105 protein-coding genes (1 of these 105 running past the window's edge) are annotated in these 115343 nt (G+C 53.3%); 73 read left to right on the top strand and 32 right to left on the bottom strand.

Features of this window, described 5'->3' with window-relative positions:
• The 8 genes from J4617_RS13740 to hisP form a co-directional block, all read left to right on the top strand.
• Positions 1-331 carry the 3' portion of an alanine/ornithine racemase family PLP-dependent enzyme gene (locus J4617_RS13740; RefSeq protein WP_000281907.1) on the top strand. The gene continues 773 nt to the left of window position 1, outside the view, so the window shows 331 of its 1104 coding nt (coding positions 774-1104); the start codon falls outside the window, past its left edge; it ends in the stop codon at positions 329-331.
• 63 nt (positions 332-394) lie between these two features.
• Positions 395-1801, top strand: coding sequence for an amino acid permease (locus tag J4617_RS13735; RefSeq protein ID WP_000380346.1), 1407 nt, complete (start codon positions 395-397; stop codon positions 1799-1801).
• Between the two features lie 26 nt (positions 1802-1827).
• A complete protein-coding gene (locus tag J4617_RS13730) occupies positions 1828-2397 on the top strand; it encodes a UbiX family flavin prenyltransferase (RefSeq protein WP_000825682.1) in 570 nt (189 codons plus the stop codon).
• A gap of 288 nt (positions 2398-2685) precedes the next feature.
• On the top strand, positions 2686-3468 hold the full coding sequence (argT, locus tag J4617_RS13725; RefSeq protein ID WP_000754422.1) for a lysine/arginine/ornithine ABC transporter substrate-binding protein ArgT: 783 nt from the start codon (positions 2686-2688) through the stop codon (positions 3466-3468).
• 237 nt (positions 3469-3705) lie between these two features.
• On the top strand, positions 3706-4488 hold the full coding sequence (gene hisJ / locus J4617_RS13720) for a histidine ABC transporter substrate-binding protein HisJ (protein WP_000731868.1): 783 nt from the start codon (positions 3706-3708) through the stop codon (positions 4486-4488).
• A 181-nt stretch (positions 4489-4669) separates the two neighbouring features.
• Positions 4670-5356: a histidine ABC transporter permease HisQ gene (locus J4617_RS13715; RefSeq protein WP_000965498.1), complete on the top strand. Its 687-nt coding sequence runs from the start codon at positions 4670-4672 to the stop codon at positions 5354-5356.
• Positions 5353-6060 (top strand): histidine ABC transporter permease HisM, encoded by a 708-nt coding sequence (gene hisM / locus J4617_RS13710; protein WP_000569771.1) that lies wholly within the window; start codon positions 5353-5355, stop codon positions 6058-6060. The genes J4617_RS13715 and hisM overlap by 4 nt, the downstream gene beginning before the upstream one ends.
• A 13-nt stretch (positions 6061-6073) precedes the next feature.
• Complete coding sequence (hisP, locus tag J4617_RS13705) at positions 6074-6847, top strand: histidine ABC transporter ATP-binding protein HisP (protein WP_001293591.1); 774 nt, start codon at positions 6074-6076, stop codon at positions 6845-6847.
• 51 nt (positions 6848-6898) lie between these two features.
• On the opposite strand, the gene J4617_RS13700 is transcribed toward hisP, so the two are convergent.
• Positions 6899-7792: a TIGR01777 family oxidoreductase gene (locus J4617_RS13700; protein WP_001166274.1), complete on the bottom strand. Its 894-nt coding sequence runs from the start codon at positions 7790-7792 to the stop codon at positions 6899-6901.
• Between the two features lie 125 nt (positions 7793-7917).
• On the bottom strand, positions 7918-8565 hold the full coding sequence (gene yfcG / locus J4617_RS13695) for a GSH-dependent disulfide bond oxidoreductase (protein ID WP_000566563.1): 648 nt from the start codon (positions 8563-8565) through the stop codon (positions 7918-7920).
• A 142-nt stretch (positions 8566-8707) separates the two neighbouring features.
• Between yfcG and yfcF the strand changes: the two genes are divergently transcribed.
• From yfcF to yfcD, 3 genes are read left to right on the top strand one after another with little or no spacing between them, the layout of a single operon-like run.
• The gene (yfcF, locus tag J4617_RS13690; RefSeq protein ID WP_000043012.1) at positions 8708-9352 is read left to right on the top strand and encodes a glutathione transferase; all 645 of its coding nucleotides are present in this window, start codon (positions 8708-8710) and stop codon (positions 9350-9352) included.
• Positions 9353-9407: 55 nt separating this feature from the next.
• Positions 9408-9959, top strand: a complete 552-nt coding sequence (gene yfcE / locus J4617_RS13685) for a phosphodiesterase (RefSeq protein ID WP_000772458.1) — start codon at positions 9408-9410, stop codon at positions 9957-9959.
• Positions 9960-10015: 56 nt separating this feature from the next.
• Positions 10016-10570, top strand: coding sequence for an NUDIX hydrolase YfcD (gene yfcD / locus J4617_RS13680; protein WP_000230215.1), 555 nt, complete (start codon positions 10016-10018; stop codon positions 10568-10570).
• A 5-nt stretch (positions 10571-10575) separates the two neighbouring features.
• Here the strand turns inward: yfcD and J4617_RS13675 are convergent, their stop codons facing one another.
• Positions 10576-11595, bottom strand: a complete 1020-nt coding sequence (locus J4617_RS13675) for a LacI family DNA-binding transcriptional regulator (RefSeq protein WP_000026949.1) — start codon at positions 11593-11595, stop codon at positions 10576-10578.
• 252 nt (positions 11596-11847) lie between these two features.
• Between J4617_RS13675 and J4617_RS13670 the strand changes: the two genes are divergently transcribed.
• From J4617_RS13670 to J4617_RS13650, 5 genes are all read left to right on the top strand, one after another.
• Positions 11848-12291 carry a PTS sugar transporter subunit IIA gene (locus J4617_RS13670; protein ID WP_000901813.1) on the top strand — a complete coding sequence of 148 codons (444 nt, stop codon included), beginning with the start codon at positions 11848-11850 and terminating at the stop codon, positions 12289-12291.
• A gap of 80 nt (positions 12292-12371) precedes the next feature.
• Positions 12372-12644, top strand: coding sequence for a PTS sugar transporter subunit IIB (locus J4617_RS13665; protein WP_000699818.1), 273 nt, complete (start codon positions 12372-12374; stop codon positions 12642-12644).
• Between the two features lie 20 nt (positions 12645-12664).
• A complete protein-coding gene (locus J4617_RS13660; protein WP_001518515.1) occupies positions 12665-14056 on the top strand; it encodes a PTS ascorbate transporter subunit IIC in 1392 nt (463 codons plus the stop codon).
• On the top strand, positions 14053-14883 hold the full coding sequence (locus J4617_RS13655; RefSeq protein ID WP_001103267.1) for a transketolase: 831 nt from the start codon (positions 14053-14055) through the stop codon (positions 14881-14883). The genes J4617_RS13660 and J4617_RS13655 overlap by 4 nt, the downstream gene beginning before the upstream one ends.
• Complete coding sequence (locus tag J4617_RS13650) at positions 14876-15829, top strand: transketolase family protein (protein ID WP_000593024.1); 954 nt, start codon at positions 14876-14878, stop codon at positions 15827-15829. Before J4617_RS13655 ends, J4617_RS13650 begins: the two co-directional genes overlap by 8 nt.
• 48 nt (positions 15830-15877) lie before the next feature.
• Here J4617_RS13650 and yfcC read toward each other — a convergent pair whose 3' ends face one another.
• The 3 genes from yfcC to ackA form a co-directional block, all read right to left on the bottom strand.
• Positions 15878-17398: a putative basic amino acid antiporter YfcC gene (gene yfcC, locus J4617_RS13645; RefSeq protein ID WP_017465987.1), complete on the bottom strand. Its 1521-nt coding sequence runs from the start codon at positions 17396-17398 to the stop codon at positions 15878-15880.
• Between the two features lie 217 nt (positions 17399-17615).
• A complete protein-coding gene (pta, locus tag J4617_RS13640) occupies positions 17616-19760 on the bottom strand; it encodes a phosphate acetyltransferase (protein ID WP_000086692.1) in 2145 nt (714 codons plus the stop codon).
• A gap of 76 nt (positions 19761-19836) precedes the next feature.
• Positions 19837-21039: an acetate kinase gene (gene ackA / locus J4617_RS13635; RefSeq protein WP_000095689.1), complete on the bottom strand. Its 1203-nt coding sequence runs from the start codon at positions 21037-21039 to the stop codon at positions 19837-19839.
• A 339-nt stretch (positions 21040-21378) separates the two neighbouring features.
• On the opposite strand from ackA, the gene yfbV reads away from it, so the two are divergent.
• The 4 genes from yfbV (at position 21379) to J4617_RS13615 (ending at position 24984) form a co-directional block, all read left to right on the top strand.
• The gene (gene yfbV, locus J4617_RS13630) at positions 21379-21834 is read left to right on the top strand and encodes a terminus macrodomain insulation protein YfbV (RefSeq protein ID WP_000106617.1); all 456 of its coding nucleotides are present in this window, start codon (positions 21379-21381) and stop codon (positions 21832-21834) included.
• Positions 21835-21916: 82 nt separating this feature from the next.
• Positions 21917-22411 carry a YfbU family protein gene (locus J4617_RS13625; RefSeq protein WP_000426135.1) on the top strand — a complete coding sequence of 165 codons (495 nt, stop codon included), beginning with the start codon at positions 21917-21919 and terminating at the stop codon, positions 22409-22411.
• Positions 22404-23081 (top strand): sugar phosphatase, encoded by a 678-nt coding sequence (locus tag J4617_RS13620; RefSeq protein WP_001555201.1) that lies wholly within the window; start codon positions 22404-22406, stop codon positions 23079-23081. The genes J4617_RS13625 and J4617_RS13620 overlap by 8 nt, the downstream gene beginning before the upstream one ends.
• A 76-nt stretch (positions 23082-23157) precedes the next feature.
• Complete coding sequence (locus tag J4617_RS13615) at positions 23158-24984, top strand: SLC13 family permease (RefSeq protein WP_001012857.1); 1827 nt, start codon at positions 23158-23160, stop codon at positions 24982-24984.
• 97 nt (positions 24985-25081) lie between these two features.
• On the opposite strand, the gene yfbR is transcribed toward J4617_RS13615, so the two are convergent.
• Both yfbR and alaA read right to left on the bottom strand, forming a co-directional pair.
• Entirely contained in the window at positions 25082-25681 is a 600-nt protein-coding gene (gene yfbR, locus J4617_RS13610; protein ID WP_000813882.1) for a 5'-deoxynucleotidase, read from the bottom strand.
• 93 nt (positions 25682-25774) lie between these two features.
• Positions 25775-26989: an alanine transaminase AlaA gene (gene alaA, locus J4617_RS13605; RefSeq protein ID WP_000074540.1), complete on the bottom strand. Its 1215-nt coding sequence runs from the start codon at positions 26987-26989 to the stop codon at positions 25775-25777.
• Positions 26990-27920: 931 nt separating this feature from the next.
• On the opposite strand from alaA, the gene lrhA reads away from it, so the two are divergent.
• From lrhA to nuoN, 15 genes are all read left to right on the top strand, one after another.
• A complete protein-coding gene (gene lrhA, locus J4617_RS13600; protein WP_000606288.1) occupies positions 27921-28859 on the top strand; it encodes a transcriptional regulator LrhA in 939 nt (312 codons plus the stop codon).
• 79 nt (positions 28860-28938) lie between these two features.
• Positions 28939-29091 carry a hypothetical protein gene (locus J4617_RS13595; RefSeq protein WP_031606670.1) on the top strand — a complete coding sequence of 51 codons (153 nt, stop codon included), beginning with the start codon at positions 28939-28941 and terminating at the stop codon, positions 29089-29091.
• 394 nt (positions 29092-29485) lie between these two features.
• Positions 29486-29929 carry an NADH-quinone oxidoreductase subunit NuoA gene (gene nuoA / locus J4617_RS13590; RefSeq protein ID WP_000062993.1) on the top strand — a complete coding sequence of 148 codons (444 nt, stop codon included), beginning with the start codon at positions 29486-29488 and terminating at the stop codon, positions 29927-29929.
• A 15-nt stretch (positions 29930-29944) separates the two neighbouring features.
• Positions 29945-30607, top strand: coding sequence for an NADH-quinone oxidoreductase subunit NuoB (gene nuoB / locus J4617_RS13585; RefSeq protein WP_000386728.1), 663 nt, complete (start codon positions 29945-29947; stop codon positions 30605-30607).
• Positions 30608-30693: 86 nt separating this feature from the next.
• On the top strand, positions 30694-32496 hold the full coding sequence (nuoC, locus tag J4617_RS13580) for an NADH-quinone oxidoreductase subunit C/D (RefSeq protein ID WP_000247855.1): 1803 nt from the start codon (positions 30694-30696) through the stop codon (positions 32494-32496).
• A 2-nt stretch (positions 32497-32498) separates the two neighbouring features.
• A complete protein-coding gene (gene nuoE / locus J4617_RS13575; RefSeq protein ID WP_000545038.1) occupies positions 32499-32999 on the top strand; it encodes an NADH-quinone oxidoreductase subunit NuoE in 501 nt (166 codons plus the stop codon).
• Positions 32996-34333, top strand: coding sequence for an NADH-quinone oxidoreductase subunit NuoF (gene nuoF / locus J4617_RS13570; RefSeq protein ID WP_000800048.1), 1338 nt, complete (start codon positions 32996-32998; stop codon positions 34331-34333). The genes nuoE and nuoF overlap by 4 nt, the downstream gene beginning before the upstream one ends.
• Before the next feature lie 30 nt (positions 34334-34363).
• On the top strand, positions 34364-37090 hold the full coding sequence (nuoG, locus tag J4617_RS13565; RefSeq protein WP_017465985.1) for an NADH-quinone oxidoreductase subunit NuoG: 2727 nt from the start codon (positions 34364-34366) through the stop codon (positions 37088-37090).
• On the top strand, positions 37087-38064 hold the full coding sequence (nuoH, locus tag J4617_RS13560; protein ID WP_000118515.1) for an NADH-quinone oxidoreductase subunit NuoH: 978 nt from the start codon (positions 37087-37089) through the stop codon (positions 38062-38064). The genes nuoG and nuoH overlap by 4 nt, the downstream gene beginning before the upstream one ends.
• A gap of 14 nt (positions 38065-38078) precedes the next feature.
• Positions 38079-38621, top strand: coding sequence for an NADH-quinone oxidoreductase subunit NuoI (gene nuoI / locus J4617_RS13555; protein WP_000172747.1), 543 nt, complete (start codon positions 38079-38081; stop codon positions 38619-38621).
• A gap of 10 nt (positions 38622-38631) precedes the next feature.
• On the top strand, positions 38632-39186 hold the full coding sequence (nuoJ, locus tag J4617_RS13550) for an NADH-quinone oxidoreductase subunit J (RefSeq protein WP_000393522.1): 555 nt from the start codon (positions 38632-38634) through the stop codon (positions 39184-39186).
• Entirely contained in the window at positions 39183-39485 is a 303-nt protein-coding gene (gene nuoK / locus J4617_RS13545; RefSeq protein WP_000612687.1) for an NADH-quinone oxidoreductase subunit NuoK, read from the top strand. Before nuoJ ends, nuoK begins: the two co-directional genes overlap by 4 nt.
• The gene (gene nuoL, locus J4617_RS13540) at positions 39482-41323 is read left to right on the top strand and encodes an NADH-quinone oxidoreductase subunit L (protein WP_001056582.1); all 1842 of its coding nucleotides are present in this window, start codon (positions 39482-39484) and stop codon (positions 41321-41323) included. Before nuoK ends, nuoL begins: the two co-directional genes overlap by 4 nt.
• Before the next feature lie 76 nt (positions 41324-41399).
• On the top strand, positions 41400-42929 hold the full coding sequence (nuoM, locus tag J4617_RS13535) for an NADH-quinone oxidoreductase subunit M (protein ID WP_017465984.1): 1530 nt from the start codon (positions 41400-41402) through the stop codon (positions 42927-42929).
• A gap of 6 nt (positions 42930-42935) precedes the next feature.
• Positions 42936-44393: an NADH-quinone oxidoreductase subunit NuoN gene (nuoN, locus tag J4617_RS13530; protein WP_000156667.1), complete on the top strand. Its 1458-nt coding sequence runs from the start codon at positions 42936-42938 to the stop codon at positions 44391-44393.
• Between the two features lie 377 nt (positions 44394-44770).
• Here nuoN and J4617_RS13525 read toward each other — a convergent pair whose 3' ends face one another.
• Positions 44771-44929 (bottom strand): DUF1877 family protein, encoded by a 159-nt coding sequence (locus J4617_RS13525; RefSeq protein WP_106746827.1) that lies wholly within the window; start codon positions 44927-44929, stop codon positions 44771-44773.
• 468 nt (positions 44930-45397) lie between these two features.
• Between J4617_RS13525 and J4617_RS13520 the strand changes: the two genes are divergently transcribed.
• The gene (locus tag J4617_RS13520; RefSeq protein ID WP_017465983.1) at positions 45398-47179 is read left to right on the top strand and encodes a VWA domain-containing protein; all 1782 of its coding nucleotides are present in this window, start codon (positions 45398-45400) and stop codon (positions 47177-47179) included.
• 40 nt (positions 47180-47219) lie between these two features.
• Here the strand turns inward: J4617_RS13520 and J4617_RS13515 are convergent, their stop codons facing one another.
• Both J4617_RS13515 and rbn read right to left on the bottom strand, forming a co-directional pair.
• Positions 47220-48221 (bottom strand): chemotaxis protein, encoded by a 1002-nt coding sequence (locus J4617_RS13515; RefSeq protein WP_000368560.1) that lies wholly within the window; start codon positions 48219-48221, stop codon positions 47220-47222.
• A 65-nt stretch (positions 48222-48286) separates the two neighbouring features.
• A complete protein-coding gene (gene rbn / locus J4617_RS13510) occupies positions 48287-49204 on the bottom strand; it encodes a ribonuclease BN (protein ID WP_000419093.1) in 918 nt (305 codons plus the stop codon).
• Between the two features lie 60 nt (positions 49205-49264).
• Here rbn and J4617_RS13505 point away from each other — a divergent pair, with 60 nt between their 5' ends.
• The 9 genes from J4617_RS13505 to pmrD all read left to right on the top strand — a co-directional run bounded on the left by J4617_RS13505 (position 49265) and on the right by pmrD (position 57546).
• On the top strand, positions 49265-49726 hold the full coding sequence (locus tag J4617_RS13505) for a GNAT family N-acetyltransferase (RefSeq protein WP_000568155.1): 462 nt from the start codon (positions 49265-49267) through the stop codon (positions 49724-49726).
• A gap of 54 nt (positions 49727-49780) precedes the next feature.
• The gene (elaB, locus tag J4617_RS13500) at positions 49781-50086 is read left to right on the top strand and encodes a stress response protein ElaB (RefSeq protein ID WP_001522308.1); all 306 of its coding nucleotides are present in this window, start codon (positions 49781-49783) and stop codon (positions 50084-50086) included.
• A gap of 100 nt (positions 50087-50186) precedes the next feature.
• Positions 50187-51482: an isochorismate synthase MenF gene (gene menF / locus J4617_RS13495; RefSeq protein ID WP_000555674.1), complete on the top strand. Its 1296-nt coding sequence runs from the start codon at positions 50187-50189 to the stop codon at positions 51480-51482.
• 85 nt (positions 51483-51567) lie between these two features.
• Positions 51568-53238 (top strand): 2-succinyl-5-enolpyruvyl-6-hydroxy-3-cyclohexene-1-carboxylic-acid synthase, encoded by a 1671-nt coding sequence (menD, locus tag J4617_RS13490; RefSeq protein ID WP_017465982.1) that lies wholly within the window; start codon positions 51568-51570, stop codon positions 53236-53238.
• Entirely contained in the window at positions 53235-53993 is a 759-nt protein-coding gene (gene menH / locus J4617_RS13485; protein ID WP_017465981.1) for a 2-succinyl-6-hydroxy-2,4-cyclohexadiene-1-carboxylate synthase, read from the top strand. Before menD ends, menH begins: the two co-directional genes overlap by 4 nt.
• Positions 53994-54007: 14 nt before the next feature.
• Positions 54008-54865 (top strand): 1,4-dihydroxy-2-naphthoyl-CoA synthase, encoded by an 858-nt coding sequence (gene menB / locus J4617_RS13480; protein WP_000640013.1) that lies wholly within the window; start codon positions 54008-54010, stop codon positions 54863-54865.
• The gene (menC, locus tag J4617_RS13475; protein WP_017465980.1) at positions 54865-55827 is read left to right on the top strand and encodes an o-succinylbenzoate synthase; all 963 of its coding nucleotides are present in this window, start codon (positions 54865-54867) and stop codon (positions 55825-55827) included. Before menB ends, menC begins: the two co-directional genes overlap by 1 nt.
• Positions 55824-57191, top strand: coding sequence for an o-succinylbenzoate--CoA ligase (gene menE, locus J4617_RS13470; protein WP_000144667.1), 1368 nt, complete (start codon positions 55824-55826; stop codon positions 57189-57191). Before menC ends, menE begins: the two co-directional genes overlap by 4 nt.
• Positions 57192-57288: 97 nt before the next feature.
• Positions 57289-57546, top strand: coding sequence for a signal transduction protein PmrD (gene pmrD / locus J4617_RS13465; RefSeq protein WP_000455132.1), 258 nt, complete (start codon positions 57289-57291; stop codon positions 57544-57546).
• Here the strand turns inward: pmrD and arnF are convergent.
• From arnF to arnB, 7 genes are read right to left on the bottom strand one after another with little or no spacing between them, the layout of a single operon-like run.
• Positions 57541-57918, bottom strand: a complete 378-nt coding sequence (gene arnF, locus J4617_RS13460; protein ID WP_000538694.1) for a 4-amino-4-deoxy-L-arabinose-phosphoundecaprenol flippase subunit ArnF — start codon at positions 57916-57918, stop codon at positions 57541-57543. The two genes, pmrD and arnF, sit on opposite strands and share 6 nt — an antisense overlap.
• Complete coding sequence (gene arnE, locus J4617_RS13455; RefSeq protein ID WP_000580685.1) at positions 57918-58253, bottom strand: 4-amino-4-deoxy-L-arabinose-phosphoundecaprenol flippase subunit ArnE; 336 nt, start codon at positions 58251-58253, stop codon at positions 57918-57920. The genes arnF and arnE overlap by 1 nt, the downstream gene beginning before the upstream one ends.
• Positions 58250-59896, bottom strand: coding sequence for a lipid IV(A) 4-amino-4-deoxy-L-arabinosyltransferase (arnT, locus tag J4617_RS13450; RefSeq protein ID WP_017465979.1), 1647 nt, complete (start codon positions 59894-59896; stop codon positions 58250-58252). Before arnT ends, arnE begins: the two co-directional genes overlap by 4 nt.
• Complete coding sequence (arnD, locus tag J4617_RS13445) at positions 59893-60792, bottom strand: 4-deoxy-4-formamido-L-arabinose-phosphoundecaprenol deformylase (protein WP_000169766.1); 900 nt, start codon at positions 60790-60792, stop codon at positions 59893-59895. The genes arnT and arnD overlap by 4 nt, the downstream gene beginning before the upstream one ends.
• Positions 60789-62771 (bottom strand): bifunctional UDP-4-amino-4-deoxy-L-arabinose formyltransferase/UDP-glucuronic acid oxidase ArnA, encoded by a 1983-nt coding sequence (gene arnA, locus J4617_RS13440; protein ID WP_208290698.1) that lies wholly within the window; start codon positions 62769-62771, stop codon positions 60789-60791. The genes arnD and arnA overlap by 4 nt, the downstream gene beginning before the upstream one ends.
• On the bottom strand, positions 62768-63751 hold the full coding sequence (gene arnC, locus J4617_RS13435; protein WP_000458894.1) for an undecaprenyl-phosphate 4-deoxy-4-formamido-L-arabinose transferase: 984 nt from the start codon (positions 63749-63751) through the stop codon (positions 62768-62770). The genes arnA and arnC overlap by 4 nt, the downstream gene beginning before the upstream one ends.
• Before the next feature lie 2 nt (positions 63752-63753).
• Complete coding sequence (gene arnB / locus J4617_RS13430) at positions 63754-64893, bottom strand: UDP-4-amino-4-deoxy-L-arabinose aminotransferase (protein WP_001279284.1); 1140 nt, start codon at positions 64891-64893, stop codon at positions 63754-63756.
• Positions 64894-65191: 298 nt separating this feature from the next.
• On the opposite strand from arnB, the gene pmrG reads away from it, so the two are divergent.
• Positions 65192-65797 (top strand): lipopolysaccharide core heptose(II)-phosphate phosphatase PmrG, encoded by a 606-nt coding sequence (gene pmrG, locus J4617_RS13425; protein WP_017465977.1) that lies wholly within the window; start codon positions 65192-65194, stop codon positions 65795-65797.
• Positions 65798-65841: 44 nt separating this feature from the next.
• Here the strand turns inward: pmrG and nudI are convergent, their stop codons facing one another.
• On the bottom strand, positions 65842-66267 hold the full coding sequence (gene nudI / locus J4617_RS13420; protein ID WP_001249902.1) for a nucleoside triphosphatase NudI: 426 nt from the start codon (positions 66265-66267) through the stop codon (positions 65842-65844).
• A gap of 278 nt (positions 66268-66545) precedes the next feature.
• Here nudI and J4617_RS13415 point away from each other — a divergent pair, with 278 nt between their 5' ends.
• From J4617_RS13415 to J4617_RS13385, 7 genes are all read left to right on the top strand, one after another.
• Entirely contained in the window at positions 66546-67088 is a 543-nt protein-coding gene (locus J4617_RS13415; RefSeq protein ID WP_001670658.1) for a YfaZ family protein, read from the top strand.
• Positions 67089-67202: 114 nt separating this feature from the next.
• Entirely contained in the window at positions 67203-68399 is a 1197-nt protein-coding gene (locus J4617_RS13410) for a nicotinamide mononucleotide deamidase-related protein YfaY (RefSeq protein ID WP_000935685.1), read from the top strand.
• Positions 68400-68648: 249 nt separating this feature from the next.
• On the top strand, positions 68649-69431 hold the full coding sequence (locus J4617_RS13405; protein WP_000894173.1) for an IclR family transcriptional regulator: 783 nt from the start codon (positions 68649-68651) through the stop codon (positions 69429-69431).
• Between the two features lie 13 nt (positions 69432-69444).
• The gene (gene rhmD, locus J4617_RS13400) at positions 69445-70650 is read left to right on the top strand and encodes an L-rhamnonate dehydratase (RefSeq protein ID WP_001530644.1); all 1206 of its coding nucleotides are present in this window, start codon (positions 69445-69447) and stop codon (positions 70648-70650) included.
• 55 nt (positions 70651-70705) lie between these two features.
• On the top strand, positions 70706-71995 hold the full coding sequence (locus tag J4617_RS13395) for an MFS transporter (protein ID WP_017465976.1): 1290 nt from the start codon (positions 70706-70708) through the stop codon (positions 71993-71995).
• A gap of 25 nt (positions 71996-72020) precedes the next feature.
• A complete protein-coding gene (gene yfaU, locus J4617_RS13390; RefSeq protein WP_000992941.1) occupies positions 72021-72824 on the top strand; it encodes a 2-keto-3-deoxy-L-rhamnonate aldolase in 804 nt (267 codons plus the stop codon).
• Positions 72825-72829: 5 nt separating this feature from the next.
• Positions 72830-73006 (top strand): hypothetical protein, encoded by a 177-nt coding sequence (locus J4617_RS13385; RefSeq protein ID WP_017465975.1) that lies wholly within the window; start codon positions 72830-72832, stop codon positions 73004-73006.
• Between the two features lie 109 nt (positions 73007-73115).
• Here the strand turns inward: J4617_RS13385 and sseL are convergent, their stop codons facing one another.
• From sseL to glpA, 4 genes are all read right to left on the bottom strand, one after another.
• Positions 73116-74138, bottom strand: coding sequence for an SPI-2 type III secretion system effector deubiquitinase SseL (gene sseL / locus J4617_RS13380; protein ID WP_065680876.1), 1023 nt, complete (start codon positions 74136-74138; stop codon positions 73116-73118).
• A 425-nt stretch (positions 74139-74563) separates the two neighbouring features.
• On the bottom strand, positions 74564-75754 hold the full coding sequence (glpC, locus tag J4617_RS13375; RefSeq protein WP_017466113.1) for an anaerobic glycerol-3-phosphate dehydrogenase subunit GlpC: 1191 nt from the start codon (positions 75752-75754) through the stop codon (positions 74564-74566).
• The gene (glpB, locus tag J4617_RS13370; protein ID WP_000667146.1) at positions 75751-77010 is read right to left on the bottom strand and encodes a glycerol-3-phosphate dehydrogenase subunit GlpB; all 1260 of its coding nucleotides are present in this window, start codon (positions 77008-77010) and stop codon (positions 75751-75753) included. The genes glpC and glpB overlap by 4 nt, the downstream gene beginning before the upstream one ends.
• A complete protein-coding gene (gene glpA, locus J4617_RS13365; RefSeq protein ID WP_017466114.1) occupies positions 77000-78628 on the bottom strand; it encodes an anaerobic glycerol-3-phosphate dehydrogenase subunit A in 1629 nt (542 codons plus the stop codon). The genes glpB and glpA overlap by 11 nt, the downstream gene beginning before the upstream one ends.
• Before the next feature lie 272 nt (positions 78629-78900).
• Between glpA and glpT the strand changes: the two genes are divergently transcribed.
• Together glpT and glpQ are read left to right on the top strand one after the other, a co-directional pair.
• Positions 78901-80259, top strand: a complete 1359-nt coding sequence (glpT, locus tag J4617_RS13360) for a glycerol-3-phosphate transporter (protein WP_000948739.1) — start codon at positions 78901-78903, stop codon at positions 80257-80259.
• 4 nt (positions 80260-80263) lie between these two features.
• Positions 80264-81334, top strand: coding sequence for a glycerophosphodiester phosphodiesterase (gene glpQ, locus J4617_RS13355; protein ID WP_000858952.1), 1071 nt, complete (start codon positions 80264-80266; stop codon positions 81332-81334).
• 114 nt (positions 81335-81448) lie between these two features.
• On the opposite strand, the gene J4617_RS13350 is transcribed toward glpQ, so the two are convergent.
• Entirely contained in the window at positions 81449-82327 is an 879-nt protein-coding gene (locus J4617_RS13350) for a LysR substrate-binding domain-containing protein (protein WP_000176719.1), read from the bottom strand.
• 161 nt (positions 82328-82488) lie between these two features.
• On the opposite strand from J4617_RS13350, the gene J4617_RS13345 reads away from it, so the two are divergent.
• Positions 82489-83679: an MFS transporter gene (locus J4617_RS13345; protein WP_000660247.1), complete on the top strand. Its 1191-nt coding sequence runs from the start codon at positions 82489-82491 to the stop codon at positions 83677-83679.
• 1 nt (position 83680) lies between these two features.
• Here the strand turns inward: J4617_RS13345 and yfaE are convergent, their stop codons facing one another.
• The 5 genes from yfaE to J4617_RS13320 all read right to left on the bottom strand — a co-directional run bounded on the left by yfaE (position 83681) and on the right by J4617_RS13320 (position 89514).
• Positions 83681-83935, bottom strand: coding sequence for a ferredoxin-like diferric-tyrosyl radical cofactor maintenance protein YfaE (gene yfaE / locus J4617_RS13340; protein ID WP_000533921.1), 255 nt, complete (start codon positions 83933-83935; stop codon positions 83681-83683).
• Positions 83935-85065: a class Ia ribonucleoside-diphosphate reductase subunit beta gene (gene nrdB / locus J4617_RS13335; protein WP_000332026.1), complete on the bottom strand. Its 1131-nt coding sequence runs from the start codon at positions 85063-85065 to the stop codon at positions 83935-83937. The genes yfaE and nrdB overlap by 1 nt, the downstream gene beginning before the upstream one ends.
• Before the next feature lie 112 nt (positions 85066-85177).
• Entirely contained in the window at positions 85178-87463 is a 2286-nt protein-coding gene (gene nrdA / locus J4617_RS13330) for a class 1a ribonucleoside-diphosphate reductase subunit alpha (protein ID WP_017466115.1), read from the bottom strand.
• A gap of 355 nt (positions 87464-87818) precedes the next feature.
• On the bottom strand, positions 87819-88547 hold the full coding sequence (gene ubiG / locus J4617_RS13325; protein WP_001091009.1) for a bifunctional 2-polyprenyl-6-hydroxyphenol methylase/3-demethylubiquinol 3-O-methyltransferase UbiG: 729 nt from the start codon (positions 88545-88547) through the stop codon (positions 87819-87821).
• A gap of 82 nt (positions 88548-88629) precedes the next feature.
• On the bottom strand, positions 88630-89514 hold the full coding sequence (locus J4617_RS13320) for a GntR family transcriptional regulator (protein WP_000944714.1): 885 nt from the start codon (positions 89512-89514) through the stop codon (positions 88630-88632).
• A 49-nt stretch (positions 89515-89563) separates the two neighbouring features.
• On the opposite strand from J4617_RS13320, the gene J4617_RS13315 reads away from it, so the two are divergent.
• The 4 genes from J4617_RS13315 to rcsC all read left to right on the top strand — a co-directional run bounded on the left by J4617_RS13315 (position 89564) and on the right by rcsC (position 98116).
• On the top strand, positions 89564-90889 hold the full coding sequence (locus J4617_RS13315) for an MFS transporter (protein ID WP_000098078.1): 1326 nt from the start codon (positions 89564-89566) through the stop codon (positions 90887-90889).
• Between the two features lie 14 nt (positions 90890-90903).
• Positions 90904-92106, top strand: coding sequence for a mandelate racemase/muconate lactonizing enzyme family protein (locus tag J4617_RS13310; RefSeq protein ID WP_017466117.1), 1203 nt, complete (start codon positions 90904-90906; stop codon positions 92104-92106).
• Positions 92107-92515: 409 nt separating this feature from the next.
• Positions 92516-95152 carry a DNA topoisomerase (ATP-hydrolyzing) subunit A gene (gene gyrA, locus J4617_RS13305; protein WP_001281271.1) on the top strand — a complete coding sequence of 879 codons (2637 nt, stop codon included), beginning with the start codon at positions 92516-92518 and terminating at the stop codon, positions 95150-95152.
• A 117-nt stretch (positions 95153-95269) separates the two neighbouring features.
• Complete coding sequence (gene rcsC, locus J4617_RS13300) at positions 95270-98116, top strand: two-component system sensor histidine kinase RcsC (RefSeq protein ID WP_022544664.1); 2847 nt, start codon at positions 95270-95272, stop codon at positions 98114-98116.
• A gap of 102 nt (positions 98117-98218) precedes the next feature.
• On the opposite strand, the gene rcsB is transcribed toward rcsC, so the two are convergent.
• Complete coding sequence (gene rcsB / locus J4617_RS13295; RefSeq protein WP_001061919.1) at positions 98219-98869, bottom strand: response regulator transcription factor RcsB; 651 nt, start codon at positions 98867-98869, stop codon at positions 98219-98221.
• Positions 98870-98885: 16 nt separating this feature from the next.
• Positions 98886-101555 (bottom strand): phosphotransferase RcsD, encoded by a 2670-nt coding sequence (gene rcsD / locus J4617_RS13290; protein WP_000083201.1) that lies wholly within the window; start codon positions 101553-101555, stop codon positions 98886-98888.
• 728 nt (positions 101556-102283) lie between these two features.
• On the opposite strand from rcsD, the gene J4617_RS13285 reads away from it, so the two are divergent.
• The 5 genes from J4617_RS13285 (at position 102284) to J4617_RS13265 (ending at position 108101) form a co-directional block, all read left to right on the top strand.
• On the top strand, positions 102284-103420 hold the full coding sequence (locus J4617_RS13285; protein ID WP_000865526.1) for a porin OmpC: 1137 nt from the start codon (positions 102284-102286) through the stop codon (positions 103418-103420).
• 114 nt (positions 103421-103534) lie between these two features.
• The gene (gene apbE / locus J4617_RS13280; protein WP_017466150.1) at positions 103535-104587 is read left to right on the top strand and encodes an FAD:protein FMN transferase ApbE; all 1053 of its coding nucleotides are present in this window, start codon (positions 103535-103537) and stop codon (positions 104585-104587) included.
• An 80-nt stretch (positions 104588-104667) separates the two neighbouring features.
• Entirely contained in the window at positions 104668-105729 is a 1062-nt protein-coding gene (ada, locus tag J4617_RS13275; protein ID WP_000975970.1) for a bifunctional DNA-binding transcriptional regulator/O6-methylguanine-DNA methyltransferase Ada, read from the top strand.
• Between the two features lie 2 nt (positions 105730-105731).
• On the top strand, positions 105732-106382 hold the full coding sequence (gene alkB / locus J4617_RS13270; protein WP_000884988.1) for a DNA oxidative demethylase AlkB: 651 nt from the start codon (positions 105732-105734) through the stop codon (positions 106380-106382).
• Between the two features lie 75 nt (positions 106383-106457).
• Positions 106458-108101, top strand: coding sequence for a multidrug ABC transporter permease/ATP-binding protein (locus J4617_RS13265; protein WP_000421574.1), 1644 nt, complete (start codon positions 106458-106460; stop codon positions 108099-108101).
• A 172-nt stretch (positions 108102-108273) separates the two neighbouring features.
• On the opposite strand, the gene eco is transcribed toward J4617_RS13265, so the two are convergent.
• Complete coding sequence (gene eco / locus J4617_RS13260; RefSeq protein ID WP_021000536.1) at positions 108274-108768, bottom strand: serine protease inhibitor ecotin; 495 nt, start codon at positions 108766-108768, stop codon at positions 108274-108276.
• Positions 108769-109181: 413 nt separating this feature from the next.
• Between eco and napF the strand changes: the two genes are divergently transcribed.
• The 8 genes from napF to J4617_RS13220 all read left to right on the top strand — a co-directional run.
• Positions 109182-109673, top strand: coding sequence for a ferredoxin-type protein NapF (gene napF / locus J4617_RS13255; RefSeq protein WP_017466149.1), 492 nt, complete (start codon positions 109182-109184; stop codon positions 109671-109673).
• Entirely contained in the window at positions 109663-109926 is a 264-nt protein-coding gene (gene napD, locus J4617_RS13250; RefSeq protein ID WP_208290697.1) for a chaperone NapD, read from the top strand. Before napF ends, napD begins: the two co-directional genes overlap by 11 nt.
• Positions 109923-112409: a nitrate reductase catalytic subunit NapA gene (napA, locus tag J4617_RS13245; RefSeq protein WP_000778097.1), complete on the top strand. Its 2487-nt coding sequence runs from the start codon at positions 109923-109925 to the stop codon at positions 112407-112409. Before napD ends, napA begins: the two co-directional genes overlap by 4 nt.
• A 6-nt stretch (positions 112410-112415) precedes the next feature.
• Positions 112416-113111: a ferredoxin-type protein NapG gene (gene napG / locus J4617_RS13240; protein ID WP_000091679.1), complete on the top strand. Its 696-nt coding sequence runs from the start codon at positions 112416-112418 to the stop codon at positions 113109-113111.
• A complete protein-coding gene (gene napH, locus J4617_RS13235; RefSeq protein ID WP_017466148.1) occupies positions 113098-113967 on the top strand; it encodes a quinol dehydrogenase ferredoxin subunit NapH in 870 nt (289 codons plus the stop codon). Before napG ends, napH begins: the two co-directional genes overlap by 14 nt.
• Before the next feature lie 115 nt (positions 113968-114082).
• Positions 114083-114532, top strand: a complete 450-nt coding sequence (napB, locus tag J4617_RS13230) for a nitrate reductase cytochrome c-type subunit (protein WP_000835182.1) — start codon at positions 114083-114085, stop codon at positions 114530-114532.
• Positions 114533-114541: 9 nt separating this feature from the next.
• Positions 114542-115144, top strand: a complete 603-nt coding sequence (napC, locus tag J4617_RS13225; protein ID WP_000431778.1) for a cytochrome c-type protein NapC — start codon at positions 114542-114544, stop codon at positions 115142-115144.
• A gap of 20 nt (positions 115145-115164) precedes the next feature.
• Positions 115165-115343, top strand: a 179-nt coding sequence (locus tag J4617_RS13220; RefSeq protein WP_024135816.1) for an ATP-binding cassette domain-containing protein, incomplete at its 3' end; no start/stop codon positions are given.

Raw genomic sequence — 115343 nt, 5'->3', positions numbered from 1 at the left:
AGCGGAAATCATCGAACTGAACAGTAAACCGACCGTCCCGGTCGGGGAGCTGGGCGTCGATGCCTTTTTGCAAAGTAAAACCTTTGTCGATCGTGGCATACGCCGACGCGCATTGCTGGCGTTTGGTCGCCAGGATGTGCCGTCGGATAACTGTGTGCCATGCGACGACGCTATCACTATCTTAGGACAAACCAGCGATCATACGCTGGTGGATATTGAAGATTGTCGTCAGTCGCTAAAAGTAGGCGATGTGGTTCGCTTTGAGCTGGATTATACGGGCCTGTTAATGGCCTGCCAGACCAAAGGCGTCGCCTGGAGGTTTACGCGTTAACGCATAACCGCCGCGGCTATGTCGCGGCGGCATCTTTGACCTCACGAAAGACAGGGAGTAACGATGGATACCCTGCAACAACCACCGCCAGCAGAGCCCGAAGGCGGTCTGCGGCGTAACCTGAAGAAGCGGCATCTGCTGATGATGTCGCTGGGCGGCACGATTGGCACCGGCTTATTTATCGGCATTGCCGAACCGTTAAGCAGCGTCGGGCCGGCGGGAACCTTACTGGCCTATCTGTTTGCCGGAAGCATTATGCTGGCGACGATGATGTGTCTTGGCGAATTATCATGCGCCTTTCCTCACTCCGGTTCATTTCAACATTACGCGCTGATGTTTATGCCGTCACCTTGCTGGAGCTATACCATTGGCTGGCTTTACTGGTTTAGCTGGGTCTTTTCCCTGGCGGCCGACCTCACTGCCGCAGGGTTTATTGCTCACCAGTTTTTCCCCGCGGTTCCGGTATATATGTTCTGCCTGGCGATTCTGCTCATCCTGACGGCCATCAATCTCACCTCCGCAAAAAGTTTTGGCGAATGCGAATACTGGCTTTCGGCCATTAAGGTTTTCGCGATCGTGCTGTTTATCTGCGCGGGCGGGGTCATGATCTACTCGCTAATGGGCCATAGTGACTGGCACCCGACGTTAAAAACAGACGGAATGTGGTTTCCACACGGTTGGGAGCAAATTGTGGTCTGTATGACGATCGTGATTTACTCCTTCCAGGGGGTGGAACTGGTAGGAAATGCGGCAGGGGAGACCGAATCGCCGCACATTATTTTACCGAAAGTGATCCTGGGGATCGGTCTCAGAATCATTTTGTTTTACGGCCTGGCGATTGCGGTGCTGGCGCTGGTCTATCCGCATGAACTGACGCCAAATGGACAAAGTCCCTTTGTATGGGTATTCTCCCACGCGGGCATTCCGGGGGCGGATACGCTGATGACGCTGGTGATCTTTTCCGCCGCGGTTTCTGCCGCTAACTCGGCCATTTACGCCAGTTCGCGTATGCTGTGGTCTATGGCGGGCGATCGCTTTGCGCCAGCCTGCTTTGGTAAAACGAACGGCGGCGGCGTGCCGGTGTATGCTATTTTAATCACGGCCTTGCTGGCGTTGGTGTCGTTGCTGACCCGCTATATTCCCGCACAGCAATTTTATTTATATCTGATCGCCAGTACCGGGCAGGTGGGTTGCCTGGCATGGATAACCATCGGATGGTGCCAGTATCGTTTCCGACAATCGGTGCGTAATGGAACGTACGCCAGCGATTTGCTACGCTATCGATCGCCGCTTTTCCCCTGGACGGCCCGATTTGTCATTATCACCAATTTTGCCATTATGGTCGGCACCTGGTTTAGTGAGCAGGGGGTAGTGATAATGTTGGTTGAGCTGGCTTTTATGATAGGGATTCTTTTGTCATGGTATCTCTTCAGACCCACTTTGAGCCGATTACGTAACACAGTGGGATGAACGGCACTCGTAAACGGTAAGAGAACATGAAACGACTCATTGTAGGAATTAGCGGCGCCAGCGGAGCGATTTATGGCGTGCGCTTATTACAAATTTTGCGCGATGTCGATAGCGTGGAAACGCATCTGGTGATGAGCCAGGCGGCCCGGCAAACGCTGGCGCTGGAGACCCATTTTTCGCTGCGCGAGGTGCAGGCGCTGGCCGATGTGACGCACGATGCGCGCGACATTGCCGCCAGCATTTCCTCCGGCTCTTACCCGACGGCGGGAATGGTTATCCTGCCTTGTTCGATTAAAACGCTGTCGGGGATTGTCCACAGTTATACTGACGGACTGCTTACCCGCGCGGCGGATGTGATATTAAAAGAGCGGCGACCTCTGGTGCTGTGTGTGCGCGAAACGCCGCTGCATATCGGGCATTTGCGTTTAATGACCCAGGCCGCTGAGATAGGCGCGGTGATTATGCCGCCGGTTCCGGCTTTTTATCACCTTCCTCAGACGTTAGATGATGTTATAAATCAAACGGTTAACCGAGTTTTGGATCAGTTTGATATCCCCCTTCCGCACGATCTTTTTGTTCGCTGGCAGGGCGCATAGCGTTGTCTGTTTAGCGTGCATTATTGTCCCTGTTGCCCTGTTTCAGGGCAATTTTGTAACCGCGATCATATCCTCAACATTTAATTCGTTAAAAGCCGCCGAAACGCTGCGGTTCAACCGTCATACCTGCTATCTTCAACATCAGGACAATATTGCAACGTTTTATTAACAAATTTAACGTCGAATCGTTTTGCTGACGTGAAAATGGCATAAGACCTGCATGAAAAAGTCTGCAAACACACAACGCCACGTAAAACATAAGAAAATGACGCCACTTGAGGGGTATGTATGAAGAAGACCGTTCTCGCTTTGTCTTTGCTGATAGGTCTGGGCGCGACGGCGGCCAGTTACGCCGCGCTCCCGCAAACGGTTCGTATTGGAACAGATACCACCTACGCGCCTTTCTCATCAAAAGATGCCAAAGGCGAGTTTATTGGCTTTGATATCGATCTCGGTAATGAAATGTGTAAGCGTATGCAGGTGAAATGTACCTGGGTCGCCAGCGACTTTGATGCGCTTATTCCCTCACTAAAAGCGAAAAAAATTGATGCCATTATTTCATCGCTCTCTATCACCGATAAACGCCAGCAAGAAATTGCGTTTTCCGACAAACTTTACGCGGCGGATTCACGCCTGATTGCGGCAAAAGGGTCTCCCATTCAGCCGACGCTGGAATCGCTGAAAGGCAAGCATGTCGGCGTGCTGCAAGGGTCCACGCAAGAGGCTTACGCCAATGATAACTGGCGCACTAAAGGTGTGGATGTGGTGGCTTATGCCAACCAGGATCTTATCTATTCCGATTTAACCGCCGGTCGCCTGGATGCTGCATTGCAGGATGAAGTCGCCGCCAGCGAAGGTTTCCTGAAGCAGCCAGCGGGCAAGGAGTATGCGTTTGCCGGTCCTTCCGTGAAGGATAAAAAATATTTTGGCGACGGGACGGGGGTTGGGCTGCGCAAAGACGATACCGAGCTAAAAGCCGCGTTTGATAAAGCGCTGATCGAACTGCGCCAGGACGGAACTTACGACAAAATGGCCAAAAAGTACTTCGATTTTAATGTCTACGGCGATTGAGGGAAGGGGATAACGCGCCGCGCTGGGGAACTATCACGGTGCAAAATAGATGTTTTGCACCTTTTTGGTGCATAAGCCGTTGCGGAACAGGCGCATAAATGCATACTTAATCGATTTTTATGCAAAATAAACCGGCTGACAAGGTAGAATGCTTTGCCTTGTCGGCCTGATTAATGGCACGATAGTCGCATCGGATCTGTAAAGATCTCCTGGAAAGACAGTCTGTTGAGGATAGTTATGAAAAAACTGGCGTTATCCCTTTCTCTGGTGCTGGCATTTTCCAGCGCTACTGCAGCATTTGCCGCTATTCCACAAAAGATTCGTATCGGTACCGATCCTACATACGCACCGTTTGAATCCAAAAATGCACAAGGTGAATTGGTCGGCTTTGATATCGATCTGGCCAAAGAGCTGTGCAAACGTATCAACACACAGTGTACGTTCGTGGAAAACCCGCTGGATGCGCTGATTCCGTCTTTAAAAGCGAAGAAAATTGATGCCATCATGTCCTCGCTGTCCATCACTGAAAAGCGCCAGCAGGAAATCGCGTTTACCGACAAGCTTTACGCCGCTGATTCCCGTCTGGTGGTGGCGAAGAACTCTGATATTCAGCCGACCGTCGCGTCGCTGAAAGGTAAGCGCGTCGGCGTGCTACAGGGGACGACGCAGGAGACCTTCGGCAATGAGCACTGGGCGCCGAAAGGGATTGAGATCGTCTCTTACCAGGGGCAGGACAACATTTATTCCGATCTGACGGCTGGCCGTATTGATGCGGCGTTCCAGGACGAGGTCGCGGCCAGCGAAGGTTTCCTTAAACAGCCCGTCGGAAAAGACTATAAATTCGGCGGCCCGGCGGTGAAAGATGAGAAGTTATTCGGCGTAGGAACCGGTATGGGGCTGCGCAAAGAAGATAACGAGCTGCGCGAAGCGCTGAACAAAGCCTTTGCTGAAATGCGTGCTGACGGTACTTACGAAAAGCTGGCGAAAAAGTACTTTGATTTTGATGTTTATGGCGGTTAATCACCGTCGGTGCAGATAAAGCCCAAAGAATGTTGACTGTCTGCATTGCCTGATGGCGCTGTGCCTTGCCCGGCCTACGGAGCATCGTAGGCCGGGCAAGGCACAGCCGCCATCCGGCGTGATGTGAGGCAAAAATGCAAAAGAGGCTTCTTACTTCACCACACACAACAGGACAGGCTGCATGTTGTACGGGTTTTCAGGCGTAATTTTACAGGGCGCGATCGTCACGCTGGAACTGGCGCTCAGTTCCGTGGTGCTGGCCGTGCTTATCGGTCTCGTCGGCGCGGGGGCGAAGCTTTCGCAAAACCGGGTAACGGGGCTTATTTTTGAAGGATACACCACCCTGATTCGCGGGGTGCCGGATCTGGTCTTAATGCTGCTGATATTTTACGGATTGCAAATCGCGCTTAACGTGGTGACCGATTCGCTGGGTATCGACCAGATAGATATTGATCCGATGGTGGCCGGTATTATCACCCTTGGTTTCATCTACGGCGCCTATTTTACCGAAACCTTTCGCGGCGCGTTTATGGCGGTGCCGAAAGGCCATATCGAGGCGGCGACGGCCTTTGGTTTTACCCACGGGCAAACCTTCCGGCGGATTATGTTCCCGGCGATGATGCGTTACGCCCTGCCGGGGATCGGCAATAACTGGCAGGTGATACTCAAAGCGACGGCGCTGGTGTCGCTGCTGGGCCTGGAAGATGTCGTCAAAGCCACGCAGCTTGCCGGTAAAAGTACCTGGGAGCCTTTCTATTTTGCCGTGGTCTGTGGACTTATCTACCTGGTATTTACCACCGTTTCCAATGGTGTGCTGCTCTTACTTGAGCGTCGCTATTCCGTGGGCGTGAAGAGGGCCGATTTGTGATTGAGATCATTCAGGAGTACTGGAAATCCCTGCTTTGGACGGATGGCTATCGTTTTACCGGCGTGGCGATTACGCTGTGGCTGTTAATTTCATCGGTGGTGATGGGCGGTCTTCTGGCGGTGATTCTGGCGGTAGGCCGCGTTTCCAGTAATAAATTCATCCGTTTTCCCATCTGGCTGTTTACGTATATTTTTCGCGGCACGCCGCTGTACGTACAGCTACTGGTGTTCTATTCGGGGATGTATACGCTGGAGATAGTCAAAGGCACCGATCTTCTTAACGCGTTTTTCCGCAGCGGACTAAACTGTACCGTACTGGCGCTGACGCTGAATACCTGCGCGTATACCACGGAGATTTTCGCCGGGGCGATTCGCTCGGTGCCGCACGGTGAAATTGAAGCGGCACGGGCCTATGGCTTCTCGTCATTTAAAATGTATCGCTGCATTATTTTGCCGTCGGCATTACGCATCGCCTTGCCTGCCTACAGCAACGAAGTGATTTTAATGCTGCACTCTACGGCGCTGGCGTTTACCGCGACGGTGCCGGATTTGTTGAAAATCGCCCGCGATATTAACTCAGCGACTTACCAGCCGTTTACCGCGTTTGGCATTGCCGCCGTGTTGTATTTACTCATTTCGTATGTCCTGATAAGCCTGTTCCGTCGGGCGGAAAGACGCTGGTTGCAGCACGTGTCCTCTAAATAATTCGAGTAACATGATGTCAGAAAATAAATTACACGTTATCGATTTGCACAAACGCTACGGCGGTCATGAAGTGCTGAAAGGGGTATCGCTGCAGGCCCGCGCCGGAGATGTGATTAGCATCATCGGCTCGTCCGGCTCCGGTAAAAGCACTTTTTTGCGCTGTATTAACTTCCTCGAAAAACCGAGCGAAGGCGCGATTATCGTGAACGGTCAGAACATTAATCTGGTGCGCGACAAAGACGGGCAGCTCAAAGTGGCGGATAAAAATCAGCTACGCTTGTTGCGTACCCGCCTGACGATGGTGTTTCAGCACTTTAACCTCTGGAGCCACATGACGGTGCTGGAAAATGTGATGGAAGCGCCGATTCAGGTACTGGGATTAAGCAAGCACGACGCGCGCGAGCGGGCGTTGAAATATCTGGCGAAGGTGGGGATTGATGAGCGCGCTCAGGGCAAATATCCCGTCCATCTCTCCGGTGGCCAACAGCAGCGCGTTTCTATTGCGCGCGCGCTGGCGATGGAACCTGACGTTTTACTGTTCGATGAACCCACATCGGCGCTCGATCCTGAACTGGTCGGCGAAGTGTTGCGCATCATGCAACAACTGGCGGAAGAAGGCAAAACGATGGTGGTGGTCACGCATGAAATGGGCTTCGCCCGCCATGTCTCTTCGCACGTTATTTTTCTGCATCAGGGGAAAATTGAAGAAGAGGGCGATCCGGAGCAGGTGTTCGGTAATCCGCAAAGCCCGCGTTTACAGCAATTCCTGAAAGGCTCGCTGAAATAAAAGAAGCCCGGCGGCGCATCGCTTACCGGGCAGGATACGGCGCTTTGGGAACTAGCGAATCACATCCGCCAGCGCCTCTTCTAAATCATACCAGCGAAATGCGAATCCGGCGGCTTCAAGCCGTTTTGGCAGCGCCCGCTGTCCGCCCAGCACCAGCACTGACGACTCGCCCATCAATAAGCGAATTGCCGTCGCCGGAATGCGAATAATCGCCGGACGACGCAGCGCGCGACCCAGCGCATGAGCAAAATGCTCATTATGGACGGGATACGGCGAGACCATATTGAAGGGACCGCGAAGATCGTTATCCAGCAGCCACAGAATGCCGTTGACCATATCGTCGATGTGAATCCAGGCCAGATATTGTCGACCATTACCCACCGGACCGCCGAGTCCGAGGCGAAACGGCGGAACCATTTTCCCCAAAATCCCGCCTTGCGGCGCCAGGACAACGCCGGTACGCAGCAGGCAGACGCGGGTCTGGTCGCTCTGCGCACGACAGGCAATCTGTTCCCAGCGGGCGCAAAGTTTATGCGTAAATTCGTTGTGCGGCGGTTCGTCTTCAGTGACGACAACGTCACCCAGATCGCCGTAATAGCCCGTGGCGGAGCCGGATATCAACACCGAGGGCGGCGTTGCGCTGGCATGAATTAAATCCACCAACTTTTGCGTGATAGCCCAGCGGCTTTGGCACAACCGTTCTTTTTGTTGCGAGGTCCAGCGCTTGTCGGCAATCGGTTCGCCCGCCAGATTGATGATGGCATCAATCTCATTGAGGTGCTCACGTTCCGCCAGCCCTTTCCATAATGTCACTCTGGAATCGAGAATCTGACGCGCGTTATCGGGATTGCGCGTAACGACCGTCACCTGATGCCCCAGTGTTAACAGCCGGGGAATGAGATGACGCCCTATCAGGCCTGTACCGCCGGTAATCAGAATCTGCATATGACCTCCAGAGTAGGGAGGATTTCCTCTTCCCTAATGTCAGGTTTTTAATACGAATAAGGGTGCCGGACGCAGGTTTTTTCCGTGTATACACCTCTACATCATACATGATGTATGCTACCGCGTTACGCTTTCGTACTGTTACAGTGCAGTTGTGCTTGTAACAGTGCGCGCGCTGTCGCAGGACGCGTGCGAATGCGTTCAAACCAGTTATACACCGCCGGGTAGGTATCAAGATCGATTCGCTGACGTTGATGTGCGTTAACCCACGGCCAACTGGCGATATCCGCAATACTGTAGTGGTCGCCGCCCAGCCACGGGGAGGTTTCCAGGCGTTTATTCAGGACGTTGTATAAGCGTTGCGTTTCAACCTGATAGCGTTCAATTGCATAGGGGATGGCCTGCGGCGCAAAGTGGTTAAAGTGATGATTCTGGCCCAGCATCGGCCCTAACCCGCCGACCTGCCAGAACAGCCATTGCAGCGTGGTATGGCGTTCACGCAGCTCCCCGCTAAGCAGTTTGCCGCTTTTTTCCGCCAGGTAGAGAAGAATTTCGCCGGATTCAAAAAGACTAAGCGGTTGACCGCCGTCTGCCGGGGCGTGATCGACGATGGCAGGAATTTTATTATTGGGAGAGATAGCCAAAAAATCAGGGCGAAACTGATTGCCCTTGCTGATATCTACTTTTAGCAAACGATACGCCAGCTCCGCCTCTTCCAGAAACAGCGTTATTTTATGCCCGTTGGGCGTGGGGGCGTAGTAAAGGTCAATCATTTTGGCTCCTGCATGTGCGTAAAGAGTCTGGGCTGAATTAAGTATAGAAAGCCTCCTGATGTGTGTGAGTTTTCATCAGGTGACAGCAGGCGAAAGACGCTATATTTTGGGAAGAAACCTAATACGCCCTCAAGAGGACATTATGAGTAAGCCTGTTATTGTGCTGTGGTCGGATGCGAACTTTTTCTCTCCCTACGTCTTGTCCGCCTGGGTGGCATTACAAGAAAAAGGGCTTTCCTTTACTCTGAAAACTCGCGATCTGGACCAGGGAGAACATCTGCAACCTGGCTGGCGAGGATATGCGCTGACGCAGCGCGTACCGGTGCTTGAGGCCGACAATTTTGAGCTGAGCGAGTCGTCCGCTATTGCGGAATACCTGGAGGAGCGTTTCGCGCCGCCGCAGTGGGAGCGTATCTACCCGCACGATTTACAAAAACGCGCCCGCGCGCGACAGATTCAGGCGTGGCTACGCAGCGATTTACTGCCGCTTCGCGAAGAACGGCCTACCGACGTGGTGTTTGCCGGGGCGAAAAAAGCGCCGTTAAGCGAGGCTGGAAAAGCCAGCGCGGCAAAACTGTTTGCGACGGCTGAAGCGCTATTGGGGCAGGGGACGCAAAATTTATTTGGTGAATGGTGCATTGCCGATACCGATCTGGCATTGATGATCAATCGTCTGGCGCTGCATGGCGATGACGTGCCGACATCGCTGGCGGCATATGCGACATTCCAGTGGCAGCGTGCTTCCGTACAGCGTTTTATTGCGCTTTCCTCGAAGCGTTCAGGCTGAAAATCTATTCATATTCCAGTATCATAACGCCGTTTTTCACAACGAGGAGTGAGCGATGAAACTGATGTTCGCATCGGACATTCATGGTTCTTTACCCGCCACGGAACGCGTGCTTGAGCGGTTCGCGCAAAGCGGCGCGCGTTGGCTGGTGATATTAGGCGATGTCCTTAACCACGGGCCGCGAAATGCGCTGCCTGAAGGCTATGCGCCCGCCCAGGTCGCCGAACGCCTGAACGCGGTGGCGACGCAAATCATTGCCGTGCGCGGCAACTGCGATAGCGAAGTGGATCAGATGCTGCTGCATTTCCCGATAACTGCGCCGTGGCAGCAAATATTGACGCAAGAGAGGCGGCTATTTTTAACGCATGGGCACCTCTTCGGGCCGACGAATCTGCCCGCTCTGCATACTGGCGATGTGTTGGTCTATGGTCATACGCATCTGCCGGTGGCGCAACAGCAGGAAGGACTGTATCACTTTAATCCTGGGTCAGTGAGCATCCCGAAAGGCGGGTATGCGGCAAGCTACGGTATTCTGGATGATAATGTGTTGAGCGTAATCGCACTCAATGATCAAAGTATCATTGCGCAGGTTGCAATTAACTCGTAATTTACCTCACAAACGTAAATGCGCCGTAAGAGCGCCAGAAATAAGAAGGTTTCCTGATGGTGGAACAGCGTCGTTTGGCAAGTACGGAATGGGTGGATATTGTGAATGAAGACAATGAAGTCATTGCACAGTCCAGCCGGGAACAGATGCGTGCGCAACGCTTACGGCATCGTGCGACGTATATCGTCGTTCATGATGGTATGGGTAAAATTCTGGTGCAGCGTCGTACCGAAACAAAAGATTTTTTGCCCGGTATGTTAGATGCTACCGCAGGCGGCGTGGTCCAGGCTGATGAGCAGCTACTGGAATCTGCCCGCCGCGAAGCGGAAGAAGAGTTGGGTATTGCAGGCGTGCCGTTTGCCGAACACGGTCTGTTTTACTTTGAAGACCAACATTGCCGGGTTTGGGGCGCGCTGTTTAGCTGCGTTTCCCACGGGCCTTTCGCGCTTCAGGAAGATGAAGTCAGCGAAGTGTGTTGGCTGACTCCGGAGGAGATCACCGCGCGCTGTGATGAGTTTACGCCAGATTCGCTCAAAGCGCTGGCGCTGTGGATGACCCGCAACGCCAAAAACGAAGCCGCGCTCCAGGAGAAACCGGAAGAGACGGAATAAGCGTTTTAGCAGCTTTCCCGCATACATAAACTGGAGGCGATGGATTTCCGATCGCTCCAGTTTCCCTGATTTAACCTTTCCAACAGCGCCCGTCCGGCTTCACTGCCAATCTTACGGTGCGGTACGGCCATGGTGGTTAACGGCGGCTGGCAGACCCGGCTGACATCGCTATCGCCAAACCCGACCACCGCTAAATCGTCCGGAACTTTGATCCGCCGTCGTTGGCACTCGTATAACGCGCCGCAGGCCAGCTCATCCGATACGCATACCAGCGCGTCCAGCTCCGGCCACGCCAGTAAAAACTCCGGCAGTTGAGACGCGCCGGTAGAAAAATTGGGCGGCAAGGCGGCATTAATCACCCGGTTTGGCGACATATGGTGGCGAAGCATCGCTTTGTACCAGCCGTGCAGATGTTGCTGAAAAATCCACTGCTCCTGATTGGCGCATAGCAGCCCGATATTCTGATAACCGCGCTGAATCAGCATTTCCGTCAGCTCATACATTGCCGCAACGTTATCAATACCGATATTCATATCAATAGGATCGCTGCGAATCGCGCCCATCTCCATCACCGGGATAGAGGCATTTTTCAGCCACTGGCGCACAGTAGTGCTATGTTCGACGCTAAGCAGAATCGCCGCGGCAATGTTGGAGGCCAGCAGCGTTTCGAGCAGCTTCTCCTCTTGTTCCACGCGATGCTGCGATTCCGCCAGCATTATCTGGTAGCCTGCGGGCTGTAAAATTTGTTGCAGCCCGGCGAACATTTCAGAACACCCCGCTTCCGCAAGGTTCGGTACGACCATCGCGATGGTGTGCGAGGAGGCAGACGCCAGCGCGCTGGCGGCGAGATTGGGCATATAGCCCAGCTCATGCACTGCCGCTTCGATTTTCTCCCGGAGTTTATCAGAGACCTGTTCCGGCGTGCGTAAGGCTCGTGATACGGTCATCGTGCCTACACCGGCAAGTTGGGCTACATCGGCGATAGTCACTTTACCGGTACTGCGCCGTTTACGGGGTATCGACATACAAATTCCTGCGTCATTACAACATGTTGAGATGCTTTTTTATTGTCGTTCTTTGCTTCGCATGACTGGCAGTATACGCCTTAAATCCGCTTTTTTGCTGTGATTTCACACCATGATTTTAATTTGATAGCGCTATCACAATTCTGAGTAATAGTCGCTGGTAGCGCTATCTTTGTGATAACGATCGCAGCTAATATCGAATGGCTTGAATAAAGTTTGTTCATAATTTCATACACCGTGGGGGCGAATAACATGCTGGGAACCTGGTTATCTGACGCAACCATCACGCTACAGGAGAGCGTGGAAACGTGGCCGCAGGCGCTGGAAATTTGCGGCAAACCCCTGCTGGACGCAGGTGTTATCGCACCGGAATACCTTACGGCGATTGTTCAGCAGCACCAAAAGCTTGGACCGTATTATGTATTAGCGCCAGGGTTAGCGATGCCGCATGCGAGGCCGGAAGAGGGGGCGAAAGGGTTAGGTTTATCGTTACTGAAACTACAGCGCGGCGTTTCATTTGGCGCAGACGAATTTGATCCGGTTGACATCATTATTATGCTGGCGGCGCCTGATAAGCACAGTCATATCGAAATGATATCGGCGCTGGCGGAATTATTTTCCAGTGATGTAGATATGGAAAAATTACATCAGGCAAAAAACCTGGAGGACATTAAAACGATTATTGACCGTTTCTGATTTTATTCCATTTTCTTGCGGTAAATAACATTACGCCCGTGCGTGATGCAGACCAACTCTACTTTTAAAAGGTGACAATAATGAAAATCATGGCAATTTGCGGTTCCGGCCTGGGTAGTAGTTTTATGGTAGAAATGAACATTAAAAAAGTATTAAAGAAACTCAATATTGACGCCGAGGTGGAACACTCCGATCTCTCATCGGCCACACCCGGGGCCGCCGATCTTTTTGTAATGGCCAAAGATATTGCGGCCAGCGCCAGCGTACCGGAAAGCCAACTGGTGGTGATCAATAACATCATCGACATCAACGAACTGGAAACGCAGCTGCGCGCATGGTTCGCTAAACAATAATTATTGCTGGCGAGGTGGATATGTTTATCCTTGAAACGCTGAATTTTGTTGTTGATATTTTAAAAGTACCCTCGGTGCTTGTAGGGTTAATTGCGCTTATTGGTCTGGTGGCGCAGAAAAAAGCGTTTTCCGATGTGGTAAAAGGCACGATTAAAACCATTTTAGGTTTTATTGTGCTTGGCGGTGGCGCAACCGTACTGGTGGGTTCATTAAACCCGCTAGGGGGTATGTTTGAACACGCTTTTAATATTCAGGGCATTATTCCTAATAATGAAGCGATAGTCTCAATCGCGCTGGAAAAATATGGCGCGTCCACGGCGTTAATTATGGCATTTGGTATGGTGGCCAATATTGTCGTGGCACGCTTTACGCGTCTTAAATATATCTTTTTGACCGGGCATCACACCTTTTACATGGCCTGTATGATTGGCGTAATCCTGACCGTGGCGGGGTTTGAGGGCGTAGGGCTGGTCTTCACCGGATCGCTGATCCTGGGGCTGGTGATGGCCTTCTTCCCGGCCTTGGCTCAACGTTATATGAGGCGGATTACCGGTACCGATGACATTGCGTTTGGTCACTTCGGTACCCTGGGATATGTGCTTTCCGGCTGGATTGGCAGCCTGTGTGGTAAAGGCTCCCGCTCCACGGAAGAGATGAACCTGCCGAAAAACCTCAGTTTTTTACGCGACAGTTCTATCTCGATTTCGCTGACCATGATGATTATCTATCTGATCATGGCAGTCAGCGCAGGGCGTGAGTATGTCGAAGCGACGTTTAGCGGCGGGCAAAACTATCTGGTGTACGCCATCATCATGGCAATCACCTTCGCCGCCGGCGTATTCATCATTCTGCAAGGCGTCCGTCTGATTCTGGCGGAAATTGTTCCGGCCTTTACCGGCTTTTCAGAAAAACTGGTGCCAAACGCGCGTCCGGCGCTGGACTGCCCGGTGGTGTATCCCTATGCCCCTAACGCGGTACTGATTGGCTTCCTGTTCAGTTTTCTCGGCGGGCTGGTGGGGCTGTTCCTGCTTGGACAGATGAAGCTTGTGTTAATCCTGCCAGGCGTTGTGCCGCACTTCTTTACCGGCGCGACCGCAGGCGTCTTTGGCAATGCCACCGGCGGTCGCCGCGGGGCGATGATCGGCGCATTTGCTAATGGTCTATTAATCACTTTCCTGCCAGTGCTGTTACTGCCGGTTCTCGGCGCGATCGGCTTCGCCAATACCACGTTCTCGGATGCTGACTTTGGCGTAATTGGTATTTTGCTGGGCAACCTGGCGCGTTATCTGTCGCCGATGGCTATCACGGGGCTGGTGGTGGCGCTATTCGCGCTACTGGTGGCGTACAACGTGTTGGCTAAAAACAAAAAAGCGAATGCTGAAGTGCAGGAAAATAGCGGAGCGAAAGAATGAACGTAACCGAAATCACCCAACTGGCGCGCGACATTCGCGTCGCCACGCTCAAATCCTTAAACCATCTTGGCTTTGGTCACTATGGCGGCAGCATGTCGGTAGTGGAAACTCTGGCGGTTCTGTACGGCGCGGTGATGAAAATCGACCCTGCCGACCCGGACTGGCCGGAGCGCGATTACTTCGTGCTGTCGAAAGGCCATGCGGGCCCCGCGTTGTACAGTACCCTGGCGATTAAAGGCTATTTCCCGCGCGAAGAGCTGAATACGCTTAACCAGAACGGCACCCGTCTGCCCAGCCATCCGGATCGGCTAAAAACGCGCGGCGTGGACGCCACGACCGGCTCACTGGGACAGGGCATCTCTATTGCGGGCGGTATGGCGTTGTCGCATAAACTGGCGCGGCGACCCAATCGGGTATTTTGCATTGTCGGCGATGGGGAGCTGAATGAAGGGCAGTGCTGGGAGGCGTTTCAGTTTATTGCCCACCACCGCCTGAATAATCTGACCGTTTTCATTGACTGGAACAAACAGCAGCTTGACGGCGAGCTGGAGGAGATTATCAATCCGTTCGATCTGGAAGGGAAATTCCGCGCGTTTGGTTTCGATGTCGTCACCGTCAAAGGCGATGATATCGCCGGACTACTGGCGGTGGTTCAGCCTGTGCCGCCCGCCGATGCCCGGCCACGGGTAGTGATCCTTGACAGCATTAAAGGGCAGGGGGTGCCATGCCTGGAGCAGTTAACGAATTCTCACCACTTACGCCTGACGGATGGCATGAAGCAGACGCTCAATGAGGCCATTCATCAACTGGAGGTCATGCATGATTAAGCTTGCGCCCGCAGGGCTTAAAGACGATATCGAAATGCGCAAAGTTTACGCCGGTTTTGTCGCCGGGCAGATTGAGGCCGGAAGCCCAATTATTGCGCTTGAGGCTGATTTAATGAGCTCAATGGCGATGGACAGCGTGGCGCGTGACTACCCGCAGCATGTCATTAACTGCGGTATTATGGAGGCGAATGTGATTGGCACTGCGGCGGGGCTGGCGCTGACCGGTCGCAAACCGTTTGTGCATACTTTTACCGCTTTTGCCAGCCGTCGCTGTTTTGATCAGCTCTTCATGGCGCTGGATTATCAGCGTAACAACGTCAAAGTGATCGCCTCCGATGCCGGAGTGACGGCGTGCCATAACGGCGGCACCCATATGTCTTTTGAAGATATGGGGATTGTTCGCGGGCTGGCGCACTCCGTAGTACTGGAGGTGACGGATGCGGTGATGTTCGCGGATATTTTACGCCAGCTAATGGACCTGGACGGTTTTTACTGGCTGCGTACCATCCGTAAGCAGGCGCGGAGTATCTATGCGCCAGGCTCTACCTTTACCATTGGCAAGGGCAACGTACTGCGCGAGGGCGATGATATTACGCTTATCGCCAACGGCATTATGGTGGCGGAGGCGCTGGAGGCGGCGCGCCAACTGGAGCAGGAAGGTGTGAGCGCCGCGGTCATTGATATGTTCACCTTAAAGCCTATCGATCGCATGTTGGTGAAAAACTACGCGGAAAAAACGCGGCGTATCGTCACGTGTGAAAACCACAGCATCCATAATGGACTGGGGTCAGCGGTGGCGGAAGTGCTGGTGGAAAACTGTCCGGTGCCGATGCGCCGTGTTGGCGTCAAAGAGCGTTATGGGCAGGTAGGAACGCAGGATTTCTTACAAAAAGAGTACGGACTCACCGCCGAAGCGATTGTAGAAGCCGCGAAATCACTGCTTTAATCATGGAGATATTGCCGGATGGCGCTGATGCTCATCCGGCATTTTGGATCAATGATATCCCATCATCTGCGCGCCAATGACGACCACGCTGGACATAATAAACAGTAGTCCCAGCAGCGACGCCCCCACTTTCAGCCAGTTGCGAAAATCGACCCGGCACACGCCCAGCGTGGCCATCAGCGAGGCCGATGTCGGATAGATAATATGGCTGAAGCCATCGCCAAACTGGAAGGCCAGAACAGTCACCTGACGGTTAACGCCGACCAGATCGCCGAGCGGCGCCAGTAATGGCATGGTTAACGCCGCCTGGCCCGAACCGGACGTGACAAAGAAATTAAATACCGCCTGGAAGAGCAGCATAAACCAGGCGGCGATAGCATTATTAAGCCCGCGGATGCCATGCGCGATACTGTTAAGCAGCGTATTGAGCACGCTGGGTTCCCCGGCTTCGCCGTTGCCGACCAGCAGCAGAATGCCTTTGGCAAAACCCACCAGCAAGGCGGGCGCGATCATCATCCTCGCCCCTTCGGTGAATGAGGACGCCATCACGTTGACCGTCATACCGTTGAGGCGGAAGATAACGCCGATGAGGCCGATCACCACGCCCATGGTGAAAAACTGACTGGCGATCTCCGGAATAAACCAGGCGTGGACAATCACGCCCCAGACGACCCAAATCATTACGCCGGTCAGGACCAGCAGTACCAGCCAGTCGCCGAAGGTGAAAGGGCGCTGGACGACTTCATCCTGCTGTTCGCGGAAATAGCGATCGGATTCGTGGACGCGGGAAAGCAGCGGATTCTTTTTCACGCGTGAGGCGTAGACCAGCGTAAAAACCAGCCCAATCAGCGTGGCGACAATCCAGACCACAATACGCAGCCCGGAGCCGGAAAGTACCGGCACGCCGGCAATCCCCTGGGCGACGACTACGCAAAACGGGTTCATCCACGAACTGGCAAAGCCAATTTGGGTGGCGATATAGGTCACCAGGACGGTGGTAATGCTGTCATAGCCCAGCCTGACCATCAGCGGGGCTATGATAATTGCAAAGGCGACCGCCTCTTCGCCCATGCCAAATACGGCGCCCCCTAACGAAAAGAGGACAAATAGCACCGGAATAAACAGGACTTCGTTGCCCCGCGTGTGGCGAATAAGCGCCAGAATGCCGTTATCCACGGTGCCGGTACGCATCACGATGCCGAATGCGCCGCCAATCACCAACATAAACATAATGATGCCGACGGCAGTGCCGAATTTCGATCCGGATGTTAACCCTTCAAACGGAAAATTCATCAGCCCTGGTCTTTCATCGCCGGTAGTGAAAAATTGTACGCGATGATACTGCGCTTCCCCGGCCTCGTTGGTCACAATGCGAAAAGAGTGCGGGTCGACGACTTTGCGGGTTTTTGTCTGACCATCGACCTGATACTGCACTTCCTGGCTATCAAACATCCCAACGGGGACGACCCAGGTGGCGATACTGGTTAAAATGGCGACAAAAAAGATGATGACCAGCGTATCGGGCATTGCCCATTTTCTGGCTGTTTTTGATTCTGTAACGACAGACATGACAGACTATCCCTGTTGCAAAGCAAAGAGGCTAAGTATGAGAAGAAGGGAATAGTTATTCATTGATGCAGCGCAGTTAAGCAAAAAATTCCGCTTTGCAGGGTAAATAGCAGAATGCCGGATGGCGATGCTAACGCGTCTTATCCGGCCTACAACGGTATCTCACCTGTAGGCCGGACAAGGCGTTCACGCCGCCATCCGGCATTAGCTTTTACTGTTACTGCTGCTGCTGAGAAGCCTGGATTGCCGTCAGGGCGATGGTGTAGACGATATCGTCAACCAGCGCGCCACGGGACAGGTCGTTCACTGGCTTGCGCATACCCTGCAGCATCGGCCCGATGGAGATCAGGTCGGCAGAACGCTGTACCGCTTTGTAGGTGGTGTTACCGGTGTTCAGATCCGGGAAAATGAACACGGTAGCGCGACCCGCAACCGGCGAGTTCGGCGCTTTGGATTTCGCTACGTCAGCCATGACCGCGGCGTCGTACTGCAACGGACCGTCGATCATCAGGTCAGGACGTTTTTCCTGCGCCAGACGCGTCGCTTCACGTACTTTCTCTACGTCGCTGCCCGCGCCAGAGGTGCCGGTGGAGTAGGAGAGCATTGCCACACGCGGTTCGATGCCGAAGGCAATGGCGGAATCCGCAGACTGAATCGCGATTTCTGCCAGCTGCTCTGCAGTCGGGTCTGGGTTGATTGCGCAGTCGCCGTAAACGTAAACCTGTTCCGGCAGTAGCATAAAGAATACAGAAGAGACCAGGGAGCTACCCGGCGCCGTTTTAATAAGCTGCAGCGGCGGACGGATGGTGTTGGCGGTGGTATGAACCGCGCCGGAAACCAGGCCGTCGACTTCGTCTTGCTCCAGCATCAGCGTGCCGAGCACCACGTTGTCTTCCAGTTGCTCGCGGGCAACCGGTTCGGTCATGCCTTTGCTCTTACGCAGCTCAACCAGGCGAGCGACATAGCTTTCACGCACCACTTCCGGATCGACGATTTCAATACCTGCGCCCAGCTCAACGCCCTGAGATGCCGCGACGCGGTTGATTTCATCCGGGTTGCCCAGCAGAACGCAAGTGGCGATGCCGCGTTCAGCGCAGATTGCCGCCGCTTTGACGGTACGCGGTTCGTCGCCTTCCGGCAGCACTACGCGTTTACCGGCTTTACGCGCCAGCTCGGTCAGTTGGTAGCGGAACGCCGGCGGAGAGAGACGACGGCTACGCTCGGAAGTGGCGGTCAGCGACTCGATCCACTCAGCGTTAACGTAGTTCGCGACGTATTCCTGAACTTTCTCGATGCGCTCATGGTCATCAACCGGGACTTCCAGATTGAAGCTTTGCAGGCTCAGCGAAGTCTGCCAGGTGTTGGTGTTCACCATAAAGACCGGCAGACCGGTGGCGAATGCGCGTTCGCACAGTTTAGAAATGCGTGCGTCCATTTCATAGCCGCCGGTCAGCAACAGGGCGCCGATTTCTACGCCGTTCATCGCGGCCAGGCAAGCTGCGACCAGTACGTCCGGACGGTCAGCGGAGGTCACTAACAACGAGCCTGCGCGGAAATGTTCCAGCATATGCGGAATACTACGCGCGCAGAAAGTGACGGATTTAACTCGGCGGGTTTTGATATCGCCTTCGTTAATGATGGTGGCGTTCAGGTGACGCGCCATATCGATAGCGCGGGTCGCAATCAGGTCGAAGCTCCACGGCACCGCGCCCAGAACCGGCAGCGGGCTGGATTCCTGCAGTTTAGCAGGATCGATTTTGATCACCTGCGCTTTGGAAGAGTCGTCAAAAATCTCCGACAGATCCGGGCGAGTACGACCTTGTTCATCAACCGGTGCATTCAGTTTGTTGATGATAACGCCGGTGATGTTGGTGTTTTTCGCGCCGCCGAAGCTGCTGCGCGTCAGTTCGATACGCTCGTTCAGCTGTTCTGGCGTGTCGGTACCCTGAGACATGACAAAAACGATTTCCGCATTCAGCGTTTTCGCGATTTCATAGTTCAGAGACTGAGCGAACTGATGTTTACGGGTCGGAACCAGACCTTCAACCAGCACCACCTCCGCGTCTTTGGTATTCGCATGGTAGTTCGCGATGATCTCTTCCATCAGCACGTCTTTCTGGTTGCTGGAGAGCAGAGATTCAACGTGGCTCATCTTCAGCGGTTCAGCCGCCGGCAGGGTAGAGTTCGCGCGAACGATAGTGGTGGTCTGGTCAGGCGCATCGCCGCCAGCGCGAGGCTGGGCGATAGGCTTAAAGACGCTCAGACGAACGCCTTTGCGTTCCATAGCACGGATGACGCCGAGGCTGACGCTGGTCAGGCCGACGCTGGTTCCGGTAGGGATCAGCATAATAATACGGGACACGGTTTATCCTCTTTCGTTACCGTCTTTTGGGGACGGGTTACAAAACAGCACCGCCAGCGAGGCTGGCGGTGTGAAATCAGGCAGTCAGACGGCTCGCGTCCTGCGCGATAACCAGTTCTTCGTTGGTTGGGATCACCACCGCCGGACGGGTACCTTCTTTGTTGATGAAACCAGATTTGCCGAAGCGGGCCGCCAGGTTACGTTCGTGGTCGACTTCAAAGCCCAGCACGCCCAGTTTACCCAGAGACAGTTCGCGAACCATCGCGGCGTTTTCACCGATACCGCCGGTGAACACGACTGCATCCAGACGACCGTCCATCAGAGCGGTGTAAGAACCGATGTACTTCGCCAGGCGGTGGCAGTATACGTCCATCGCACGTTTTGCGTCTTCTTTGGTGGCGTAGTTGTCTTCAACATAACGGCAGTCGCTGGTCACTTCAGTCAGACCCAGCAGACCGGACTCTTTGGTCAGCATTTTGTTGATCTGATCCACGCTCATACCCAGAGTGTCGTGCAGGTGGAAGATAATCGCAGGGTCGATATCGCCGGAACGGGTACCCATGACCAGGCCTTCCAGCGGGGTCAGACCCATAGAGGTATCCACGCATTTACCGTTACGGATAGCGGAAACAGAACCGCCGTTGCCCAGGTGGCAGGTGATAATGTTCAGTTCTTCTACCGGCTTGTTCAGCATTTTTGCCGCTTCCTGAGTTACATAGAAGTGGCTGGTGCCGTGTGCGCCATAGCGACGAACGCCGTGTTCTTTATACAGGCTGTACGGCAGGGCATACAGGTAAGATTCTTCCGGCATGGTCTGATGGAAGGCGGTGTCGAATACTGCAACGTTTTTATCTTTCAGCTGCGGGAAAGATTTCAGCGCTTCGGCGATACCAATCAGGTGAGCCGGGTTATGCAGCGGTGCGAAAGAGGCGGAATCTTTGATGCCCTGAATGACGGACTCATCAATGACTACGGAACTGGTATACTTCTCGCCGCCGTGTACGATACGGTGACCAATTGCAGTTAACTGCGCAGACAGTTCTGGTTTTTGTGCCAGAATAGTGTTAACGATAAAGTTCAGCGCTTCACTGTGAGCGGCGCCTGCACCTAAAGCCGCTTCTTGTTTACTGCCGTCCATTTTCCATTTGATGCGTGCTTCTGGCAGATGGAAACATTCGGCTAAACCAGAAAGGTATTCATCACCATTAACTGCATCAATAATTGCAAATTTCAGTGAAGAACTACCGCAGTTCAGAACCAGTACTAACTTACTCGACATGGAAGTACCTATTTATGATACGTGGCTAAAAAAACGTCAGTGAGCCATAGAGCGTAGCGCATGATAGCCCTGACATTTATGATTAACATCATGCGCAGGAGTTTTTTTGGGCATGATGGAAGAAATACCTTTGAGTCTATGCCATTTTGCGTATTTTTCAGCCAATGGCATACTATGTGTAATATTGACGACTCAATGATTTTAAACTACCGGCCTTTGACAGGCCGACACAGGATACCTGATAGTGGGTATCGAAGACAAAATGTTTTGAACGTTGTCCCTCGCAGTTGTTGTTTTGCACAAATTTTTTAAATTTTATATGTGAAGTTGAGGTAGGCCATGTCGACACCGGATAATCGCTCCGTAAATTTTTTTAGCTTATTTCGCCGGGGGCAGCACTACGCGAAGACGTGGCCGATGGAAAAGCGGCTGGCGCCCGTTTTCGTCGAAAACCGCGTCATTCGTATGACGCGCTATGCCATACGATTTATGCCGCCTGTCGCCGTCTTTACATTATGCTGGCAGATAGCGCTGGGCGGTCAGTTAGGTCCGGCCGTGGCGACCGCCCTGTTCGCCCTGAGCTTGCCTATGCAGGGATTATGGTGGTTAGGGAAACGTTCCGTGACGCCGTTGCCGCCTTCAATCCTTAACTGGTTTTACGAAGTTCGCGGTAAATTGCAGGAGGCTGGACAAGCGCTGGCGCCGGTAGAAGGAAAGCCGGATTACCAGGCATTAGCTGACACGCTTAAGCGCGCCTTCAAACAACTGGATAAAACTTTCCTGGATGATTTGTAATTGACCCCGGATTACGCATATAAAAGAAGGCATACCAATGCCTTCTTTTTTTCATCGCCATAGCGTGATACAGGAGTTCAAAATGGAAATGACCAACGCGCAACGTCTGATTTTGTCTAACCAGTACAAAATGATGACGATGCTCGATCCCACCAACGCCGAGCGTTACCGTCGCTTACAAACAATTATTGAACGCGGCTACGGCCTGCAGATGCGCGAGCTGGATCGCGAGTTTGGCGAGCTGACGGAAGAGACCTGTCGTACCATCATCGATATTATGGAGATGTACCATGCGCTGCACGTCTCCTGGACCAACCTCAAAGATACGCAAGCCATCGACGAACGTCGCGTCACCTTCCTGGGGTTTGACGCCGCGACGGAAGCGCGTTACCTCGGCTATGTCCGTTTTATGGTGAATATAGAAGGACGCTACACTCACTTTGACGCCGGGACGCACGGCTTTAATGCCCAGACGCCGATGTGGGAAAAATACCAGCGGATGTTGAATGTCTGGCATGCCTGCCCGCGTCAGTACCACCTGAGCGCGAATGAAATCAATCAAATCATTAATGCCTGAGGAGGCTCGCGTGCAGTGTAAAGGTTTTCTGTTTGATCTGGATGGAACGTTGGTTGACTCATTACCTGCCGTTGAACGCGCGTGGTGTAGCTGGGCCGATCGTTTTAACCTTGCTCATGATGAGGTGCTGGGCTTTATTCATGGCAAACAGGCGATCACCTCGTTGCGGCATTTTATGGCGGGTAAATCGGAGGCGGAAATTGCCGCTGAGTTTACGCGCCTGGAGCAAATAGAAGCCACTGAAACCGCAGGGATCACCGCGCTGCCGGGGGCAGTCGATTTACTCAATCACCTGAATAAAGCGGGCATTCCGTGGGCTATCGTCACCTCCGGTTCAATGCCGGTCGCGCGTGCGCGCCATCAGGTCGCGGGCCTTCCAGCGCCAGAGGTGTTTGTCACCGCCGAACGAGTCAAACGCGGCAAACCGGAGCCGGATGCGTATTTGCTGGGCGCACAACTGCTTGGCCTGGCCCCTCAGGAGTGCGTCGTAGTAGAAGATGCCCCGGCTGGCGTGCTGTCCGGACTGGCTGCGGGCTGCCACGTCATTGCGGTCAATGCGCCGGCCGACACGCCGCGTCTGGCGGATGTTGATTTTGCGTTGGATAGCCTGACGCAATTATCGGTCGCTAAACAACCAAACGGCGATGTGGTGGTGTTAAGAAAGACCTGATCATGATATCGCCCCGCTTTGGCGGGGCATATTTATGGCAGAATCGCGTTATCTTCTCATCTGACAAGGATATGTTGTGAACGGTGAATTGATTTGGGTTCTCTCTTTACTGGCGATTGCCGTCGTGTTGTTTGCGACGGGCAAAGTACGTATGGATGCGGTGGCTTTATTCGTCATTGTTGCTTTTGTCCTTAGCGGTACCTTGACCCTTCCGGAAGCCTTCTCCGGCTTTAGCGATCCGAATGTCATTCTTATCGCCGCCTTATTTATTATTGGCGACGGCCTCGTGCGCACCGGCGTTGCGACGGTGGTCGGTACCTGGCTGGTTAAAATGGCGGGCAGCAGTGAAATCAAAATGCTGGTTTTACTGATGATCACCGTCGCCGGACTTGGCGCTTTCATGAGTTCAACCGGCGTGGTGGCGATTTTTATCCCCGTTGTTCTTAGCGTTTCTATGCATATGCAAACCTCGCCTTCGCGCCTGATGATGCCGCTGAGTTTTGCCGGGCTTATCAGCGGAATGATGACGCTGGTGGCGACGCCGCCGAACCTGGTGGTTAACAGTGAACTGCTGCGTGAAGGCCTGCACGGGTTCAACTTTTTTAGCGTGACGCCGCTGGGGATAGTGGTGTTGGCGCTCGGCATTGTTTATATGCTGGTGATGCGCTTCATGCTAAAAGGCGATGCGCCCGGACAACAGGCCGGTAAGCGGCGCACTTTCCGCGATCTTATCCGCGAGTACCGTCTGACGGGGCGCGCTCGTCGTCTGGCGATTCGCCCCGGTTCGCCGATGGTGGGACAGCGGCTGGACGACCTTAAACTGCGCGAACGTTACGGCGCCAATGTCATCGGCGTTGAACGCTGGCGGCGCTTTCGGCGGGTTATCGTCAATGTGAACGGCGTATCGGAGTTTCGCGCTCGCGACGTTCTGCTGATTGATATGTCGGCGGCGGAGGTTGACCTCAGAGAGTTCTGCGCCGAGCAACTGCTGGAACCGATGGTATTGCGTGGAGAATATTTTTCCGATCAGGCGTTGGATGTCGGGATGGCGGAAATTTCGCTTATTCCGGAGTCTGAACTGATTGGCAAGTCGGTGCGTGAAATCGCTTTCCGTACACGTTACGGGCTGAATGTGGTCGGCCTGAAACGCGACGGCGTCGCGCTGGAAGGATCGCTGGCCGATGAGCCGTTATTGATGGGCGATATCATTCTGGTCGTGGGGAACTGGAAGTTAATCAGCCTGCTGGGGCAAAAAGGCCGCGACTTTGTGGTGCTGAATATGCCGGTCGAGGTCAGCGAAGCCTCTCCTGCGCACAGCCAGGCGCCGCACGCCATTTTCTGCCTGGTACTGATGGTGGCGCTGATGTTGACCGATGAAATTCCCAACCCGATCGCGGCGATTATCGCCTGCCTGCTGATGGGAAAATTTCGCTGTATTGATGCTGAAAGCGCATATAAAGCGATCCACTGGCCGAGCATTATCTTGATTGTGGGTATGATGCCGTTTGCGCAGGCGTTGCAAAAAACCGGCGGCGTCTCTCTGGTCGTGCAAGGGTTAATGAATATCGGCGGCGGCTATGGGCCATATATGATGCTGGGATGCCTGTTCGTGCTGTGCGCCGTCATAGGACTGTTCATTTCTAACACGGCAACGGCGGTGCTGATGGCGCCGATTGCGCTGGCGGCGGCGAAATCGATGGGGGTGTCGCCCTATCCGTTTGCGATGGCGGTGGCGATGGCGGCATCCGCCGCCTTTATGACGCCGGTTTCATCGCCGGTCAATACTCTGGTTCTGGGGCCGGGAAACTATAGCTTTAGCGATTTTGTGAAGCTTGGCGTGCCGTTCACGCTTATTGTGATGGCGGTTTGTATTGTGATGATTCCGATGTTGTTTCCGTTTTAACCCCAGGCAGGAAAAGGCCTGATGGCGCTGCGCTTATCAGGCCTACGGGTATCACGCTACGTCCAGGCCGGATAAGGCGTTAGCCGCCATCCGGCAACTAAAGCGGTGAATCCTGGCTTATCTCGTCAAGAGAAAGATGGAAACTTGGTACGAACACCGCCATAAAATAGTCCATCTCCTGGCTGCGACGTAATTCCAGCGTTTTTTCCAGCCGCGTTTTTGCCAGTCCAAACTCATTGTTTCCCGCCGATAGCTCTTCCAGGCATTTCAGGTAGGCGCAAAGCGCATCGGCCTGTTTTACGATTGCCTGTTCTTCTTCGCTCCAGGCATTCTCATCAATAAGCGGTGCGAAAATATCGCGTAATTCATCCGGCGCCATATCAACCAGCTTTTGCTGGGCGATTTTTTCGATCGCTTTATATTCCTGGGCTATCTGGGAATTAAAATATTTTACCGGCGTCGGCAGATCGCCGGTCAGTACTTCCGAGGCATCATGATACATCGCCAGAAGCGCGATGCGTTCAGCATTGAGCTGACCGCCAAATTTACGGTTTTTTATCGCCGCCAACGCATGGGCGACCATCGCCACCTGCAGACTATGTTCGGAGACGTTTTCTGTACGCACGTTACGCATCAGCGGCCAGCGGTTAATCAACTTCATGCGGGAGAGATGGGCGAAAAAATGGCTCTGCTTCATAGATTACCTTTTGTTTTCACTGCGGCAGACTTCATTGTGCGGGGAGGGAGATGAAGATGCAATTCAGGCTACCGAAGTAGCCTGAATTTAAGATTATTGATGGTAACCTGAGAGGAAACGCCCAAAACGGTTGATGGCCATCTCCAGGTCATCTTCACGCGGTAGCGTCACAATGCGGAAGTGATCCGGCCACGGCCAGTTAAAGGCGGTACCTTGCACCAGCAGCACCTTTTCCTGTAGCAGGAAGTCCAGCACCATCTTCTGGTCGTCGTGAATATTAAAACGTTTAGCGTCGATCCTGGGGAACATGTACAACGCGCCGCGCGGTTTTACGCAGGAAACGCCGGGAATATCGTTAATCAACTCCCAGGCTCGGTTACGCTGTTCATACAGTCGACCGCCCGGCAGAATAAATTCGCTAATGCTTTGATAGCCGCCGAGCGCGGTCTGAATAGCATGTTGCGCCGGGACGTTGGCGCACAGGCGCATTGAGGCTAACATCTCCAGCCCTTCAATATAGCCTTTCGCATGTTTTTTCGGCCCGTTCAGCACCATCCAGCCCTGGCGGAAGCCGGCGACGCGATAGGTTTTAGACAACCCATTAAAGGTGATGGTCAGCAGATCAGGCGCCAGTGCGGCGATAGAGTGATGCTCGGCATCGTCATAGAGAATCTTGTCATAAATTTCATCGGCGAAGATGATGAGATTATGCTCGCGCGCAATGTTGACAATTTCCATCAACAATTCTTTAGAATAGACGGCGCCAGTAGGGTTGTTTGGATTAATAATGACAATACCACGCGTACGTGGGGTGATTTTGGCGCGGATATCGTCAAGGTCCGGGAACCAGTCGGAAGATTCATCGCAAAGATAATGTACCGCCTTGCCGCTGGAGAGCGATACCGCTGCTGTCCATAACGGATAATCGGGCGCGGGAACCAGCATTTCATCGCCACTGTTAAGCAACGCCTGCATCGCCTGAACGATCAGCTCGGAAACGCCGTTACCGATATAGATATCTTCCACGGTTACATCGCGCATTCCACGGGCCTGATAATGCTGCATAATCGCTTTACGGGCGGAATAAAGCCCTTTCGAGTCGCAATATCCTTGCGCCGTCGGCAAATTACGAATGACATCGACCAGAATTTCGTCCGGCGCTTCGAATCCGAAGGGGGCGGGGTTGCCGATATTCAGTTTAAGAACTTTATTACCTTCTTCCTCAAGGCGTTTTGCTTCTTTCAGAACGGGGCCACGAATGTCATAACAGACATTTTCGAGTTTGCTGGATTTTTCAATGGGGGACATGAATCTTGACCTTTTAGCTGTTATTGCCACTCCCTGCCGTGGAAGTCAGCACGAAACAATGTACTCCCACGACGGTGAGTTTTGAAGAGTGAACAGAAGAAGATTTTGTTTATTTTTAACGCGCTTTCGTACTGTTTAAAACTTCATAAAATCATTTTGTTAGATGTATTTTCTATTTTTGTCTGTATGTATAGTGTTTTGTTCTATGTGATTGCGCGTAATGTGGTTTTTTATGTTGTCAGAAATTATCTGTTTTATGAGAGATAAGCATTCATCATTAGTGTCGCGTCGGCTATTTCGGAAATACTGAGTATTAAAGGTAAAATGAGAAGGTTAGACCTTTCCGGCGGCGGGGGGTGTGAAAGTATTGTTAAGTATAATTAATGAATGGTAGAAATCTTAATTAATTATTATTTAATATTTAAAAAGCATTTACTAAAGTCGTAATAATATCTTTCTGGTCCGATTAGTATAACATATCCCAGGTTAAGATTATTCGTAATAATACTTATAAATATAGCGGTTTTAGGTTAAGATAATGATCCGAAACGGGGGCGTAGTCTGCGTTGTCTGCTAATTATCATGACGCGATTTTATACATAACCTATTGTTCAATATATTGTTTTTGTATCTGTGCGTCTCGGTAAACTATTTGACGCTGTTACAAGATTTACACGTCCATCATTAGCAGAAATCTGTAGACGCCTAAAGGTATGACACATTCTCTTTGATATATCCCGATCAGTTGCATTTGGTATTATATCAGTAAGTAAGAGAAGTGTTTTGGTCGTATTTTCAATTACATTCTAACATTTACCTGGGTAACCAGGCGGTACTGCGAAGGATGCACATTACAAATGGAATTGCTTGTTTCTGAATGCACAGCATTAACCAGGTCAGCCCGATATGACCCGCCAGTAAGTGAAAAATTATGATAAATGCAAATCGTCCGATAATTAACCTCGATCTCGATCTGCTGAGAACGTTCGTGGCCGTTGCCGATCTGAACACCTTCGCCGCGGCGGCGGCGGCGGTATGTCGTACTCAGTCTGCGGTCAGTCAGCAAATGCAGCGTCTTGAGCAACTCGTGGGAAAGGAATTGTTCGCCCGCCATGGTCGTAACAAACTTTTGACCGAACACGGTATCCAGCTTCTGGGGTACGCCAGAAAAATCCTGCGTTTTAATGATGAGGCGTGTTCATCATTAATGTTCAGTAATCTTCAGGGAGTGTTAACAATCGGCGCTTCTGATGAATCAGCTGATACTATCCTGCCTTTTTTGCTTAGCCGAATCAGCTCGGTCTATCCGAAACTCGCGCTTGATGTACGGGTAAAACGCAACGCCTATATGGTGGACATGGTTAAATCGCAGGAAGTAGATTTGGTGGTGACGACTAACCAACCTCATTCGCTGGACTGTCTGAATTTGCGGACCTCGCCCACCCATTGGTATTGTGCGGCTGAGTATGTTTTGCAAAGGGGAGAGCCCGTACCATTAGTCCTGCTGGACGATCCCAGCCCATTCCGCGATATGGTGCTGGAGACGCTAAATGCAGCGGGTATTCCCTGGCGGCTGGCCTATGTGGCCTCTACATTACCGGCGGTACGCGCGGCCGTTAAAGCCGGTCTTGGCGTAACGGCTCGACCTGTCGAAATGATGAGTCCCGACCTTCGCGTGCTGGGCGCCGCAGACGGATTACCGCCTTTGCCGGATACGGAATATCTGTTGTGCCGCGATCCCAATAGCCAGAACGAGCTGGCGATGGTGATTTTCCATGCGATGGAAAGCTATCAAAACCCATGGCATTACAACCAGTTTTCTGCAGAGGGCGGAGATGATCCGCTGATGGTGGAAGGGGGTTTTGAGTAGCTCGCAGGCAAAAGGCGCTAAGTCGTAAATGTAAAAAAGAGCCGCTGGCGATGAAAAAACGCTCAGTGGCTCTTTTTTTGTGCCCATCTGTACGCGCTTAACCGCACAAATTGTAAAAGTTGCGGTAAATCAGCCAGTAGCGATTCGCAGTTCAATTTGGGCAAAAAATAACCAGAACATCCATTTTATGAATTTGCATGTTAAAAAACTAGAGAAATTGTTGCTGTTTTAGGGGGTGAATTAACAAAAGCGTGTCACAGATCAAGAAAATACTCCCATTTAGGGGGAGGCATCTTCACAAATTCCTGTCAAAATAGGTGTGTGTTATTTCTTTTGCTTCACAACGGACACGATTCAACAACATAAAATCCCCCCTGGTCGAAGAGTCATTTTCTCCAGGATGGCACTTAATGTTAATGATGATGAATTGATGTAAATTAATGTGAAGGAACTTTTGTTAAAGTTGACAAAAGGTTATAGAAAGGAGTAAAAAACCACATCAATTAGCTGTTTTTATCATTTTCTACAGTAATTGTAGGGTTTTTTTTATTCCTCCCCATGAATCGATGTGGCGTCCATCTGCCGTAAAGAGCAGAGAAACTGGCGCTACTTTTGATGAGTAAGCAATGAGTATGTCAACATCCACTGAAGTCATCGCTCATCACTGGGCATTCGCTATCTTTCTTATCGTTGCCATTGGCCTGTGCTGCCTGATGCTGGTAGGCGGTTGGTTTTTGGGCGGTCGCGCACGCGCGAGGCACAAGAACGTTCCGTTTGAATCAGGTATCGACTCGGTCGGCACCGCCCGCTTACGCCTGTCTGCCAAGTTTTACCTGGTAGCCATGTTCTTCGTTATCTTCGACGTTGAAGCGCTGTATCTGTTCGCATGGTCGACTTCTATCCGCGAAAGCGGCTGGGTTGGCTTTGTGGAAGCTGCAATTTTTATTTTTGTGTTACTGGCTGGTCTGGTTTATCTGGCGCGTATTGGCGCGTTGGACTGGACGCCCGCGCGTTCACGCCGCGAGCGTATGAACCCGGAAACGAACAGTATCGCTAATCGTCAACGCTAACCGCGAGGCATTAAGATGGATTATACGCTCACCCGCATAGATCCTAACGGTGAGAATGACCGTTACCCCCTGCAAAAACAGGAGATCGTAACCGACCCCCTGGAGCAGGAAGTTAACAAAAACGTGTTCATGGGCAAACTGCATGACATGGTTAACTGGGGCCGTAAAAACTCAATTTGGCCCTACAACTTCGGCCTTTCTTGCTGCTATGTAGAGATGGTGACCTCTTTTACCGCAGTGCATGACGTTGCCCGTTTCGGCGCGGAAGTGCTGCGTGCGTCGCCACGTCAGGCTGACCTGATGGTGGTGGCCGGTACCTGCTTTACCAAAATGGCCCCGGTTATTCAGCGTCTGTATGACCAAATGCTGGAGCCAAAATGGGTCATTTCTATGGGCGCCTGCGCCAACTCCGGCGGCATGTACGATATTTATTCGGTAGTGCAGGGCGTTGATAAGTTCATCCCGGTGGATGTGTATATCCCTGGCTGTCCGCCGCGTCCGGAAGCGTATATGCAGGCGTTGATGCTGCTGCAAGAATCGATTGGCAAAGAGCGCCGTCCGCTCTCATGGGTGGTGGGCGATCAGGGCGTGTATCGCGCCAATATGCAGCCAGAACGCGAACGTAAACGCGGCGAGCGTATTGCCGTCACGAACCTGCGTACCCCGGACGAGATTTAATTTGCGCCTGTCGGCAGCAGCACTTCACTTCGCTAACCACTATTTTAATAGCGCGAAGCACTGCCGACCACCACGGACCATTTGCAATGGTGAACAATATGACCGACTTAACCGCGCAAGACGCTGCATGGAGTACCCGCGATCATCTTGATGATCCGGTTATCGGCGAACTGCGCAACCGTTTTGGGCCGGATGCCTTTACCGTTCAGGCGACCCGCACCGGTATCCCCGTTGTTTGGGTCAAGCGTGAACAACTACTGGAGGTTGGCGATTTCTTAAAGAAACTGCCGAAACCTTACGTCATGCTGTTTGACTTACACGGCATGGATGAACGCCTGCGTACGCACCGTGACGGGTTACCCGCCGCGGATTTTTCCGTTTTCTACCACCTGATTTCCATTGAGCGTAATCGCGATATCATGCTCAAGGTGGCGTTGTCTGAAAACGACCTGCGCGTGCCGACCTTCACTAAACTTTTCCCTAACGCCAACTGGTACGAGCGTGAGACCTGGGAGATGTTTGGTATTGATATCGAAGGCCACCCGCACCTGACGCGCATCATGATGCCGCAAACCTGGGAAGGCCATCCGCTGCGTAAAGATTATCCGGCGCGCGCGACCGAATTCGACCCGTTTGAGCTGACCAAAGCCAAGCAGGATCTGGAGATGGAAGCGCTGACCTTTAAGCCGGAAGACTGGGGGATGAAGCGCGGGACTGACAACGAGGACTTTATGTTCCTCAACCTCGGCCCGAACCACCCGTCTGCGCACGGTGCGTTTCGTATTATCCTGCAACTTGACGGTGAAGAAATCGTCGACTGCGTGCCGGATATCGGCTATCACCACCGCGGCGCCGAAAAAATGGGCGAGCGCCAGTCCTGGCATAGCTACATTCCCTATACCGACCGTATCGAATACCTCGGTGGTTGCGTCAATGAAATGCCGTACGTGCTGGCGGTAGAAAAGTTGGCAGGGATCACCGTCCCGGATCGTGTGAACGTCATCCGCGTGATGCTCTCCGAACTGTTCCGCATTAACAGTCATCTGCTGTACATCTCGACCTTTATTCAGGACGTCGGCGCGATGACGCCGGTCTTCTTTGCCTTTACCGACCGGCAGAAAATTTATGACCTGGTGGAAGCCATTACCGGTTTCCGTATGCACCCGGCCTGGTTCCGTATCGGCGGCGTCGCGCACGACTTGCCGCGCGGTTGGGATCGCCTGCTGCGAGAGTTCCTTGAGTGGATGCCGAAGCGTCTGGATTCTTACGAGAAAGCCGCGCTGCGTAACACTATTCTGAAAGGGCGTTCGCAGGGCGTTGCCGCTTACGGCGCGAAAGAGGCGCTGGAGTGGGGCACCACCGGCGCAGGGCTGCGCGCGACCGGGATCGACTTCGACGTACGTAAATGGCGTCCATACTCTGGCTACGAAAACTTTGACTTTGAAGTGCCGGTGGGTGGCGGCGTTTCCGACTGCTATACCCGCGTGATGCTGAAAGTGGAAGAGCTGCGCCAGAGTCTGCGCATTCTTCAGCAGTGCCTCGATAACATGCCGGAAGGCCCGTTCAAAGCGGATCACCCGCTGACCACGCCGCCGCCGAAAGAGCGCACGCTGCAACATATCGAAACCCTGATCACCCACTTCCTGCAGGTCTCCTGGGGCCCGGTGATGCCGGCGCAGGAGTCCTTCCAGATGGTGGAAGCGACGAAGGGGATTAACAGTTACTACCTGACCAGCGACGGCAGCACTATGAGCTACCGTACCCGCGTGCGCACGCCGAGCTTTGCGCACCTGCAGCAGATTCCCTCGGCGATCCGCGGTAGCCTGGTCTCCGACCTGATTGTCTATCTGGGTAGTATCGATTTTGTTATGTCAGATGTGGACCGCTAATTATGCACGAGAATCAACAACCACAAACCGAGGCTTTTGAGCTGAGTGCGGCAGAGCGTGAAGCGATAGAGCACGAGAAGCACCACTACGAAGACCCGCGTGCGGCGTCCATTGAAGCGCTGAAAATTGTTCAGAAGCAGCGTGGCTGGGTGCCGGACGGCGCGATCTACGCTATTGCCGATGTGCTGGGTATTCCGGCGAGCGACGTCGAAGGCGTCGCCACATTCTACAGCCAGATCTTCCGTCAGCCGGTCGGTCGCCACGTGATTCGCTACTGCGACAGCGTGGTGTGCCATATCACCGGCTATCAGGGGATTCAGGCCGCGCTGGAAAAAAATCTCAACATCAAACCGGGGCAGACGACCTTTGATGGTCGCTTTACGCTGCTGCCGACCTGCTGCCTGGGGAATTGCGATAAAGGGCCGAACATGATGATTGATGAGGATACTCACAGCCATCTGACCCCGGAAGCCATTCCTGAACTACTGGAGCGGTATAAATGAAAAACGTTATCCGTACTCCCGAAACCCATCCGCTGACCTGGCGTCTGCGCGATGACAAACAGCCGGTCTGGCTGGATGAATATCGTAGCAAAAACGGCTACGAAGGCGCGCGTAAGGCGCTGACCGGCCTGTCTCCGGATGAAATCGTCAGCCAGGTAAAAGACGCCGGTCTGAAAGGGCGCGGCGGCGCGGGCTTTTCCACCGGTCTGAAGTGGAGCCTGATGCCGAAAGATGAATCCATGAACATCCGTTACCTGCTGTGTAACGCCGATGAAATGGAGCCGGGCACCTATAAAGACCGTCTGCTGATGGAACAGCTGCCGCACCTGCTGGTGGAAGGCATGCTGATCTCCGCGTTCGCGCTGAAAGCGTATCGCGGCTACATCTTCCTGCGCGGCGAATATATCGAAGCGGCTGTACATTTGCGCCGTGCGATTGCTGAAGCCACCGAGGCCGGGCTGCTTGGCAAAAATATCATGGGCACCGGGTTCGACTTTGAACTGTTTGTCCACACCGGGGCAGGGCGTTACATCTGTGGTGAAGAAACGGCGCTGATTAACTCCCTCGAAGGCCGCCGCGCGAACCCACGCTCCAAGCCGCCCTTCCCGGCGACCTCCGGCGTATGGGGCAAGCCGACCTGTGTGAATAACGTCGAAACGTTGTGTAACGTCCCGGCAATCCTCGCCAACGGCGTGGAGTGGTACCAGAACATCTCGAAAAGCAAAGATGCGGGTACCAAGCTGATGGGCTTCTCGGGCCGCGTGAAGAATCCGGGCCTCTGGGAATTACCGTTCGGCACCACCGCGCGTGAGATCCTCGAAGACTACGCGGGCGGTATGCGCGATGGCCTGAAATTCAAAGCCTGGCAACCGGGCGGGGCGGGAACCGACTTCCTGACCGAGGCGCATCTTGATCTGCCGATGGAATTCGAAAGCATCGGTAAAGCAGGCAGCCGTCTGGGCACCGCGCTGGCGATGGCGGTAGACCACGAAATCGGCATGGTATCGCTGGTGCGTAACCTGGAAGAGTTCTTTGCCCGCGAATCCTGCGGCTGGTGTACGCCATGCCGCGACGGGCTGCCGTGGAGCGTGAAAATTCTGCGCGCGCTGGAGCGTGGCGAAGGCCAGCCGGGGGATATCGAGACACTTGAGCAACTGTGTCGTTTCCTCGGACCGGGTAAAACCTTCTGCGCGCATGCGCCGGGCGCGGTTGAGCCACTGCAAAGCGCAATTAAGTATTTCCGCGAAGAATTCGAAGCTGGCATCAAGCAGCCGTTCAGCAATACCCATTTAATCAATGGTATTCAGCCGAACCTGCTCAAAGAGCGCTGGTGAGTTAACGATTTTTAATTTGGAAGCATGCTAATGGCTACGATTCATGTAGACGGCAAAGAATACGAGGTCAACGGCGCGGACAACCTGCTACAGGCATGTCTGTCCTTGGGCCTTGATATTCCGTATTTTTGCTGGCACCCGGCGCTGGGAAGCGTCGGTGCTTGCCGCCAGTGTGCGGTGAAGCAATACCAAAACGCGGAAGATACGCGTGGTCGCCTGGTGATGTCCTGTATGACGCCAGCCACCGACGGTACCTTTATCTCTATTGACGACGAAGAAGCGAAACAGTTCCGTGAAAGCGTGGTGGAGTGGCTGATGACTAACCACCCGCACGACTGTCCGGTCTGTGAAGAGGGCGGTAACTGCCATCTTCAGGATATGACCGTGATGACGGGGCACAGTTTCCGTCGCTACCGTTTCACCAAACGTACCCACCGCAACCAGGATCTGGGGCCGTTCATCTCGCACGAAATGAACCGCTGCATCGCCTGCTACCGTTGTGTGCGTTACTACAAAGATTATGCCGACGGCACCGATCTGGGCGTCTATGGCGCGCATGACAACGTCTACTTCGGGCGTCCGGAAGACGGTACGCTGGAAAGCGAATTCTCCGGTAACCTGGTCGAGATTTGCCCGACCGGCGTCTTCACCGATAAAACGCACTCCGAGCGTTACAACCGTAAATGGGACATGCAGTTTGCGCCGAGCATCTGTCAGCAGTGTTCCATCGGCTGTAACATCAGCCCGGGCGAGCGCTATGGCGAATTACGCCGTATCGAAAACCGTTACAACGGTACCGTTAACCACTACTTCCTCTGCGACCGCGGTCGTTTCGGCTATGGCTATGTGAACCTGAAAGACCGTCCGCGTCAGCCGGTTCAGCGCCGTGGCGATGACTTCATCACCCTCAACGCCGAGCAGGCGATGCAGGGCGCGGCGGATATTCTGCGCCAGTCGAAGAAAGTGATCGGTATCGGTTCGCCACGCGCCAGCATTGAGAGCAACTTTGCGCTGCGTGAGCTGGTTGGTGCGGAAAACTTCTACACCGGTATCGCGCGCGGCGAGCAGGAACGTCTGCAACTGGCGCTGAAAGTGCTGCGTGAAGGCGGAATTTACACCCCGGCGCTGCGGGAGATCGAATCTTATGACGCGGTACTGGTCTTGGGTGAGGATGTCACTCAGACCGGCGCGCGCGTTGCGCTGGCGGTACGCCAGGCGGTGAAAGGTAAAGCGCGTGAAATGGCGGCGGCGCAGAAAGTGGCCGACTGGCAGATTGCGGCCATCCTTAACATCGGCCAGCGTGCCAAACATCCGCTGTTCGTGACCAACGTGGACAACACCCGTCTGGATGATATCGCCGCCTGGACCTATCGCGCGCCGGTGGAAGATCAGGCGCGCCTGGGCTTTGCGATTGCTCATGCGCTGGACAATACAGCGCCTGCGGTTGACGGTATCGACAGCGACTTACAAAACAAAATTGATGTCATTGTGCAGGCGTTGGCCGGCGCGAAAAAACCGCTGATTATCTCCGGCACTAACGCCGGTAGCAGTGAGGTGATTCAGGCGGCCGCCAACGTGGCGAAAGCGCTGAAAGGCCGTGGTGCCGACGTCGGTATTACTATGATTGCCCGCTCCGTGAACAGCATGGGGCTGGGCATGATGGGCGGCGGTTCGCTTGACGATGCGTTGGGCGAGCTGGAAACCGGCAGCGCGGACGCGGTGGTGGTGCTGGAAAACGATCTCCACCGTCATGCAAGCGCTACACGCGTGAACGCCGCGCTCGCCAAAGCGCCGCTGGTGATGGTGGTTGACCATCAGCGCACGGCGATTATGGAAAACGCGCATCTGGTGCTTTCTGCGGCAAGCTTCGCCGAAAGCGATGGTACGGTCATCAACAACGAAGGCCGCGCGCAGCGCTTCTTCCAGGTTTATGATCCGGCCTACTACGATAACAAGACGATTATGCTGGAAAGCTGGCGCTGGCTGCATTCGCTGCACAGCACCGTCGAAAACCGCGAAGTGGACTGGACTCAGCTTGACCACGTGATCGACGCGGTCATTGCCGCCATGCCGCAATTTGCCGGCATTAAGGACGCCGCGCCGGATGCGACCTTCCGCATTCGCGGGCAGAAGCTGGCGCGCGAACCGCATCGTTACAGCGGTCGTACGGCGATGCGCGCCAATATCAGCGTGCATGAACCACGTCAGCCGCAGGATAAAGACACCATGTTCGCCTTCTCGATGGAAGGGAATAACCAACCGACTGCCCCGCGATCTGAAATTCCGTTCGCCTGGGCGCCGGGCTGGAACTCCCCGCAGGCGTGGAACAAGTTCCAGGATGAAGTGGGCGGCAAACTGCGTCACGGCGATCCGGGCGTGCGTTTGATTGAAGCGACTGAGGGCGGTCTGGATTATTTCACTACCGTGCCGGCAAGCTTCCAGGCGCAGGACGGTCAGTGGCGTATTGCGCCGTATTACCACCTGTTTGGCAGCGACGAATTGTCTCAGCGTTCTCCGGTCTTCCAGAGCCGTATGCCGCAGCCGTATATCAAACTTAACCCGGCGGATGCCGCGAAATTGGGCGTCAATGCCGGGACGCGCGTCTCCTTTAGCTACGATGGCAATACGGTGACGCTGCCGGTTGAAATCTCTGAAGGGTTAGCGGCAGGGCAGGTAGGGCTGCCGATGGGTATGCCTGGCATCGCGCCGGTTCTGGCTGGCGCGCGTCTTGAGGATCTGCGGGAGGCGCAACAATGAGTTGGATTACACCGGATCTGATTGAGATCCTGCTGAGCATTCTCAAAGCGGTGGTGATTCTGCTGGTGGTCGTCACCTGCGGGGCCTTCATGAGCTTTGGCGAACGTCGTCTGCTGGGTCTGTTCCAGAACCGTTATGGACCAAACCGCGTTGGCTGGGGTGGCTCGCTCCAGCTGGTCGCGGATATGATCAAGATGTTCTTTAAAGAAGACTGGATCCCGAAATTCTCGGATCGCGTCATCTTTACCCTGGCGCCGATGATCGCGTTTACTTCGCTGCTGCTCTCCTTCGCCATTGTGCCGGTTAGCCCTAACTGGGTGGTGGCCGATTTAAACATCGGGATTCTGTTCTTCCTGATGATGGCCGGTCTGGCGGTTTACGCGGTGCTGTTCGCCGGTTGGTCGAGCAACAACAAATACTCGCTGCTGGGCGCGATGCGCGCGTCTGCCCAGACGGTGAGCTATGAAGTGTTCCTTGGTCTTTCCCTGATGGGCGTGGTGGCGCAGGCCGGTTCATTTAATATGACCGATATCGTCAATAACCAGGCGCATCTGTGGAACGTGATTCCGCAATTCTTTGGGTTTGTTACTTTCGCCATCGCGGGCGTAGCGGTCTGTCACCGTCACCCGTTTGACCAGCCGGAAGCCGAGCAGGAACTGGCGGACGGTTACCACATCGAATATTCCGGGATGAAATTCGGTCTGTTCTTCGTGGGGGAGTACATCGGCATCGTCACCGTTTCCGCGCTGATGGTAACGTTGTTCTTCGGTGGCTGGCATGGCCCGTTCTTACCGCCATTCGTCTGGTTCGCGCTGAAAACCGCGTTCTTCATGATGATGTTCATTTTGATTCGTGCGTCGTTACCGCGTCCGCGTTATGACCAGGTAATGTCCTTCGGCTGGAAAGTTTGCCTGCCGCTGACGCTCATCAACTTGCTGGTAACGGCGGCTGTCATTCTGTGGCAGGCGCAATAAGGGACACAAAGACCATGACCTTAAAAGAATTATTAGTAGGTTTCGGCACTCAGGTACGCAGTATCTGGATGATCGGCCTGCATGCGTTCGCCAAACGCGAAACGCGGATGTATCCGGAAGAGCCGGTCTATTTACCGCCCCGTTACCGTGGCCGTATCGTGCTCACGCGCGACCCGGACGGTGAAGAGCGCTGCGTTGCCTGTAACCTGTGTGCGGTAGCCTGTCCGGTAGGCTGTATCTCTCTGCAAAAAGCGGAGACCAAAGATGGCCGCTGGTATCCGGAATTTTTCCGCATTAACTTCTCACGCTGCATCTTCTGCGGCCTGTGCGAAGAAGCGTGCCCGACCACGGCGATTCAGTTGACCCCGGACTTCGAACTGGGCGAATACAAACGTCAGGATCTGGTGTACGAAAAAGAGGATCTGCTGATTTCCGGTCCGGGCAAATACCCGGAATATAACTTCTACCGGATGGCGGGTATGGCAATCGACGGCAAAGATAAAGGCGAAGCAGAGAACGAAGCCAAGCCTATCGACGTCAAGAGCCTGTTACCGTAAGGAGAGGGCAATGGAATTCGCTTTTTATATCTGTGGCCTGATAGCCATCCTCGCGACCCTGCGAGTGATCACTCATACCAATCCGGTACACGCGCTGTTGTATCTGGTGATATCGCTACTGGCGATTTCCGGGGTGTTCTTTTCGCTGGGCGCATACTTTGCCGGTGCGCTGGAAATTATCGTCTACGCGGGTGCCATTATGGTGCTGTTTGTGTTCGTGGTGATGATGCTCAACCTCGGCGGCAGCGAAATCGAACAGGAACGCCAGTGGCTGAAGCCGCAGGTGTGGATTGGTCCGGCGGTTTTGTCGGCCATTATGCTGGCGGTCATTGTGTACGCCATTCTGGGCGTTAACGACCAGGGCATCGACGGCACGCCGATTAGCGCGAAAGCGGTGGGCATTACGCTGTTCGGGCCTTATGTTCTGGCGGTCGAACTGGCGTCTATGCTGCTGCTGGCAGGCCTGGTGGTGGCGTTCCACGTCGGTCGTGAAGAGCGTGCGGGCGAAGTGCTAAGCAACCGCGCCGATGACCGCGCGAAAAGAAAAACGGAGGAGCGCGCATGATCCCCTTAACACACGGACTGATCCTCGCTGCGATTTTATTCGTCCTGGGTTTAACCGGTCTGGTTATCCGCCGCAATCTGCTGTTTATGCTGATCGGGCTGGAAATCATGATTAACGCCTCCGCGCTGGCCTTTGTGGTCGCCGGGAGCTACTGGGGCCAGACCGATGGTCAGGTGATGTACATTCTCGCCATCAGCCTTGCGGCTGCGGAAGCGAGTATTGGACTTGCACTGTTGCTGCAACTCCATCGCCGTCGCCAGAACCTGAACATCGATTCAGTAAGTGAGATGCGTGGATGAACATGCTTGCCTTAACCATTATTCTGCCATTGATTGGCTTTGTACTGCTGGCGTTCTCTCGCGGACGCTGGTCGGAAAATCTCTCCGCGACCATTGGCGTGGGCTCCGTTGGTCTGGCGGCGTTGGTGACAGCGTTTGTCGGGATGGATTTCTTCGCCAACGGCAAACAGGCGTTCAGCCAGCCGCTGTGGACGTGGATGTCGGTCGGTAACTTCAACATCGGTTTTAACCTGGTGCTGGACGGCCTGTCGCTGACCATGCTCTCTGTGGTCACCGGCGTCGGCTTCCTGATCCACATGTTCGCGTCCTGGTACATGCGTGGGGAAGAGGGCTACTCCCGCTTCTTCGCTTATACCAACCTGTTTATCGCCAGCATGGTTGTTCTGGTGCTGTCCGATAACCTGCTGTTGATGTACCTCGGCTGGGAAGGCGTGGGCCTGTGCTCTTATCTGTTGATCGGCTTCTATTACAGCGATCCGAAGAATGGCGCAGCGGCAATGAAAGCCTTCGTGGTGACCCGTGTCGGTGACGTGTTCCTCGCCTTCGCGCTGTTCATTCTCTACAACGAACTGGGCACGCTGAACTTCCGCGAAATGGTCGAGCTGGCGCCAGCGCACTTTGCTGACGGCAACAATATGCTGATGTGGGCGACGCTGATGCTGCTGGGCGGCGCGGTCGGTAAATCTGCGCAGCTACCGTTGCAGACCTGGCTTGCCGACGCGATGGCCGGCCCGACGCCGGTCTCCGCGTTGATCCACGCCGCGACGATGGTTACCGCCGGTGTCTACCTGATCGCACGCACGCATGGCCTGTTCCTGATGACCCCGGAAATTCTGCATCTGGTGGGCATTATCGGGGCGATTACGCTGGTCATGGCGGGTTTCGCCGCGCTGGTGCAGACCGACATCAAACGCGTGCTGGCCTATTCCACCATGAGCCAGATTGGCTACATGTTCCTGGCGCTGGGCGTACAGGCGTGGGATGCGGCGATTTTCCACCTGATGACGCACGCCTTCTTTAAAGCGTTACTGTTCCTGGCCTCCGGCTCGGTAATTCTGGCCTGCCATCACGAACAGAACATCTTTAAGATGGGCGGTCTGCGTAAGTCGATTCCACTGGTGTATGCCTGCTTCCTGGTGGGGGGCGCGGCGCTGTCGGCGCTGCCGCTGGTCACTGCGGGCTTCTTCAGTAAGGATGAGATCCTGGCTGGCGCGATGGCGAACGGTCATATCAATCTGATGGTGGCGGGTCTGGTCGGCGCGTTCATGACCTCGCTGTACACCTTCCGGATGATTTTCATCGTATTCCACGGGAAAGAACAAATTCATGCTCATGCAGGGAAGGGGATTACCCACCATCTGCCGCTGATTGTCCTGATGATTCTGTCTACCTTTGTTGGCGCGCTGATTGTGCCGCCATTGCAGGGGGTGCTGCCGCAGACAACTGAACTGGCGCATGGGCGCGTCATGACCCTGGAAATTACCTCTGGCGTAGTGGCGATTGCCGGCATCCTGATTGCCGCATGGCTGTGGCTGGGTAAACGCACGCTGGTGACGTCGATCGCCAACAGCGCGCCGGGCCGTCTGCTGGGGACCTGGTGGTATAACGCCTGGGGCTTTGACTGGTTGTACGACAAAGTATTCGTCAAGCCATTCCTCGGTATCGCCTGGCTGCTGAAGCGCGACCCGCTTAATGCGTTGATGAACATTCCGGCTATCCTTTCCCGTTTTGCAGGCAAAGGCCTGGTACTGAGCGAGAACGGTTATTTGCGCTGGTATGTGGCATCCATGAGCATCGGCGCGGTTGTGGTGCTGGCGCTGTTGATGGTACTGCGTTGATCGTAAAGTGAATTTTATCCAAATTCGTTGAAAATCAGGCCTCTGTCAGAGGCCTTAAAAAGGAATAAAAATCGCCATGTTACTACCCTGGCTAATATTGATTCCCTTTATCGGCGGCTTTCTGTGCTGGCAGACCGAACGCTTTGGCGTGAAGGTGCCGCGCTGGATAGCGCTGATTACCATGGGGCTGACGCTGGCGCTCGGTCTGCAATTGTGGTTGCAGGGCGGCTACTCACTGACGCAATCCGCCGGTATTCCACAGTGGCAATCTGAATTTGTCCTGCCGTGGATCCCGCGTTTTGGCATCTCTATCCATCTGGCGCTCGACGGACTGTCGCTGCTAATGGTGGTGCTGACCGGCCTGCTCGGCGTTCTGGCGGTGCTTTGCTCCTGGCGAGAAATCGAAAAATATCAGGGCTTCTTCCACCTGAACCTGATGTGGATCTTAGGCGGCGTTATCGGCGTGTTCCTGGCCATCGACATGTTCCTGTTCTTCTTCTTCTGGGAAATGATGCTGGTGCCGATGTACTTCCTGATAGCGCTGTGGGGCCACAAAGCTTCTGACGGGAAAACGCGTATCACGGCGGCGACCAAGTTCTTCATCTACACCCAGGCGAGTGGTCTGGTGATGCTGATTGCCATCCTGGCGCTGGTCTTTGTGCACTACAACGCGACCGGCGTGTGGACCTTCAACTATGAAGAGCTGCTGAATACGCCGATGTCCCACGGTGTGGAATATCTGCTGATGCTGGGCTTCTTCATCGCCTTCGCGGTGAAAATGCCGGTGGTTCCGCTGCATGGCTGGCTGCCGGATGCGCACTCCCAGGCGCCGACCGCCGGTTCCGTCGACCTGGCCGGTATCTTGCTGAAAACCGCCGCTTACGGTCTGCTGCGTTTCTCCCTGCCATTGTTCCCGAACGCGTCGGCGGAGTTTGCGCCTATCGCCATGTGGCTGGGCGTTATCGGCATTTTCTACGGCGCGTGGATGGCCTTTACCCAATACGACATCAAGCGCCTGATTGCCTATACCTCCGTTTCCCACATGGGCTTCGTGCTGATCGCTATCTACACCGGCAGCCAACTGGCGTACCAGGGCGCGGTGATTCAGATGATTGCGCACGGTTTGTCCGCGGCGGGTCTGTTCATTCTGTGTGGCCAGTTGTACGAACGTCTGCATACGCGTGACATGCGTATGATGGGCGGCCTGTGGGGCAAAATGAAATGGTTGCCTGCGCTGTCCATGTTCTTTGCGGTGGCGACGCTCGGGATACCGGGCACCGGTAACTTTGTCGGCGAATTTATGATTCTGTTCGGCAGCTACCAGGTGGTGCCGGTGATTACCGTGATCTCCACCTTTGGGCTGGTATTCGCCTCTGTATACTCGCTGGCGATGCTGCATCGCGCTTACTTTGGTAAGGCGAAGAGCCAGATTGCCAGTGTAGAACTGCCAGGGATGTCGCTGCGCGAGCTGTTTATCATTCTGTTGCTGGTGGTGCTTCTGGTACTGCTTGGCTTCTATCCGCAGCCGATTCTGGATACCTCGCATTCTGCGATGAGCAACATCCAGCAGTGGTTTGTTAATTCCGTTACTACTACAAGGCCGTAAATCGCCATGACAATAACTCCACAACACCTGATTGCGCTGCTACCGCTGCTGATCGTCGGCTTGACGGTGGTGGTTGTGATGCTCTCCATTGCGTGGCGACGCAATCACTTCCTCAATGCCACGCTGTCGGTCATTGGGCTTAACGCTGCTCTGGTTTCGCTTTGGTTTGTCGGCCAGGCCGGGGCAATGGACGTCACGCCGCTGATGCGCGTTGACGGCTTTGCGATGCTCTACACCGGGCTGGTGCTGCTGGCGAGCCTCGCCACCTGTACCTTTGCCTACCCGTGGCTGGAAGGCTATAACGATAACCAGGAAGAGTTCTACCTGCTGGTGTTAATCGCCAGCCTGGGCGGAATTCTGCTGGCGAACGCCAACCATCTGGCGGCGCTGTTCCTCGGTATTGAACTGATCTCACTGCCGCTGTTCGGCCTGATTGGTTATGCTTTCCGCCAGAAACGCTCGCTGGAAGCCAGTATCAAATACACCATCCTCTCCGCCGCCGCCTCGTCTTTCCTGCTGTTCGGGATGGCGCTGGTCTATGCGCAGTCCGGCAACCTGTCTTTCGAAGCGCTCGGTAAGAGCCTCGGCGATGGTATGCTGCACGAGCCGTTGCTGCTGGCGGGCTTTGGCCTGATGATTGTCGGTCTGGGCTTTAAACTCTCTCTGGTGCCGTTCCACCTGTGGACGCCAGACGTTTACCAGGGCGCGCCTGCGCCGGTTTCTACCTTCCTGGCGACGGCGAGCAAAATCGCTATCTTCGGCGTGGTGATGCGTCTGTTCCTCTATGCGCCGGTAGGCGACAGCGAAGCGGTACGCGTGGTGCTGGGCATTATCGCCTTTGCCTCTATCATCTTCGGTAACCTGATGGCGCTGAGCCAGACCAACATCAAACGTCTGCTCGGTTACTCTTCTATCTCTCACCTCGGCTATCTGCTGGTGGCGCTGATTGCCCTGCAGAGCGGCGAGATGTCGATGGAAGCGGTAGGCGTTTATCTGGCCGGTTATCTGTTCAGCAGCCTCGGCGCGTTTGGCGTGGTCAGCCTGATGTCCAGCCCGTTCCGCGGCCCGGATGCCGACTCCCTGTACTCTTACCGTGGTCTGTTCTGGCACCGTCCGGTTCTTGCCGCGGTGATGACGGTGATGATGCTGTCGCTGGCAGGTATCCCAATGACGCTGGGCTTTATCGGCAAATTCTACGTGCTGGCGGTCGGCGTTCAGGCCAGCCTGTGGTGGCTGGTCGCCGCCGTGGTGGTGGGTTCCGCGATTGGTTTGTACTACTACCTGCGCGTTGCGGTGAGTCTCTACCTGCACGCGCCGCAGCAACCGGGACGCGACGCGCCGACAAACTGGCAGTACAGCGCAGGCGGTATCGTGGTGCTGATCTCCGCGTTGCTGGTGTTGGTACTGGGCGTCTGGCCGCAGCCGCTGATTAGCCTTGTGCAACTGGCGATGCCGCTGATGTAATGCCGCGTTGATGATGTCAATAACCGCCGATTTATCGGCGGTTGAGGCTGATGAGCAATACCTGAGCCTCTAAATGTTGGATTGCATCCAACTTATGAAAACCTGTGACGCATAGAGACCATAGACTCGTTGGGTGAGGCGTAGCCGAAACCCAACACTTTTTCAACGAACACAGAACCAGATGCCGGATAAGGCGTAGTCGCTATCCGGCATCAACGTTGTATTAGTGGCGTAGGTTGGGTGGAGCGAAGCTAACCCAAATTCATACCCAACACGTCCCGACGAACGAAGAGCCGGATGTTGGGCGGTTCCGTAAGCGCCAGCGGTTTCATATGGGTAATTCACAATAATTGTCGAAGTGTTAAACATATGGCCCATTACTCCGCTATAAAAATTATAACGTGACTGTCATTTCTCAGGCATCGCTGATAAAAACTCAGCAGTTTGTCCATTTCTTGCATCAGGCAGTGGAACAACTCTCCCAACTGTTTTCGTGACCCGTTTCCCGGATAAATGTTTATCTCATCGACTTCAATGGGAAAAATTTGATCTGAAGTGTATTTCTGTCAGCGTTTTTCAAGGCGTCCGATCGCGCTCAGTTCATTATTTCATGTGACGGCAGCATATAATATCTTTCCATCAATAACGTGAGTGTCGGCACGGCTTAATGGATTGCTGTTTGGTGGGTTGTAAAAGGAAGTATCGGCGAGGGCACAGTGCAGATAGTCCCCCATCTTATATATTCACTTTTGGTAAATCGGTCACCTGTAAATAGTGTTCTTCACGCAGAATCTGTGGGTCGAACGCCAGCAACTGATTAAGCCGTTCATCTTAAACGTAAATATTATTTACCTCAAAAATATAATTATCTTTTTTATTATTGGTGGCTATTAACGCAGGTAAAATTATTTTCTACTTTCGTCATGCTGATAATAAAAGTAAAGCGGAATATAATGCAGGACATCTGCAGAGAATTACCCGAATATAATTGAAAAGGAATTTGTATGCTTAACGGAAAAACATTAATGCTGTTGTTGGGTGGGGTTATTCTCTCGGGCTGTGGGCCGGAGCCCTCCGACCCGCAGGGAAATAATCCGGCTGAGTTAAAACAGAAGCGGACTATCCAGAAAGAAAATAGCGCTCAGGCCGGGGATGACACTGTCCAGAAAAGACAAGCCGAGGCCGCCCAACAGGCTGCGAAAAAAGCAGCCGAATATGCTGAAGCCAAAGCCCTGGCAGATGCCAAAGCGGCATCTCTGGCAACAGCCGAAGCACCGCAATATGTAATGCAGACACGTGCCGCGGCACCAAAAGCGTTCGCTGCACAAGGCGGTAATGTAATGGGGACCGCGCGTTACGAACACTACGATGAAAATCCGATTAAACAGGTAAGTCAGGCGCCGCTCGCCACGTTTAGTCTGGATGTAGACACTGGCAGCTACGCTAACGTGCGGCGCTTTCTGAATCAGGGACAACTGCCGCCGCCGGAAGCCGTGCGGGTAGAAGAGATGCTCAATTATTTTCCCGCGCCTCAGCCCGTTGCGGATAAGCAGGATAATACTAAACCCATTGCGGCCTGTATACCGATGCCATTTGCGGTTAAATACGAACTGGCTCCCTCGCCGTGGAACGCGCAGCGTACGCTATTAAAAGTTGATGTTCAGGCCCGGGACATGCAGACCAGAGATCTGCCACCTGCCAACCTGGTTTTTCTCATTGATACTTCCGGCTCTATGCAGCCAGCGGAACGCCTGCCGTTGATCCGGTCGGCGCTAAAACTGTTGGTGAACGATCTGCGTGCGCAGGATAACATCACGATTGTGACCTACGCGGGCGGCACTCACGTCGCGCTTGCGTCTACAGCGGGAAATAACACAACCGCGATTAAAGCGGCAATTGATAATCTGGATGCTTACGGGAGTACCGGTGGTGAAGCGGGATTACGACTAGCCTACGAGCAGGCCGAAAAAGGGTTTATCAAAGGCGGCGTTAACCGCATTTTGTTGACCACCGACGGTGATTTTAACCTCGGTATTACCGATCCCAAAGACATCGAAGCGCTGGTAAAAAAAGAGCGCGAGAAAGGTATTACCTTATCTACGCTGGGCGTCGGCGATGACAATTTCAACGAAGCCATGATGGTGAGAATTGCTGATGTGGGTAACGGCAATTACAGCTACATCGACTCCCTCTCCGAGGCGCAAAAAGTCCTCAAGGATGAAATGCATCAAACGCTGGTCACCGTTGCCAAAGATGTAAAATCGCAAATCGAATTTAATCCGCAGTGGGTGACTGAGTACCGGCAGATTGGTTATGAAAAACGCCAACTGCGCGACGAGGATTTCAATAACGATAAGGTTGATGCCGGTGATATCGGCGCGGGTAAACACGTCACGCTATTCTTTGAACTGACGCTTAACGGGCAGAAAGCCTCGGTGGATAAACTGCGCTACGCTCAGGACAAAGCCGCCTCAAAGCCAACAAAATCAAGCGAGCTGGCGTGGATCAAATTGCGCTGGAAAGCGCCGCAGGGCAGCGAAAGTACATTAGCCGAGTTCCCGGTCGTTATGGGAAAAATGCCGATCTTTGCTGACGCCTCTGAAGATTTTCGTTTCCGCGCGGCGGTAGCGGCTTTCGGGCAAAAACTGCGTGGCTCAGAAACGCTGGCAGATACGACCTGGCCGCAAATTATTAAATGGGGTGAACAGGCGCGCGGGGAAGATAAACAAGGCTATCGCGCGGAGTTTATTAAACTGGTAAAACTGGCGGAAGGCTTGTCTCACTAAGCGTCAGGGGATGCCTGTACTGTAGGCATCCCCTGTTACGTCAGGCGCTTTTGCGGCTGATCAGTGGTCCCTGGCTGTTTGTTGCTGCGCGCTCCAGCACTTCCTGAATGACCGAAGAGAGTTCGTTAATCTCAAACTTGGCCACGTAGCCGTCGGCCTGCACTTTACGTATATGATCTTCGTTGGCACTGCCGGAAAGGGAAGAGTGAATAACGACCGGGATCTTTTTCAGCCGTTCATCGGTTTTAATTTTACGCGTTAACGTAAAGCCATCCATCTCCGGCATCTCAAGATCTGTCAGGACCAGCGCGATTTTCTCGCTAATTGGCTTACCTTCGGCCTCCGCTTCCTGCGCCAGTTGCTGGATTCTCTCCCAGGCATCCTTGCCGGTCACATGCATCTGGTGCGGAATTCCCATCGCGTTCAGCCCTTTTTCCAGCATCGCGCGGGCGACTTTGGAGTCTTCCGCCACAATGGCTACCGCGCCTGGGGTAATATAAAATTTATTGGTCTTCAGATTGGTGGCGCGCAGATCGTGGCTGGAGGGGACAATATCATAAAGGATCTGCTCAACGTCGAGCACCAGCGCCAGGTTGTTGGTTTCTTTGTTGTCATCCAGGCAGGCAATACTGGTGATGTAGCGACCGTTGACGGCTTTCTCGGCGGTATGCACCTGTTGCCAGTCAAGACGCATAATATTTTCCACCGACTCGACGGCAAATGCCTGTACGCTGCGCGCATATTCGGTGATCAGCAAAATATTCAGCCCGGTTTCCGGCTTGCAGCCCGCTACCGCTGGCAAATCAATCACCGGAATGACCTGATCCCGAATATTGACCATGCCCAATAGCGGCGCTTTCATGCCTGCCGGGCGCGTAAAGGCGGGCATTGGTACGATTTCGCGCAGCTTAAATACATTGATGCCGAACAGCTCTGACTTCTGTTCATGCAGCGATGTACCAAGACGGAATAACAGCAGTTCAAAACGGTTGGACAGGGTTAAATTGGCCCTGTCATCAATATCTTTCTGAAAATTGTCCATCCTAACCTCATTATGAAAGCCTGCCTTTTTTAGTGTTATCGGCAATGAGGACAAAAAATGGAGCGCTAAACCGGGAAAACAGAAAAATCGTAAGCCAGCTCCGTCGCCGGGAAAATAGCGCGGCATTCCGCCAGTAAGCGCTGACAGCCTTTATCGTCATAGCGTGAGCTAATATGGGTCATGATCAGCCGACCGACGGCAGCTTCCCGCGCCAGCGTCGCGGTTTGACGGGTGGAGCTGTGTCCGCGAGCGTTGGCTTTCTCCTCCATTGACGCATCCAGCGTGGTTTCATGGACCATCACATCCACGCCTTGCGCCAGCGCGAGGGCGGCCTCGCAGGGCGCGGTATCGCCGAAAATCGCCACTGATTTCCCGGCCACGGCGGGAGCAAGGTAGTCGGCGCCATTGATCTGCCTTCCATCGGCAAGCGTGACGGTTTTTCCTGCCTTCAACGCCTGAAACAGCGGGCCGGGCGTAACGCCTGCGGCTTTTAACGCCCTGGCATTCAGCGCGCCAGGCTTGTCATGTTCAACAACGCGATATCCGTAGCACTCCAGTGGATGCTCCAGCCTGAACGCGGTCACTTTACGCAGACCGTCGTCAAGAATATCGCCTGCGCTAATTTCTTCAATTTGCAACGGAAAATCGGTCCATGAACCGCTAAGGCGCAGTGTGGTTGCAATAAACTCACGCACGCCTTGAGGTCCGTATACGGTTAGCGGATGGGGATTCCCCGCCATCGACCGGCTGCATAGCAGACCCGGCAGGCCAAACAGATGATCGCCGTGAAGATGGCTGATAAAAATGCGCTCAAGCTTACCGGGATGAAACGCGGTATTAAGCATTTGATGCTGTGTCCCTTCGCCGCAATCAAAAAGCCATACTCCCGGCTGCGTTGGATGTTGCAGATGTAATAAAATTGCCGTTACATTGCGTGAGCGCGTGGGAACGCCTGCGGACGTACCTAAAAAAATTAATTCCATCTTGTCCATACACGTTTGGTTATCGTTTAACCCAAGATTACCACAACACAGGAGCGCATCATGATTGACTGGCAGGATCTCCACCATAGCGAACTTACCGTTCCTCAACTTTACGCGTTACTCAAATTGCGCTGCGCGGTCTTTGTGGTAGAACAGCGCTGTCCTTACCTGGATGTGGATGGCGATGATTTAGTTGGCGACAATCGTCATATTTTGGGCTGGCATCAGGATGAGCTGGTGGCGTATGCGAGGATTCTGAAAAGCGATAACGAATCAGACCCGGTTGTTATTGGCCGGGTGATCGTCAGCGATGCCTGGCGAGGGGCGAAACTGGGCCAGCAATTAATGGCGAAAACGCTGGAATCTTGTGGGCGGCACTGGCCGGATAAGCCGCTATATCTGGGTGCGCAGGCGCATCTGCAACCTTTTTATGCGCGGTTTGGTTTTATTCCCGTCACCGATGTTTATGACGAAGACGGCATTCCGCACCGGGGAATGGCGCGGGAGGTTCATCAGGCATAAACCGAAACCGTTGACTATAGTTAGGAGCAGGTGTTAACACAACGGAGAATGAGAATGTCATATCAATTTGGTGAATCACGTGTTGATGATGATCTGACTTTGCTCAGCGAAACGCTGGAAGAGGTTTTACGTTCCTCAGGCGATCCCGCCGATCAAAAATACATTGAGCTGAAAGCCCGCGCGGAACAAGCGCTGGAAGAGGTGAAAAACCGCGTAAGCCATGCGTCGGATAGCTATTATTACCGGGCAAAGCAGGCCGTTTATAAAGCGGATGACTACGTTCATGAAAAACCCTGGCAGGGTATTGGCGTAGGCGCGGCGGTAGGACTGGTGCTTGGACTGCTGCTGGCGCGGCGCTAAATCCCCCCACTGAACAGAATTGCAACCCTCCCTAAATGAGGTACTGCTTTTTTAGGGCAGTACCCCGTATAATGTGGGGTTTTTAACAGGGAGGGTCCGCGTGCATTCTATTACTACTGCGCTGGAAAATCTGACGCGTCAGCTATCGCAAGAGATACCGGCGACGCCAGGGCTTTGCGTTTTCGATGCGCCTTTCCCTTTAAACGATGCCTTCGATGCATTGAGCTGGCTGGCCAGCCAGTCATCCTTTCCGCAATTCTACTGGCAACAGCGCAATGGCGACGAAGAAGCTGCCGTTCTCGGGGCCATCACCGTATTTTCATCGCTCGATCTGGCGCAACGGTTTTTACGTCAGCACGCGCAGCCTGACCTGCGTATTTGGGGGCTGAATGCGTTCGAGCCGAAAGAGGGCTACTTATTGCTGCCGCGGCTGGAGTGGCGACGTAGCGGTGGTACGGCGACCTTACGCTTACATCTGCACAGTGACGTTTCGCTACGCGATGATGCGCGCCAGGCGAAAGCGTTTCTCGCTTCTCTGGTCGGCATTAAGCCTGTTCCGGCGCTACGCCTTTCGCTCACGAGCGAACAACACTGGCCGGACAAAGACGGTTGGGTGAAGCTGATTCAGCAGGCCACCCACACCATTGCGCAAGAGGCGTTTGATAAAGTTGTGCTGGCGCGGGCCACCGACTTACAATTCTCCCGTCCGGTCAATGCCGCCGCGATGATGGCGTCCAGTCGTCGTTTAAATCTCAACTGCTACCACTTTTTTATGGCCTTTTCCGCCGATACCGCCTTTCTGGGATCATCGCCGGAGCGGCTCTGGCGGCGGCGTGAAACGGCGCTGCGTACCGAAGCGCTGGCCGGGACGGTGGCGAACCATCCGGATAACCATAAAGCCTGGCAGCTTGGCGAATGGTTAATGAAAGACGATAAAAACCAGCGAGAAAATATGCTGGTTGTCGAAGACATCTGCCAGCGACTGCAAAACTGCACCCACTCGCTGGATGTGCTGCCGCCGCAGGTGCTCAGACTGCGCAAGGTACAGCATTTGCGCCGCTGTATCTGGACGGCGCTTAATCAGGCGGACGACACGCTCTGCCTGCACCAGTTACAGCCTACCGCAGCGGTCGCCGGGATCCCTCGTGAACCCGCGCGTTGTTTTATAGAACAACATGAGCCGTTCGAACGTGAATGGTATGCCGGGTCGGCAGGCTATCTCTCCACGCGGCAAAGTGAGTTTTGCGTGACGTTACGTTCAGCCAAAGTGACGGCCAATGTGGTGCGATTGTATGCCGGCGCGGGAATCGTCCGCGGCTCCGATCCGGAACAGGAATGGCAGGAAATAGATAATAAAGCGGCCGGGTTACGTACCTTATTGCAGATGGATGCGTAATGAGTCACATATTCCCGACCCATATCAATAATCCATTTTTGCAGCTCTTTATACTTAGTCCCAATGATTGATACCGGACAAACTCATGTCAGTAAGTGCATTTAACCGGCGCTGGGCGGCGGTCATCCTGGAAGCCTTAACCCGTCATGGCGTCAGGCATGTTTGTATCGCCCCTGGTTCCCGTTCCACGCCGCTCACGTTGGCGGCGGCAGAGAATCCTGCTTTTATTCACCATACGCACTTTGATGAGCGTGGGCTTGGTCATCTGGCGTTAGGGCTGGCGAAAGTCAGCCAACAGCCGGTTGCCGTTATTGTCACTTCAGGTACCGCCGTGGCGAACCTCTATCCGGCGCTGATTGAGGCGGGTCTGACGGGCGAGAAGCTCATTTTACTTACCGCCGATCGCCCGCCGGAGCTGATTGACTGCGGCGCCAACCAGGCGATCCGTCAGGCGGGGATGTTTGCCTCGCACCCCTCCCAAACTCTGTCGTTGCCGCGTCCCACGCAGGATATTCCGGCGCGCTGGCTGGTGTCGACCATCGACAATGCGCTCGCCATGCTTCATGCGGGCGCGCTGCACATTAACTGTCCTTTTGCCGAACCGCTGTATGGCGATATGAATGACACCGGTCTGGTCTGGCAGCAGCGTCTCGGCGACTGGTGGCAGGATGAAAAACCCTGGCTGCGCGAAGCGCGTCGACTGGCAAGCGACAAACAGCGCGACTGGTTCTTCTGGCGACAAAAACGCGGCGTCGTTGTCGCCGGGCGTATGAGCGCGGAAGAAGGCAAAAAAGTGGCGCAGTGGGCGCAAAATCTGGGATGGCCATTAATTGGCGACGTATTGTCGCAAACCGGGCAGCCGCTGCCGTGCGCCGACCTGTGGCTCGGCAACGCCAAAGCGGTGACCGAACTGCAGCAGGCGCAGATTGTCGTCCAGCTTGGCAGTAGCCTTACCGGAAAACGCTTACTGCAATGGCAGGCAACCTGCGAGCCGGAAGAGTACTGGGTAATCGACAATATTGAAGGTCGTCTGGACCCTGCGCACCATCGTGGACGCAGACTGGTAGCGAAAATCGCCGACTGGCTGGAACTGCATCCGGCGGAAAAACGTAAACCGTGGTGTGTAGAGATCCCGCGTCTGGCGGAACTGGCGTGGCAACGGGTGGTCGCGCAGCGAGACACCTTTGGCGAAGCGCAGCTGGCGCACCGTATCCGCGACTATCTGCCGGAGCAGGGGCAATTGTTCGTGGGCAATAGTCTGGTGGTGCGTCTGATCGACGCGCTGTCGCAGTTGCCGGCCGGCTATCCGGTATACAGCAATCGCGGGGCGAGCGGCATTGACGGCCTGCTTTCCACTGCGGCGGGCGTGCAGCGCGCCAGCGCCAAATCGACGTTGGCTATCGTCGGCGATTTATCCGCGCTGTACGATCTTAACGCGCTGGCGTTACTACGTCAGGTATCCGCGCCGTTTGTGTTGATTGTGGTCAACAATAACGGCGGGCAGATCTTTTCCCTGCTGCCGACGCCGCAAAGCAAACGCGAGCGCTTTTATTTGATGCCGCAAAACGTCCATTTTGACCATGCGGCTGCCATGTTTAACCTGCGCTATCATCGCCCGGAAAACTGGGAAGAACTGGAGTCTGCGCTGGCTGGCGCGTGGCGAACCCCGGCGGCAACGGTGATTGAGCTGGTGGTAAACGATACGGACGGCGCGCAGACGTTGCAGCAACTTTTGGCTCAGGTAAGCCATCTATGATGTTGCACGCGCAGCACATGCCCGGACAGCCTGGGGCGCCCTCGCTGGTTTTCCTGCACGGTTTTTCTGGCGATTGCCGCGAATGGCAGCCGGTTGGCGAACAGTTTCACGGCTGTTCGCGGCTCTATATTGACTTACCGGGACATGGCGGATCTACGGCTATTCCGGTCGGCGGCTTTGCCGATGTCATCAGATTACTGCGCGCTACGTTAATTAGTTACAACATACTAAAGTTTTGGTTGGTGGGATACTCTCTTGGCGGCCGGGTGGCGATGATGGCAGCCTGCCAGGGAATACCAGGCCTGTGCGGCCTGGTGGTCGAAGGCGGTCATCCGGGGCTGCAAAATGAACAGGCGCGCGCTGAAAGACGATTGTCCGACGGGCGCTGGGCAGAGCGTTTTCGTCGTGAACCCCTGACTGAGGTTTTTCACGACTGGTATCAGCAGCCGGTGTTCGCCTCGCTGACGGCGCAGCAAAGGCAGACGTTGACGGCGCTGCGTAGCCAGAATAACGGCGAAACGCTGGCTGCGATGCTGGAGGCGACATCGCTTGCCGTCCAGCCGGATTTACGCGAGGCGCTCAACGCGCTGGCATTTCCGTTTTATTATTTATGTGGCGAACGCGACAGCAAATTCCGCGCCCTGGCGCAGGAAGTGGCGGCGACATGCCATGTTATTCGTAACGCCGGACACAACGCGCATCGGGAAAACCCCGCTGGCGTGGTAGACAGTCTGGCTCAGATTCTGCGTCTCTGACTAAAGGACACACTATGATCTATCCTGATGAAACAATGCTTTACGCACCGGTAGAATGGCACGACTGCTCGGAGGGTTACACCGACATTCGTTATGAAAAATCCACCGACGGTATTGCAAAAATCACCATTAATCGTCCGCAGGTGCGCAATGCATTTCGTCCGTTGACCGTCAAAGAGATGATTCAGGCGCTGGCGGATGCCCGTTACGACGACAACGTGGGCGTGATTATTCTGACCGGCGAAGGCGATAAAGCGTTTTGCGCGGGCGGCGACCAGAAGGTGCGCGGCGATTACGGCGGTTATCAGGATGACTCCGGCGTGCATCACCTGAACGTGCTGGACTTCCAGCGCCAGATTCGCACCTGTCCAAAACCGGTTGTCGCGATGGTCGCGGGTTACTCCATCGGCGGTGGTCATGTGCTGCACATGATGTGCGACCTGACCATCGCGGCGGAAAACGCCATCTTCGGCCAGACCGGTCCGAAAGTCGGCTCCTTTGACGGCGGTTGGGGCGCTTCGTATATGGCGCGTATCGTTGGTCAGAAGAAAGCGCGTGAAATCTGGTTCCTGTGCCGCCAGTACGATGCGCAACAGGCGCTGGACATGGGGCTGGTTAACACCGTCGTTCCGCTGGCGGATCTGGAAAAAGAGACCGTGCGCTGGTGCCGCGAAATGTTGCAAAACAGTCCGATGGCGCTGCGTTGCCTGAAAGCGGCGCTGAATGCCGATTGTGACGGTCAGGCCGGGCTGCAGGAGCTGGCGGGCAACGCTACCATGCTGTTCTACATGACCGAAGAAGGGCAGGAAGGCCGTAACGCCTTTAACCAGAAGCGTCAGCCTGACTTCAGCAAATTCAAACGGAACCCATAATGCGTAGCGCGCAGGTATACCGCTGGCAGATCCCCATGGACGCGGGGGTGGTTCTGCGCGACAGGCGGTTAAAAACTCGCGACGGGCTGTATGTTTGTCTGCGTGACGGCGAGCGTGAGGGATGGGGAGAGATCTCTCCGCTGCCGGGCTTCAGTCAGGAAACGTGGGAAGAGGCGCAGACGGCGCTCCTGACGTGGGTGAACGACTGGCTTCAGGGGAGCGAGGGATTACCGGAGATGCCTTCGGTCGCGTTTGGCGCAAGCTGCGCGCTGGCGGAACTGACAGGCGTATTGCCGGAGGCGGCGGACTATCGCGCTGCGCCGTTATGCACTGGCGATCCTGACGATTTGGTGCTGCGGCTTGCCGATATGCCCGGCGAGAAAATCGCTAAGGTCAAAGTGGGTCTTTATGAAGCGGTACGCGACGGCATGGTGGTTAATTTGCTGCTGGAGGCGATCCCGGATCTGCATCTGCGTCTGGATGCGAATCGCGCCTGGACGCCGCTAAAAGCCCAACAGTTCGCAAAGTACGTTAATCCGGATTACCGCGCTCGTATCGCCTTTCTCGAAGAACCGTGTAAGACGCGGGATGATTCCCGCGCCTTTGCCCGTGAAACCGGCATCGCGATTGCCTGGGACGAAAGTCTGCGCGAAGCGGATTTCACCTTTGAAGCCGAAGAGGGCGTCAGGGCTGTGGTTATCAAACCTACGCTGACCGGATCGCTTGATAAAGTGTGTGAGCAAGTCGCTGCCGCCCATGCGTTGGGACTGACGGTGGTTATCAGCTCTTCCATCGAGTCCAGCCTCGGCCTGACGCAACTGGCGCGGATTGCCGCCTGGTTGACGCCGGGAACGCTGCCCGGACTGGATACCTTGCATCTGATGCAGGCGCAACAGGTTCGCCCCTGGCCCGGTAGCGCGTTGCCTTGTCTGAAGCGTGATGAGCTGGAACGACTGTTATGACATTCACGGACTGGCCGTGGCGCCACTGGCGTCAGGTTCGCAGCCAGGCGCCCGCTCTGCGCCTGAACGATGAAGTGCTAAGCTGGCGCGCCCTCTGTGAGCGTATTGATGCGCTGGCGGGCGGGTTTGCCGCGCAGGGCGTACGCGAGGGCGACGGTGTCCTGCTGCGCGCCGGGAATCAGCCGCGCACTCTGTTGGCATGGCTTGCGCTGATGCAGTGCGGCGCGCGGGTTCTGCCCGTCAATCCGCAGTTGCCCCAGACGTTGCTGGAGGCGCTGGTGCCGAAGTTAACGCTGCGTTTTGCGCTGACACTGGAAGGCGAAAACGCGTTTTCCGGATTAACCGCGTTGCAGATACAAAAGAGCACAGCGGCGTATGCTGTGGACTGGCAACCGCAGCGTCTGGTTTCCATGACGCTGACATCGGGTTCCACAGGATTGCCAAAAGCGGCCGTACATACGTGCCAGGCGCATCTTGCCAGCGCGCAGGGAGTGCTTTCGCTAATGCCGTTTGGCCCTCAGGATGACTGGCTGCTATCGCTGCCGCTGTTTCATGTATCCGGGCAGGGTATTATGTGGCGCTGGCTCTTCGCCGGGGCGCGCATGACGGTACGCGATAAGCAACCGCTGGAGCAGATGCTGGCAGGGTGTACTCATGCTTCGCTGGTGCCGACGCAGCTATGGCGGTTGCTGGCGAATCGGGCGGCGGTGACGCTGAAAGCCGTTTTGCTCGGCGGCGCGGTGATTCCGGTTGAACTCACCGACCAGGCCAGCAAACAAGGGATTCGCTGCTGGTGCGGGTATGGGCTCACGGAGTTCGCGTCTACGGTATGCGCCAAAGAGGCCGATGGTTCGGATGATGTTGGCGCGCCGCTTCCCGGCAGAGAGATCAGAATCGTCGATAATGAAGTCTGGCTGCGCGCCGCCAGTATGGCGGAAGGTTACTGGCGTGATGGCAAACTGATCCCGCTGGTTAATGACGAAGGCTGGTTTGCCACGCGCGATCGCGGCGAGCTGAACCACGGCAGGCTAACCATCGCCGGGCGGCTGGACAACCTGTTCTTTAGCGGCGGCGAAGGCATTCAGCCGGAGGAAGTCGAACGCGTTATTAATGCGCATCCGCTGGTGCAACAAGCCTTCGTCGTGCCGGTAGAAGATAAAGAGTTTGGTCATCGTCCCGTTGCGGTTGTGGAGTATGCATCGCAGGCCGGAGACGTGAACCTCGCTGAATGGGTTCGTGATAAGCTGGCGCGTTTTCAACAGCCGGTTCGCTGGTTGACGATGCCGTCAGAACTGAAAAACGGAGGGATTAAAATATCTCGCCGTGCGCTCCAGCAGTGGGTGTGTGAGAACTGTAAAAATTAATGTTAGGTTAATATACAACCATTCCATCGCTATTGCCGTTTTGTTTATCCGTTGATGTGTAACGTGTTATGAACAATCAGCGTGAAACGGGGGCGCTATGGAATGGTTGGTTAAGAAATCGCATTATGTCAAAAAGAGGGCGTGCCATGTTCTGGTGCTGTGCGATAGCGGCGGTTCGCTAAAAATGATCGCCGAGGCGAATTCCATGATATTACTGAGTCCCGGCGATATCCTGTCGCCTTTACAGGATGCGCAGTATTGTATTAATCGGGAAAAACACCAGACCTTAAAAATCGTTGATGCACGCTGTTATTCCTGCGACGAATGGCAGCGGTTGACGCGCAAGCCATCATGATCTGGCGGGCAGAAAAATCAGCATTACCCCCGCCATAATGCACAATACGCCGAGCATCGCTTTTAGGCTGAAAGCGCCTTGCAAACCGGGTAACAACATTGAGGCTACCCAGACAAGCACATAACTGAGACTCAGCAGCGCATAGGCTTTGCTGAGCGCGAGCGTGTGTAATGTTTTCTGCCAGCAGAAGACGGAAACCAGATACCCCGCCAAACCGGCGAATAGCGCCAGGGTCGCGGCATTAAATGCGCCCAGCCCGGAAATAAACGCCAGTGGATGCGCTATCGATGGCAGTCGCATCATGGCGAATCCTAAACTCAACTGGGCGAGGGAGGCAATCGCAACGCTTATCAGTCCCCACATTACGCCCATTATGCCGCACTCCCCAGAATGATAATGCCGCTGATAATTAATGCGACGCCCAACCAGTGGCGGGGCGGAACCTGTTCATGCCAGATTTTCCAGGCTGCCAGCGTGACCCAGACAAAATTCAGACTCAACATCGGGTAAGCAATTCCCACCGGCAGGGTTTGTAGCACCAGCAGCCACAGCACCATCGCTGCACCCATGCATATCAGCGCCAGGCCCAGCCACAGCATCAGGTGGCGGCGACGTCCGCCCGCCGTCAATGGCCGTGTCGCTTGCTTCTGGCAGAGCTGACCGCCAACGCTGAGCAGACTGGCAAGCACCAGAACGACGCCGATCATTTAGGCCGATACTGAATTAACACCAGACGCCCCTGATAATCAATATTGTCCGCAGGGGGAAGGGAAAGAGCGCTGATGTCTTCATCTTTGGCTATTGAAAGTACTAGCGTAATAATGCCCTCCTGACGATGCTGGTTGAGCCAGGCGTTAAAATCGTCGGCTTTAACGAATTTATCCTGCACATCAGGATAGCTAAGACCATACCTGAGTTCGCCCGCGTGTCCGTAGAGCATAATATCGTCTCGTTTCAGACTCCAGGCCAGCCCGGCGGCGACGCCGACGTTGTCGGCAAGAATATAGCGGCTTGATGCCAAAGGCGCCTGGGTCATTTCGACAAAAAACTGTGGCTGTTTGGACTCCATCACCCTGTCGGGGATGGAAAAGCCGAACAGCAGCGCCAGTCCCAGCGGACAAAACGCGGGTAATAGGTATTGTTGGCTATGACAGAGGCTATACCAGCCCACAAACGCCCAAACAGTAAAGACGCCCCAGACGCAAAAAACTTTATAGGTTTCGATATGCGTCCACACCGGCGATTTCAGCGGGCCCCATGAGGAGACGACAAACGCCGCGACGATCCCGACTAACCCGAACACCAGGTTGATCCCGCCGTTGACACGTAGCGCGGCGACGCCTTCTTTTACGTTATGCAGGACGAAGCGCGCCATGAGTATCGCTATCGGTGCGAAACAGGAAAGAACATAGGTGGGCAGTTTCCCTTTCGCAATACTGAAAAAGAGAAGCGGCATGATCGTCCATCCGAGCAAATAGAATGCGCCGTTTCGCTCGCGCCAGCCCAGTTTAAGCGCGCCAGGCAGTAACCCCAGCCACGGTAAACTTCCCGCGAGCAGTACCGGCAGATAGTACCAGAAAGGGGCTTTATGCTGGGCATCGCTCATGGCGAATCGCTGGATATGCTCCACCCAGAAAAAGTAATGCCAGAAATCGGCTTCGCGTCGCGCAATGGCGATCGCCCAGGGAAGGACAACCACAAAGCAGCTCAAGACCGCCAGCCAGCCGTAAAGCAAAAAGTCCTTCCAGCGTTTCTGGACAATAACCCACGGCAGCACGCTCACCACCGGTACGGCCAGGGCGAGGAAGCCTTTAGTTAATACACCCAGACCGCAGGTTGCGCCCAGTAGCAAAAACATCCCAATCTTGCCCATTCGGGTCGTGGCCTGCATCCCCTGCCAGAAACAACACATCCCGGCCGTAAGCCAAAGGGCGATCATCGGGTCGAGTACCGCATACGTCCCGATACTGTAAACGGCAAAGAGGGAGAGAAAGATAACGGAGGCGAGCAACGCGGTACGTTTATCCCGCCATAAGCGGAACGTCAGCCACGCCACCAGCGCTGCGGCCAGTAATGTCGTCAAAATAGCGCCAGCCCGCACGCCAAAATTGGTAGCGCCAAAAAGCCACTGACCCAGACTGTTTATCCAGTAACCGGCTATCGGTTTTTCAAAATAACGTAATCCCAGAAAATGCGGCACGATCCAGTCGCCAGACGCCAGCATCTCCCGACTTATTTCGGCATAGCGCGTTTCATCCGGCTGCCAGAGCAGGCGGCTATTGACAGGAATAACATAGTAGAGCGCGATAAATGCGGCGAAAGCCAGATAATAGCGTATCGATTTCATCATGAGGCGCTCGCTGCCTGTTGGCACCCCAGCCAACCTTCACGGCCAGGGATGTGCCCACGTACAATTTGCCCCAACGGCAGAGACTCAGGCGATGTCGGCAGCAGTTCGCCCAGAGGACAAAAGGTGATCCCCGCGTCACGTGCACGAACGAGCAAATCTTCAAACAGCGGCTGATGGACAATACCTTCGACTTCCGCATGGATGGTATATACCGGCGTGCCTTTGTCCTGCAACATACGGGAGATAATCCAGGTATTGAACGACTGCGCCTGAACGGCGGGGCCGATAACCTCATCCCATGTGGGTAAGGTGACCGGGATTTGCGGCGTCCCTGTCTGGCCCGGCATCAGTAGCGGACGGAATAAGGTGGTTCCACGGCAATCGCTGTTATACCTCAGGTTGAACGGCTCTTTCGCACGAACAACGCGCCCATCCGCTCGCCAGCCGGCCGCGGCTGAGCAGGTGACGGGTTTTCCGATAATGGCCTCAAGCGCCGTTATGCCGCGCGCGATATCTTCTTCAAGCTGGCGGATACTCCAGTGGCCGCTGTGAGTCTGCCACGCATGGTGATCCCAGGCATGTAGTCCCGTCTCATGGTATGTTGCCGTTTCACGAATAATCCCGGCATTAGCGTTGCCGATATTTTTTCCCGGCCAGGCGGTGCCGGCCAGCAGGATATCCCAACCGTAGAGCGAGGCGGCGTTTGAACGTAGCATTTTCCATAAAAATCGCGGTCTTATCAGACGCCAAAGATGACGTCCCATATTGTCCGGCCCGACGCTGAAGAAAAAGCTGGCCTGAACGCCGTGGCGATGCAATGTCGCCAGCAGCCGGGGAACACCTTCACGCGTTCCTCGCAAGGTATCAACATCAATGCGTAAACCGACTTTCGTCATGATGCGCGTTCCGCGACATCTACGCTGCGCAGAAAGAAGTCCAGCGTTTCTTCAACCGTATCACGCATCGCAATAGACGGCTCCCAGCCCAGACAGCGCCTGGCATTGTCGATACTGGGTTTCCGGTGTGCGACATCCTGATAACCCTTGCCGTAATAACTACGGCTTTCGACGACCTGGAAACCGGCAAACGGTGGGAAATGGCAGCGCAGCGGATGCTTATCAAAACTGTCGAGCAACAGCGTCGCCAGTTCCTGAATACTGGCTTCGTTGTCAGGATTGCCGATATTAATGATTTTGCCATCGCACCGATCGCCATCATTCACAATAATGCGGAATAATGCTTCGATCCCATCGCGAATATCGGTGAAACAGCGCTTCTGCTGACCACCGTCGATAAGCTTGATCGGCGTCCCTTCTACCAGGTTCAGAATCAACTGCGTTATCGCGCGTGAACTGCCGATACGCGCCGCGTTCAGGCTATCCAGCCGCGGCCCCATCCAGTTAAAGGGACGGAAAAGCGTGAAGCGCAATCCCTCTTTTTCGCCATAAGCCCAAATCACCCGGTCGAGAAGCTGTTTGGAAACGGAGTAAATCCAGCGTGGCTTATTCACCGGCCCGACGATCAGATTCGATTTGTCCTCGTCAAAAGAGGCGTCCGTACACATGCCGTACACTTCAGAGGTAGACGGGAAAACCACGCGTTTATGGTATTTCACGCAATAACGGATAATCCGCAGGTTTTCTTCAAAATCAAGTTCAAAGACGCGCAGCGGGTTGCGGGTGTATTCAATCGGGGTTGCAATTGCTACCAGCGGCAGTACGACATCGCATTTTTTGACATGATATTCGATCCATTCTGAGTGGATGCTGATATCTCCCTCCACGAAATGAAATCGAGGGTGGAGCAGGAATCGGCTAATGGCGTTGCTGCCGATATCCATACCGTAGACCTCGTAATTCTCTTCATTCAGTAACCGTTCGGTCAAATGATTGCCGATAAAACCGTTGACGCCGAGGATGAGAACGCGAATGCGACGTTTACCGCTGGTCGCTGGTGGACGGTTCAAACGCGCGCCCGCCACCAGACCAAGCGTCTGTGCAAGCTGCGAGCCCTGTACAGTAATGCCGTCTCCGGCCTGGCCGGTAATAATCTCCAGCGCGCCATCAGCGCAGGCGACCCGCAGCGGAGAGACCGAAATTACCGAGCCGGGAAGCGCGCCCTGCGCATCCGGACAAATTCGGGAAGACCAGATAGTGAATTTTTGCGAGCCGTTATAGCTGAACGCGCCGGGCCAGGGGGCGGCTACCGCCCGCACCAGGTTATGCACAGTGGAAACCGGTTTATGCCAGTCGATAAGGCCATCTTCCGGCCTGCGGCGACCATAATACGTAGCGTCAGACTCACGCTGGGGAACAGAAGGTATATCGCCGCATTTCATGGTGGGCAGGATGCTATTAAGCAACTGGCGCGCGGCCTGGCATAGCTTATGATGCAGGGTAAGCGCAACATCGTCCTGCGCAATAGCAACGCGTTGACTGGCGACAATCTCTCCGGCGTCGGCACGTTTGACCATACGATGCAGCGTTACGCCCGTTTCGCTTTCGCCGTTAACCAGAACCCAGTTTAGCGGCGCACGGCCACGATAGGCAGGCAATAGAGAACCGTGCAGATTGAACGCGCCAGCCGGGGCGAGGTGCAGAATTTCTTCGCTTAACAGGTTGCGGTAATAGAACGAAAAAATAATATCCGGCGCAAGCTCAGCGATGCGGTCGACCCAGATAGGATGGTTTACGTTATCCGGCGCATAAACCGGAATCCCTAATTCTGCCGCCAGCTGGGAGACGGAGCCAAAAAAGGTGTTTTCCGCAGGATTGTCGGCATGAGTGAAAATCGCGGCAATCTCATATCCTGCATCCAGTACGGCCTGCACGCCCTGACATCCCATATCGTGATAGGCAAAAATAACGGCTTTCATTGGTGACTTTCCTCAGTAAACGACGTGCTTTCCGGGTAGATAACTTGTTGAACAAAATAGCGGGGGCGGGCGCGGACATCGTTATAAATGCGACCAATGTATTCGCCCAGCAGCCCCATACCGATGAATTGCGCGCCGATGAAGGTAAACAGGACGGCAAAGAGCATAAATACGCCTTCCGCCGCCCACTGCGGCCCCAGCGCCAGGCGAAGTACAATAAGCAATACCGACAGGCTAAACCCGCCGATGGCGATAACGCTGCCCAGCAGGCTCAACAGGCGCAGCGGCGTCGTCGTCAGGCAGGTCACCAGGTCATACATCAGGTTAATGAGACGCATAAAACTGTATTTAGAGTCGCCAAATTCACGTTCAGCGTGATGCACCGGGATCTCGGTAGCCCGACGAGCGAAAATGTTGGCCAGAATAGGGATAAAGGTGCTGCGTTCATGGCAGCGCAACATGGTATCGATAATAGGGCGGCGATAGGCGCGTAACATGCAGCCGTAATCGCCCATCGCTTTGCCCGTTGTGCGCTGGATCAGCAGATTAATGATTTTTGACGCCGATTTGCGAAACAGGCTGTCCTGTCGGTTCTGGCGCACGGTGCCTACCACATCGAACCCTTCATCGGCTTTCGCCACCAGGCGCGGGATCTCTTCCGGCGGGTTTTGCAGATCGGCATCCAGCGTAATGATAAGATCGCCGCTTACATGGCTAAACCCCGCCATAATCGCTGCATGTTGACCGTAGTTACGGTTGAGTAAAATAGAGATGATATGGCTATCGGCCTCCTGGGACGCCTTAACCATCAGCTCCGCCGAGCTATCGCTGCTACCATCATCTATCAATAAAATCTCCCACGCTTTGCCCAGGCTCTCGCAGGCGGTGGTGGTGCGTCTTATCAATTCCGGCAGGCTTTCCTGTTCGTTATAGACAGGAATAACCACCGAGACTTTTTTTATGGGGGCGGCGTCAAACATGCTTATTGTCCTGCTATCTGATGAAGGGCGGTAATGACTCGATCAAAGTCACTCTCGGTCATGTCCGGGAAGAGCGGCAGTGAGCAGATCCGCTCGCTGTTCCACTCGGTGTCAGGCAGCGTGAGCGTTGGGAAACGTTCGCGATAATATTTTTGCGTATGCGCGGCGCGGAAATGCAGCCCTGTGCCGATGCCTTTCGTTTTCAGCGATGCCATCAGAGCATCCCGGGTAATACCGCAGCGGGCTTCATCGACCCGGATAATGAATAAATGCCAGGCGTGAATATGCTCCCACGACGGAAGGCTCAGAGGCTGAAAAGGCAGGTCTGCCATTGCCTGGTGGTACTGCGCTGCGATGGCGGCGCGGCGAGCGTTAAGCGCATCCAGTTTCTGTAACTGAGCAAGCGCGATAGCGGCGTTGAGGTCGGGCAAATTATATTTGTAGCCCGGCGCCAGGACTTCCGCTTGTGGCGCGCGTCCCCCGCTCTGTCGATCCCAGGCATCAACGCCAAGCCCGTGAAACTTGAGACTGCGCAGTTTATCGGCGAATTGCGGGTTATCCGTGACGACGATACCGCCTTCAGCGCAGGTAATGTTCTTAATGGCGTGGAAGGAGAAAATCGCGGTGCCCCGGGCGCCAATGTGGCGACCTTTGTAGCTGGTTCCTGTCGCGTGCGCCGCGTCTTCAATCACTGGAATGCCATAACGCTCGCCAAGAGCGTAAATAGCGTCCAGATCGGCGGGCGCGCCAGCGTAGTGGACGGGGATAATTGCTTTGGTTTGTGGCGTAATCGCGGCTTCGATATGTTCAGGCGTGACCATCAGCGTATCGCGATCGACATCGACCATGACGGGGTTCGCGCCGAGTAAAACGATCATATTTAGCGTAGAAACCCACGTCATTGACGGTGTAATGACCTCGTCGCCTTCACCAATGCCCAGCGCCATCAACGCGATGTGCATACCGGCAGTGGCTGAACTGACGGCAACGGCATATTGATTGCCAGTTAGCCGACAAAACGCCGCTTCCAGTTCCTGATTTTTCGGGCCGGTTGTTATCCAACCTGAGTCCAGTACGGTCTTAACGGCAGCAAGCTCTTCCGCGCCCATCGCCGGACGGGAGAAAGGCAAAAAGTCCGACATCATTTTTCCTTCAGCCATTGAAAGCCGCTTTTCAAATATTTCGGCAATAGAAAAGGGCTTATTTTTTAACGCATTTAGCTGAACCCTACTGGATGAATATTAAATTAACATTAAGAAATTAAGGTGAAGTAAAAAGATAATTTTTAACGGAATTATGCTTTGCTTTCGCCGAAAGTTTAAGGCATTTTATGCATGCCCAAAAGCTGTTTTTATGTTTCTGGCCTGGTCTTCCGTTGCGGAATTTCATTTTAATCGTATTGCTATTAAGTTAGCTGCACTGTCTGCCTGAGAGGTTAATGTGCTGGCATTTACCCTACGCTTTATTAAAAACAAACGCTATCTCGCGACTCTGGCGGGGGCGTTGGTTATTATCGCCGGGTTGACCTCACAACATGCCTGGAGTGGTAACGGTCTACCGCAGATTAACGGTAAAGCGCTGGCGGCGCTGGCGAAGCAGCATCCGGTAGTCGTGTTATTCCGCCATGCCGAGCGGTGCGATCGTTCCGATAATACCTGCCTGTCAGACAGCACGGGGATTACGGTCAAGGGTGCGCAAGATGCCAGAGCGCTGGGTAAAGCCTTCAGTGCCGATATACAAAATTACAATCTCTATTCCAGTAATACGGTGCGCACCATCCAGTCGGCAACCTGGTTTTCTGCGGGCAGGTCGCTTACGGTGGATAAAAAAATGATGGATTGCGGCAGCGGTATTTATGCTTCAATCAATACGTTACTGAAAAAGTCGCAGAATAAAAATATAGTCATTTTTACCCATAATCATTGTTTGACGTATATTGCAAAAAATAAGCGCGGCGTAAAGTTTGATCCGGACTATCTTAATGCGCTCGTTATGCATGCGGAAAACGGAAAACTCTTTTTAGATGGTGAATTTGTTCCCGGCTAGCCGCATGTTAAAAGCGTAAAGACAGCCTGAAGCGGCTGTCGTCATTATAATAACCCTTTCAATGCTAATGTGTGGCGTGTCGCTACATTCAAATCATACAGCGCCAGTTCTTCTGGCTTGACCCAGGCGTAGTCCTGAAATTCGTCGTTAATACATATATCGCGGTTAGCGGAAACACAGTCGAAGATGAGATAAATCATATAAATCTCTTCTTGTCTGCCATCAGCGTAGGTTTTAACACGGATATCGTCGCGAAAGGTCCACGGCGTAATATCGCTCAGAATCAGTTGCTCGCCGAGTTCCTCCCGAATCTCCCGACGCAGCGCCTCTTCAATACGTTCGCCTGGCTCGACCCCGCCGCCCGACAGCGCCCACTGACCGGGAAAGACGCCGCGGTTGTCGGCCATTTTGCACAGCAGATAACAGCCATCATTTTGAATTAATGGGCAAACTATAGTTCGTTGACGCATAAGTCGCTTCCTTAAACCACCAGGTCATCAGCTTAACAAATCATTCTGCGAAATTCTTTGTGAAAAATGGAAGCGATAACGCAGACTGCGTTTTTTGTTAATCCTGTTGATGCAGGCGTCACCATGTGATGGCGCAATGATGCGTCATGGCGAAAGTAGTATTTCGTTACAATATGTTTTTGGAATGGTTTCTTAGTGCATTGATTCCTCAGCGTCTGGCAGTACAATTCTGCCGTTTTGGGGAGTTTTTCTTTATGTGCTTGCTGGAAAGGGTAAAAATGAAAAAAAGCATATTATTAGGTTTTGCCGGAATGCTGTTCGTTTCTGCATCGGCGCAGGCCATCAGTATTAGCGGCCAGGCGGGCGAAGATTACACCAACATTGGCGTGGGTTTTGGTACTGAATCGACGGGACTGGCGCTAAGCGGCAACTGGATGCACAACGATGATGATGGCGATGCTGCGGGCGTGGGTCTGGGGCTGAACATTCCGGTGGGACCGCTGCTGGCGACGGTCGGCGGTAAAGGTATTTATACCAATCCGAAAGACAGCGATGAAGGCTATGCGGCGGCTGTCGGCGGTGGGCTACAATGGAAAATCGGCAACAGCTTCCGTCTGTTCGGCGAGTATTATTATTCACCAGATTCGCTGTCCAGCGGTATCGACAGTTATGAAGAAGCGAATGCAGGCGCGCGTTTCACCATTATGCGCCCGCTGAGCATTGAAGCCGGTTATCGTTACCTGAACCTGGCGGGTAAAGACGGCAACCGCGATAATGCGATTGCTGACGGCCCTTATGTTGGCGTAAACGCCAGCTTTTGATGCTAACGGCGCGGCAATCGTCGCGCCATATTCCTCCTTTTCCCGTCATTCTTCTTTCCACGTCCTATTCCTCTTTGCGTTATAGTGTTTTCATCATAAGAGCAGGAGAACACAATGCTAAATGTGGAAATGCTATCTACCGGGGATGAGGTGTTGCACGGACAAATCGTTGACACCAATGCCGCCTGGCTGGCTGATTTTTTCTTTCATCAGGGCGTTCCGTTATCACGGCGAAATACGGTAGGCGATAATCTGGACAGTCTGGTCGCTATCTTGCGTGAACGCAGTCAACATGCTGATGTTTTGATTGTTAATGGCGGGTTAGGGCCGACCAGCGATGATTTAAGCGCGCTCGCCGCGGCAACGGCAAAAGGCGAAGGATTAGTACTGCACCAGGCGTGGCTGACCGAAATGGAACGCTACTTTCAGCAGCGTGGCCGCGTGATGGCGCCGAGCAACCGTAAACAGGCGGAACTGCCTGCCAGCGCGGAGTTTATTAATAATCCGGTCGGCACTGCCTGTGGATTTGCGCTACAGCTCAACCGCTGCCTGATGTTTTTCACCCCCGGCGTACCGTCTGAATTTAAGGTTATGGTGGAGAAGGAAATCTTACCGCGGTTACGCGCGCGTTTTTCGCTGCCGGAGCCGCCGCTTTGCCTGCGGTTAACGACTTTTGGACGTTCAGAAAGTGACCTCGCGCAGCGTCTCGATTCACTGCCGTTGCCGCCCGGCGTGACGATGGGGTATCGCTCATCAATGCCGATCATTGAACTGAAATTGACCGGCCCGGCGACGCAACGGGAGGCGATGCTGGCGTTATGGCCAGAGGTCAAACGGGTTGCCGGGCAGAACCTGATTTTTGAAGGTACGGAAAACCTGCCGGCGCAAATAGCCCGCCGCCTGCAGGAAAGGCAGTTGAGTCTGACGTTGAGCGAGCAATACACCAGCGGCTTACTGGCGCTACAGCTTTCCCGCGCCGGGGCGCCTGTTCTTGCCAGCGAAGTCGTTCCTTCTCAGGAAGAGACGCTGGCGCAAACGGCGCACTGGACGACAGAACGGCGAAGCAATCATTATGCCGGTCTGGCGCTGGCCGTGTCGGGGCTGGAAAACGAACATCTTAATTTCGCGCTGGCGACGCCGGATGGCACGTATGCCTTACGCGTGCGTTTTAGCGCCAATCGGTATAGCCTGGCAATACGTCAGGAGGTCTGCGCGATGATGGCGCTAAATATGCTGCGCCGCTGGCTTAATGGCGAGGACATTACCAGCGAGCATGGCTGGATAGACGTGGTTGAATCATTGACATCATAATCCCTTTCTCTTATCTGCGATGGGAACGACATCGTGAGCCGGATAAGGCCGCTATGCCATTATCCGGCAATATTATCTGCTTTTTTGTCCAGCCAATTGTACTGAATACAAAGTAATACGTGCGTTAATTCACATTTATATGGTTAACCCTTCCACTCCGTTGGAAGGCGGATAAGCTTTGACGCGCTTCACAATTTTTTCCCTGCTGACCTTTCACACTGATTCCAGTGTCTCAGACTGGAGTCCAATATGTTGGAATCAAGTAAAGTCCCGGCTCTTACTCGCGCAATCGACATCCTCAATTTGATCGCGCGTATTGGCCCATGCAGCGCGGCAATCATTATTGAAACGCTGCGTATTCCAAAAAGCACCGCGTACCTGCTGTTGAATGAATTAAAACGTCAGCGATTTATTAGCCTCGATCATCAGGAGAACTACTGCCTGTGGACTAAGCTCGTTGAATTGTCGGGTCATGCGCTCAGCAAGATGGATCTGCGGGAGCTGGCGCGTCCTCGTCTAACACAACTGATGGATGAAACCGGGCTGCTGTGTCACTTGGGGATCATCGACCACGAAAATGCGTATTACATACTGAAAGTGGAATCCTCATCCACTATCAGCGTGCGCTCGCATGAGGGGAAAAGCCTCTCTCTTTATCGTTCCGGCATCGGCAAATGCCTGCTGGCATGGCAGCCGGCCGCCGTACGCAAAGCCATTATTGAAAAAATGGTATGGGAGCGAGCCACGCTGACCACCATCACCGAGCCGCAACAATTGAATGATGAGCTGGAACGCATTCGCCAGCGTGGATGGAGCTTTGATAACGGGGAGGATTATCCGGATGTCCGCTGCGTTGCCGCACCGGTATTTAATGCCAGAAACGAACTGACCGCGGCAATTTCAGTGGTCGGCACGCGCCTGCAAATCAACGAAGAGAATCTAGATTATTTGGCCGGTAAAGCTATTGCCTGTGCCAAAGATATTTCACGCCTGTTGGGATGGAAAAGTCCCTTCGACTCACTCGCATCTTAAAATGGAGAATATTATGACTCTTCCTAAAATTAAACACGTTCGAGCCTGGTTTATTGGGGGCGCTACCGCAGAGAAAGGGGCTGGCGGCGGGGATTATCACGACCAGGGAGGAAATCACTGGATTGATGACCATATCGCCACTCCCATGAGCAAATATCGAGACTATGAGCAGTCTCGTCAGTCTTTTGGGATCAACGTGTTAGGGACGCTGATTGTCGAAGTAGAGGCGGAAAATGGGCAGACGGGGTTCGCCGTTTCGACAGCAGGGGAGATGGGCTGTTTTATCGTAGAAAAACATCTTAACCGGTTTATTGAAGGCAAATGCGTAAGCGATATCAAACTTATTCACGATCAGATGCTCGGCGCGACCATGTACTACTCCGGTTCCGGCGGTCTGGTGATGAACACGATTTCCTGTGTGGATCTGGCGCTGTGGGATCTGTTTGGCAAGGTGGTTGGGCTGCCGGTTTATAAATTGCTGGGCGGAGCGGTGCGCGATGAAATTCAGTTTTACGCCACCGGCGCACGCCCGGATCTGGCTAAAGAAATGGGCTTTATCGGCGGTAAAATGCCGACTCACTGGGGACCGCACGATGGTGATGCGGGGATCCGTAAAGATGCCGCGATGGTGGCGGATATGCGTGAAAAGTGCGGGCCGGATTTCTGGCTGATGCTCGACTGCTGGATGAGTCAGGATGTGAACTATGCGACTAAACTGGCTCACGCCTGTGCGCCATTTAATCTCAAATGGATTGAAGAGTGTCTGCCGCCGCAGCAGTATGAAGGCTATCGCGAATTAAAACGCAACGCGCCTGCAGGGATGATGGTTACCAGCGGCGAACACCATGGTACGCTGCAATCCTTCCGCACTCTGGCAGAAACCGGCATTGATATTATGCAGCCGGATGTTGGCTGGTGCGGCGGATTAACCACGCTGGTTGAGATCGCCGCGCTTGCCAAATCGCGCGGGCAACTGGTGGTGCCGCACGGTTCGTCTGTCTATTCGCACCATGCAGTTATTACTTTCACTAATACCCCTTTCAGCGAGTTCCTGATGACCAGCCCGGACTGCTCCACTCTGCGTCCGCAATTTGACCCGATTCTCCTGGATGAGCCGGTGCCGGTGAATGGACGCATCCATAAATCAGTGTTGGATAAGCCGGGCTTCGGCGTCGAGCTTAACCGTGACTGTCACTTGAAACGCCCTTATAGCCACTAATAACTCGTGCGTTGCCTTTGTACGGCAACGCCCTCATCCTGTTGAGGATATTGCTATGAGCATCACTTTACTTGACGGCGTAGTGAAGAAAAACCGCGCACGTTTAATTCCTTTTATGTTGGCGCTGTATGTACTGGCGTTTCTGGATCGTTCAAATATTGGTTTTGCCAAAGAGACCTATCAGATAGATACCGGGCTAAGTAATGAAGCCTACGCGCTAGGGGCCGGTATTTTCTTTGTGGTTTACGCTTTCCTTGGCGTACCGGCTAACCTGCTGATGCGCAAATTTGGCGCAAGAACCTGGATCGGCACGACTACCCTGCTGTGGGGCTTTCTCTCTGCTGCGATGGCCTGGGCGGATAGTGAAGCAAAATTTCTGATAATCCGCACGCTATTGGGCGCGGCGGAGGCTGGATTTTTCCCCGGCATGATCTATCTAACTTCACAATGGTTCCCGCAGCGTAACCGTGCCAGCATTATGGGGCTATTTTATATGGGCGCGCCGCTGGCGTTAACGTTGGGTTCGCCGCTCTCCGGCGCTCTGCTGGAGATGCATGGTTTTATGGGGCACCCGGGATGGTTCTGGATGTTCGTTATCGAAGGCCTACTGGCGATTGGCGCAGGGATATTCACCTTTTTCTGGCTTGATGACACTCCGCAGCAGGCGCGTTTTCTTAGCCTGGAAGAAAAGAACGCGCTTATCAGGCAACTGGCGAGCGAAGAAGAGAAAAAGGTCACGTCAAGGCTTGCGGATGCGCTGCGTAATGGACGCGTCTGGCAACTGGCTATTATTTATCTGACGATTCAGGTGGCGGTATACGGACTCATCTTTTTCCTGCCGACCCAGGTTGCCGCGCTATTGGGCACTAAAGTGGGCTTTACCGCTTCGGTGGTAACAGCGGTTCCCTGGGTGGCGGCTTTGCTTGGCACATGGCTTATTCCTCGCTACTCCGACTGTACCGGCGATCGCCGTAACGTTGCGGCAGTGACGCTACTGGCTGCGGGCATTGGCATTGGCCTGTCAGGTCTGGTTTCTCCGGTGCTCGCTATTCTGGCGCTCTGTGTTGCAGCAGTAGGATTTATTGCCGTTCAGCCCGTATTCTGGACCATGCCAACGCAGCTACTTTCCGGTACGGCTCTGGCGGCAGGAATTGGTTTCGTTAATCTGTTTGGCGCTGTGGGCGGTTTTATTGCCCCAATTCTGCGCGTAAAAGCGGAAACGTTGTTTGCCAGCGATGCGGCGGGCCTGCTGACGCTGGCCGGAGTCGCCATCATTGGCTCATTAATTATCTTCACGCTGAGCGTTAATCGTCCGGTGGCGCAATCCGGCGCTGCGCATCATTAATCTTATCTACGTTGTAAGGATCGCTATGAACGCATTGTTATCAAATCCTTTTAAAGAAGGATTACGTAAAGGGGATACGCAAATTGGTTTGTGGCTCAGTTCAACCACCTCTTATATGGCGGAGATTGCGGCGACGTCGGGTTATGACTGGTTGTTAATAGATGGCGAGCACGCGCCTAATACGGTGCAGGACTTGTATCATCAGTTACAGGCCATCGCCCCATACGCCAGCCAGCCGGTGATTCGCCCGATCGAGGGAAGTAAAGCGCTCATTAAACAGGTACTGGACATCGGGGCGCAAACGCTACTGATCCCGATGGTTGACACCGCAGAACAGGCGCGCCAGGTCGTTTCCGCTACCCGATACCCGCCGTTGGGGCAACGAGGCGTTGGCGCGAGCGTGGCGCGTGCGGCGCGCTGGGGGAGAATCGACAACTATATGGCACAGGCCAATGAGTCGCTCTGCCTGTTGGTGCAGGTTGAAAGCAAAGTGGCGCTGGAAAACCTTGACGCGATTCTGGAGGTTGAAGGCATTGATGGCGTCTTTATCGGTCCGGCAGATCTCTCTGCTTCATTGGGTTACCCCGATAATGCCGGACACCCGGAAGTGCAGCGAATCATTGAAGCGTGTATTTATCGTATTCGCGCCGCCGGAAAAGCGGCGGGTTTTTTGGCGGTCGATCCGGCAATGGCGCAGAAATGTCTGGCGTGGGGCGCGAATTTTGTCGCGGTCGGGGTAGATACGATGCTCTACACCGAGGCGCTGGACAGCAGGTTGGCGATGTTTAAATCTGTTCAGTCAGTAAGCACGGCAAAACGTAGTTATTGAGAAAAATGCCGGATGGCACGTATGCCTTACGCATGCGTCTTAGCGCCTATCGGTATAGTCTGGCAATACGTCAGGAGGTTTGTGCGGTGATGGCGCTAAATATGCTGCGCCGTTGGCTTAATGGCGAGGACATTACCAGCGAGCATGGCTGGATAGACGTGGTTGAATCATTGATGGCATAGAACTTTTAGTGGGAAGGCTTGGCCTTCCCATCCTTATATACTTATAAATTCTTCGCAGAGCATCATTTCAGGATAAGAGCCTAATGGGATAGGCTCTAAGTACTCACCATTACTGGAGACTGTATTCATATATTTGCCGCCGGGTTTGGGTGTTAAATAGTGCTTGTTCTTCTACTGAAAGCGTTAAGAATTTTTCCGCAAATTCTCGTAGTGTGGTAACAGGATCGTTTTGTCCGGCATTCGATAAGAGTTGAATTGTATGGTAACAAAATAGACCACAGCCGTTGGGTACATTATTTTGTAAATTAGTTTCAATAAAATCAATATCTTCGTTTTCTGATATGCCTGCAATTTTTGCTGCTTCTATAATCTCTTGCTTAGTATTTTCATTTAAATCATAATAAGTATTAAATATAAGGCATTTTATTTTTTCTGCAAGTTTATAAAATAAACATATAAGCCAGTGATCTCCTGTATTTATCAGAAAGACTTCATTTTCAGATAATCCTGATTGAGCAATCTTTTCAAGTAGCTGAGTGCTTAATATATTTTCTTTGGTGGTAGGATGAATCAGCCCAATAGGATAGTTTACCGAGAGAAGAGGTGATTCTTGAACCAGACCTTGCGTTGCAGCTGCCAGCTCATCTGACGACAACATTCGCGCACCACACCAAAGATTTTCAACTCCTACCTGTTCTTGATCTGTCTGAGCGAACTGGTCGCCCATAATTTTATGTGCTATTCCTATTTTTTTAGAAAGGTCGGTTGTCGCGGAACCTGCCATATAAAGTAATCTGGAAGGGGCATGTAGCTTTTTCCACTCAGTATTATCTTTTGTTATATCGTTATTGGCGATTTGATGTAATACAAGGCAAGCCTGATTGATTTTTTTGTCTATATCTGATGATCCCGATCTTTTCCCGCTAAAGAGATCAAAAAGAAATTTCTCAACTCTATGCCCCAGGTCATCGTTGCGTAACGCAAGATTGCATAACAGATCAATACAATTCTGATCACCGTTCTCTACGGCGCTAAACAACAATGTAAGCGCCTCATCGCTCACCTCTTCTGTATATAAGCTGTGAAATTGCGGTATGCTCAATCGGTAAAGTGAATTTACACATATATTCATTTTGCTCTGTTTCCTGGTAAGTGAAAGTAGCGAATATGATGTAATGTATAATTATTTGTAAAAATATTATTATTAGCGGGGGATATATTAAATCAGGCATAGACCTGATTTTCTTATTATTCACATAACACTCAATTATTATTGGGGATATTCAGTTATCCCCCTCTTTAAAGGAGGCTGGTAACGCGTCGATACAAGAGATATTGCTCTATAAACAGTAACGTCGTTATCTGTCATGCCACCGTGGGTTAGCGGTCATGGTTAACCAAATAGGGCAGGTTATTGCAAAGAGACATCCGCGTTTATACCCAAAATAATCCGTAGCCAACACATAAGCAACTTGAAGTATGAAGGGTATATGTCTGATGGAAAATCGGCCCTGGTGAGTAGGGTAATGGCGCCGGAGGGGCTCCGGCGCTTTTTACTTAGCCGAGCGCCTGGGCCAGTAGCGTAATGGGGTGTTCGCAGCGTTTGCTTGTAGACATCTCAATTTGCCACTTACAGGTTTCACAATCGGTGACGACAATGTCGGCGCAGCTCTCTTCAATCTGGCGGAACAGTGGCGCGCCGATGGACTGTGATGTCGGATAGTTTTCCTTTTTAAATCCATACGTACCGGCAATGCCGCAGCACTGTGAATCAAGTACCGTCAATTCAAGCCCCGGAATTTGCCGCAACAGTTCAAGCGTGTAAAGCGTCCAGCCCATTTTTTCCATATGACACGGCGTATGGTAGACCACTTTCAGCGGTAAAGGATTAAGCGGCAGCGTTTTCCCGGCATCCAGTTTGCGCCATAGCCAGCGGGTGGCCAGCTCGATATGTTCGCGCAGCCCGGCGTTGTCCACGTCCAGCACTTCAGGATATTCATCGCGCAACGCAAACGTACAGGTGGATGACGTGGCGATGACCGGAATACCTTTGACGGCAATCGCCTCGCGTAGCGACTCCACATTGCTGATAGCCTGTTTGCGAGCTTTATCCGTAAAACCGTTAGCGATCAGCGGTACGCCGCAACACTTCTCTTTACTCAGTAACTGTACGCCAGTACCCATTGCGTTCAGCACCTTAATCAGATCTTTTCCGAGCTGCGGATGGTTGTAATTCACAAAACAACCATGGAAAAAGGCGACCTGATCTTTGTATTTAGCCTGCTGCGCCGCCACGCTACGATACCAGCGGCGGAAGGTGCCGAAAGAGTATTTTGGTAAGGTGCGGCGATGATCGATTTTGAGCGCGTAATCAAGCAACTGGCGCACTGGCTTTAATGCGGTGGCGGTATTGACCACCGGCGCGAACGGCGTTGAAACGCTGCCCATCAGATCGGTATGGCTGAGAATAAAATTACGCAATGACGGGCGCGTCGTATCGTATTTCGCGCGGGCGCGCTGGATGATATCGCCAATCTTCACGTCCGACGGACAGGCGACCTCACACCGTTTGCAGTTAATGCAATATTTCAGCGCCTCATCATACAGTGCGCCGTCTTTCAGACGCAGGCGTTCGCCATCCGGTCCGGCCTGTTTAGGGCCAGGGTAGCCAGGATTAACGCGGCTGACCGGGCACGCGGTGGTGCACACCGTACATTTAATACAACTTTCAAAACGTGTGTCGCTCATTGCTGTTCTCCTGCACGCTCAGCGATATGGTGCGCGGCCTGGAGGGCGCTGACTGCGCAGACACCGCCGCCGCATCCCTCAGCTATAGGATCGAATCCCGCCAGCACAGAACCTATTGCATACAGATTTTCTACCGTGTTGCCCGCAAGGGAGGGGCGGAAGGCGTCATCCGTCACGACGCCAAACTGCTGCCAGGGCTGTGGGTCGAAGAAATGTTGTTGATACCATTCGGCGCGGGTGGCCGTTTGCTGTACGTCGAGCCCTAAAATAGGTTCGCGGATCCCTTCGCGCTCGGCAACCAGACCGCTACTAAAGAAGCTACCGCTGGCAAGTACGGCAAAACGCGGGCGCAGTGGGATATCGGCATGGTTGCGGGTCCATATTTCGCTCACGGTACCGCGACGGCAGGTGACTTTCTTCACTTCATCGCCCGGCATCCAGATGCCGCCCTGACGGACAAACTGGCGCTGGAGCTGATTGTGCAGACGAATACCGAGCACCGATGGCGGCAGCGTCGGCAGCAGCGTGAGCGCGCAGGGCAGACGTTCGTTAAGCCAGCGCCACAGCGTATCGTTCGCCAGCCCGAAACAGGCGGGCATGATGATCATGTCGCAGTTTGTCGCTATTGGCGACAGCGCGTCGTACAGCAGTGGCCATTTTTCTTCGTTATCAAGCAGACGCGCAATATTGACCGCGCGAAATTCCGTCGGGTTATCACGCAGTACGTCCAGTTCCGGAAGGTCGATTTCTGCGGTTTCCACGTTGAGGTCGCGTTGGCGCAGCGACGCTGCCGCAAGGTGCGCCTGGAAATCCAGTAATCCGCTAACGCCGACGACGCAAATTCGCTGTGCGGATAACGGCCAGACCGGTACTTCCGGCGAGCTAAGCCAGGTTGAACGCAATGTGCCAAGCGGCGTGACACGCTGGTGCGCCTGCTGTACGTCGCCGTATAACTGCGCGCCGCTGGCGTTAAGTAGCGTTTGCGCCTGTTGCGCCAGCGTAAGGACTTTTTGCGCGCCTAAACGCGAATAAGGATGTTCAGGCGCCTGGCGGCACAGCGCATCAAGCCCGGCGGTAATGTCGGTCACCGGTTGGCCGTCGGGCAGGGCGCTGAGTAGATCCAGCGAGCCGGAGGAAAAATGCAGCGCGCTTTGTCCGCGGGTGACGATGGCGCAGCGTAATCCATGCTGCTGGAGTTGCAGTCCGCATAGCAAACCGGCGAGACCGCCGCCCATAATAACCGTATCAAATTTCATCCTGGTGCTCCTTCTCCAGACCGCATAATCCCTGATAAACCCAGCGCGTGAATTCGCTTTCGCGCAGCGCGTCTCCCCAGGCGACAGGTTGTACGCCTTTCCAGCGCTCATTCAGAAATTCAGAGAGTTGCGTAATAGATTGCGCCGCGGTCGTCACATTAAAACGCTGCAATAGCCCGGCTGCGCGGCAGGCGCATAGCTCGCCCTGGCAAGTGCCCATCCCTACGCGGGTGCGACGGCGCAGATCCAGCAGGCTATTCACGGTTAAGTTTTCGACGGCATACTGCACTTCCCCCGCCGTGACGGCCTCGCATTCACAGACCAGGCTACGGTGTTGGCGGCCTTCACTCAGCCACCCAGGCGTGCGATCGCCATGCCGATAAACCGCCGATCCGCGTAGCGGCGCGGGAAGCGAGATAATGCGTTTCAGCGTATGTTCCGTAGACTCTTTTGAGCCAGGCAACGGCGTATCCGCCGTGATGCAGGGGCGAGTATTGCCCAACTTGCGGCACACGGCATCGGTCGCCCATTCCGCCATCAGGCGGTAAGTCATTAGCTTCCCGCCAGTAATGGTAATGAAGCCATCAAGCCCGTCGCGTTCGGCGTGGTCGAACAACACAATACCGCGGCTGACGTTACGACCGCTGGGATCGTCATCGCTGGCCACCAGCGGGCGGACGCCGGAATACGCGCGCAGAATACGCGTCTTCGCCATGACAGGGGCCAGTTTTTCCCCTTCACGCAGCAGGATATCGACTTCATCTGCGGTGACGTGGTTGCTGTCTATCTCATTGTAATCAATATGGGTAGAGGTGGTGCCGATCAGTGAAATCGTATCGCCAGGTACCAGAATGTCGGCATCCGATGGTTTCCGGCAGCGGTTAATGACATGCTGGTTGATCCGATGGTCCATGATCAACAGCGAGCCTTTCGCCGGGAACATGCGAATACTCAGGTCGGCGTATTCGGCGATCCGTTGCCCCCAGATACCTGCCGCATTGACCACCACCGGCGCGTGAAGCGTCTGAGTTTCGCCAGTGAGATGGTTGCGCACATGGACGCCGCAGACCGTTGCGCCTTCACGAATGAGCCCGGTCACTTCATGCGCCGTTAACACGATTGCGCCATGTTCTCTGGCATCCAGCATATTGGCGGCGGTAAGGCGGAAAGGGTCCACGGTGCCATCCGGCACTTTTACCGCACCGATGAGCGCAGGGTTAACGGAAGGTTCGATGATGCGAGCCTGCTGCGGATCGATGGCTTCAGCGCGAATGCCCGCCGCTTCACAGGCGCGAATAAAGGTGGCCTGAAACGCAAGATCATCTTCCGGCAACGTAATAAACAGACCATCCGTCGGTTCGACGCAATGGCGGGCGATCCGTTTTAAAATCTGGTTTTCACTAATGCACTCGCGCGCGGATTCCGCGTCGGTAACCGCATAACGAGCGCCGCTGTGCAGCAGTCCGTGGTTACGCCCGGTCGCGCCGGTCGCTATATCATGCCGTTCCACCAGAATGACACGTAAACCGCGCAGCGCGCAGTCGCGGGCGATCCCTGCGCCTGTTGCTCCACCGCCAATGATAATCACGTCACTTGCTTGCGAGTCGCGAGTTTTCATTGTTTTTCCTCACAGTTCGTTTTTTATCATTTAGCCATACAAATCATATGGAATGTTTGATTTCGCGCATAATCGCTCACTATTCGAAAATGAAACGTGATTTCGTGCGCCTTTCTGAACATTGGTCATAAAACTGTAACAATATGTGCTGTAATTCACATTAACGTGACGTATCTTTACTTAACATCGCGGCCACACTGGGAGCAGCGGGGTTGTTTGAACAAACTGCGGTGTTTACCTCTAAATAAAATACGGGCCACGGAGGCTACAATATGTTGAGTATTTTTAAACCAGCGCCGCATAAAGCGCGCTTGCCAGCGGCGGAGATTGATCCGACCTATCGCCGATTACGCTGGCAGATTTTCCTGGGGATATTCTTTGGCTATGCCGCGTATTATCTGGTGCGCAAGAACTTTGCCCTTGCGATGCCCTACCTGGTAGAACAGGGTTTTTCACGCGGCGATCTGGGCTTTGCGCTGTCCGGGATTTCCATCGCTTATGGTTTTTCGAAATTTATAATGGGTTCGGTGTCCGATCGCTCGAATCCGCGCGTTTTCCTGCCGGCAGGGTTGATTCTGGCCGCAGCAGTCATGTTGTTTATGGGCTTTGTGCCGTGGGCGACATCCAGCATCGCCGTGATGTTTGTGCTGTTGTTCCTTTGCGGCTGGTTCCAGGGGATGGGGTGGCCGCCGTGCGGACGTACGATGGTTCACTGGTGGTCGCAGAAAGAACGCGGCGGCATTGTGTCGGTCTGGAACTGTGCGCATAACGTCGGCGGCGGGATCCCGCCACTGCTGTTCCTGCTGGGGATGGCGTGGTTTAACGACTGGAAAGCGGCGCTCTATATGCCAGCCTTTGGCGCGATTGTGGTGGCGCTGTTCGCTTTCGCAATGATGCGCGATACGCCGCAATCCTGCGGTCTGCCGCCTATCGAAGAGTATAAAAACGACTATCCGGACGACTACAACGAAAAAGCGGAAGAAGAGCTGACTGCGAAGCAGATCTTCATGCAGTACGTACTGCCAAACAAACTGTTGTGGTACATCGCTATCGCCAACGTGTTTGTTTATCTGCTGCGCTACGGCATCCTCGATTGGTCGCCGACCTACCTGAAAGAAGTGAAGCATTTCGCACTGGATAAATCCTCCTGGGCCTACTTCCTGTATGAATACGCGGGTATTCCGGGCACGCTGCTGTGTGGCTGGATGTCGGATAAAGTCTTCCGCGGCAACCGTGGCGCGACCGGCGTGTTCTTTATGACCCTGGTGACTATCGCGACCATCGTTTACTGGATGAACCCGGCAGGAAACCCGAACGTTGATATGGCTTGTATGATTATCATCGGCTTCCTGATCTACGGCCCGGTAATGTTGATCGGTCTGCACGCGCTGGAACTGGCGCCGAAAAAAGCGGCAGGTACGGCGGCGGGCTTTACCGGTCTGTTTGGTTACCTGGGCGGTTCTGTCGCTGCAAGCGCCATTGTGGGTTATACCGTTGACTTCTTCGGTTGGGATGGCGGCTTTATGGTGATGATTGGCGGCAGCATTCTGGCGGTAATCCTGCTGGTGGTCGTGATGATTGGTGAAAAACGCCATCATGATGAGCTGCAGTTAAAACGCAACGGAGGCTAATAACATGAAAACCACACTGAAAAACCTTAGCGTGGCGTTAATGTTGGCAGGAATGACCATCGGAAGCGGCGCCGTGGCGGCTGAAAAAGTCGTTATCGCCCACCGTGGTGCCAGCGGTTATCTGCCGGAGCATACGCTACCGGCGAAAGCGATGGCGTATGCGCAAGGGGCAGATTATCTGGAACAGGATTTAGTGATGACAAAGGACGACCATCTGGTCGTCCTCCATGACCACTACCTTGACCGGGTGACTGACGTCGCTGACCGTTTTCCGGACCGGGCGCGTAAAGATGGGCGCTATTACGCTATCGATTTTACGCTGGATGAAATTAAATCCCTGAAGTTTACCGAAGGGTTTGATATTGAAAACGGCAAAAAAGTACAAACTTATCCGGGCCGTTTCCCGATGGGAAAATCTGATTTCCGCATTCATACCTTTGAAGAGGAAATTGAATTCGTTCAGGGATTAAATCACTCTACCGGTAAAAATATCGGTATTTATCCGGAAATTAAAGCGCCGTGGTTCCATCATCAGGAAGGGAAAGATATTGCCGCGAAAACGCTGGAAGTGCTGAAGAAGTATGGTTACACCGGCAAGCAGGACAATGTCTATTTGCAGTGTTTTGATGTCGCTGAGCTGAAACGTATTAAGAATGAACTGGAACCCAAAATGGGGATGGATCTCAATCTGGTTCAACTTATTGCGTATACCGACTGGAATGAAACACAGCAGAAACAGCCGGACGGTCGTTGGGTAAATTACAACTACGACTGGATGTTTAAGCCGGGCGCTATGAAGCAGGTGGCGGAATATGCGGACGGTATTGGTCCGGATTACCATATGCTGGTTGCGGAAGGCTCAACGAAAGGGAATATCAAGCTGACTGGAATGGTGCAAGACGCGCATCAGAATAAGATGGTAGTGCATCCTTACACTGTGCGTGCCGATCAATTGCCGGACTATGCCACAGACGTCAATCAGTTGTACGACATCCTGTATAACAAGGCGGGCGTCGACGGGCTGTTCACTGACTTCCCGGATAAGGCGGTTATGTTCCTGCAAAAAAATGACTAAAGGTTTGCCATAGTCGAAGTGACACGCCGAATGAGGGCATAAACGCCTCATCCGGCCTGGCGCAACGTTTGCCAGCGTAAGTCTGGTAAACGCAATGCCATAGGCGGGGTTGTTTTATAGCAACCCCTCATCGGTCAGTGTTTCCATACATTTTTGTAATAAAAATAACGGACTTCCTTCTACCGGCGGTTCTTTTGCTAACAGGGAAATTTGTCGATAAAAGGTGGGTTCCAGCGCCACGGAGCATAATTTTCCTGTCGTGGCTTTTAAGGTTAATTCTGGCAATAAGGCGATACCTAATCCCTGGCGAATAAAATTCAGCGCAGTATCGGGATGGTTAAATTCATATTTAAATATCGGCTCAATACCCTTTTCTTTAAACAACGCCATAATGCTTAATTCATAACGACCTTTACTGACAATAAGTGGTTCGTCCATCAGTTCTTCGACCGTTACCGTACTATTGGCCGCCAGGGGATGATTTTCAGGCACCACTACGGTGAATTTATCCCGGTAAATGGGGACGCAATACATACCGTTGACCGGAAAAGGAACGAAACCGGCATCAATACTTCCGTCCTGCAGCGAATCAATAATAGCCGTACTGTTCTCTTCATAAGGGATAATTTTTACATTTGGATGATGGCTTTCAAAATAGCGAATGACGCCGGGTAAAATGCAGGCGCAGGCGCTGGGAAAACAGCCAATCCGTAGCGTACGGGCCGGGTTCTTTTTTTCTTGTTCGGCAATCTCTTTTACCGCGTTGACGTCGCGCTGGATCGCGCGTAAGTGCCTGACGATGCGGCTACCGGCGGCGGTAAGCTCAATCTCTTTACGACGCTCACGAATCAATATGTCAACGCCGAGCTCCTCCTCAAGCGCGGAGATGGCCTGGCTGACGGCGGATTGCGTCATGTATAGCCGTTTGCTGGCTTCGGTAAATCCGCCGTACTCCAGTACGGCAAGCAGGGCGTGGATTTGGGTTAGCGTCATTAGTAAAACCTAATCAATATAATTAAAACGATTAATTTTTCTAATAGAGTGCACTTGTTTATACTGTGATTCTATCGAATACATCACATTTTGACGCACCTGATAGGTGTTCAGTTGAGCTGAGCGTTGCCTGCGTGCGCCATCTGAACGGGTCGTTAAGAATGAAAGAAAAATTATGGACGAAGGATTTTTGGGCAATCACCATAGTCAGTTTTATTATCTTTTTTGTTTTTTATGTACTGCTAACTTTATTACCCATTTATATCGCTGACCGCCTGCATGCTTCTGCAGATAAGGCCGGGCTGCTAGTGACATGTTTCCTGGCCGCGGCAATTGTTATTCGGCCGTTTGCCGGACAATGGGTGGGAAAATATTCGAATAAAAAGATTCTGGTGCTCTCTTCTCTGGCTTTTTTGGTGATTACCGCGCTGTATCCGGTTTGCCATTCTATCGAGTCGCTGCTCTTTATCCGCGTACTTCATGGGATTACGTTTGGTGTTATTACCACGGTAAAAGGAACTATTTCAGCGCGGTTAATTCCGGCCTCCCGACGTGGAGAGGGCATCAGCTTTTTCTCTTTAGCGATGGGCCTGGCGATGGTCGTAGGACCGTGGATCGGTTTGAATATGGCCCGCTGGAACGCGTTCACTGCCGCATTCTGGCTTTGTTCCGCTGTAGCGGCGTTAGGGATTGTACTTTCCCTGATTGTGACGGTCCCTCCGGTAATTCGTCATGCCGATGGTTCGAAACCGAATCTGGGTTTTGCCGCGATGTTTGACCGCGCCGCCTTGCCTTTTGCGCTGGTCACCTTTTTTATGACTTTCTCCTATGCCGGCGTGTCGGCTTTCCTGGCGCTGTATGCGCGTGAGCTGGATTTAATGGCGGCGGCCAGTAATTTCCTGCTGTGTTACGCGATTTTCCTGATGATATGCCGTACCTTCACCGGGAATATTTGTGATAAAAAAGGGCCGAAATATGTTGTTTTCCCATGCCTGTTGGCTTTTACCATCGGTCTGGTGGCGCTGGGCTACACCAATGGCAGCATCATGATGATTATTTCCGGCGGTCTCATCGGTATCGGCTACGGTTCGGTCACGCCGGTTTTCCAGACGCAAATTATCAGCTCGGTTGAACCGCATAAAATCGGCGTGGCGAATTCACTGTTCTTTAACGCGATGGACGCCGGAATGGCGATTGGCGCCTTTATCATGGGAATGATGGTTGAGTCGGTTGGCTATCGTATGATTTATGTCGCTGGCGCGGTGCTGGTGGTACTCGCTGGCGCACTGTATGCCGTGCAGATGAAAAAACGTGGCGTGATGCCTTTGGTTTCCACCAGCGAGTTGCACTGAGTTACATCTCGATTTCGATATCGCCTTTTGCCCTGCAGCAGCAGGGCAAAATCTCTCCCGGCTGGATAAACGCTAAAGGTTCCGTAATCCAGTCAACCTGACCGGCAACCAGCCGGGTACGACAGGAGCCGCAATATCCTTCGCGGCACTGATACTCCACCTCAACGTTATGCGATTCCAGCGCGGCCAGCAGAGAAGGGTGTTCATCCTGGCACAGCAGCTGTGTGCCAGTGATACGCAGCGTGACGCGTCCCATCAGAGCTGGAAATTACTCAGATCGTCGGTATCGACTTCCGAATCGATTTGTCCGACCAGATAAGAGCTAACTTCTACTTCCTGTGGAGCGACCTGAACGTTATCGGACACCAGCCAGGTATTGATCCACGGGATTGGGTTGGAGCGGGTCTGGAACGGTAGATCCAGCCCCACCGCCTGCATACGAATATTAGTAATATATTCAACGTATTGACACAGGATATCTTTATTCAGGCCGATCATCGAACCGTCGCGGAACAGATAGTCTGCCCACTCTTTTTCCTGCTGCGCCGCCTGCACGAACAGGTCATAACATTCCTGTTTACACTCTTCGGCGATTTCCGCCATCTCCGGGTCGTCCACGCCGCTACGCAACAGGTTCAGCATATGTTGCGTGCCGGTCAGATGCAGAGCTTCGTCACGGGCGATCAGACGGATAATTTTGGCGTTGCCTTCCATCAGTTCACGCTCGGCAAATGCGAAAGAGCAGGCGAAGCTGACGTAGAAGCGGATGGCTTCCAGCGCGTTCACGCTCATCAGGCACAGATACAGTTTTTTCTTCAGCTCACGCAGATTCACGACAACCGTTTTGCCATTAACGGTATGGGTGCCTTCACCGAGCAGGTGCCAGTAACTGGTCATCTCAATAAGTTCGTCGTAGTAGGCGGAGATACCTTCGGCGCGCTTCTGAATTTGCTCATTGGTCACGATATCGTCAAAAACGACAGCCGGATCGTTGACGATGTTACGAATAATGTGGGTGTAGGATCGTGAGTGAATCGTCTCAGAAAACGCCCAGGTCTCTACCCACGTCTCCAGCTCCGGGATGGAAATGAGCGGCAGCAGGGCGACGTTCGGGCTACGTCCCTGAATGGAATCCAGCAGCGTCTGGTATTTGAGGTTGCTGATGAAGATATGTTTTTCGTGCTCCGGCAACGCCTGATAATCGATACGATCGCGGGAGACGTCGACCTCTTCCGGACGCCAGAAGAAAGAGAGCTGTTTTTCGATCAGTTTTTCGAAGATGTCATATTTCTGCTGGTCATAGCGTGCAACGTTGACCGGCTGGCCAAAGAACATGGGTTCCTTGAGCTGATCGTTTTTCGTCTGTGAAAAAGTGGTGTATGCCATTGAAGTGAATCCTTTATGGGATGAGCGCCGGATGGCGGCGCAAGCGCCTTATCCGGCCTACAAACCGTACAATCGTAGGCCGGGTAAGCATAGCGCTACCCGGCACTATTCATCAGATCTTACAAGCGCCGCTTTCGCAGCCATCGTCCTGAATAGAAGGCGCCAAATCGTCCTGCGCATCTTCCGCGCCGTCGCGGGTATTTTGATAGTACAGAGTTTTCACGCCAAACTTATACGCGGTGAGCAAATCTTTCAGCAGTTGCTGCATCGGCACTTTTCCTGACGGGAAACGTGACGGATCGTAGTTGGTATTGGCGGAAATCGACTGATCGATAAACTTCTGCATGATACCCACCAGTTGCAGATAACCGTCGTTGTTCGGCATCTCCCACAACAGTTCGTAAGCGTCTTTCAGATGCTCATAATCCGGCACGACCTGACGCAAAATACCGTCTTTCGAGGCCTTGATGCTGACGTAGCCGCGCGGTGGTTCGATACCGTTGGTGGCGTTGGAGATCTGGGACGACGTTTCCGACGGCATTAGCGCCGATAGCGTGGAGTTACGCAGACCGTGGGTTTTGATCGACTCACGCAGCTGTTCCCAGTCGTAGTGCAGCGGTTCGTTGACGATCGCATCCAGATCTTTTTTGTAGGTGTCGATCGGCAAAATGCCTTTTGCATAGGTGGTTTCGTTGAACCATGGGCAGGCGCCTTGCTCTTTCGCCAGTTCGTTGGACGCTTTAAGCAGATAGTACTGAATGGCTTCGAAGGTTTTATGCGTCAGATTATTGGCGCTGCCGTCGGAATAACGTTTACCGTTTTTCGCCAGCCAGTAGGAGAAGTTAATCACGCCAATGCCCAGCGTACGACGACCCATTGCGCCGCGTTTGGCAGCCGGAATCGGGTAATCCTGATAATCGAGCAGAGCATCCAAAGCGCGTACTGCCAGAATAGCCAGTTCTTCCAGCTCGTCCAGAGTCTTAATGGCGCCCAGGTTGAAGGCAGACAGCGTACACAACGCAATTTCGCCGTTTTCATCGTTGACATCGTTCAGCGGTTTGGTCGGCAGGGCAATCTCCAGACACAGGTTAGACTGGCGTACCGGGGCGACAACCGGATCGAACGGACTGTGAGTATTGCAGTGGTCAACGTTCTGGATATAGATACGACCGGTAGAGGCGCGTTCCTGCATCATCAGCGAGAACAGTTCGACCGCTTTCACACGCTGTTTGCGGATGCTGTCGTCGTTTTCATATTTCACGTACAGGCGTTCGAATTCGTCCTGGTCGGCGAAGAACGCATCGTATAGCCCCGGCACGTCGGATGGACTGAACAGCGTAATGTCGCCGCCCTTCAGCAGGCGGGTGTACATCAGTTTGTTGATCTGTACGCCGTAGTCCATGTGACGTACGCGGTTACCTTCCACGCCACGGTTGTTTTTCAGTACCAGCAGGCTTTCCACTTCCAGGTGCCACATCGGGTAGAACAGTGTCGCCGCGCCGCCGCGCACGCCGCCCTGCGAGCAGGATTTCACCGCCGTCTGGAAGTGCTTGTAGAACGGAATACAGCCGGTGTGGAACGCTTCGCCGCCACGAATCGGGCTACCCAGCGCACGAATGCGTCCCGCGTTGATGCCGATACCGGCGCGCTGAGAAACGTATTTCACAATCGCGCTGGAGGTGGCGTTGATGGAATCCAGACTGTCGCCACACTCGATCAGTACGCAGGAGCTGAACTGACGGGTCGGGGTACGCACGCCGGACATGATGGGCGTCGGCAGCGAGATTTTGAACGTAGAGACCGCATCGTAAAAACGTTTTACATAGTCAAGACGCGTTTCACGCGGGTAGTTCGAGAACAGGCAGGCCGCTACCAGAATGTAGAGGAACTGCGCGCTTTCATAGATTTCACCGGTCACGCGGTTTTGCACCAGATATTTCCCTTCCAGCTGCTTAACGGCAGCGTAGGAGAAGGTCATATCGCGATCGTGAACGATAAACGAATCCATCTGCTTGAACTCTTCTTCCGTGTAGTCTTCCAGCAGATGATTGTCGTATTTGCCAAACTCAACCATTTTTACCACATGGTGGTAAAGTGCGGGCGGCTCAAACTGGCCGAAGGCTTTCTTACGCAGGTGGAAAATCGCCAGACGCGCAGCCAGGTATTGATAATCCGGCGCATCGCGAGAGATCAGGTCTGCGGCGGCCTTAATGATAGTTTCATGGATATCGGAGGTCTTAATCCCATCATAAAACTGAATATGCGAGCGTAGCTCGACCTGAGAAACCGATACGTTATTCAGTCCTTCTGCCGCCCAATCAAGCACGCGATGAATTTTGTCGAGATTGATGCGCTCAGTACGGCCGTCACGCTTTGTCACCAGCAGACTCTGATTCATGTGGTTTTCTACCTGTTTACCTGTCCGTGAAAGAAAAATATCCCCCCGCTTATCCACAACGCCACGTTGTGACTAACTCTGTGGATAAATACTATATATAGGGGGTAATCGATAAGTGAAACGCTATATGGTGAGTATTCTAGTAGGGATTCTTTTGAGTACAAGAGTTGATTTTGGCGTTAAATTGCGGTTGCAAAAGCGTAAGAATCGCTAAATGCGCGTCTGATAAGGCCTGGAGAGGATGTCAACAATTCATAAAAAAAAATCAAAATTTGATCGAATGCTGATTTCTTCATCGAAGAGAAAGGTTGCGCCCGATGATCTAACGCAACCCTTATAGGAAAATTCTTTGATGTCAGGCTTTTTTAGCGCGGGTATGCAACATGTAGTTAACGTCTACTCCGGGACCGAGTTTGAAAGTATTGGTTATCGGGTTGTAGTGCAGCCCGGTGATATGTTGCTCTTTCAGGACGGTTTCATCTACCCAGCTTAACAGTTCAGCAGGCTTAATGAATTTCTTCACGTCGTGCGTGCCTTTTGGCACCATGCGCAGAATATACTCAGCGCCGACGACCGCCATCAGCCAGGATTTTCCATTGCGGTTCAACGTTGAGAAGAACACCTCGCCGCCGGGTTTAACCAGTTGGGCGCAGGCGTGGACGACCGATTGCGGATCGGGAACATGCTCCAGCATTTCCATACAGGTGACGACGTCGTATTGCTGGGCGTGTTTTGCCGCATGTTCCTCAACCGTCTCCTGCACGTACTCTACCTCGATGCCGCTTTCCAGCGCATGCAGTTTGGCGACCTGCAAAGGCTCAAAGCCCATATCCAGCCCGGTGACGGTTGCGCCTTCGCGTGCCATACTTTCCGCCAGAATGCCGCCGCCGCAGCCGACGTCGAGTACCTTTTTACCAAACAGGCCGCCTGAGCGCTCAGTAATGTAGCCAAGGCGTAGAGGGTTGATGCGATGCAATGGCTTGAATTCGCCCTCCAGATCCCACCAGCGCGACGCGACGGCTTCGAATTTGGCGATTTCATTATGGTCAACGTTGTGAGCTACCGACGGTTTTTCAGTGTTCATGAGTACATGAGATTCCGCTATTGATCTATCGGGGCAGTATAGCAGGTGCAAAGTCGCTGCGTTATATCTACTGCCGTCTTTATTACGCTTTCAGCGCAAGAAGTTTTCTTGCGCGTTCTGTAAAACCGCTACCGATGTGGTGCGTGATAAAATTACAGACGCCCTCGACGTTGTTGTTTTTTAACATATCCAAAATAGTGGCATGTCCACGGTTAGAGCTGGTGATATATTCAGCGGTAAAATCCAGTCTGTAGCGAATTGCCAATAAACGTGCTGAGATCAACAGGTGTGCTTGTGAAATGTATTTATTATCGGCATATTTCACAAAAACATAATGAAAATCATGATCCAGTTTGAGGTAAGCTTGCGTATCGCGCTCTGCATTAATTTTTGCTGACTTCGATAAAATATTGCTTAATTCGACTATGACATTGTTAGCATTTTTCTCCATCGCTTCACGAATTGCGCCCTGTTCAAGGATAACCCTCATTTTGATGAGATCATTGATATCCTCGTCGGTGACAGAAAAAACAAATGTCCCACTGCGGGGAATGATGTTGACCAGGTTTTCATTATAGCTCAGCCAAATAAAAGCTTCACGAATTGGTGTTTTACTTACCATCAGAATATTTGATAGTTCATTTTCACTGATCGCTTGCCCAAGATCGAAATCGCCATGGATAATCATCTCCCTTATTTTCTCTTTAATCACCTGGGTGATGGATTTGGGTATTTCAATTGATATGTGACTAAAATCACGCTTTAATCTATTTTTCATTTTCTTCTCCTCCATGGTTAAACCCGGCTCCATTGTAATTAATTTATTCAAAATTAACGGATCTAATATATCAGATATAAGAAAATTTACATACTTTATTGTTGTTATTGTATATTTCATTAAGTTTGCTTGCTGATATATCAGATATGACACATTAGCTTTTGAATTGTATTGTTTTTTACGTAACATCAATTCCGGTCAATACCCTTATTCATTGAATCATAAAAGGTGATGCAAAATGAGTAGTCCACAAGAAAATTTATACGATGCAATTCGTATTGTAAAAAGGAAAATCATTCCTTTGGCCTTTATTCTTTACTTTTTTAACTATATGGATCGTGTCAATATTGGGTTTGCTGCATTACGCATGAATGAATCTCTCGGTATTACGCCTGAGGATTTTGCTAATATTTCTTCTATATTCTTCATATCATATTTAATCTTTCAAATTCCGAGTAGCATTGGCTTGCAAAAGCTTGGCGCAAGAAAATGGATTAGTTCCATTATTATCGGCTGGGGAGCGGTAACAGGGCTGATTTTTTTTGCTAAAGATACTCAACATATTTTGCTGGCTCGCATTTTTTTGGGGGTATTTGAAGCTGGCTTTTTCCCGGGCATGGTTTATTATCTTGCATGCTGGTTCCCGGCTCGTGAACGCGGAAAAGTCAATAGTTTCTTCATGTTATCTATTGCTGTTGCATCGGTATTGGCTGCACCGATGTCTGGTTGGATCATCGAGCATTTGAATACCCCGGATTATGAAGGCTGGCGCTGGCTTTTTGCTATTGAAGGTATCCCTACCGTATTCCTTGGCATCCTGACATTTTATTTACTGCCTGACAGTCCAGAAAAGGCTAAATGGCTTACGCCACAGCAGATATCGGCCTTAGTTAATAAATTACGTACTGACAATGAAACCGCAGCTGCATTAAATAAAAATACCAACTCATCCTTTCTTTCCGTAATCAAAAATCCAGTTTTGCTTCAGCTTTCTTTCGCCTACATGTTGATTCAGGCGGCTGCTCTGGCGGCAAACTACTGGTTGCCGGGGTTGGTGAAGGGATTTTCAGCTGATTTTACGGATACTGACGTTGGTTTAATCATGAGTATTCCGTTTATTTTCGCTATGTTCAGCATGCCCTGGTGGGGCTGGCATTCCGATAAAAAGAATGAACGAAAATGGCATGCTGCATTACCCATGTTTCTGGCAGGCTGTGGTTTTCTGATGATTGCTCTTGTCCCCTCAATGTCGCTGAGAATGCTGGGGCTAACGTTCTATGGTGTTGGGATCCTCAGCTATTACGGACCTTACTGGGCGCTGCCTTCTGCATTATTGTCGCCGTCAGGGTTGGCTATCAGCATTGCGTTTATTAACTCATGTTCAAGTCTTGGCGGATTCCTGATTAATAAATCACTGGGATTCGTTTCTACTCATTATGGTGCGACAGGAATATTTATTGTAGAGGCAATACTTTGCTTCGCTGCGGTAGCCGTTTTGGCGTTAATGAAAATTGATGTGAAAAAAGAAAAAAGCCAACAAACAAATGTTGTATCACGAACCTGATAAATGGAGAAATTATGAAAATTACGTCTATTGAAGTTTTTGACTGTGAATTAAAAAAAAGAGATCAAACGATGTCCTCCTATAATCCAGTACTTATCCGGGTGAATACCGACTCAGGATTAAGTGGTATTGGCGAAGTAGGACTGGCCTATGGCGCAGGCGCTAAAGCTGGCGTAGGGATCATCAGAGATCTGGCGCCATTGGTTGTGGGTGAAGATCCATTAAATATCGAAAAAATTTGGGAGTTCTTTTTCAGAAAGACTTTTTGGGGGATGGGGGGCGGAAACGTTTTTTATGCCGGAATGAGCGCTATTGATATTGCTCTTTGGGATATCAAAGGTAAATATTTAGGTGTACCTGTTTATCAGCTCCTTGGCGGGAAAACTAATGGAAAATTAAGAACCTATGCTAGTCAGTTACAATTTGGTTGGGGGGATAAACGCCAGATATTAGTGACACCTGAGGAATATGCTGAGGCGGCGCGTGCGGCTCTTGACGATGGATATGATGCGATTAAAGTGGATCCACTCGAAATCGATCGTAATGGCGATGACTGTGTTTTTCAGAATAAAAATCGTAACTATTCAGGATTGTTACTGGCCGATCAATTAAAAATGGGGGAAGCGCGAATTGCCGCTATGCGTGAAGCAATGGGGGATGATGCTGATATTATCGTGGAAATCCATTCTCTTCTCGGTACAAACTCAGCTATTCAATTTGCGAAGGCGATAGAAAAGTATCGTATCTTTCTTTATGAAGAACCGATTCATCCATTAAATTCTGATAATATGCAGAAAGTTTCCCGTTCAACAACGATTCCAATCGCCACTGGCGAGCGTTCCTACACAAGATGGGGATACAGGGAATTACTGGAGAAGCAGTCTATTGCCGTAGCGCAACCTGATTTGTGTCTCTGCGGCGGAATTACCGAAGGAAAGAAAATCTGTGACTATGCTAATATTTATGACACCACTGTACAGGTGCATGTTTGCGGCGGTCCTGTTTCCACGGTAGCCGCGCTGCATATGGAAACAGCAATTCCCAACTTTATTATTCATGAGCATCATACCAATGCGATGAAAGCATCTATTCGGGAACTTTGTACCCACGATTATCAACCGGAAAATGGCTATTATGTCGCGCCGGAACAGCCCGGATTGGGTCAGGAATTAAACGATGAGGTAGTGAAAGAATATCTGGCCTATGTGATTAAATAGCATCTGGTGATACTGATTATGGTTTATGCCTCCCGGCATATCCCCTAAATAATTCGAGTTGCAGGATAAAATGGTTAACCGTCTTGAACAGCGCTTGCGCTAACCCCGACGGGGCGAGGCCCAGGGATGGGCCGAGTAACTTGCCGCCAACGCACATGAAACTTGAAGTATGACGGGTATACGCGGGAGGTATTGATTTTCCAGCCTCTTCCTGGCCAGACCCCGATCTCCCCTGTGTCGCCTCTGAAACCGATCGCCGATAAACGCCGAGACCACGCTTATAAATGAAGAGAGCATGCGGCACCCGAATAAAGCATTGTCTGGCTGCATTCCGTTTACCAGTACGTGGGCGAATGTGTTATAATTTGCGACCTTTGAATCCGGGATACAGTAGAGGGATAGCGGTTAGATGAGCGACCTTGCGAGAGAAATTACACCGGTCAACATTGAGGAAGAGCTGAAGAGCTCCTATCTGGATTATGCGATGTCGGTCATTGTTGGCCGTGCGCTGCCGGATGTCCGAGATGGCCTGAAGCCGGTACACCGTCGCGTACTTTACGCCATGAACGTATTGGGCAATGACTGGAACAAAGCCTATAAAAAATCTGCCCGTGTCGTTGGTGACGTAATCGGTAAATACCATCCCCACGGCGATTCCGCAGTGTATGACACCATCGTTCGTATGGCGCAGCCATTCTCGCTGCGTTACATGCTGGTGGATGGTCAGGGTAACTTCGGTTCTATTGACGGCGACTCCGCGGCGGCAATGCGTTATACGGAGATCCGTCTGGCGAAAATCGCCCACGAACTGATGGCCGATCTCGAAAAAGAGACGGTGGATTTCGTGGATAACTATGACGGTACGGAAAAAATTCCGGACGTCATGCCGACCAAAATTCCGAATCTGCTGGTGAACGGTTCTTCCGGTATCGCAGTAGGTATGGCGACGAATATCCCGCCGCACAACCTGACGGAAGTGATTAACGGCTGCCTGGCGTATATCGACAACGAAGACATCAGCATTGAAGGGCTGATGGAACATATTCCGGGTCCGGACTTCCCGACCGCCGCGATCATCAACGGTCGTCGTGGTATCGAAGAAGCCTACCGTACCGGTCGTGGAAAAGTGTACATTCGCGCCCGCGCGGAAGTTGAAGCTGACGCGAAAACGGGCCGTGAAACCATCATTGTCCATGAAATTCCCTATCAGGTGAACAAAGCGCGCCTGATCGAGAAAATCGCCGAGCTGGTGAAAGATAAACGCGTGGAAGGCATCAGCGCGCTGCGTGACGAATCCGACAAAGACGGGATGCGCATCGTGATTGAAGTAAAACGCGATGCGGTGGGCGAGGTGGTGCTTAATAATCTCTACTCCCAGACCCAGCTACAGGTTTCCTTCGGTATTAACATGGTGGCGCTGCATCACGGCCAGCCGAAGATCATGAACCTGAAAGATATCATTTCAGCGTTCGTGCGCCACCGCCGTGAAGTGGTGACGCGTCGGACTATTTTTGAACTGCGTAAAGCCCGTGACCGTGCGCATATCCTTGAAGCTCTGGCGATTGCGCTGGCTAACATCGACCCGATTATCGAACTGATTCGCCGCGCGCCGACGCCGGCGGAAGCGAAAGCGGCGCTGATTTCGCGTCCGTGGGATCTGGGCAACGTTGCTGCGATGCTGGAGCGCGCTGGTGATGACGCTGCGCGTCCGGAATGGCTGGAGCCAGAATTTGGCGTGCGTGACGGTCAGTACTACCTGACTGAACAGCAGGCGCAGGCGATTCTGGATCTGCGTTTGCAGAAACTGACCGGCCTGGAGCATGAAAAACTGCTCGACGAATACAAAGAGTTGCTGGAGCAGATCGCTGAACTGCTGCACATTCTGGGCAGCGCCGATCGCCTGATGGAAGTGATCCGCGAAGAGATGGAGTTAATTCGCGATCAGTTCGGCGATGAGCGTCGTACCGAAATCACCGCCAACAGCGCCGATATTAATATCGAAGATCTGATTAGCCAGGAAGATGTTGTCGTGACGCTGTCTCACCAGGGTTACGTCAAATACCAACCGCTGACGGATTACGAAGCGCAACGTCGTGGTGGGAAAGGTAAATCTGCCGCGCGTATTAAAGAAGAAGACTTTATCGACCGCCTGCTGGTGGCTAACACCCATGACACCATCCTCTGCTTCTCCAGCCGGGGCCGTCTGTACTGGATGAAGGTCTATCAGCTGCCGGAAGCCAGCCGCGGCGCGCGCGGTCGTCCGATCGTCAACCTGCTGCCGCTGGAAGCCAACGAACGTATCACCGCGATTCTGCCGGTTCGTGAGTATGAAGAAGGCGTCAACGTCTTTATGGCGACCGCCAGCGGTACCGTGAAGAAAACGGCGCTGACCGAATTCAGCCGTCCGCGTTCCGCCGGTATTATCGCGGTGAACCTCAACGACGGCGACGAGCTGATTGGCGTTGACCTGACTTCTGGTTCTGACGAAGTCATGCTGTTCTCGGCCGCGGGTAAAGTGGTGCGCTTCAAAGAAGACGCCGTCCGTGCGATGGGGCGTACCGCGACCGGTGTGCGCGGTATTAAGCTGGCGGGAGACGATAAAGTAGTTTCTCTGATCATCCCACGCGGCGAAGGCGCTATTCTGACCGTAACGCAAAACGGCTACGGGAAGCGTACCGCAGCGGACGAGTACCCGACCAAGTCTCGTGCGACGCAGGGCGTTATCTCTATCAAAGTGACCGAGCGCAACGGTTCCGTTGTCGGTGCGGTACAGGTAGACGATTGCGACCAGATCATGATGATCACGGATGCCGGTACTCTGGTGCGTACCCGTGTGTCCGAGATCAGCGTAGTGGGACGTAATACCCAAGGCGTTATCCTTATCCGCACGGCGGAAGATGAAAACGTGGTGGGTCTGCAACGCGTTGCTGAACCGGTAGATGACGAAGAACTCGACGCTATCGACGGCAGCGTGGCGGAAGGCGATGAGGATATCGCCCCGGAAGCGGAAAGCGATGACGACGTTGCGGATGACGCTGACGAGTAATGTTATTGCTGTGCGAGGGCCGGATATCCGGCCCTTTTTCTTTGCCGTTGCGGGCTACGTCATTTACCGCTACCTTAGTCACACTCTATTTACATCCTGAGGCGGAGCTTCGCCCCTTTGAAATACCTTGCTTCCTTTCGAACTACGCTGAAAGTCTCGCGCTACTTATTCAGAGCGTTAGCGTTACTCATTTGGCTCTTAATCGCCTTTGTTTCGGTGTTTTACATCGTCAATGCCCTGCACCAGCGGGAGTCTGAAATTCGTCAGGAGTTCAACCTTAGCTCCGATCAGGCGCAGCGTTTTATCCAGCGCACGTCGGACGTGATGAAAGAGCTCAAATATATCGCCGAGAACCGTTTAACGGCGGAAAACGGCGTCATGTCGTCGCGTGCGCGTGATGACAAAATGGTGGTGCCGGACTTTGAACCGCTATTTGCCGACTCAGACTGTGCGGCGATGGGCTCCGCCTGGCGCGGATCGCTGGAGTCGCTGGCATGGTTTATGCGTTACTGGCGCGACAACTTTTCAGCGGCGTATGATCTTAACCGCGTTTTCCTGATTGGCAGCGATAACCTCTGTATGGCGAATTTCGGCCTGCGTGAAATGCCCGTGGAGCGCGATGATGCGTTAAAAGCGTTACATGAGCGGATTATGAAATACCGCAACGCGCCGCAGGAAGAAAGTGGGAATAACCTTTTCTGGATAAGCCAGGGCGCGCGTCAGGGCGTGGGCTACTTTTATGCGCTGACGCCGGTGTATCTGGCCAACCGTCTGCAAGCGCTGCTGGGCGTCGAGCAGCCCATCCGCATGGAAAATTTTTTCACGCCGGGCAGTTTGCCGATGGGCGTCACCATTATTGATGAGAACGGCCATTCGCTGATTTCGTTGACCGGTCCTGATGGCAATATTAAAGCGGAGCCGCGCTGGATGCAGGAGCGTTCCTGGTTTGGTTATACGCCAGGTTTTCGCGAACTGGTACTCAAAAAAAGCCTGCCGCCATCCTCGCTCAGTATTGTCTATTCTGTGCCTGTAGATTTAGTCCTGGAGCGTATTCGTATTCTTATCCTGAACGCTATCCTGCTGAACGTGCTGGTGGGTGCAGGGCTGTTTACGCTTGCGCGGATGTATGAGCGGCGAATTTTCATTCCGGCGGAGAGCGATGCCCAGCGTCTGGAAGAGCATGAACAGTTCAACCGTAAAATCGTCGCCTCCGCGCCGGTGGGGATCTGTATTCTGCGCACTATTGATGGTGTCAATATTCTGAGTAACGAACTGGCGCACACCTACCTGAACATGCTCACGCATGAAGACAGACAGCGCCTGACGCAAATTATTTGCGGCCAGCAGGTCAACTTTGTTGATGTATTGACCAGCAATAATACCAATTTGCAAATTAGCTTCGTCCATTCCCGCTATCGTAATGAAAACGTCGCGATTTGCGTGTTGGTAGATGTGAGTACGCGCGTCAAAATGGAAGAGTCGCTGCAAGAGATGGCGCAGGCGGCGGAGCAGGCAAGCCAGTCTAAATCCATGTTCCTTGCAACGGTCAGCCATGAATTGCGCACACCGCTGTACGGTATCATTGGCAATCTCGATCTGCTGCAAACCAAAGAGCTGCCAAAAGGCGTGGATCGTCTGGTCACGGCGATGAATAATTCCTCCAGTCTGTTGCTGAAAATTATCAGCGACATTCTCGACTTCTCGAAAATTGAGTCGGAACAGCTAAAGATTGAGCCGCGCGAATTTTCACCGCGAGAGGTGATGAACCATATCACCGCCAATTATCTGCCGCTGGTGGTGCGTAAGCAGCTCGGCCTGTATTGTTTTATTGAGCCTGACGTGCCGGTATCGCTGAACGGCGACCCGATGCGTTTACAGCAGGTCATTTCAAACCTGTTGAGCAACGCCATTAAGTTTACCGATATTGGCTGCATCGTGCTGCATGTGCGCTGTGATGGGGATTATCTCAGCATTCGCGTGCGGGATACCGGCGTTGGTATTCCGGCAAAAGAGGTGGTTCGCCTGTTCGATCCCTTCTTCCAGGTAGGAACCGGCGTACAGCGTAACTTTCAGGGGACCGGTCTGGGGCTGGCGATTTGCGAAAAATTGATCAGCATGATGGACGGCGATATTTCCGTCGATTCGGAGCCGGGCATGGGAAGCCAGTTTACGCTGCGCATCCCGCTTTATGGCGCGCAATACCCTGTGAAAAAGAGCGTGGAAGGACTCGCCGGAACCTGCTGTTGGCTGGCGGTGCGCAATACTTCTTTGTGCCAGTTTATTGAGACCAGTCTGGCGCGTAGCGGCGTTCATACGCAGCGTTATGAAGGGCAAGAACCCGCCGCGGACGATATTTTAATTGTCGATGACGCGCTGGAGCATACCTGGCAGGGGAGGGCTGCGGTCGTCTTTTGCCGCCGTCATATCGGGATTCCGTTGGAAAGAGCGCCGGGCGAGTGGGTGCATAGTGTGGCGTCGGTGCATGAGTTGCCCGCACTGTTGGCGCGTATCTATAGTATTGAGCTGGATAGTGAAGCGCTTTCCAGCGCATTGCCGACGACGGATAAAACCGCAGATTCAAATGACGACATGATGATTCTGGTCGTTGACGATCATCCGATCAATCGCCGTCTGCTGGCCGATCAATTGGGATCGCTGGGGTATCAGTGTAAGACAGCCAATGATGGCGTGGACGCTCTGAATGTGCTGAGTAAAAATGCTATCGATATTGTTCTGAGCGATGTGAACATGCCGAACATGGACGGCTATCGCCTGACGCAGCGTATCCGTCAGCTTGGGCTAACGCTGCCTGTCGTCGGCGTGACGGCGAACGCGCTGGCGGAAGAGAAACAACGTTGCCTGGAGTCCGGTATGGACAGCTGTTTGTCGAAGCCTGTGACGCTGGATGTGTTGAAACAGACGCTGGCGGTGTATGCCGAACGAGTACGTAAAACGCGGGCATAAAAAATGCCGGATGGCGGCGTCGCCTGTCCGGCTTGCAAAAGATGAGTCGACTGGTAGGCCTGATAAGCGTAGCGCCATCAGGCTGGGTAACGTAAAAGCGATTTATTCTTTGTCTGTCGGACTCAGGGTGACGGAAGAGAGATAGTTGAGCAGCGCGATATCATTCTCTACGCCCAGTTTCATCATCGCCGATTTCTTCTGGCTGCTGATGGTCTTAATGCTGCGGTTGAGCTTCTTGGCGATTTCGGTGACCAGGAAACCCTCGGCGAACAGGCGTAATACTTCGCTCTCTTTTGGCGACAGGCGCTTATCGCCGTAACCGCCTGCGCTGATTTTCTCCAGCAGACGAGAAACGCTTTCTGGGGTGAATTTTTTGCCTTTTTGCAGCGCGGCCAGCGCCTTAGGCAGATCGGTTGGCGCACCCTGTTTGAGTACGATCCCTTCAATATCAAGATCCAACACGGCGCTCAGGATCGCCGGATTGTTGTTCATGGTCAGAACGATAATAGACAGGCTCGGAAAATGACGCTTGATGTACTTGATCAAGGTGATCCCATCGCCGTATTTATCTCCCGGCATGGAGAGGTCAGTGATCAACACATGCGCATCTAATTTCGGCAGGTTGTTGATCAATGCTGTGGAATCTTCAAATTCGCCAACAACATTCACCCACTCGATTTGTTCAAGTGATTTGCGAATACCGAACAGTACAATCGGGTGGTCATCGGCAATAATTACGTTCATATTGTTCATGTATTGGGCTACCTTGCTACAGCAAGCTTTTGACGTAGGCGTCAATGTCGCTGATATATTTTTCTATACCTGGAGCATCTTTCTCACGAATCAGATGTTCCAGCGTTTCACATAACTGCTTGCCGGGTACCAGATTAAGCATGGCAAACACCCCTTTCAGGCGGTGAGCCGTTTGGGCCAGCGCAGCGAAATCGCTGGTTGCCGCCTCAGTATACAACCTCTTAACATCATCCGGTACTGTGTCTACAAATAGCGCATAATAGCCGCTGGCATGAAGCTCGGCATTTTCATCTCCGCCGAGCGGGGAGGCGGGAATCTCTTCCTGCGCCAGCTGCTCTTCGATAAGTTGTAGTACAGCTTCCTGCATAGCATTGCTCATATTAAAGTTGACGCGCAACTGACCCGGGCCAATTTTCCGCACGCCTGACTCATCATCGCTTAAAAGCAAGCCCGAGGCAGTAAGATTAGACGGATTATCCGTTAAAAAGAGATCATATTCTTGACTTATCTGCCTTTCATCCGGCGTGATGCAGGTAGCGCCCCAGTTTTCTAACTGACGCAGCACAATCGCGCGAACCTCGTTGGACGTCACATCGACCATCACGCTCACGTCGTCCAGCAGGCGCTCTTCGACCTGAGTATGCTGATCGTGAGGAAGCATTTTGACATGAACGGTATAGCGCGTGCCCAGCGTTTCTCGCGCTTTAATGTTGAGATGACCGCCCAGTTTGCGCGCCAGTTGATTGCACAGCCAGAAGGTGAGCGGATTCGCTTTGCCGTAACGATCGCCCTGCGTTTCATTCATATACGGGAAATGCAGATTATCAATCTCGTTTAACGTTACGCCTTCGCCCGTATCCAGAATACGGAAAGTCAGACGCTCCGCGATAGATTCATCCTGCTCGACTTCAAGCGTAATTTTACCCATAGCGGTCGTTGTGACGGCATACTGAATCAACAGCAGCAAAATCCGACGCAGGGCGTCGCGATCGCCCCAGCGTTCATCGTTGCCGCTAAGATGGTTATTAATCAGCAGTTGCAGCCCTTTACGCTTAATGGCGGGCAGCACTTCCGGCACGACTTCGTCAATAAGATCCTGCAGGGAGAACAGCGTTGCTTCGCTTTTCCATGCGTCATTTTCCAGCATATTCGCCAGTTGGATTTCATCGATCATACGTACCAATACATCCGCCTGATCCGCCAGTTTCAGGCTTTCCGGCGTGGTGACTGCCGCGGCGTTAACCGCCAGTTGGCGTACGGGCTCTTTAAGCGTGTTGCTGATATTTTGCATAAAGGCGGCGCGGCCCTGCTGATTCTTCTCATACAAACGCTGCGCCTGTTTAAGCTTCTTATTCACCAGCACTTCCCGGTCCTGATCGCGAATAATAAAGATCTGCGTGCGGGGGGCGATCTGGCTGCGAAACAGACGGATCTCATACAGTTCGTTGTTAATTGTCGCCTGAATCACGCCCTGATGCTGTTCCGCCATGCTGGTAATATTTTGCAGGTTAAGATGCGGCAACAGATGATCGGCGATTTTATTGCTGATCACGGTGCGGTTGCCTTCCTGATCGTAGACCAGCAGACCCAGCGGCAGCAGAGAAACGATCTCTTCATTAATGGCGCGTAAGACGCGAAGCTCATTATTCGCCGCGTTGCCGGATGTCGATTCCGTCGACCGTCCCGGCTGATGACGGAACGTGGCGTAGCCAAATAACGCCAACGCCAGCAGCCCGATGTTCAGCAGTAAAGGCAGCAAAATATTTTGCAACGTATCAAGCAAAAGCGTACCGAACGGTACCTGCCAGATCAGGCGCATTCCGGTAGAGTTAAGCGCTGAGGAGATCTCAATTTTTGAACCGTTAAAGCTAATCGTGACGCTATCTGGCGCTTCCTTTTCACTGCTTCGCCCCGTCGCCTGGGTTGCGTCAGGCTCTATCCGAAAACTGTCCAGCGGCATTCCCGGCGGGATTAAATCATTAATGGGCAGATCAAACGCCACTACGGTCGCCAGATGTCCTGGCTGATTGAAGGTCGTGCGCAGCGTAAAATAGTGACCGTTTTGCCAGGCCAGTTTTCGCAATGAGGAGAAACTTTCGCGCTCATCCAGCGCATTCGCCTGCTGCAACATCTCTGCCCGGCGGGAATCGACGATATTGCCAATAGTGGACTCTTTAAAGCCGGAAGAGAGATCTTTCAACGGTAGGGTAGAGATAAGAATCAGGCTGTTATCCTGTCCGTTGAGGTAATACATTGACCACGGCACGTTTTCCGCGCCCCACAGCGTATCCAGATAGGTTGACATACGCTGCGTCATTTCCAGCGTGGCGCTGTCATGGGAACCGAAAATCAGCGCTTCAGTTTTACGTCGCGGCTTTTCAAGATAATACACATCCTGCTTCAGACGCGTTTCCTGAAGTCCTTCACCTGTCGATGGCGTAGTGGTCGCGGCGATGTTGTCATAAATTTGCCAGGTAACATACCGCCAGGTATCCACGCGTTTATGAATAGCGTGGGTGATATCGACAATTTGATAGCTTTTGTCTTTCAACCAGGCGTTGACGGCGCTCTGTACCATAACGCCCATCGTTACCAGCAGCACAATGATCAGCAATAAGAAGAAACGGGTAATGCTTCCCGGTAGAAGGGAGAATCGGGTAGAGACCGTTGTGTCAGACTGACTCATTTATGTTTACGACCTGTAAAAGCAACGCTGAAGGTGAAGGGCAGTATAAAGGGTAATGAATGAATTTCCAGACTCTTACGTCATGCCGGGCAACTTAACACGCGCTCCGTCGGCGGGACGGGAAAAGCGTACAACCTTCGCAGAACGGTACAAATATAAAGACTACTTATAAATGTTTAGCACTAAATATCAAGAAATTATTTGCTAATGTCTTACGAACGGTCGAGCAGGGGAGTGTAGTGAATAACCGTGATAGTTTTAGGCAGGTAGCATAAATCAGCCGGGTGTGCCTGAAAAAGGGTAAAAAAAACCGAATGCGAAGCATCCGGTTGAAATAGGGGTAAACAGACATTCAGAAGTGAATGACGGTAATAAATAAAGTTAATGATGATAGCGGTCACTATTTTAGTTGCGAATGAAGATTCTGTTTTATCATTCAGTGCTATGAATTTCATCAATTTAACCCATTGATTTTAAAAGTCTCGTGAATATATTTTGTCTATTTGTGCTTATTTTTACTTGATTTTTGCTTTAAAAAAGTTCCGTAAAATTCATATTTTGAAACATCTATGTAGATAACTGTAACATCTTAAAAGTTTTAGTATCATATTCGTGTTGGATTATTCTGTATTTTTGCGGAGAATGGACTTGCCGACTGGTTAATGAGGGTTAACCAGTAAGCAGTGGCATAAAAAAGCAATAAAGGCATATAACAGAGGGTTAATAACATGAAAGTTAAAGTACTGTCCCTCCTGGTACCAGCTCTGCTGGTGGCGGGCGCAGCGAATGCGGCTGAAATTTATAATAAAGACGGCAACAAATTAGACCTGTTTGGTAAAGTTGATGGCCTGCACTACTTCTCTGACGACAAAGGCAGCGACGGTGACCAGACCTACATGCGTATCGGCTTCAAAGGCGAAACGCAGGTTAACGATCAGCTGACCGGTTATGGCCAGTGGGAATATCAGATTCAGGGCAACCAGACTGAAGGCAGCAACGACTCCTGGACGCGTGTGGCGTTTGCGGGTCTGAAATTCGCTGACGCAGGTTCCTTCGATTATGGTCGTAACTACGGCGTAACCTATGACGTGACCTCCTGGACCGACGTTCTGCCGGAGTTCGGCGGCGACACCTACGGCGCTGACAACTTTATGCAGCAGCGTGGTAACGGCTATGCCACCTACCGTAACACCGACTTCTTCGGCCTGGTGGATGGTCTGGACTTCGCGTTGCAGTATCAGGGCAAAAACGGCAGCGTGAGCGGTGAAAACACTAACGGTCGCAGCCTGCTGAACCAGAACGGTGACGGTTACGGCGGATCGCTGACCTATGCAATCGGCGAAGGCTTCTCTGTCGGTGGCGCTATCACCACGTCTAAACGTACTGCCGATCAGAATAACACCGCTAACGCTCGCCTGTATGGTAACGGCGATCGCGCCACGGTTTACACCGGCGGCCTGAAATACGATGCGAACAACATCTATCTGGCAGCGCAGTATTCTCAGACCTATAACGCAACCCGTTTTGGTACCTCTAACGGTAGCAACCCGTCCACCTCTTACGGTTTTGCCAACAAAGCGCAGAACTTTGAAGTGGTTGCTCAGTACCAGTTCGACTTTGGTCTGCGTCCGTCTGTGGCTTACCTGCAGTCTAAAGGTAAGGACATCAGCAACGGCTACGGCGCCAGCTATGGCGACCAGGACATCGTAAAATATGTTGATGTCGGCGCGACTTACTACTTCAACAAAAACATGTCCACCTATGTTGATTACAAAATCAACCTGCTGGATAAAAACGACTTTACCCGCGATGCGGGCATCAACACCGACGACATCGTAGCGCTGGGTCTGGTTTACCAGTTCTAATCAGCAAAAGATGTTGCTAAAGGGCCTGCGGGCCCTTTTTTCATGCCTTATTCCGGCGTACAAATACGACGTTTTGATATACGCTTGCGTCCATTCGAATGAGGATAAACAGCGATGAAAATGACTTTTGGCCGGGCCGTGTGTCTGGCGGCGGCTTTTTTACTTATGGGCTGCGATGAGGCTCCCGAAACGACAACAGCGTCACCTGCCGCTCAGGTGCTGGAAGGTAAAACGATGGGGACTCTCTGGCGGGTGAGCGTGGTTGGTATCGATGCGAAACGCGCCGCAGAGTTACAGACTAAAATCCAGACTCAGCTTGATGCTGATGATTGGTTGCTTTCTACCTATAAAAATGACTCCGCGTTGATGCGTTTTAACCATTCACGCAGTCTTGCGCCCTGGCCGGTCAGCGAAGCCATGGCGGATATCGTGACCTCGGCGCTGCGTATTGGCGCGAAGACGGATGGCGCGATGGATATCACCGTGGGCCCGCTGGTCAATCTGTGGGGGTTTGGGCCGGATCGGCAGCCGCTGCATATCCCAACACCAGCACAAATCGATGCGGCAAAAGCGAAAACAGGCCTGCAACATTTGCAGGTTATCGACAGGGCTGGACATCAGTTTTTGCAAAAAGATCTGCCGGATCTTTATGTTGATCTCTCCACGGTCGGGGAGGGCTATGCGGCGGATCATCTGGCGCGTCTGATGGAGCAGGAGGGCATTGCGCGTTATCTGGTCTCGGTGGGCGGCGCATTAAGCAGTCGCGGGATGAATGCGCAGGGGCAGCCGTGGCGCGTCGCGATTCAGAAGCCGACCGACCGGGAAAACGCAGTGCAGGCGATTGTGGATATCAACGGGCATGGCATCAGCACCTCCGGCAGCTACCGTAACTATTACGAGCTGGATGGCAAGCGTGTCTCGCACGTTATCGATCCGCAAACGGGGCGCCCCATTGAACACAATCTGGTATCGGTTACGGTCATCGCGCCAACGGCGCTGGAAGCGGACGGCTGGGACACCGGCCTGATGGTGCTTGGTACGCAAAAGGCGCAAGAGGTCGTGCGGAGGGAAGGGCTGGCGGTATTTATGATCATGAAAGAAGGTGAAGGCTTTAAAACCTGGATGTCGCCGCAGTTCAAAACGTTCCTGGTGAGCGATAAGAATTAAAACGCAAGATTACGGGTTTTTGTGGGCGGATTTACGGACACACTGCATGTAAGCAAGCACTATGCTTAATGAAGGAGTCTATGATGAAAAAAGCGTTACTTACCGATGATGAATGCTGGCTGCGGGTGCAGGCGCGCGATGCCAGCGCGGATGGGCGTTTCGTTTTTGCGGTGCGAACCACCGGCGTTTTTTGCCGCCCTTCTTGTCGCTCGAAGCGGGCGTTACGTAAAAATGTTCGCTTTTTTGCCAACGCGCAGCAGGCGCTGGACGCCGGTTTTCGCCCCTGCAAGCGCTGTCAGCCGGATAATGCGCGCGCGCAGCAACGGCGGTTGGATAAGATTGCCTGCGCCTGCCGTTTGCTTGAGCAGGAGACGCCGGTAACGCTGGCGTCTCTGGCGCAGGCGGTGGCGATGAGCCCGTTTCATCTGCACCGTCTGTTTAAAGCGAGCACCGGAATGACGCCGAAAGGGTGGCAGCAGGCGTGGCGCGCCCGGCGGCTGCGTGAGGCGTTGGCGAAAGGAGAGCCGATCACGGCGGCTATTTACCGCGCCGGCTTCCCGGATAGCAGTAGCTACTACCGTCATGCCGACCAGACGCTGGGCATGACGGCAAAACAGTTTCGCAAAGGCGGCGATAATGTCTCCGTTCGCTATGCGCTGACGGACTGGGTTTACGGACGGTGCCTGGTGGCGGAGAGCGAGCGGGGGATTTGCGCGATTCTCCCCGGTGATAGCGACGACGCGCTACTGGCTGAATTACACACCCTTTTCCCGGCGGCCCGCCACGAACCTGCTGACGCGCCTTTTCAGCAACGGGTGCGGCAGGTTGTCGCGGCTATCAACACACGCGATGTGCTGCTCTCGTTGCCGCTGGATATTCAGGGAACCGCGTTTCAACAGCAGGTCTGGCAGGCGTTATGCGCAATTCCCTGCGGCGAAACCGTAAGCTATCAACAGCTTGCCGCGACTATCGGCAAACCCACGGCGGTACGCGCGGTCGCCAGCGCGTGCGGCGCGAATAAACTGGCGATGGTGATCCCGTGTCATCGGGTCGTGCGTCGCGATGGTGCACTCTCCGGTTATCGTTGGGGCGTGCGTCGAAAAGCGCAGCTATTAAAGCGAGAAGCGCAAAAAGAGGAGTAGCAATGCTGGATCTATTTGCTGATGAAGCGCCCTGGCAAGAGCCCCTGGCGCCTGGCGCGGTGGTGTTGCGCCGCTTTGCGTTTCGCGCGGCGCAGTCGCTATTAGACGATATCGGGTTTGTCGCCAGTCAGTCTCCGTTTCGTCAGATGGTGACGCCGGGCGGCTACACCATGTCGGTGGCGATGACCAACTGCGGCGCGTTAGGGTGGACCACCGATCGTCACGGTTATTGTTATGCCGTGCGCGATCCGTTGACCGATAAACCCTGGCCTGCGCTGCCGTTATCGTTTGCCAGCGTATGTCGTCAGGCGGCAATCGCGGCAGGGTATGCGAGCTTCCAACCGGACGCCTGCCTGATCAATCGCTACGCGCCCGGCGCTAAACTGTCGCTGCATCAGGATAAAGACGAGCCGGATCTGCGCGCGCCTATTATCTCAGTTTCGTTGGGGGTGCCGGCGGTTTTTCAGTTTGGCGGCCTGCGTCGCAGCGACCCGATCCAGCGGATCTTACTGGAGCATGGCGATATCGTGGTCTGGGGCGGCGAGTCCCGGCTGTTTTATCATGGTATCCAGCCGCTTAAAGCGGGCTTTCATCCCATGACCGGTGAATTTCGTTACAATCTCACCTTCCGTCAGGCAGCTGAAAAAGAATAAAAATAAGAATTATTATTGCTGTGCAGGTGGAGTTAGTTAAACTGCGGGCTGTTATTATCGGTCCGGGTTGTAAGCATGGAACTTCTTATTCTTGTCTGGCGGCAGTACCGCTGGCCATTTATTAGCGTGATGGCGCTGAGCCTCGCCAGCGCGGCGCTGGGGATTGGCCTGATCGCGTTTATCAATCAGCGCCTGATTGAAACGGTGGACACCAACGTTATGGTGCTGCCGGAATTTCTCGGCCTGCTCCTGTTGCTAATGGTCGTCACATTAGGTTCCCAACTGGCGCTCACCACTCTGGGACACCATTTCGTTTACCGCCTGCGCAGCGAATTTATCAAGCGCATTCTGGATACGCACGTTGAACGCATTGAGCAACTGGGCAGCGCCTCTTTACTGGCCGGTCTGACCAGCGATATTCGCAATATTACTATCGCCTTTGTGCGTCTGCCTGAGCTGGTGCAGGGCATTATCCTCACCGTCGGCTCGGCGGCGTATCTGGCGATGCTATCGACAAAAATGCTGCTGGTTACGGCTATCTGGATGGCGGTCACTATCTGGGGCGGATTTGTGCTGGTGGCGCGGGTTTACCAGCATATGGCGACCCTGCGCGAGACCGAAGATAAGCTGTACAACGACTATCAGACGGTGCTGGAAGGACGCAAAGAGCTGACGCTAAACCGCGAGCGTGCGGAGCAGATTTTTCAGCAATGCTATATCCCGGACGCCAAAGAGTACCGTCATCACATTATCCGTGCCGATACTTTTCACCTGAGCGCCGTCAACTGGTCGAATATCATGATGCTGGGGGCGATAGGCCTGGTCTTCTGGATGGCGAATAGTCTCGGCTGGGCGGATACCAACGTCGCGGCGACCTATTCACTGACGTTGCTGTTCCTGCGCACGCCGCTGCTGTCTGCGGTGGGGGCGTTGCCAACGCTACTGACCGCACAGGTGGCGTTTAATAAACTGAATAAATTCGCGCTCGCCCCGTATAAGCCTGATTTTCCACAGCCGAAAGCCTTTCCCGACTGGAAGACGCTGGAGCTGCGCAACGTGGTTTTCCACTATCAGGATAACGCGTTTTCCGTGGGGCCCATCAACCTGACGATTCACCGCGGCGAACTGCTGTTTTTAATTGGCGGCAACGGTAGCGGGAAATCGACGCTGGCCATGTTATTGACCGGTTTATACCAGCCGCAATCGGGAACGATTTTACTTGACGGTCAACCTATTGCCGCCGGGCAGCCGGAAGATTATCGCAAACTGTTTTCTGCGGTGTTCACCGATGTGTGGTTATTCGACCGCCTGCTGGGGCCGCAGGGGAAACCCGCCAATCCCGCTCTGGTCGAAAAGTGGCTTGAGCACCTGAAAATGACGCACAAGCTGGAGCTAAACGACGGGCGCATTTTGAATCTTAAACTGTCGAAAGGGCAAAAAAAGCGCATTGCGCTGCTGCTGGCGCTGGCGGAAGAGCGCGATATTATTTTGCTGGATGAGTGGGCCGCCGATCAGGACCCGCATTTCCGCCGGGAATTTTATCAGGTACTGTTGCCGTTAATGCAGGAAATGGGCAAAACCATTTTCGCCATCAGCCATGATGATCACTATTTTATTCACGCCGATCGTCTGCTTGAAATGCGTAACGGACAGCTAACCGAACTCACCGGCGACGAACGTGACGCCGCTTCGCGTGATGCGGTTGCGCGTACTGCGTAATGGATTATGGCGCCGGATAAACCGCCTGATGGCAGCCCGTAGGCCTGATAAGATGCCACGCGTCGCCACCAGGCTGCGGGCGGGTTTCCAGACGTGTTTTAAAAAGAACCCCGGAGCGCTGCGTGAGTCGGCGTGTTCAGATGCCCGGTAAGTGTGACCGGGCAGCGTAACATTATCGCGTGACGGCGTTCTGTACGTTAGCGTCCGCTTTCCAGATGCGGTATTTCACGTCCACATTCGCCGGGGTATACACCACGATCGGCAGCTTGCTGTTGTAGCGCAGCATCCCGTCTTCACCCAGCCAGGCGGTGACGAATTTTTGCTCTTTCTTACCTTCAGGGCAGGCCATCATGGTTGATACCGGAGAGGTGACGTTATCAAAGACATAATAGTCGTAGCCCCAGCCTTCCAGCGTTTTTGTTTCCAGCGTGCCGCCGAGACGATGCTGGTTACAATCCACATTCAGCGTTTGACCAATCAACAGTTCCACTTTGAGGGTAGATTCATCCTGCTGAGGGGTAAGGGTTATCACTTGCCGCTTCATTCCTTTTTCCGCCTGCGGATAGGGGGCGATTTTTTCCAGCGGCTGGGCGGTATCGCCATTGTTAGCCCAGGCAGAGGCGCTGGCGAGGGCGGCGAAGACGACGGCAGGGACAAACATCTTCATTTGATTGTTCACAGTATTTCCTTTCTGCTGTTTTCGGTATGCACGGGCAACAGATTAACACATTCATGTTATCTATTAATCTGTATTTACTCATATTTTCAAGATTATTAATAAAATAGCGTCTTTTTATATAGTGGAATATTCCGATATTGATAATGTAAATGAAATTATCAACTATTGGTGATTTTCGTTATATAAGCATCTATATAACTCATTGAAATGTGAGAAAAAGCACGTTTACGGGTCTTTACCTGGCACTCTTTTGATCCGGCAACAGCATTTACCTCTATCGGGGTATGCATCTCTTACACATCCTGAAATATCTTATTTACAAAAACAACTACTCATAAATTGTACGGTTTTTATTGGTATTCACTCCCTATGGAAGCGTGTCGTTATGGAAGGGCGATATCATGGTTGATTTATCCCGTCGAAGCATGTTGACCGGCAGTTGGCGCAACGCCAGCAATGGGATTCTTCCGCCGTGGGCCAGAGAAACAACCTATTTTCTCGCACATTGTCTGCGTTGCGACGCCTGCATCCAGGCGTGTGAGGCCGACATCCTGCAGCGAGGGGCGGGGGGATATCCGAGCGTAGATTTCAAACGGGGCGAGTGCAGCTTTTGTTATGCCTGTGCGCAGGCCTGTACTGAATCGCTTTTTCTTCCGCGCCACACCAGGGCCTGGGATCTGATTTTTACGCTCACGGAAAACTGCCTCGCCAGGCAATCGGTTGAATGCCATCGCTGCCAGGACAGTTGTGAACCTATGGCCATTACCTTTCGTCCCACGCTATCCGGCATTTACCAGCCGCAGCTTGACTCGCAGGCCTGTCACGGATGCGGGGCGTGTGTGGCTATCTGTCCCGTGTCAGCCATCAAAGCGGAGAACCACCATGCGCACTAACTGGCAGGTCTGTAGCCTGGTCGTGCAGGCCAAAAGTCAGAACATCGCCGCCATTGGCACACAGTTGAACACGTTGCCGGGTTGCGAAGTCGCGTTTAGCGACGTTGAAAGCGGGCAACTGATCGTGGTGGCGGAAGCAGATCAGAGTGAAACGCTGATGCAAACAATTGAGTCAGTACGCAATGTCGAGGGCGTACTGGCGGTGTCGCTGGTTTATCACCAGCAGGATGAGCAAGGTGAGGAAACACCATGAAACTCAGTCGTCGTAGCTTTATGAAAGCTAACGCCGTTGCGGCCGCTGCGGCGGCTGCCGGTCTGAGCGTGCCGGGCGTCGCCCGCGCCGTTGTCGGGCAGCAGGAAGCCATCAAATGGGATAAAGCGCCGTGCCGTTTTTGCGGAACGGGTTGCGGTGTGTTGGTGGGAACGCAGCAGGGCCGTGTGGTCGCCTGCCAGGGCGACCCCGACGCGCCGGTCAACCGTGGTCTGAACTGCATTAAAGGCTACTTCCTGCCCAAAATCATGTACGGTAAAGATCGTCTGACGCAGCCGATGCTGCGCATGAAAGACGGCAGCTATCACAAAGACGGCGAGTTTACGCCGGTGAGCTGGGAACAGGCCTTCGATGTGATGGAGGAGAAGTTTAAAACCTCCCTGAAAGAGAAAGGACCAGAAGCGATCGGCATGTTTGGATCGGGTCAATGGACCATCTGGGAAGGCTATGCCGCCGCGAAACTGTTCAAGGCTGGTTTCCGCTCTAACAACATCGACCCGAACGCGCGTCACTGCATGGCCTCGGCGGTGGTGGGCTTTATGCGCACCTTTGGCATGGATGAACCGATGGGCTGCTACGACGATATTGAGCAGGCCGATGCGTTTGTGCTGTGGGGTTCCAACATGGCGGAGATGCACCCGATTTTATGGTCGCGCATCACTAACCGCCGTTTGTCCGACCCGAACGTGAAGGTTGCCGTCCTCTCCACCTTCCAGCACCGCAGCTTTGAACTGGCGGACAACGGTATTGTCTTTACCCCGCAAAGCGACCTGGTGATCCTTAACTATATCGCGAATTACATTATTCAGAACAACGCGGTAAATCAGGATTTCTTCACAAAGCATGTGAATCTGCGTAAAGGGGCGACGGATATCGGCTACGGCTTACGCCCGACGCACCCGCTGGAAAAAGCGGCGAAGAATCCGGGCTCCGACGCTTCCGAGCCGATGAGCTTCGACGAGTATAAAGCCTTCGTGGCGGAATATACGTTGGACAAGACTGCTGAAATGACCGGCGTGCCGAAAGATCAACTGGAACAGTTGGCACAGCTCTACGCCGATCCGAATAAGCGCGTGATCTCTTACTGGACGATGGGTTTTAACCAGCATACCCGCGGCGTGTGGGCGAATAACCTGGTTTACAACCTCCATCTGCTGACCGGAAAAATCTCCCAGCCTGGCTGCGGTCCTTTCTCGCTGACCGGCCAGCCTTCCGCCTGCGGTACGGCGCGTGAAGTGGGAACCTTCTCACACCGTCTACCCGCAGACATGGTCGTGACGAACGAAAAACACCGTGATATCTGCGAAAAACACTGGCAGATCCCCGCTGGCACTATCCCGGCAAAAGTGGGTTTACATGCGGTGGCGCAGGATCGCGCGTTGAAAGACGGCAAGCTGAACGTCTACTGGGTAATGTGTAATAACAATATGCAGGCCGGGCCGAACATCAATGAAGATCGGATGCCGGGCTGGCGCGATCCGCGTAACTTTATCATTGTCTCCGATCCTTACCCGACGGTGAGCGCGCTGTCTGCGGATCTGATCCTGCCGACCGCCATGTGGGTTGAGAAAGAAGGCGCTTACGGCAACGCCGAACGCCGCACGCAGTTCTGGCGTCAGCAAATTAAAGCGCCGGGCGAAGCCAAATCCGACCTCTGGCAACTGGTGCAGTTCTCCCGTCGTTTTAAAACCGAGGAGGTCTGGCCGGAGGCGTTGCTGGCCCAGAAGCCGGAGCTGCGCGGTAAAACGCTGTATGACGTTCTGTTCGCCACGCCGGCGGTCAGCAAATTCCCGCTGAGCGAGCTGAAAGAGGATCAGTTAAACGATGAGTCTCGTGAGCTGGGCTTCTATCTGCAAAAAGGGCTGTTTGAAGAATACGCCTGGTTTGGACGTGGCCACGGGCACGATCTGGCGCCGTTCGACGATTACCACAACGCGCGCGGTCTGCGCTGGCCGGTCGTCGAAGGCAAAGAGACGCAATGGCGTTACAGCGAAGGCAACGACCCGTATGTAAAAGCGGGGGAAGGGTACAAATTCTACGGTAAACCGGATGGCAAAGCGGTGATCTTCGCGCTGCCATTTGAACCCGCGGCGGAGTCGCCGGACAACGAGTACGATCTGTGGCTTTCCACCGGTCGCGTGCTGGAACACTGGCATACCGGCAGTATGACGCGCCGCGTGCCTGAATTGCATCGCGCCTTCCCGGAAGCGGTGGTCTTTATTCACCCGCTGGATGCGAAAGCGCGCGATCTGCGTCGTGGGGATAAGGTTAAAGTGTCGTCCCGCCGCGGCGAAGTGATTTCGATTGTCGAAACGCGTGGACGTAACCGTCCGCCGCAGGGACTGGTGTATATGCCGTTCTTCGATGCCGCTCAGCTAGTGAACAACCTGACGCTGGATGCGACGGACCCGCTCTCTAAAGAGACGGACTTCAAGAAGTGCGCCGTTAAGCTGGCGAAGGTGTAACGCGTTATGTCCCGTACAGCGAAACCCCAAAATGGCCGCCGCCGCTTCCTGCGTGATGTTGTGCGCACTGCGGGCGGGCTGGCGGCGGTTGGCGTGGCGCTGGGCTTGCAACAGCAAACCGCGCGCGCAACGGGCGTGCGGCTGCGTCCGCCTGGCGCGCTGAATGAAAATGTCTTCGCCAGCGCCTGTGTGCGCTGTGGGCAGTGCGTTCAGGCGTGTCCATACGACACGCTAAAACTGGCGACGCTGGCCTCCGGGCTATCGGCAGGCACGCCCTATTTCGTCGCTCGCGACATCCCCTGCGAAATGTGTGAAGACATTCCGTGCGCCAAAGTCTGCCCCAGTGGGGCGCTGAATAAAGATATCGCCTCCATTGATGACTCGCGCATGGGGCTGGCGGTGCTGCTGGATCAGGAAAACTGCCTCAACTTTCAGGGGCTGCGCTGCGACGTTTGTTACCGCGAATGCCCGAAAATCGATGAGGCCATCACGCTGGAGCTGGATCGCAACATGCGCACCGGCAAACATGCGCGCTTTCTGCCCACCGTACACAGCGACGCCTGTACCGGCTGCGGCAAATGCGAAAAAGTCTGCGTACTGGAGCAACCAGCGATAAAAGTGTTGCCGTTGTCATTGGCGAAAGGGGAGTTAGGACACCATTACCGCTTCGGCTGGCTGGAGGGGAAAGATGGCAAATCGTAAACGCGACGCCGGGCGAGAAGCGCGGGCGAAAAAAGGCTGGTGGCGTAGCCACCGTTGGCTGGTGTTACGCCGTATCAGCCAGTTTATGGTGCTGGGGATGTTTCTCAGCGGCCCGTGGCTGGGCTTTTGGGTTTTGCATGGCAACTACAGCAGTAGTTTGCTGTTCGATACCCTCCCGTTGACCGATCCGCTGATTACCCTGGAAAGTCTCGCCAGTGGACATCTTCCCGCTACCGTGGCGCTGACGGGAGCAGTGATTATCGCTGTGCTGTATGCGCTGGCGGGAAAGCGATTATTTTGCAGTTGGGTTTGCCCGCTAAACCCCGTTACCGATTTGGCTAACTGGATGCGCAGGAAATTTGACCTGAACCAGTCTGCGACGATTCCACGCCATATACGGTACGTCCTTCTGGTGGTGGTGTTAATCGGTTCGGCGTTGACCGGCACGCTGCTGTGGGAATGGATTAATCCCGTGTCGCTGTTAGGTCGTAGTCTGATTATGGGATTTAGTAGCGGCGCGTTGCTGATTATTGCTTTGTTTTTATTTGATTTATTAGTCGTTGAGCACGGTTGGTGCGGGCATATTTGCCCGATGGGCGCGCTGTATGGCGTGCTGGGCAGTAAAGGCGTAGTGACCGTGACGGCCAAAAAACGTGAGAAATGTAATCGCTGTATGGATTGTTTTCATGTTTGCCCGGAACCGCATGTGCTACGTGCGCCGGTGCTGGATGAGCAAAGCCCGGCGCAGGTCGCTCACCGCGACTGCATGACCTGCGGTCGCTGCGTGGATGTCTGTTCTGAGGATGTTTTTACAATAACGATACGCAACATCATTCGGGATGCATCGCGGCGGTAAGCGAGGAAATCTCCAGGAGCATAGATAACGATGTGACTGGGATTTTGGAGCGCAGCCAACAAAGAGGCAGCTCGAAGGATGAAGTGTAAATGCGATGGAGTTCGGGAGCGAAACAATGAAAAGCCATGACCTGATGAAAGCGCTGTGTCAATGGATGGCCACGCTTGCCCTGGTGGTAAGTGGTGCGGTTTGGGCGGCAAACGGAGTGGATCTGAGCCAGTCGCCGGAAGTATCCGGGACGCAGGAAGGGGCGATTCGTATGCCGAAAGAGCAGGAGCGTATGCCGCTAAATTACGTCAACCAGCCGCCGATGATCCCGCACAGCGTCGAGGGCTACCAGGTGACGACCAATACCAACCGCTGTCTGCAATGCCACGGCGTGGAAAGTTATCGTACGACGGGCGCGCCGCGTATCAGTCCGACGCACTTTATGGACAGCGACGGTAAAGTGTCGGGCAACGTCGCGCCGCGTCGTTATTTCTGCCTGCAGTGCCACGTACCGCAGTCTGATACCGCGCCGATTATCGACAATACCTTTACCCCCTCGCAAGGTTACGGGAAATAAGAGGTCATTATGGAAAATTCTAACCGTAAACCCGGCTGGATAAAGCGCGTCTGGCGATGGTGGCGCAGCCCCAGCCGCCTGGCGTTGGGGACGCTGTTGTTAATCGGTTTTATCGGCGGCATCATCTTCTGGGGCGGCTTCAATACCGGCATGGAAAAGGCTAACACCGAAGAGTTTTGTATTAGCTGCCATGAAATGCGCAACACGGTGTATGAGGAGTACATGGAAACCGTCCACTACAACAACCGTAGCGGCGTTCGTGCCACCTGTCCTGACTGCCATGTGCCGCATGAGTGGGGGCCGAAGATGATCCGTAAGATCAAAGCCAGTAAAGAGCTGTATGCGAAGGTATTTGGGCTGATAGATACACCGCAGAAATTTGAAGCTCATCGCCTGACAATGGCACAAAATGAGTGGCGGCGCATGAAAGACAACAACTCGCAGGAATGCCGTAACTGCCACAATTTCGACTTTATGGATCTGACCGCGCAAAAAGGCGTCGCGGCGAAAATGCACGATCAGGCGGTAAAAGACGGACAGACCTGTATCGATTGCCACAAAGGGATCGCGCATAAACTGCCGGATATGCGTGATGTTAAACCAGGTTTCTGACAGGACGTTGATGAGTGGGAATGCTTGAAGCCAGAGATCTGTACTGCGAGCGGGACGAGAGGACGCTGTTTCGCGGGCTGTCGTTCACCGTGGACGCCGGGGAGTGGGTGCAGGTCACCGGCGGCAACGGCGCCGGAAAAACCACCCTGCTGCGCCTGCTGACCGGGCTGGCGCGCCCGGACGGCGGGGAGGTGTACTG

The sequence above is a fragment of the Salmonella sp. 32010601201800023SM genome (genome assembly GCF_017572235.1).
GTDB classification, from domain to species: domain Bacteria; phylum Pseudomonadota; class Gammaproteobacteria; order Enterobacterales; family Enterobacteriaceae; genus Salmonella; species Salmonella enterica.
This window is presented reverse-complemented; position numbering and strand designations above follow the sequence as displayed.

Coding starts and splice junctions, on each gene's coding strand:
- nudI (WP_001249902.1), bottom strand. CDS start 66,267: ATGCGTCAACGAACTATAGTTTGCCCATTAATTCAAAATGATGGCTGT.
- J4617_RS13395 (WP_017465976.1), top strand. CDS start 70,706: ATGAGCATCACTTTACTTGACGGCGTAGTGAAGAAAAACCGCGCACGT.
- nuoL (WP_001056582.1), top strand. CDS start 39,482: ATGAACATGCTTGCCTTAACCATTATTCTGCCATTGATTGGCTTTGTA.
- yfbV (WP_000106617.1), top strand. CDS start 21,379: ATGTCGACACCGGATAATCGCTCCGTAAATTTTTTTAGCTTATTTCGC.
- arnD (WP_000169766.1), bottom strand. CDS start 60,792: ATGACGAAAGTCGGTTTACGCATTGATGTTGATACCTTGCGAGGAACG.
- eco (WP_021000536.1), bottom strand. CDS start 108,768: ATGAAGATGTTTGTCCCTGCCGTCGTCTTCGCCGCCCTCGCCAGCGCC.
- hisP (WP_001293591.1), top strand. CDS start 6,074: ATGTCAGAAAATAAATTACACGTTATCGATTTGCACAAACGCTACGGC.
- glpC (WP_017466113.1), bottom strand. CDS start 75,754: ATGAGCGACACACGTTTTGAAAGTTGTATTAAATGTACGGTGTGCACC.
- napH (WP_017466148.1), top strand. CDS start 113,098: ATGGCAAATCGTAAACGCGACGCCGGGCGAGAAGCGCGGGCGAAAAAA.
- rcsD (WP_000083201.1), bottom strand. CDS start 101,555: ATGAGTCAGTCTGACACAACGGTCTCTACCCGATTCTCCCTTCTACCG.
- nuoE (WP_000545038.1), top strand. CDS start 32,499: ATGCACGAGAATCAACAACCACAAACCGAGGCTTTTGAGCTGAGTGCG.
- glpB (WP_000667146.1), bottom strand. CDS start 77,010: ATGAAATTTGATACGGTTATTATGGGCGGCGGTCTCGCCGGTTTGCTA.
- glpT (WP_000948739.1), top strand. CDS start 78,901: ATGTTGAGTATTTTTAAACCAGCGCCGCATAAAGCGCGCTTGCCAGCG.
- napG (WP_000091679.1), top strand. CDS start 112,416: ATGTCCCGTACAGCGAAACCCCAAAATGGCCGCCGCCGCTTCCTGCGT.
- napA (WP_000778097.1), top strand. CDS start 109,923: ATGAAACTCAGTCGTCGTAGCTTTATGAAAGCTAACGCCGTTGCGGCC.
- J4617_RS13515 (WP_000368560.1), bottom strand. CDS start 48,221: ATGGACAATTTTCAGAAAGATATTGATGACAGGGCCAATTTAACCCTG.
- J4617_RS13665 (WP_000699818.1), top strand. CDS start 12,372: ATGAAAATCATGGCAATTTGCGGTTCCGGCCTGGGTAGTAGTTTTATG.
- J4617_RS13730 (WP_000825682.1), top strand. CDS start 1,828: ATGAAACGACTCATTGTAGGAATTAGCGGCGCCAGCGGAGCGATTTAT.
- rcsB (WP_001061919.1), bottom strand. CDS start 98,869: ATGAACAATATGAACGTAATTATTGCCGATGACCACCCGATTGTACTG.
- nuoB (WP_000386728.1), top strand. CDS start 29,945: ATGGATTATACGCTCACCCGCATAGATCCTAACGGTGAGAATGACCGT.
- J4617_RS13625 (WP_000426135.1), top strand. CDS start 21,917: ATGGAAATGACCAACGCGCAACGTCTGATTTTGTCTAACCAGTACAAA.
- alkB (WP_000884988.1), top strand. CDS start 105,732: ATGCTGGATCTATTTGCTGATGAAGCGCCCTGGCAAGAGCCCCTGGCG.
- ubiG (WP_001091009.1), bottom strand. CDS start 88,547: ATGAACACTGAAAAACCGTCGGTAGCTCACAACGTTGACCATAATGAA.
- arnB (WP_001279284.1), bottom strand. CDS start 64,893: ATGTCGGACTTTTTGCCTTTCTCCCGTCCGGCGATGGGCGCGGAAGAG.
- nuoF (WP_000800048.1), top strand. CDS start 32,996: ATGAAAAACGTTATCCGTACTCCCGAAACCCATCCGCTGACCTGGCGT.
- J4617_RS13350 (WP_000176719.1), bottom strand. CDS start 82,327: ATGACGCTAACCCAAATCCACGCCCTGCTTGCCGTACTGGAGTACGGC.
- napD (WP_208290697.1), top strand. CDS start 109,663: ATGCGCACTAACTGGCAGGTCTGTAGCCTGGTCGTGCAGGCCAAAAGT.
- J4617_RS13265 (WP_000421574.1), top strand. CDS start 106,458: ATGGAACTTCTTATTCTTGTCTGGCGGCAGTACCGCTGGCCATTTATT.
- napC (WP_000431778.1), top strand. CDS start 114,542: ATGGAAAATTCTAACCGTAAACCCGGCTGGATAAAGCGCGTCTGGCGA.
- nuoM (WP_017465984.1), top strand. CDS start 41,400: ATGTTACTACCCTGGCTAATATTGATTCCCTTTATCGGCGGCTTTCTG.
- yfcF (WP_000043012.1), top strand. CDS start 8,708: ATGAGTAAGCCTGTTATTGTGCTGTGGTCGGATGCGAACTTTTTCTCT.
- lrhA (WP_000606288.1), top strand. CDS start 27,921: ATGATAAATGCAAATCGTCCGATAATTAACCTCGATCTCGATCTGCTG.
- yfcE (WP_000772458.1), top strand. CDS start 9,408: ATGAAACTGATGTTCGCATCGGACATTCATGGTTCTTTACCCGCCACG.
- menH (WP_017465981.1), top strand. CDS start 53,235: ATGATGTTGCACGCGCAGCACATGCCCGGACAGCCTGGGGCGCCCTCG.
- nrdB (WP_000332026.1), bottom strand. CDS start 85,065: ATGGCATACACCACTTTTTCACAGACGAAAAACGATCAGCTCAAGGAA.
- J4617_RS13505 (WP_000568155.1), top strand. CDS start 49,265: ATGATTGACTGGCAGGATCTCCACCATAGCGAACTTACCGTTCCTCAA.
- J4617_RS13410 (WP_000935685.1), top strand. CDS start 67,203: ATGCTAAATGTGGAAATGCTATCTACCGGGGATGAGGTGTTGCACGGA.
- J4617_RS13660 (WP_001518515.1), top strand. CDS start 12,665: ATGTTTATCCTTGAAACGCTGAATTTTGTTGTTGATATTTTAAAAGTA.
- glpA (WP_017466114.1), bottom strand. CDS start 78,628: ATGAAAACTCGCGACTCGCAAGCAAGTGACGTGATTATCATTGGCGGT.
- J4617_RS13700 (WP_001166274.1), bottom strand. CDS start 7,792: ATGCAGATTCTGATTACCGGCGGTACAGGCCTGATAGGGCGTCATCTC.
- menE (WP_000144667.1), top strand. CDS start 55,824: ATGACATTCACGGACTGGCCGTGGCGCCACTGGCGTCAGGTTCGCAGC.
- argT (WP_000754422.1), top strand. CDS start 2,686: ATGAAGAAGACCGTTCTCGCTTTGTCTTTGCTGATAGGTCTGGGCGCG.
- J4617_RS13385 (WP_017465975.1), top strand. CDS start 72,830: ATGCCGGATGGCACGTATGCCTTACGCATGCGTCTTAGCGCCTATCGG.
- J4617_RS13310 (WP_017466117.1), top strand. CDS start 90,904: ATGAAAATTACGTCTATTGAAGTTTTTGACTGTGAATTAAAAAAAAGA.
- J4617_RS13320 (WP_000944714.1), bottom strand. CDS start 89,514: ATGTTACGTAAAAAACAATACAATTCAAAAGCTAATGTGTCATATCTG.
- hisJ (WP_000731868.1), top strand. CDS start 3,706: ATGAAAAAACTGGCGTTATCCCTTTCTCTGGTGCTGGCATTTTCCAGC.
- menB (WP_000640013.1), top strand. CDS start 54,008: ATGATCTATCCTGATGAAACAATGCTTTACGCACCGGTAGAATGGCAC.
- nrdA (WP_017466115.1), bottom strand. CDS start 87,463: ATGAATCAGAGTCTGCTGGTGACAAAGCGTGACGGCCGTACTGAGCGC.
- J4617_RS13735 (WP_000380346.1), top strand. CDS start 395: ATGGATACCCTGCAACAACCACCGCCAGCAGAGCCCGAAGGCGGTCTG.
- J4617_RS13650 (WP_000593024.1), top strand. CDS start 14,876: ATGATTAAGCTTGCGCCCGCAGGGCTTAAAGACGATATCGAAATGCGC.
- yfbR (WP_000813882.1), bottom strand. CDS start 25,681: ATGAAGCAGAGCCATTTTTTCGCCCATCTCTCCCGCATGAAGTTGATT.
- napF (WP_017466149.1), top strand. CDS start 109,182: ATGGTTGATTTATCCCGTCGAAGCATGTTGACCGGCAGTTGGCGCAAC.
- pmrD (WP_000455132.1), top strand. CDS start 57,289: ATGGAATGGTTGGTTAAGAAATCGCATTATGTCAAAAAGAGGGCGTGC.
- nuoK (WP_000612687.1), top strand. CDS start 39,183: ATGATCCCCTTAACACACGGACTGATCCTCGCTGCGATTTTATTCGTC.
- nuoI (WP_000172747.1), top strand. CDS start 38,079: ATGACCTTAAAAGAATTATTAGTAGGTTTCGGCACTCAGGTACGCAGT.
- J4617_RS13520 (WP_017465983.1), top strand. CDS start 45,398: ATGCTTAACGGAAAAACATTAATGCTGTTGTTGGGTGGGGTTATTCTC.
- menC (WP_017465980.1), top strand. CDS start 54,865: ATGCGTAGCGCGCAGGTATACCGCTGGCAGATCCCCATGGACGCGGGG.
- rbn (WP_000419093.1), bottom strand. CDS start 49,204: ATGGAATTAATTTTTTTAGGTACGTCCGCAGGCGTTCCCACGCGCTCA.
- yfcG (WP_000566563.1), bottom strand. CDS start 8,565: ATGATTGACCTTTACTACGCCCCCACGCCCAACGGGCATAAAATAACG.
- arnF (WP_000538694.1), bottom strand. CDS start 57,918: ATGGGCGTAATGTGGGGACTGATAAGCGTTGCGATTGCCTCCCTCGCC.
- nuoC (WP_000247855.1), top strand. CDS start 30,694: ATGGTGAACAATATGACCGACTTAACCGCGCAAGACGCTGCATGGAGT.
- apbE (WP_017466150.1), top strand. CDS start 103,535: ATGAAAATGACTTTTGGCCGGGCCGTGTGTCTGGCGGCGGCTTTTTTA.
- J4617_RS13285 (WP_000865526.1), top strand. CDS start 102,284: ATGAAAGTTAAAGTACTGTCCCTCCTGGTACCAGCTCTGCTGGTGGCG.
- yfcD (WP_000230215.1), top strand. CDS start 10,016: ATGGTGGAACAGCGTCGTTTGGCAAGTACGGAATGGGTGGATATTGTG.
- elaB (WP_001522308.1), top strand. CDS start 49,781: ATGTCATATCAATTTGGTGAATCACGTGTTGATGATGATCTGACTTTG.
- rhmD (WP_001530644.1), top strand. CDS start 69,445: ATGACTCTTCCTAAAATTAAACACGTTCGAGCCTGGTTTATTGGGGGC.
- menD (WP_017465982.1), top strand. CDS start 51,568: ATGTCAGTAAGTGCATTTAACCGGCGCTGGGCGGCGGTCATCCTGGAA.
- nuoG (WP_017465985.1), top strand. CDS start 34,364: ATGGCTACGATTCATGTAGACGGCAAAGAATACGAGGTCAACGGCGCG.
- sseL (WP_065680876.1), bottom strand. CDS start 74,138: ATGAATATATGTGTAAATTCACTTTACCGATTGAGCATACCGCAATTT.
- nuoA (WP_000062993.1), top strand. CDS start 29,486: ATGAGTATGTCAACATCCACTGAAGTCATCGCTCATCACTGGGCATTC.
- yfcC (WP_017465987.1), bottom strand. CDS start 17,398: ATGTCTGTCGTTACAGAATCAAAAACAGCCAGAAAATGGGCAATGCCC.
- J4617_RS13315 (WP_000098078.1), top strand. CDS start 89,564: ATGAGTAGTCCACAAGAAAATTTATACGATGCAATTCGTATTGTAAAA.
- J4617_RS13415 (WP_001670658.1), top strand. CDS start 66,546: ATGAAAAAAAGCATATTATTAGGTTTTGCCGGAATGCTGTTCGTTTCT.
- nuoH (WP_000118515.1), top strand. CDS start 37,087: ATGAGTTGGATTACACCGGATCTGATTGAGATCCTGCTGAGCATTCTC.
- nuoN (WP_000156667.1), top strand. CDS start 42,936: ATGACAATAACTCCACAACACCTGATTGCGCTGCTACCGCTGCTGATC.
- arnA (WP_208290698.1), bottom strand. CDS start 62,771: ATGAAAGCCGTTATTTTTGCCTATCACGATATGGGATGTCAGGGCGTG.
- J4617_RS13405 (WP_000894173.1), top strand. CDS start 68,649: ATGTTGGAATCAAGTAAAGTCCCGGCTCTTACTCGCGCAATCGACATC.
- napB (WP_000835182.1), top strand. CDS start 114,083: ATGAAAAGCCATGACCTGATGAAAGCGCTGTGTCAATGGATGGCCACG.
- arnC (WP_000458894.1), bottom strand. CDS start 63,751: ATGTTTGACGCCGCCCCCATAAAAAAAGTCTCGGTGGTTATTCCTGTC.
- ackA (WP_000095689.1), bottom strand. CDS start 21,039: ATGTCGAGTAAGTTAGTACTGGTTCTGAACTGCGGTAGTTCTTCACTG.
- J4617_RS13620 (WP_001555201.1), top strand. CDS start 22,404: ATGCCTGAGGAGGCTCGCGTGCAGTGTAAAGGTTTTCTGTTTGATCTG.
- J4617_RS13345 (WP_000660247.1), top strand. CDS start 82,489: ATGAAAGAAAAATTATGGACGAAGGATTTTTGGGCAATCACCATAGTC.
- arnT (WP_017465979.1), bottom strand. CDS start 59,896: ATGATGAAATCGATACGCTATTATCTGGCTTTCGCCGCATTTATCGCG.
- glpQ (WP_000858952.1), top strand. CDS start 80,264: ATGAAAACCACACTGAAAAACCTTAGCGTGGCGTTAATGTTGGCAGGA.
- yfaU (WP_000992941.1), top strand. CDS start 72,021: ATGAACGCATTGTTATCAAATCCTTTTAAAGAAGGATTACGTAAAGGG.
- nuoJ (WP_000393522.1), top strand. CDS start 38,632: ATGGAATTCGCTTTTTATATCTGTGGCCTGATAGCCATCCTCGCGACC.
- arnE (WP_000580685.1), bottom strand. CDS start 58,253: ATGATCGGCGTCGTTCTGGTGCTTGCCAGTCTGCTCAGCGTTGGCGGT.
- J4617_RS13715 (WP_000965498.1), top strand. CDS start 4,670: ATGTTGTACGGGTTTTCAGGCGTAATTTTACAGGGCGCGATCGTCACG.
- yfaE (WP_000533921.1), bottom strand. CDS start 83,935: ATGGGACGCGTCACGCTGCGTATCACTGGCACACAGCTGCTGTGCCAG.
- alaA (WP_000074540.1), bottom strand. CDS start 26,989: ATGTCCCCCATTGAAAAATCCAGCAAACTCGAAAATGTCTGTTATGAC.
- J4617_RS13655 (WP_001103267.1), top strand. CDS start 14,053: ATGAACGTAACCGAAATCACCCAACTGGCGCGCGACATTCGCGTCGCC.
- J4617_RS13670 (WP_000901813.1), top strand. CDS start 11,848: ATGCTGGGAACCTGGTTATCTGACGCAACCATCACGCTACAGGAGAGC.
- ada (WP_000975970.1), top strand. CDS start 104,668: ATGATGAAAAAAGCGTTACTTACCGATGATGAATGCTGGCTGCGGGTG.
- J4617_RS13675 (WP_000026949.1), bottom strand. CDS start 11,595: ATGTCGATACCCCGTAAACGGCGCAGTACCGGTAAAGTGACTATCGCC.
- gyrA (WP_001281271.1), top strand. CDS start 92,516: ATGAGCGACCTTGCGAGAGAAATTACACCGGTCAACATTGAGGAAGAG.